We start from the raw sequence: 114945 nt of genomic DNA on the forward strand, positions 1-114945 counted from the left end.
ACTAGAACCTTAGACAAGCTCTATTTTCCCTGATCCGAGGGGCATTTCCGTGTCACGGCACCCGCTCACACCCCAAACTCATCGGTGGATCGAGGCTTAGTAACGGATGACGGGGAAATCCTTTGGGTCAAATCCCCTTCAAACAACCGCAAGCTCTTCGAAAAGGCTGAGTTCTACGAGGCCTGGGCCATCGAGGACCGGGACGGATTCCACTATGAGGTCACAAAGAGCCTCGACAACTTGGAGAGAGCATCCTGAACCCGGTGCATCGTGTCTGCACCGCCGTCTAGTGGCACCGCATAAGTAGATAGCCCACCATTTCTCGATCCGTCCTAGCGGCTGTTGCTCAGCAAACCGCTCGCCTCGGCTCAACAATTGTTTGACCATGTCGGGGATGCGGCGCGAGTGGCATGCCCTGTCCACGGAAGCCTGTACGCGGGCTCGATGCGGGAGACGCCCCGCCACCGGAAGGCTGGAGCGGTTTGAGGGGGCTAAATCGCGGTCGCAACTACGCCGAGAATGCGCGCCGTATTAGACGAAACAGCTTACGAAGCCACCATCAACACCCCTGCCCAGCCACTGGCAAGACGGGGCAGCATCCCTGAAAGGACACAGTGGAACTGCTGTGGGAAATCGCCGGCTGGGCCGGCGCGGTCGCAATACTCAGTGCTTACCTCGCCGTTTCCATGGGCTGGTTGAAAGCCGGCAAGGGCTTCCAGACCGCGAATCTTTTTGGCGCCGTTGCCTTTATCATCAACGGCACAGTCCACGGGGCATGGCCTTCCGTGGTGACGAACGTGGCCTGGTTCCTCATTTCTGCGGTCGCGCTTTTTCGCCTACGAACGGCGATCCCGCAGCCGAGGGTGCCGACTGAGGACCCACAGGTTCACTTCCCTGGCGTCCCGGACACAACCGCCCAGATCGCTGTAGTCGAGGTCCTCACGGATGCCGTGCACGGTGAGGCAAACGGGAAAAGCCGATAATAAAGATTCTGTCAAGCTGCCCGAGTCGGGACACCGCGGTTCCTAACCACGACCGCGTCAGTTAGATCGACGGTGGCCGTCCACGGATTGATAACCAAAGGACTCTCTCGGCAACCGGAGGCTGCTATCCAGGTACTCGAGCTCTCCCCAGGTCCTACTCCTGTCTAGACCTTCTCAACAGTGACAGTGGCCGCATCTAGTCACAGAAGAAGGGACTGTCACTGGGCCGAGCGAACGACCCGTCGCAACCCTGATCTCGGTGCGCGCCGTGTCACAATGGGCGTCTTTTTATAAGTGGCTCCAGAATGTAAAGAAGTCTGTCACTCACGGCCGATATTGCCTTCAGTGTTGGCATCAAGGTCATTTTTTTAGGGGAAAGCCACGATGAGTTCCGCACCCGTTGAGGGGTCCTTTTCCGACCTCTTAGCAGGACTAGTAAGGGGCGACCCAAACGAGTTTTTGCACCTCCTGAAAGAGTATGAAATACCAACCGCACTCGACGGAACTCGAACCGTAGTTCGCACACACTTCTTAGCTGTAGATGCGGGCGGAACACCCGCTGTTGACCTCTTGGCTTCAGCGATGGCTAGGGCGGCAATGGACTTCTGCATTCCACGGGCACGGGTGGAAGAGGCTGTTGAGTACCTCCAACGCACCCGATCCACAAGCCACTTCTCTAGACTTGAGCAACAGGCCCGGGAGCTATTCGTGGACGCAGACGGGACGGGGGAGGGGGGAGAACTACTACTCTTCCTCCTCATGGAGCGGTTACTGGGTCTTCCGCAATTGCTCGCCAAAATGTCGCTGAAGACCAGCAGTAACGTGCATGTCCATGGTTCCGACGGCGTTCACGCGTCTCTCGGTGAAGATGGCATTCTTGACGTGTACTGGGGTGAGTCAAAACTATACAAGTCTAGTTCTGATGCCTTCACTGATTGCTTTGAGAGCATCGCCCCCTTCCTCGCCGCGGACGGAGCGGAGACTCGCAAACGGGATCTACTGCTCGTTAGGGACAACCTTAATGTTCAGCACGCCGATCTCGCGAGTCACCTTCTTGAGTACTTCGACGAGAGTAGTCCGCGCCGACTAAAGGTCAGATGGAATGGTGCGTGCCTGGTCGGCTTCGACCACGGGGACTACCCGAATCTAGATTCCCTTGAAGCGGAGCAATCCAAGCAGCTGAGCAATGCGGTCCAAAGATGGAGGGCGGCCGTCGGGCGCCGCCTGACCCAGCATAACTTGGTGCAAGTCGGGATTGATGTTTTTTGCATTCCCGTACCTGATGTCGATGCCTTGCGGAAAGCCGTACGAGCGAAGTTGGGAGTCTCATGAGCGACGCTTCAGTCCGAGTTTTCGACTCCGGAAAGTTCACCACTGCGCTGAAATCGATCAGGCTTCACTCACTGAGTAAAGAGTTTCCAGTCATCACGATGGACGCGGAACCCGATCAAATTGACTGGAACTTCACGCTATTCGGCGCCAGCATACTCGCTTCGACGAGTACGGAGCGAGCACAGAATGCAGTACTGCGCATCGCTTCAGGCTGCTTGTCAGAGGACGTAGAGACTGAAGCCGGCCACAAGCACGCAGCTGCAGCACTGCTGGAGCGGGTGGGAAATCATCGGGCTGTTCAGCTCGCCGAATCAAGGAACATGGTCGACCCAGAGGTCTGGACCAAGCTTCCACCACTGCTACGGCTGGAAATTATCCGTACCAAGCTGCGCCTCTCCATTCCACTATCAACAGGTGAAAACCTAGAGGTGAATACTTTTCAAGAACAGCTGTGGGCGGGAGCAAAAGCGAATGAGTGGCTAAGTGTTTCAGCACCCACCTCCGCTGGAAAGTCCAGGATTGTTCGGGAATGGTTCCTGGAGCAGATCCGTCAACGGGAGCGAATCACTGCTGTGTATCTCGCACCCACTAGGGCTTTAGTAGAGGAAGTGTCCGCAGACTTCCGTAAAGAGGTCCCCGCTGGCACTGGAGTCATTGTCATGCCTTGGGACCCCGACCTCAACAAGATTCACAATCGAGTCCTTGTTCTGACGCAAGAACGCCTGCACCTCATCCAAGAATCCCAACACCCATTTGAGATTGATTTTCTCTTCGTTGACGAGGCGCAAGGGCTTGGTGGGGCCGAAAGAGGTCTCTTGCTCCAGCAGGTCATTGACCGGACCACGAATGACAATCCCCGGGCCCAGGTCATCTTCGCCAGTCCGCTAAGCTCCAACCCTGAATTGTTGCTTTCGAGTCGGCCCGCCGGGGTGGATTCCCACGCCATCGTGTCTGAAGCCATAACCGTGAACCAAAACCTGCTCAGAGTCGAGGGAGTGCATCGTTCCCCAGCCAAGCGAAGAGTTTCTCTAGTCCACGACGGAGAAATAATCCCCATCGGAGAGTTCGAACTCCTACAGCGGGCCACCAGGGTTCCAATGAGGCTTGCCTATGTCGCGCAGGCTCTGGGTGGCGAGGAGGGAGGAAACATTGTTTACGTCAACGGCGCCGATGAGGCCGAGAAGGTTGCCCAAAATATAGCTGATTTGTCAGTATCCGTGGATGCGGACGATGACATCCGAAACCTACAAGAGCTCGTCAAAACTGCTGTTCATCCGCGGTATAGCCTCGCAGACGTTCTGGAAAAGGGAGTCGCCTTTCACTACGGCAACATGCCACTGGCTATTAGAGCGGAGATAGAACGGCTATTTGGCTTAGGAAAGATCAAGTTCCTGGTCTGTACATCCACTCTTCTTGAGGGCGTGAACTTACCTTGCAGGACGATATTCGTCAGGAATCCCCAGAAGGGCAGAGGGAATCCCATGTCCGAGGCCGACTTCTGGAACCTGGCAGGAAGAGCGGGGCGCTGGGGGAAGGAGTTTCAAGGGAACATTGTGTGCATCGATACTGACGACCCTGATCTATGGCCAAATCTCCCAACGACGCGTCGTCGTTCCCAGCTCAGTCTTGCTACGCAGCAGGGTCTACTCCGACCTGAGCCAATTCTCGACTATGTGCGCAGTGATTTTGCACTGAAATCGTCGAACTCACCTTCCGAGAACCTCTTTTCGTACTTAGCGGCCAAGCATGCAGCAGGAGCCGACATTGAGGGACTCCTGAGTCAGCTTCCCTCGCATGCCGATAGGGCCGAGCTACGTCAGGCCGTTGAGCAGGTCGTCAACGACGCAGAGTTCCCACAGGAGCTGATTGCTCGTCACGCCGGTATCTCCCCAGTATCCATGCAACGTCTGCTGAGCAAGCTCCGCAACGACGCAAAAGACCCTCACGACCTAGTCCTGGCCTTGCCGGAAGAAGGCGACGCAAAGCCGCGTTATCAGGCGGCTTTTGTGATTCTTGGACAAATGATGACAACGGCCTTTGGCCTGCCACCAGCAAACGGAGAGGACAAACGCAAGTGGCAGCTCGCGAATTTAGTGGTGAATTGGATGCATGGATTTCCGCTCGCAAGACTTATCGAACAACGATCGGGACGGAACGTGCCCATAGCCAAGGCAATTCGGGACGTCATGGCCGATATTGAAACTGTGGCACGGTTTCAAGCGCCTAAGTATCTGTCGTGCTACAACGACATCCTCAAGGTCTACGCAGCAGAACGAGGAGTTCATGACATCGCCGACGGCCCCGACATAACCATGTTGCTGGAACTGGGTGTTTCGCGCGCAAGTGAAGTAGTAATGATGTCCCTGGGGTTGTCCCGGACGGCAACGGTAGCCATAGCCGGGTACGTCACTGCCGATAGCTGGACTACCGAAGAGTGCTTGGCATGGCTTCGAGGACGAAACATCGAGGGTATGGATATTCCCGTGCTTGTGCAACAGGAAATTATGGATCTGGTCGAGTCCCTTGCCATGAGTTCACGCGACAGTACATCCAGGAAGGCATAAACAACAGCGCACGTGAACGCCCGATTTGTCAGCGGCAATCGATAATCTTTTCTCGGAAGCGAACCGCAATCGAGTTGAGGGGAAGACGATGGCTGAACAAGTCGACGTGAGTAAGGCCGTAGAGGGCATTGGCAAGGTCTTTCGGAGTGCGTCGGCGCAGCTTATCGAGCAGGTTGAAAGCGTCAAGGAAGCCGCCAAAGAGACAGTCGATAAAATGGCCGTGAAGGCGCCGGACGCCTACGAGGAGGCGATAGCGGATTACAACGCAGCCTTCGCTGGGATGAGCGACAAGGGGCTTTCACTCCTGCGCCAGCGCGAACGGTCGGCGGACCTGATCGAGTTCGTCGAGCTGTTGGTGAACAGCATCGCCAACACCCCGAAGTCGTTCGAGACCTCCTTCGGCGAGATCGGCCACTACAAGGCCGAGTTCCTGGATGCGGAGGAGTTCGCCCGGAAGGACCTGGAAGCTGCGCAGCGGTCTGCTGCCGGCGCCGGCGCTGGGTTTGCCGCGGGAGCTGCAGTCGCGAGCGTGGCGCCAACGGCCGCGATGTGGGTCGCCACCACTTTCGGCACTGCCTCAACTGGTACCGCAATCTCAGCTCTCTCCGGAGCCGCTGCGAGCAACGCCGCTCTTGCATGGCTTGGGGGCGGCGCATTGGCTGCCGGAGGTGGAGGCACCGCGGCAGGCGGCGCAATACTGGGGCTGGCCGGCCCCGTCGGATGGACGGTTGCAGGAGCCACCCTCCTCGCCTCAATCGCGTTGTTCGCAAAGAAAAAGTTCGACAATCTCGCGGCAAAGGAGGAGGCGCTTGCTGCTGTAAAGCGCAACACCGCGTCGGTCAAAAGCGATGATTCAAAGATCGACGACCTCCTCCAGAAGACCATCACGCTTCGCGTAGGGCTGGTGAAGTGCTACGGCCGGGCACTGCCGTACTTTGGTGCCGACTTCCGTTCCCTCTCCGATTCCCAGCAGCAGGAACTCGGCGTCCTCGTGAACAATACGAAGTCGTGTGCAGCACTGCTGAGCAGGCGCATCGAGCGGGATGTGACTGATGGATGACCTGCCGAAGTTGGTCAGGAGCAATCAGGAGCAGGCAGTCGCTTCATGGGTGAACTACCTCAACCAACTCCGCATTGACGACCTGCTGGGCTCTTTCAGTCAGCAGGACGAGAACCTGCTGAACGCACTCACCATCATCGATGAAGCTATTCGGAAGATTGACCTTGAGGTGGTCACCGCCAATCGCGGCGGACAGCACGGAATGCACGGCTTCATCGCGGAGATCGCGGAGGTGGGTATCTCCAATGCCCGGCAACAGATCCTGGGCCAAGCGCCGGTCTACCAATGGGTGAACGACAACGGGCCCGTGGACCTAATCCGCAGCGGGGTGGAGATCCAGCAAAAGTTCGTCGCTGCAGGTGGCCGCTTCTCCCTAGGAGCAATTACCGAACACCTCCAGAAGTATCCCGACTTCGTCCAGAACGGCGGGAAGTACCAGATACCCGCTGATTACTTCGAGGTGATAAAGGAGATGTACTCCACGCCGCCCGAGGAAGCCGGAAAGCTCCTGTCGCGCAGCGGAGACGGACCCTCCTTTAAGGACTGGCAACGAATCGATGTGTTCTTCCAAGACGGATCGATCGGTATTGAAGCACTCGAACCATCGACGCTCAAGTACCACGAGGTACAGAGGGGCGCTTACGAGTCGACCATGGCGGCCGAGGAAACCTCCCTCCGTTCTACCGACCAGGCACTTCGTGACAACGCCTATCAGGAGAGCCTGCCAAACCTGCAAGAAGGAGCAAAAGCCACACTCGCAGCCGCCGTAGTTGAGGGCGGTACAGCTTTCGTGCTGGCCGTGGCCGCCAAGCGTCGTGAAGGCAAGAGGCTCAAAGAGTTCAGCGAGCAGGACTGGATCGACATCGCAGGAGAGGCCGGTTTCAGCTTCGTCAAAGGCGGAGTACGCGGCCTCAGCATCTACACGCTGACGAACTTCACTGCCACATCAGCGGCCGTCGCAAGCTCAATTGTCACCGTCGCCTTCGGTATCGCAGACCAGGCGAATAAGCTCCGCTGTGGCGAGATCGACCAGCTCGAGTTCATCGAGAACTCCGAGCTCGTCGCCCTGGAAGCCGCGGTGAGCGCACTGTCGTCTTTTGTCGGCCAGGCGCTCATCCCAGTTCCAGTACTCGGCGCCGTTATCGGCAACACGGTCGGCACAATAATGTACAAGGCGGCCGCATCATCCCTCTCGAAGCGAGAGGCCGAGCTGATCGAACGCTATCTCAGCGAACAGCGCGTGCTCGACGATCAGCTCGCCGGCGAGTACCAGGAGCTCATAGAGAATTTGGATCGAGGCGTGTCCGACTATCTTGGCTTACTCGAACGAGCCTTCTCGCCTGACGTGCAGGTCGCACTCATTGGATCAGCCGAACTCGCACGACGGCTGGATGTGCCTGCAGACGAAATTTTGGACTCCGACGAGAAGGTTCACGCCTATTTTCTCGACTAGTTTTCACGCTCAGAACAAAGGTGGTCCTGAGTCCTTGCCATTCTTGCAGTGTGGATGGACAAGACGTTAGGCCCTCTAAATGAGCTGCGTGGGAGGAAGCTGCTTTGGATGCATTCCATTGGCGTGGCGGAGATATTGATAGACCGTTTCCCTGCTGATTCCGTAGTCACGGGCGAGGACGACTTTCGGGATTCCGCTGCCCGCGCGTTGGACCAGCTCGGCTGCCCGTTCCGGTGTCAGCGTCTTCTTTCTTCCCTTGTACACGCCGCGTTGCTGGGCCAAGGCGATGCCTTCCCGCTGACGCTCTCGAATGAGGGAGCGTTCGAATTCGGCGAAGGCTCCCATGACCGAGAGCATGAGGTTAGCCATGGGGGAGTCCTCACCAGTGAAGACGAGGTGCTCCTTGATGAACTCGACACCTACCCCTCGTTTCGTAAGCCCTTGAACGAGGGCACGAAGGTCATCCAGGTTGCGGGCAAGCCGGTCCATGCTGTGCACCACGACTGTGTCCCCGTCGCGGGCGAACCGAAGCAGTTCTGTCAGCTGCGGCCGCGCAGTGTCCCTGCCGGAAGCTTTGTCCGTAAAGACTCGATCGAGAACCTGCCCCTCGAGTTGGCGTTGCTCGTTCTGATCAAGGGTGCTGACCCGGACGTAACCGATACGCTGACCAACCATGACCGCCCTCCAACTCTTAGTTGCGTGGAATTGTCCAGACATCCGGGAGGAGCGTCAAGAGTCAGCTCTGCTACAAAGGGCGCGCTGAGTACCTGTGAGTATGTGAGTTGCGGCCGCGGCGGGGAACGCGCGCGCAGATGATGCATCTCATGCCATACGCAGCCCTCAGCTTTACATAACGTCGGTTATCGGCGTTTTGGCACCCGTGGGGGAGAAGCCCAAATTGACGGTGTTTTTCACCTGCCGACGAGAGTTCTGTTGGCTGGCGGGACCGCGCCGCGATCGACGTCGATGCTGTAGAGCGTGTTGAAGCTGCCGCTAATCCGGGTGACGTGCGGTCAGGTAAATCGGCTAGATTCGGCTAGCGGACCTCATGGGAGACTTGCCGGGGCAATTTCACCTGCCGTGGTCGCGTGGGATCTCTTGACGTTAGCCCCGTGATCACGCGGCCGGTTACCATTTCCGCAGGGGCGTCAGCCGATCTGCCACTTCTTCTGAGGGCGATTCAACGGTGTATCCAAGGTGGCGCAGCACGGACGCCGCTTCCTCTGGGGCATCCCTGACGGCTGACCTAAGCTGTATGCGGCGCCATTTCTCACGTCCCGCTTCGATCACAGTCCGCCAGTTGTCCTTGGAATCAATCCCGCACTCTTCGATGAGAAATTGGATTACATCCTCCAAGCACGGACGGAATCTTTCGCCGCCCAGCGGAAAATGAAGCGAACTGAAATCATGCGGACGGCTGACAGTCGCTCCGGGAAGGGCATATGCATGGCCCAGTAGATGGCTCATCGCACCGCGCTCAGCGTGTATCTGCCAATGAGAGATGGGCGCTCCCCTCATCGTCGCGTCGTACTCAAGCCGAATCAGTGGTGTTCTATCGATTTTCGACCAAACCGTAACTTTCGATCCCGTCGTTTTCAGATACCTCCCGGCCCTATCCAGCTCCTGGTCCATCGAGCACCCGAGATAGGCAACCGTCTTTCCAGCGACAGTAAGCGGCATCTTTGCCTCTTCAAGCCTGACAACGAACTTGTTTCCCGAGGGTGCCTTGTATGACGCAACTAGACGGTCCCCAGGAAGGGAACCGTCTAGCGTTTCTTGAATTTCTGATGCGAACAGTGCTGAACGCTGCTCAAGCGTTAGGTCACTCAAGTGACCAAGGCGCGCGTTCGTCTAGCAAGAAGTAGATCTCCTCCAACCGGTCCTTAGCTTCCCATTCGGCTCCGCTCAGGGTGTTGGTCCGAACAGTGTTCGTAAAGTCGTCAATGGAGACCCCCAGGTCCCGCAGAACGTGCCGGCGTTGCGCTTTCAGATCGTGCCGTGTCAGAGCAATTGTGGGTGCCATGCGTTCTCCTCCTTATGTCTTCTGATAGTAGACCGGAAGGGTGTGACATTTAAGTCAGACGCACTACTAACAGTCCGAGATACCCGCAGCTCGGACTGCCTGTCGTCCGGGCTGGCCGTGATTGAATACCACGTATTGGTTTCCGGTTGGCCAGATGGCCGCGCAAGCACGGCGGAGGATGACAAATGGCTGAAATTTCCCAGGCTGGGAACGACGAGGGCAGGCCGTGCCTGCTGTGTGGAAGTCTTGAAGAGCCCACCGTCGAACACATCATTCCTCAGGCCCTCTGGAAGCGCTTTGGACTCGATCCGGATCACGACGACCTGGCGCGTTTCCGGACCGATCTTTGCTTTACACACAACCAGGCCACCAGCGTTCTCCATCAACGATCGGAGATGATGGATCTCATCGAGACAGGTTCTCCCATCACCAAAAAGACCCTGCAGCATCTCGGTGACTGGATCGTTTGGATCACGTTGCTGCTTAGCCTTGCACGCGGCAGGGGGGTTCTAGGTGTAGAGGCGAGTCGACAACTGCTCCTTCGCCGCTTCGACACGCACCACGCCGGCACACCGAAAGGTGTCCGAGTGTACGCCGCGCTGGTTGACGACTCGGTCGAGCCTACGGAATCACAAAGCACTCCCTACGTTCTTGCTCTAAAGGGAGATTCCAGGGTCCTTTGCAATGAGAATGGCGCACCTATCGGGTTCAGTGTCCGTGAAGGTCCGATCAACGCTTCGGAATCAATCAGGCTCGGCCGCGTAGTGTTGCTCGTCGTCGGTTCTGCTTACAGCTCTGGAGATGACCATGAGCAGCGTCTTGACCAAGCCGTTGCTCGAGTCGGACTGGCGCGAATCTTTCCGCCGGAGAAAACCCTGCCGAGAATGGAACCCACCCCGATCAGCATGACCGACGTCAGCCTTCTGCTTACCGTGATACCAGATGGAGCGGACAACTCATTGATGCCTGAGGCGCTGAGGGCATTTGCTACTTGCGACGATCCAGGAGAGATCGTCGATTGATGGGGCGCTCGTCGTGTTCGGTCTGAGCTGACATTAGACGAGGACTTGCTCATCTATCCAGGTTTACGACTTTGAGCAGGCTGGTAACCCCTCAGATGGCGGCCAGCTGATGGAGCGGTGCCGGAAGACTAGCCAGGTCTCCCATATGGTGCGCCGCCCGCAGGAAGTGACCCCCGGGACCACCTTCTCCAGCTTTACAGAAGGTCCGCTATCGGCTGGCGGCTGGCTCCTCTCCACTTTGCTTCTACACCTCGGGGTCGCTGCCCAGCATGCGAAGCAGATCGCGCACCATCATCCGCAGTTCCTCGTACCCGTGTTGGTAGAACAGCGGGGTCATCTGATTCGGGGGCGTGCTATCCAGTTCGCGCAACAGCCGCACGGCATCTTCAATGACTCCCTTGCCGTTTTCGTCAGCCATTGAATCCCTCCCTCTTCGACCGTTGACCACCACGCCGCTCTTTCGGGGTTTCGCACCCACAGCAGCAGCGAAAAGCCCACCACCTCACCCAATAGGCGCCGGCCCCAGCTCATCGAGCAGCTTCTGCATGGCCACGTACGCCTTGTTGCGGTACGCGATCAGCTCGGGGGTGCGCTCCGCGGGGACGTTGAGGAAGCCGGCGCCGCTCTTGGTGCCGAGCTTCCCGGCCTCCACCAGTTCACTCAAAATCGCAGGCGTCGCGAACCGCTCCGGGAACTCTTTCTGCAGGGACTTGTAGCAGAAGTTGTACACGTCCAGCCCGGCCATGTCCGCGATCGCGAACGGCCCGAAGAACGGCAGCCGGAAGCCGAACGTGGTGCGGACCAGGGTGTCCACATCGTCCGCCGTCGCAATGCCCTGCTCCACCAGCTGCGCCGCCTCGTGGAACAGCGCGTACTGCAGCCGGTTCAGCACAAACCCGGTGGCGTCCTTGACCACGGCGGTCTGCTTGCCGGCGGCGTGGACCAGATCTCGGACCGTACCCACTGTAAGAGCGGACGTCCCGGCATGCGGAATGATCTCCACACCGGGAATGAAGGGCGACGGGTTCGAGAAATGCACGCCCAGGAACCGCTCCGGGTTGCTGACCGGCCCGGACAGTTCGGCGATGGAGATCGTGGAGGTGTTGGAGCCGATGATGGCGTCCGGGCGGGCAGCGGCGCTGATCCGGGCCAGCGTCTGGTGCTTGATGGCCAGGACCTCGGGCACCGCCTCCTCGATGAAGTCCGCATCAGCCACGGCCTCCTCGATGTCCTTCGCGGCCCACAGGTTCTGTTTCAGGATCTCGGTGGAACCGGCAGGAAACAGCCCATCGGCCACGAACTGGTCGGATTCAACCAGGAGCCTGTCGTAGTTGCTCTGCGCCAGCTCAGCGGACACGTCGGACAGGGCAACGCGCGCCCCGCCGAGCGCCAGGACCTGCGCGATCCCGCCGCCCATGTAGCCGGAGCCCACAATGGCGATCTTCCGGGCGCCGGGCGCGCCAGAGCTGGAACCGATGGTCGGGTTGGATGAACTTTCGGTCATGATCAGACTGCTTTCGTGGATTCGGGTTCGTAGGAGCAGATGGCGTCCACCTTCGCGGCGGAGGCCGAGGTCTCGTCAAACCGGTAGCCGAGCCATTCGCCCACCAGTTTCTTGGCCAGTTCCAGGCCGATGACGCGCTGGCCCATGGTGAGGACCTGCGCGTTGTTGCTCAGCACCGAGCGCTCCACCGAGTACCCGTCGTGCGCGGTGACCGCACGGATTCCCGGTACTTTGTTGGCGGCGATCGCCACGCCCAAGCCCGTGCCGCAGATCAGCAGGGCACGGTCCGCCTCGCCGTGGGCCACCTTGCGGGCGGCGTCGACGGCGACATGTGGGTAGGCGGTGGTGTCACCGGCCCCCACGCCCACGTCCACAACGGATGCCACGCGGCTGTCCGCTTCCAGCAGCGCCTTCAGCGCTTCCTTGTATTCGACGCCGGCCTCGTCATTGCCGATGACGATGCGCCACCCTGCCCCGGCGCTCACGACTGGGCTTCCTGTCCGGCCATAGAAGCGGCCGCCCTGGGATAGGAGAGTGCCGGTGAAGGCTCGAAGTACTCAGAAACCCGCGTAACGATCAGGGCGAAGGACACCGCTCCGGGATCCGGGTGGCCCAGGCTCTTTTCGGCCAGCGGCCGTGCCCTCCCCTTCAGCGGGCGCAGGGATGCGGTGGCATCGGCCGCCTGCCGGGCGGCGGTCACCGCGGCGGCCAGGGCCCCGCTTACCGGCGTCCCGCCGTCGAACGCGGCCACAAAGGCGTCCCGGAAGGGAAGCAGCGCGTCCACCATGGTCTTGTCTCCCGGTTCTGCCTTGCCCAGGCTGGTGACGGCGTCCGCGAAGGCGGCCACTGCAGCCGCCGCGTCCCCGCCGCTGTAGGAGTCCTTGTTGCCGAGGGCCCGGCCGGCAGCCGCCAGGGCGGATCCCCACAGCGCCCCCGAGGTGCCGCCGGCCCGCTCGCTCCAGGCCTCGCCCGCCGCGGCGAGCACGCGGTGGACAGAGAGTCCCGCGCCAACAGCTTCACCTGCCGCTGCCACCGCGGCGTCCACGCCCCGGCGCATGCCGACGCCATGGTCGCCGTCGCCGGCAATGGCATCCAGCCTGCCAAGTTCACGTTCATGGTCGACGACGGCGTCCCTCGCCTGGGCGAGCACGTCGGCTGCCAGCCTGCCCAGCCCGGCCGCTGCCGCCGTCGTATCTTCCTCCTCGGCAGCCAGGGCGCCTTCCGTTGCCGCCAGTTCCCGGCGGGCCCGCGGTGCCAGGCTGCCCTTGCGGTACCCGGGGGTGTCGGCCGGGGCCGTCCAGAAGCGCTCCAGCTCGTCATCCAGCCACAGCAGCGTGAGGGACAGCCCGGACATGTCCAGGCTGGTGACCAGCTCGCCGCATTCCGGCTCCACGATGGTCAGCCCGGCACCGGTGAGGAGCTTGTCAATCTTGCCGAAGAGCAGGAACAGTTCCTCGTACTTCACCCTGCCGAGCCCGTTGAGGATGGCCACTACCCGGTTCCCGGCCTCATCGGGCTTGTCCCGGAGCAGCCCGGAGACGAGCAGTTCGGCGAGTTCGGACGCCGTGGGCATGGGATGGTCTGAAATCCCCGGTTCGCCGTGGATGCCCAGCCCCAGCGACATTCCGCCGGCCGGCACGTGGAACAGCGGCTCGGCAGCGCCCGGCAGGGTGCAGCCGTCGAAGGCCACCCCAAGCGAACGGGTGCGGTAGTTTGCGCGGACTGCGAGCTGTTCGACGGCGTCCAGGTCCAGTCCCGCTTCGGCTGCGGCGCCGGCGATCTTGAAGACGGTCAGGTCCCCGGCGATGCCGCGGCGCTTGTCGATCTGGTCCAGCGGGGCGCTGGCGATGTCATCGGTGACCAGGACGGTGCGGGTCTCGATGCCTTCAGCGTTGAGCCGCTGCTGTGCCTCGCCGAAATGGATCACGTCCCCGGCGTAATTGCCGTAGCTGAACAGCACGCCGCCGCCGGCGTTTGCCGCCTTTGCCACCCGGTACGCCTGCCCGGCGGAGGGCGAGGTGAAAATGTTGCCGCACACCGCACCTGCGGCCAGGCCCGGCCCCACCAGGCCGGCGAAGGCCGGGTAGTGTCCGGAACCGCCGCCCACCACCACGGCCACCTGGCCCGCGGGAACCTCGGTGGACCGGACCACCCCGCCGTCCACCCTGGCCACATAGCCGCGGTTGGCTGCCACCAGGCCGTCCAGCGCCTCCTCCGCAAAGTCCGCGGGGTTGTCAAAGATCTGGGTCATGGTTTCCTCGTTGAATCCTTGGGTTGGGAAAGGCGGGTTTAGCGCTTACACGTGGGCGGGCTGCGCCGGCTGCTGCCGCCCCTGGGCCACCTGGCTGCTGCCCAGGGCGTAACCGCCGGCCTTGGGCAGGACGTGGCGGCGGAGGTAGTCCTGGTTGCTGGCCGAAACGCTCAGCCCGTCCCCGCCGTAGTGCTCGGTGCAAAGGATCCCCTGGAACCCGGCGGCCAGGGCCACCTTGAAGGCCTCCCGGTAGTTGATGAGGCCGCTTTCCATGGGAGCCGGCATGGTGACGTACGAACCGCGGGCCGCGTCCTCGTCCCGGAAGTAGTTCTTCATGTGCCAGAAGTTGGCGAACGGCAGGGTCTTGGCCACCAGCTCCCGCCAGTCCTCCACCGGCCGGTGCAGCCGGATGAGGTTTCCCAGGTCCGGGTTGAGGCCCACGTTGGGAAGCCCGATGTCCTGGACAAGGCGCACGGAGGAATCAGCGGTGCCCAGGTACGTGTCCTCATACATCTCCAGCGAGAGCAGGAGGCCCACCTCGGCGGCGTGCCGGCCGAGTTCCCGGAGGCGGGAGACGGCGTTGCCCCAGGTTTCCCGGTCTCCCTCCGGGTCCTTGTGCCCTTCAACCGTCCAGAACCAGAGCTGTTTCTGCTGCTCCGGCGTGATGGCCTGGTGGAGGCCAAAGGAAACAACCTCGCACCCCAGCTCGGCCGCCGCGTCAATGGTCCGGTGGCTGTACGCCAGGTTGGCTTCCCAGTTCCGCTCATCAATGACGCTGCGGCGGATGGCGGAGACGGCAGGGGTGCCGATGCCCACGTCCTGTGCCGTCTGCCTGAACTCGGCGAGCCGGTCCGGGCTGAGATCGCCGGGGCGGACCCAGCTGTCCGTCAGGTCCGCGTTGGCGAACCCGGCCTCCTTCACCTCCGTCAACGCCGCCGCCCAGGCGGAGGCATCGGCGTCGTTGATGTGGGTTCCCTGGGCGCTGGTGCCCGGGAAGGGCAGCATGGCCGCGGTGATGGGCCAGCTGTCGGCTGTGTAAGCCATGCCTACGACGCTTCCTGGGCCTGGAGCCGGTCCAGCTCCCCGGCCAGGACGGTCAGCTCCACGCTCGCCGGCCGCTCCACAGTGCTGGTGATCGCTACCGCCGCGCCGCTGCCGGCTGATTCGAGGACCGATTCCATCACCTCGAGGGCGTGGTAGGCCATCGCTCCGCCGGCGCGGGGTTCAACGCCGGCAGGGGTGGAGGCCAGGTCCGCAATGCCGAAGCCACGGCCGGAGTCAACGTAGCCGGCGGACACGGGAAGGGTTTCCCAGTCCTCGGCGCCGAGGGAGAACAGCTGGACGTCGCCGTCGAAGTGGTTAGGGTCCGGCACTACCAGGGATCCGCGTTCCCCGTGGATCTCGATGTTGGGGGATTTGGACTTCACGGCGTCAAAGCTCATGAACAGGGTGGAGAGCGCACCGGAGGCGTGCACCAGGACACCGGTCACATGGGAATCGATGTCGACGGGGACCTTCTCGCCCTGGCGGGGCCCGGAGCCGATGGTGCGTTCGTTGCGGGTGTGGCTTGCTGCGCCAATGACCGAGACCACCGGGCCCAGCAGGGTGACGAGTGCGGTGACGTAGTACGGGCCCATGTCCAGGAGGGGGCCGCCGCCGGGCTGGTAGTAGAAGTCCGGGTTGGGGTGCCACCGCTCATGTCCCGGGGTCACCATGGTGGCGCTCGCCGAGATGGGTGCACCGATCAGCCCGTCATCAATCGCCTTGCGCGCGGTCTGGATGCCGGTGCCCAGCACCGTGTCCGGGGCGCAGCCGACGGTGACTCCCGCCTCCCGCGCAGCGTCCAGCACCTGGCGTGCTTCCGCAGTGGTGGCTGCCAGGGGCTTCTCGCCGTACACGCTCTTGCCGGCGGCGATGGCCTTCAGCGCCACCTCTGCGTGGGCGGCGGGGATGGTCAGGTTCAGGACAAGTTCGACGTCGTCCGCGGCCAGGAGTTCCTCGACGGAGAGGGCGCGGACGCCTTCGTAGTCATCTGCCACGGCCTGGGCGCGTGCGGGGTCCAGGTCGGCCACGGCCACCAGGTTAATCTGCTCGAGTTTGCGGAAATTGGCCAGGTACTGGGCGATGATGGCTCCGCAGCCAATGATTCCGACTTTCAACGGCTTGCCCACAGCAGGCCCCTTTCAATGATGGTGCGGACGTTGGTGTCCTGGAGGATTTCGACCCGGTGGCCCGGGGTGGCGACGAAGATGCGGCCTTTGCCCCACTGGCGGGTCCAGATGGCGGGTGAGGTGACTTCGCGGTTCCAGGGGTCCCACTCCCTGACCTTCTGGGTGGTGGTGGCCAGGACGTCGATGTAGTCGTCCGAGAGCACCCAGTACTGCTCGGTGACCAGGTCGAAGTCGGCGATGCCTTTGGTAATGGGGTGCTCCGCGGCGGCCGGGAGCATGTTCACCGTGTAGGGAACGTAATTGTCCGACTGCTCGCCAACGCACTCGTCCGGGTGCTTGCCGGGGTGGCAGGCGAACTGCCCGCCGATCAGGTGCAGGTAGTCGGAGTTGTTGCGGTACGAATCGGCGATGCCGCCGTGCCAGCCGGCCAGGCCGGTGCCGTTTTCGACGGCGGCCCGCAACCCGGCGAACTCGTCCTTTTCAATGGTGGTCATGGTCATGCACTGCATGATCAGGTCCACGCCGGCCATGTATTCGGCGTCGGCGTACACCTTGGGGGATTCCTCCACGCGGACGTCGTAGCCGTTGTCCTTGAGGTAGGGGATGAACAGTTCCGTGGCCTCGTACGGCTGGTGGCCGTCCCAGCCGCCGCGGACCACCAGGGCGTTCTTGCGTTCTGTCATGTCAGGGGTTCCTTTGTTTGGCTGACGGCCTGTGGGGCCGGAAAGTCTGGGTCAGCGGCTGGAGAAGGCGGCGTCGAAAGCGGCTGCCGGCGGGGCGATCCGGGCAAGTTCCTTGACCATGGCCAGCGCCTGCGGTGCGCCGACAAGCCGGTCCATGCCGGCGTCCTCCCACTCGATGCTGGTGGGCCCGCTGTAGCCGATGGCGTTCAGGGTCCGGAAGATCCGGTTCCACTGGACGTCCCCGTGCCCGGCGGTGACGAAGTCCCAGCCGCGCCGGGGGTCCGCCCAGGCCAGGTGGGAGCCCAGGCGCCCGTTGCGGCCATTGAGCTGGCGGACCGATTCCTTGACGTGCACGTGGAGGATGTGGTCCGCGAAGTCCTGCAGGAACATCACCGGGTCCAGGTCCTGCCAGATGAAGTGCGACGGGTCGAAGTTCAATCCGAAGCTCTTGCGGTGCCCGATGGCCTCCAGGGTGCGCTTGGCAGTCCAGTAGTCGTAGGCGATCTCGGACGGGTGGACCTCCAGGGCAAACCGGACTCCTTCCTCCTCAAAGACGTCCAGGATGGGGTTCCACCGGTCCGCGAAGTCCTGGTAACCGGCGTCGATCATTCCCGCAGGGGCTGGCGGGAACATGGCGACGGCCTTCCAGATGGAGGAGCCGGTGAACCCAGTGACGGTCTTGACACCCAGGCGGGCGGCTGCCCGGGCGGTGTCCTTCATGGACTCTGCTGCCCGGCGGCGCACTCCTTCCGGTTCGCCGTCGCCCCAGATCTCCGCCGACAGGATGCCCTGGTGGCGTTCGTCGATGGGGTCGTCGCACACTGCCTGTCCGGTGAGGTGGTTGGCGATCGCGAAGACCTTGAGGTGGTTTTTTTCCAGGATGTCCAGCCGGCCCTGGAGGTAGTTGTCGTCCTCCGCAGCCCGGCGCGGGTCCAGATGGTCGCCCCAGCAGGCGATTTCCAGCCCGTCGAAACCCCACTCGCCGGCGAGCCGGGCCACCTCCTCGAACGGCAGGTCGGCCCACTGGCCGGTAAATAGCGTGATTGGTCGTGTCATGGCTGTTCCTTCTCCTGTTCCCGTGTCCACGGTCCTAGACCTTCTGCCACTGGCTGGAGTTGGTGGCGCTTGCCTCCACGGCGGCCAAAACCCTCTGCACCTGCAGGGCGTCCGCGAAGGACGGCTCGGGCTGGCGGCCCTCACCGAGTGCGGTGACCAGGTCCACCACCTGGTGGGTGAAGCCGTGCTCGTAGCCCAGGCCGTGGCCGGTGGGCCACCAGTTGCCGACGTACGGGTGCTCGGGTTCGGTGACAAAGATTTTCCGGAAGCCGGCGTCCGGGGACTCCGCCGCGTCGTAGAAGGACAGGACGTTCATGTCCTCGAAATCGAAGGCGAGGGAGCCTTTGGTGCCGTTCAGTTCCAGGCGCATGGCGTTCTTCCGGCCCAGCGCGTACCGCGTGGCTTCAAAGACGCCAATCGCACCCGCGCCAGCACCGCCGTCGAACTTTGCGCTGAAGATGGCGGCGTCATCCACGGTGACTTTCCCGCGCGGTGCGTCGCCGCTGAGGTCGCCATGGCCGCCCAGGCCCACAAGGTCGCCGGCAAGGGGACGCTCCGGGACAAACGTCTCGAGCAGCGCCGAGACGCCGCTGATGCTTTGGCCGGTGACCCACTGCGCGGCGTCGATGCTGTGCGCCCCGATGTCGCCGAGGGAACCGGACCCGGACTTGCTCTTGTCCAGCCGCCAGGTCATGGGGGCGTTGGCATCGGAGAGCCAGTCCTGCAGGTACTGCGCCCGGACGTGGCGGATCTCGCCCAGCCTGCCCTGCTCCACGAACCGCCTGGCCAGCGCGAGTGCCGGGGTGCGGCGGTAGCTGAAGCCGCACATGGACATGACTCCCTGCTTGGCGGCAGTCTCCGCAGCGAGGGTCATCCGCTCGGCTTCCTCCACGGAGTTCGCCAGCGGCTTCTCGCACAGCACGTGCTTGCCGGCCTCGAGGGCTGCGATCGCAATTTCGGCATGGGTGTCGCCGGGGGTGCAGATGTCGATCAGGTCGATGTCGTCGCGCTCGACCAGGCGGCGCCAGTCCGTCTCCACCGAGCCCCAGCCCAGCTTGCCCGCGGCTGCCCGGGCGGCCTCGGCGTTCCGGCCGGCGACGGCGGTGAGTTGGGGCTGCAGCGGCAGGTCGAAGAACCGTGGTGCGGTGCGCCAGGCGTGGGAGTGGGCCGCGCCCATGAAGGCGTAACCCACCATGCCGACGCGAAGGGGCTGTGCGGGGGTCATGTGTCTGTCCTTTCGTGGAGGTCCTGGTGGCTACTTGCTGAAGCCGGCGGTGAGGCCGCTGAGCAGCTGCCGGCGTCCCACCACGTAGAGCACCAGGATTGGCAGGGTGCTGAGCACCACCGAGGCGAGCACTGCCGGGATGTTGACGCTGTATTCGCCCTGGAAGGTCCACAGCGCCAGGGGGAGGACGCGCAGGCCCGGGCTCTGGGTGAGGACCAGCGGAAGCAGGAATCCGTTCCAGACGTGCAGGCCGTTGTAGATGGCGACGGTCACGATCGCGGGGCGGGTCAGCGGCAGGGCGAGCCGCCACATCGTCTGCCATTCACTGCAGCCGTCCAGCCGCATCGACTCGAAGAGTTCGTTCGGGACGTCGCGGATGAAGTTGGACAGGATCAGCACGGTCAGCGGGATGGCGAAGGCGATGGAGGGAAGCATCAGCGCCAGCAGGCTGTCGTAAAGGTTCAGCCGGATGATCATCAGGTAGATCGGGATGATGGTGGCCTGCAGCGGGATTGCCAGTCCCATCAGGAACATGCCGTTGACCAGCTTGAGGAACCTGCCCTTGCCCCGGACTATCGCGAAGGCGGCCATGAAGGAAATCAGCACGGTGGGAACGACGGCACCCAGGGTGACGATGGTGCTGTTCATGAAGTACGTGGCGAAGTCGGCTTCGAGGACCATCTGGTAGTTTTCCAGCGTCGGGGACGTGGGAAGCGCCAGCGGATTCTGGCCGAAGTACCCTTCCTGGGTCTTCAGGCTGGTGATGACCACGTAGTACACCGGGATGATGATGATGGCCAGCCAGATCCAGCCGCCCAGGCCGGCCGGGACGTTGAGCCGCCTCATCCGGGAACCGAGCCCCCGCTTGGCGGGGGAGCCGGCCGGGGTGCCCGTGGGAGTTTCCTCCGTGCTGCTTGTCAGGACGGTGCTCACCCTACATTCCTTCCAATTGGCTGCCCTGCTTGTCCTTGCCTCCAAGGCGCTGGAGGAACAAAGCGAGTGCAAGGCCGATGAGTACGAGGATGACGGCGATGACGCTGGCCGGTCCCATGAGGTTGGCCCGGAAGCCCCGCAGGTACATGTCCAGGGCCAGGATCCGGGTGGAGTTGCCCGGGCCGCCGCCGGTGAGGACGAAGATCAGGTCGAAGTACGTCAGGGACCCCACCACCATCAGGGTGGAGGAGGTGATGATGGTGTACTTCAGCTGGGGGAGGGTGATGTGGAAGAACTGCTTGATGGTTCCCGCCCCGTCGATTTCCGCTGCCTCGTAGAGCGACTTGGGAATCTGCCGGACCCCGCCCTGGTAGATGAGCGTGTGGAAGGGGACGAACTGCCAGGCGATCACAAAGATGACGAGACCCAGGGCCAGGTGGGGGACGCCCAGCCAGTCCTGCGCCAGGAAGGGCAGCCCCAGCCCGGTTGCCAGGCCGAAGTTCGGGTCCAGCAGGGCCTTGAAGGCGATGGCGACTGCTGCCGATGAAAGCAGCAGCGGCAGGAAGTACAGCACGGCCAGGGCGGCCCGGTAGCGCTGGCTTCCCGCGGTGAAGACACCCAAAAGGAGGCTGATGGGGGTCTGGACCAGCCAGGAGGCGATCATGATCAGGAACGTCAGCCCCAGGGCGTTGTACAGCCCGGGGTCCGCGAGCACGGAGAACCAGTTGCCCAGCCCCGCCGCCCCGATGGCGCCAATGCCGTCCCAGCTGGCGAAGCTCAGGACCAGGACGCCGGCCAGCGGCACCACGGCGAATGCCAGGAAGAAGAACAGCGCAGGCACGGTCAACCAGGCAAGGGCGGCGTTACGGTCTCCGCCCTTGCCTGGGCCAGTCCCGGCGGGGGTCGCCGGCTTGGTCTTACGGGTGGTGGCCACGGCGTTACTCATTTTCCGAGGGTTGCATTCATGTTCTCGGCGAACTGCTGCGGGGTGATCGACTTCAGGAACAGCTGGTCGATGTTGTTCAGCAGGGCTTCAGCCGCGGTGGGGCTCAGGGCCTGGTCCCATGACTGCTGGAAGTTGGGGGCGTTCTTGGCCAGGTCGTAGACAAAGTTCAGGAAGTCCTTGTCCTCGGAGCTGTTGAGCTTGTCCTCGATGCCGTTGACGATCGGGACGGAGCCGGAATTGATGTAGGTATCGATGACCGTCTCGGTCAGGATGCCGTCCTTGAAGAACTTCTTCGCCGTCTCCTTTTCCGCGTCCGTTGCCTTGGAGGAGATCGACATGTACTGGGCCGGGTTTCCCACGCCGTTCTTTGGATCGCCCTTGCCGCCGGCAACCGTTGGGAACTGGACGAACCCCAGCTTCCCGTCCTGGACGAAGTTCTGGCCGCCCTTCTTCATGGCACCGTAGGTCCAGGAACCGTGCAGCATCATGGCGGCCTTGCCCGTGAACAGCAGGGCCTGGTCCGCATTGGAGTCCGCGGCGATGGACGAGAAGCCCTTGATGAACCCGTCCGCGGAGACGAGCTCCTGGATCTTGGTTCCGGTTTCGATGACGGCGGGATGCATCCAGGAGTCCGGCTTGCCCTCAAAGATGGCAGTGAAGACCTCGGCGCCGCCGATGCGGTCCAGCAGGTATTCCAGCCACATCATGGAGGTCCACCTGGACTGGCCGCCCAGTGAGAAGGGTGCCACGCCCATGTCGTTGAAGGTCTTGACCAGCGACATCACGTCATCCCAGGTCTTGGGCGGCTGGGCGCCGGCCTTTTCGAACAGTTCCTTGTTGTAGAACAGGACGATCGGGGCGACGTACTGGTTGGGCAGTGCGTAGATCTTTCCGTTGACCGTGGCTGCGCCGAACGACGAGGGGAAGAACTTGTCCTTCAGGTCCGGGTTCTCGTCGAACCAGGCGGTGAGATCGTCAACCTGGTTGGCCTCCGCGTAGGTCTTCAGGGTGCCGCCGCCCCAGCCGTAGATGATGGTGGGCGCCTGGCCGGCGCCGATCGCGGTCTTGATCTTGGTTTTGTACGCGTCGTTCTGGAAGTAGGTCACCGCGAGCTTGTTGTCCGGATTCGCGGCGGTGAAGGCATCAACGGCCTTCTGCATGGTGGTCTGGTTGGGTTCGCCGGAGAGGTACCACATGCTGGCGCCACCGCCGCTGCTGGAGGAACCCGGTCCCGACGTTCCGCAGGCAGTGGCCGTCATGGCGGCGAAGGGGGTGAGGGCAGCAAGGGCGAGGAATGAACGCCGGGAGGTCTGGGATTGCTTCATTGCGTCTCCATCTGAGATTGCTTCGTTGCAAATGTAGGCGTGAACTCTACCTGCGGTTTCGAAATATTTCGAACGCGTGATTTAGGTCACGGTCTAAACTAAAGGTCGGGGGTGCGATAGGTCAAGACCCAATTTTCCGGCTTTATTTCGCTGGCACTTCTGGGTCCCTTGACCTGTCTCGCGGAAATCTGAACAATGAGTCAACGAAACTTTTCGAAAGGTCTCAGCAGATGGCAACGAAAATCCCGGAACGGGCCAAGCCGACGCTTGCCTCCGTTGCCCAGCAGGCCGGGGTTTCCGCGCCCACCGTTTCGAAGGTGGTGAACGGCCGCGAGGATGTGTCGCCGGAAACCCGGGCCCGTGTACTGGCCGTGCTTGAGCAGGCCGGATACCAGTCGCCGCTGCAGCGCCGTTCCGCCGGGGAGACCGGCACCGTGATTGAAGTGGTCATCGATGTCCTCGATTCCGCGTACACCATTCAGGTCCTCAACGGCGTGCTGCAGTCCGCGGCCGATGCCGACGTCGAGATCCTGGTCAGCGTTACCGGTCCCGCGGGCCAGGGGCGGCGCAGCCCTGAGCGCCGTGCCCAGCGCATGGTGGACGAGGGCAGGGCCGGAATGATTGTGGTGACCTCAGCCTTCAGCGAGACGCAACTGCACCCTTTCCGGCGCCGCCAGATTCCCGTCGTCGTGATTGACCCGCTGAACCCGCCCTCCGCCGACGTGGTCAGCATCGGGGCCACCAACTGGGCCGGCGGCAAGGCGGCCACGGAACACCTGCTGGAGCTGGGGCACCGCCGGATCGCGTACATCGGCGGCATCGAGAATGCCGAGTGCAACCAGGCGCGGCTGCACGGCTACATGGCCGCACTCATGGCGCATGGCGTGCCGGTGGACCCGCAGTACATCTACTCCGGCGGCAGGTTCCGGCGGGAAAGCGGCGTTAGAGGCCTGCAGGCGCTGCTCGAGCTGGACAAGCTTCCGACGGCGATCTTCGCCGGCAGCGACACCATCGCCCTGGGCATTCTCGGCGAGGCGGGCCGGCACGGCATCCGGGTTCCCGAAGACCTGAGCCTTATCGGCTTTGACGGAACAAACCAGGGCGAGGAGTCGGTCCCGTCGCTGAGTTCCATAGCCCAGCCGCTGGAGGAGATGGGGCGTGCGGCGTTCCGGTCTGTGCTGCGCCAGGCGCGCGGGGAAGTCCTGGATTCGCACCGCGTGGAGCTCGCCACCCACCTGATTGTCCGCGACTCCACGGCACCACCCGCCGCCTGAGGTCCTGCTGATGAAAATCACCAATCTCGACACTGTTGTTGTCGACTTCTACCGGACGAACCTCATCTTCGTCCGCCTGAGCACCGACGAGGGCCTTACCGGCATTGCCGAAGCAACACTTGAAGGCCAGGAGCATGCTGTTCGGGGCGCGGTGGCGGTCCTCGCCGACGCTGTCCGCGGCAAGGATCCCACCTGCATCGCCCGGAACATCTACGAACTTAACCGCGACGCCTACTGGCGCGGGGGTCCCGTGACCATGACCGCCCTCAGCGCCCTCGAAATGGCTATGTGGGACGTTTCCGCACGCGCGCTGGGTGTGCCTGTCCACCGCATGCTCGGTGGCCAGGTCCGCGACCGGGTCCGCGCGTACGCCAACGGCTGGTTCTCGGGAGCAAAATCGCCGGAGGACTTCGCGGACGCCGCCGTGCAGACAGTTGCCCAAGGTTTCCGGGGACTCAAGTGGGACCCGTTCGAGGCCGCTGACCTGACCCTCGAGCCGCGGGAGCTGCGGCGCATGCTCGAGCCCGTCGCCGCTGTCCGGGAAGCAGTAGGCGACGATATCGAGCTGTTCATCGAAGGACACGGCCGTTTCGATGTCCCCACCGCAATCCGGGTTAGCCGTGAAATAGAGCAGTTCCAGCCCGTGTTCTTTGAGGAGCCCTGCCCGCCGGACGGAATCGACTCCCTTGTGGAAATACGCTCGAAGTCGCCAGTACCGATCGCGGCCGGGGAGCGCTGGTTCGGACGGAACACTTTTGTGCCCGCCCTGGCACGGCACGCAGTGGACTACATACAGCCGGACGTTACACACGCGGGGGGCCTGCTGGAGCTGTCATTCATCTCCACGCTGGCGGCAGCCCATTACATCCCCTTCGCACCGCACAACCCGAGCGGTCCGCTCAGCACCGCAGCCACCTTGCAGCTTGGCGCGATGCTGCCGAACTTCCGATACCTGGAAATTATGGCCTCCGACGTCCCGTGGCGCGGAGAGATTTCCAATGAGCGCCTCCGGTTGACCGAGGGGGGTGACATCCTCATTCCCGAGGGCGTGGGCCTGGGCATCGAACTCGACTTCGAGGCGATTGCCGAGCACCCCTACACGCCCCATCCAATGCGGATTTTCCATGATGCTGTGGCTGACATCAGGCCCCCGGACGCCCGGTCCTACTTCAACCTGGACGCCGCGCCGGTCAGCTGAACCATGGCAGGGCTAGGGGTGCTGGAGCCGCACGCGGGACGCTTCAACGGTATTTGCTGAGCTGAATTCCGAGGGGTGGCGCTTCGTCATGCCGGCCCGCCGCTGCTGACGCCTGATGCCTGACGCCCGACGGTGGCGGTGTTAGCCGCGGCGCGTGTAGCCGATTTCGGTGTCGCCCAGGGGTGCCGAGTGCAGGGTTACGTAGCTGCCCTGGGCTTTGCTCCCGGTGCGGGTGCCGCCTCCTGGCAGCGAGATGTAGCCTGCCTCGGTGCGGCGTGAGTCGGCCGGGTGACCGGGCAGGGTGACGTAGCTGCCGCCGCGGGGTGTACCGGCCGCGGTGGCCGGGGTTGCTTTGATGGTGACGGGACGTTCGAGTGTCTGGGTCATGCTGTTCTCCTGATGCGTGAGGTTAGGTGGCTGCGCGTCCGGGATCCCTGCCGTTCCCACGTGCCTCAGACCTGCGGGTGGTCCGCAGGGGGCAATGGGGGTGGGGTTCGATGCAGTGCGGGGAGCCGGCGCAGTGGCGCTCGGGGAACTGTTCACCCGCATACAGCCCGGACAGGGCTTCGATGGCCTGGTATCAACGTTACGGCTTATTTTGAGTGCATCAAAATAAGGTGGCGGAACTCACGGGGGAGCCCCTACTTCTTCGTCAGCCGGTACCGCTCAATTTGCCGCAGCCGCCGCATCAGGCTGTCGCGCCGCGGATGCGGGACGGCGTCGGACGCTTCCGCGGTGAGGTCGATGTGTTTGGTGCCGTACTGCCACAGCAGCAGGTCATCCAGCAGCCGGTCGGGGCCGGGGGAGTAGCGGTGGTCCAGGGCCCTCCGGACCTCGGTGATGCGGTTGGCGCTGAGCAGCCCTGCCAGCTGCATGGTCTGGTTGAGGCCGTGCGCGGCCAGGAGCTCGGCGGCCCAGCCCCAGTCGTCGTCCACCTTGCGGTCCACGTGCGGAAGCAGCGTCCGCCAGACATCCCTGATGCGGTTGGGCGTCAGCGGCGCCGCGCCCTCACCTTCGGCATCCCAGAAACTGCGGACTTCCTCGTAGCGCTCGTGGAGGTCGGCGAAGGCAGTCTCCACCGTCTCCAGCATGGCCGCGGTGGCGGTGAACTGCCGGTCGAAGTGCGGGGTCCAGGCACGCGGGTCCTCCGCCTTGAACCGGATGTCGTGCTCGATCTCGCTCCACGCGTGGGCAAAAATGGTGCGGATCTGGCACTCAAAGAAGTAGCTGCCGTTGGGCACGGCGTCCGGGTTGAAAACCTGCTGGTATTCCTTGACGGCCTCATTCTGGATGGTGCGCAGGATCAGGTGCCGGCTGGAATACCCGTAGGTGCCGGATTCGATGGAACCGATGTCCTTTTCGCGGTCACCCCGGCAGTCGAAGAGCTGGCGCTGGTGCTTGATGATGTTGGCCACCACCGCATTCTCGGCAGGCAGCTTGGTGATCACCCGGATCCCCACCATGTCGTTCAGGGTCCGGAACGGGTCCGGGAACTTCAGGACCGGGGGTCCGCCCGGCTCCAGCGGCTCCTCGATGCGGGAGATCTTTTCCTTGAAGGATTCCACCGTTTTGGTGCGCCCGGTGACAAACAGCGGCGTGACCTCGGAGTCCTTCAGCATGTCCCGCAGGGTCAGCAGGACGTCCCGGGTGACCAGTTTCAGGGCAGGGCGGACGCGCTCGTAGATCTCCACGTTTTGCTCCACGGATTCGCGCAGGCTCGCGTCCAGGCTGTCCCAATGACTCGGCATGGTTCCAGCTTACGGCCGGGCACTGACAGAACGACGGCGGCGGGCGCCTTCAGCGTTCCGCCACGGCCGTGGATCCGCGCACCACCAGTGAACTCTCCAGCGTGACCCCGGCCTGTTCGAGCACCTGGCCTTCCATGAGGCGGCGCAGCTGCTCCCCGGCCTTGAGACCCAAGGGAGTGGCGGGCAGGTGGACGCTGGTGAGGCCCGGATTGCTCGTGGCCGAATACGGAAGGTCATCGAAACCGGCCACCGCCAGCTCCTCCGGAATCCGCACGCCGGCCACGCGGGCCTCCTGCAGCACACCGTAGGCGTGAGTGTCGGTGCCGCAGACAACGGCGGTCACCCCCTCCCGCTGCCACCCCGGCCAGGCGGCGGCGAAGGCTGAAGCCGCCGTGCCGACGTCGATGGTGGTGCTGATAATGCGTCCCGCCCCGACGGTGATGCCGCGGGCAGCCGCCTCCTCCAGGAAGGCTTTCCGCCGGAGCGCAAAGGTTTCCGTGCCCGTGACGCTGTCCACGTACGCCACCTCGCGGTGTCCGGCGTCCGCCAGATGCGCCGCGAGTTCCCGCGCACCGCTTGCCACGTCCAGGTTCACCGACGGCGCGTAGGCCTCCAGCCCGGGCGCGTCCAGCAGCACAACGGGCGACGGCGACGCGAGGTCCTCGAGGAAGCCTGCGCTGGGTGCGTCCACCAGGAGTCCTGCCGGACGCAGGGACATCAGCCGCCGGACGTCGTCGGCCCGGGGCGACTCGCCGGCCTCCGTGACGGACAGCAGCAGCTGGTACTGCGGGCCCAAGGACTCCCGCACGCCGGCGATCACCTTGGCGAAGAACGGGTTGGAGATGTCCGGCGCCACCAGGATCACGATCGAGCTCACGCCCTTGGCCAGCGAACTGCCGATGCCGTCCACCACGTAGCCAAGCTCGGCGATTGCCTCCCGGACCCTGGAAATGTTGTCCTCGGAGACCCGGCCGGCGGTCTTGCCGTTGGCCACCAGCGAGACCGTGGCCGTGGAGACCCCTGCCCGTGCGGCCACCATCGCCGCCGTGATCCGCCGCGAACGCACGGGCTGCTGCAGCTGTTCCGCGGATTCCATACCTCGATCGTAGTAGGCAGCGCACCCGCAGGCTGTCCTCCAAGGCCAGGCATGCCATGGCATCACGCGCCGCGGAAGCGGCCACCGGACAGGAAAATGGGCGCTCCCCGGCGCTCCGAAAAATGGGGGTCATACAGGCCTTCCGGACCGGGGGCTCTGGTGGGACGATGCCCGTATGAGCGATACCAGCCATGCAACAGCGCGGGACCTTGGCCCCCACCAGCACGCCCACGTCGCGCCGACGTCCCAGCAGATCCGGACCGTGGGGCAGCGCCGGCGCGAGGCGGAGGAGAAGCTTGAACAGCACCTCCAGGAGGCCCGCCAAAGGTACGAACAGCACGAGGCCCAGGCCCACCCCGAAACCGGGAAGCCCAGCAAGGTGAAGCGCCACTAAACCGGTACCGTACACACGCGACACCAGCCAGCGCCCCTTCGCGCAGGCGCTGGCATCAAGCGCTTGACCTGCGTGTACGTCAAGCGTTTGACGTGTGCCCCACAACACTGCCATGATCTCTCCTGAACGCTTCAGCTCCCCGCGCAACAAGTGATACACCTGCGCGGGCCCCAACGACGTGGAGATCATCGTGGAACCCACTGCCCCTTCCCTTGACCGGCAATCTTCCGGCCGCAAAAAGATCATTCTTGACTGCGACCCCGGGCATGACGACGCTGTGGCGTTGCTGCTCGCCCACGGCAACCCGGACATCGACCTGCTGGCCGTCACAACGGTGGTGGGAAACCAGACCCTGGAAAAGGTCACCCGCAACGCCCTGGCCGTCGGCACCATCGCCGGCATCACCGGCGTCCCCTTCGCCGCCGGCTGCGGACGCCCCCTGGTGCGCAGCATCGAAACCGCCCCGGACATCCACGGGGACAGCGGCATGGACGGCCCGGAACTTCCGCCGTCGGACATTGACCTGGACCCCCGCCACGCGGTGGACCTGATTATCGACACCGTCATGGCGCACGAGCCCGGCACCGTCACCCTGGTGCCCACCGCCGGCCTGACCAACATCGCCCTGGCCGCCCGCAAGGAACCGCGCATCGTGGAACGCGTGAAGGAAGTGGTCCTCATGGGCGGCGGCTACCACGTGGGCAACTGGAGCGCCGTGGCCGAGTTCAACATCATCATCGACCCCGAGGCCGCGCACATCGTCTTCAACGAAAAGTGGCCCGTGGTGATGGTGGGCCTGGACCTGACGCACCAGGCGCTCGCCACCCCGGACGTCGTGGAGAAGATCGCAGCGATCGGCACCAGGCCCGCGAAATTCGTCACCGAACTCATGGACTTCTTCGCCCACACCTACAAGGACGCCCAGGGCTTCGACCACCCGCCGGTGCACGACCCCTGCGCCGTGGCCTACGTGATCGACCCCAGCATCGTCACCACCCGCAAGGTGCCGGTCGACATCGAGCTGCAGGGCAGGCTGACGCTCGGCATGACGGTGGCGGACTTCCGGGCGCCCGCGCCGGCGGACTGCCACACCAGCGTCGCCGTGGACCTGGACCATGAAAAGTTCTGGAACCTGGTCACCGAGGCCCTGGTCACCATCGGTAATCCGCTCATAGGTGCCGCGCGCACCACAACGGACACGGCCGACGTCGACCGCCAGGAACGTGCCGACCTCACCGCCGGAGGGGTCAAGTAAATGACCGCCACCGTCCTCGAAACCCGGACCGCGAAGGGCAACGTCACCGCCCTGATGGTCGCCCTGCTGGCAGCCTGTGTGGCCTTCCAGCTCAACGCCTCCATGCTCAGCCCCGCCTTGGTGACCATGGGCGAGGAGCTCAACACTGACCAGGCCGTCATCGGCCTCTCCCAGACCTGGTTCTTCACCGCGGCCGCCCTGTTCTCCCTGTTCCTGCCCCGCCTGAGCGACATCGTGGGCCGCAAGAAGATCCTTATGGGCATGATGCTCCTGATGGCCGTGGGGTCCGTCATCGCAGCCCTCGCCCCGGACGTTACGTGGCTCTTCGTGGGCCGCATCATCCAGGGCGTCAGCGGCCCCACCGTTCCGCTCTGCCTCATCATGCTGCGCTCCGCTGTCACCAACCCGCGCAAGTACGGCACCCTCATGGGCCTCATCACGGCCGTCAACGGCGGCGTGGCAGGCGTGGACTCCTTTGTGGGCGGTTACTTTGCCGAGCACTTCGGCTTCCGCAGCATCTTCTGGCTGATGGTGGTCCTGGCGCTGGTTGCCACCGCGCTCATCGCTGTCCTGGCTGGTGAAAGCAAGCCGGGTGCCGGCACCCGGATGGACTGGCTGGGTGTGTTCTTCATCGTGGTCGCCGTGGGCGCGCTGCTCACCGCCCTGAACGAAGGCGCCAAGCTGGTGGGCGCCTTCTCCTCCGGCACCCTGATGCTGAGCCTCACGCTGGTGCTGGTGTCCGCCGCCGCGTTCTACCTGTTCTGGCGGACCGAAAAGCGGGCGAGCCAGCCGATGGTGGAAACCGTGCACCTGCGCCAGCGCTCCACCTGGGCGCCGCTGCTCACCACCACGCTGACCATGACCGGCATCTTCGCCGTCATCAACGGCATTGTCCCCGCCTACGTCCAGGCTGCCGACCCCGGTTTCGGCATCGGGCCCACCGAGATGTCGCTCATCATCCTCACGCCCTACGCGCTGCTCGGCTGGGCGGTGGGGCCCCTCAGCGGCAGGCTCGCCCCGGTGCTTGGCTACACCAAGGTGCTGCGCATCGGCCTCCTGGGCAGCATCGCGGCGCTGGCCATCATCGCGTTCTTCGGCCTGGACAGCCTGCCCCTGATGATCGCCGGCACGGTGTTGCTGGGCATCATGTACGCCGGTACGGTCAACATCATGCTCAACGGACTCGGTGTTGTCCTTTCGCCCGCAGGCAACCCGGGCTTCCTGCCCGGCATGAACGCGGGCGCCTTCAACCTTGGCGCCGGGCTCAGCTTCCTGGTGCTGCCGGCGGTCCTGGTGGCGACGACGGCCCTCGGCGATGCTAAGGCCTCCTACCTGACCGTCGTGGTGGTCGGCCTCGTGCTCACCATCGCGGCGTTCGGCGCCTCGCTCCTGATCCCCAAGCCGGTTGAAGCCGAGGTGGCTGAGTGAGCGCCGCCGTCGAACAGACAGGCCGGATCGTCGTCGTCGGCTCCCTGAACGCGGACCTCACCATCTACTGTGAACGCCTTCCGCTGCCCGGCGAGACGGTGCACGGCAACGGGTTCGCGGTGAACCCGGGCGGGAAGAGCGCCAACCAGGCCGTTGCCGCCAGCCGGCTGGGCGGAAGCGTCAGCCTGGTGGGCGCGGTGGGGGAGGACCCCAACGGCGCCATGCTGCTGTCCTCCGCCGCCGGTGCCGGGGTGGACGTTGGGCGCGTCCGCATATCGTCCGAGCCCACGGGTGTGGCGGTCATCGCGGTCGATGCCGGCGGCGAGAACAACATCATCATCTCGGCAGGCGCCAACGGCACCCTGTCGCCGGCGGACGTGGCGGAGGCCTCGGACGTCCTGGAGCAGGCCGCCGTCGTCTGCCTTTGCCTGGAGGTCAGCCTGGACACGGTGCTCGCCGCCGCACAGGCAGGGCACGACGCCGGCGCAACAGTCCTGCTCAATCTCTCGCCGTACGGCGAGGTGCCGGAGGAGCTGACCGTCCTCACCGATGTCCTGCTGGTCAACGCGCATGAGGCCGCGCTGTTCCTGGGCGGCGACGCCGCTGCCCCGGGCCCCGACGCTGCTGATTCCGAGTGGGACAGGGTGCGCCTGCGGTTTGCGCAGCGGGGGATCCGCCAGGTGCTGGTGACTCTCGGTTCGCAGGGTTCGGTGGTGCTGGACTCTACTGCTCCCGAGGGTTCCAAGGTGGTCCGGATTGCGCCCACCACGGTCCAGGCCGTGGACACCACTGGAGCGGGTGATGCCTTCACCGGTGCCGTTGCCGTCCGGCTGGCCGCCGGGGACGCACTGGCCGGGGCCGCGGAGTTCGCTTCCGTGGCTGCGGCCCTGGCCACCACCCGGAAGGGGACGCAGGCTGCGTACCCGGAGGCGGCTGACGTGGCCCGCCTGCTTGGCGCTTAGGGAGTAAGTTCAGGCGCCGCCGCCGTTCTTGGCGCCGGGTGCCCCCGGAACGTCGGCGGGGCGACCGGTGAACCGGTCCATGGTCCGGTTGATGCCCAGGGTATCCATGAGCCGGTCGAAGGCTCCCACCGGAAGCAGCCGGGCGGCGGGGACCAGGTTCACCAAGGGAGGGAGGACCAGCTTCTGCCGTCCGCTTTCGACGGCGTCCAGCACCTTGGCCGCCACCGCCTCCTCCTTCAGGATGGGGAGGAGGCGCGGGAACCGGGTCCGCACGCCGTCGAACATGCCCGTGTCGATGTAATACGGGCAGACCACCAGGGTGCCGACGCCGGTCCTGCCCGCCCGCAGCTCGGCGCGCAGTGACTCGTTGAAGCCGAACGCTGCGAATTTGCTGGCCGAGTAGTCGGTCTGCCTGGCGACGCCCACCAGCCCGGCCGCGCTGGCAACGGTCACCACGGTGCCGCGGCCGCGGGCGGCCATGCCGGGGAGGAACGCGTGCGTCAACCAGTACAGTGCCAGGACGTTGACCTCGAAGGTCCGCTCAATATCCTCGTCGGCGGCATCCAGGAGCAGTTTTCCCGTGACCACACCGGCGTTGTTGATCAGCACGTCCACCGGACCTGCAGCCCCGGCCGCCGTCTGCACGGCCTCCTTGTCCGCCACATTCACCGTCTGCGTCTCCGCCACGCCGCCGGCGCTGCGGATTTCATCGCGGACCCGCGTCCCGCCGTCGGCCGAAACATCCCAGATGACCACCCGGGCGCCCCGCCGGGAAGCCTCCAGGGCCATGCGGCGGCCCAGTCCGCTGCCGCCCCCGGTGATGAGCACGGTGCTGCCGGAGAGCGCTGTTCCGCCGGCCATCAGCGCAGCCGCCCCATCAGCGTGAGCGCGCCCTTGATCAGCCTGGTGTACCGCTCGTTCCCCATGCCGGGCGGAGGGCCGACGGGAACAAGGCGCTGGCTCGCGACTGTCTGGGCTTCCGTGTACTTCAGGATGCCCTCCCTGCCGTGGCGCCGCCCCACGCCGGAATCCTTCATCCCGCCCATCGGGGCATCGTGCGACGCCCAGGCAGCGGAGTAGCCGTCGTTGACGTTGACCGTCCCGGTGAGAAGGCGCCGCCCCACCTCGCGGCCGTGCCGTGCGGACCAGACGCTGGCGTTGAGCCCGTAGTGGGAGTCGTTAGCCAGGGCCACCGCTTCTTCGTCGCCGTCCACCTGGTAGACGGCCACCACGGGCCCGAAGGTCTCCTCCCGCGCGACCACCATCTCCCCGGTCACGCCGGTGAGGACGGTGGGTTCGTAGAAGTACGGGCCAAGGTCCGGCCGCGCACGTCCGCCCGTGATGAGTTGCGCGCCCTTGGCCAGGGCGTCCTCCACATGCGCGCTGACCCGGTCCAGCTGCCGTTGGCCCGTGAGTGAGCCCATGTCGATGTCCCAGCCCGGTCCGGCACCCAACCGGATCGCTTCAACGTGTTTAGTGAAGGTTGCCAGGAAGTCGTCGAAGACAGCGCGGTGGACGTAGATGCGTTCCATGCTGATGCAGAGTTGGCCGGAGTTGGAGAAGCAGCCCTGCGCGGCACCCCTGGCCGCCTTGTCCAGGTCCGCGTCGGCGAGGACCAGGGTGGCATTCTTCCCGCCCAGTTCGCCCGAAAAGCCGATCAGCCGCTCCGCGCACTGCTGCGCCACCACCTTCCCGGTCCCGGAGGATCCCGTGAACATGAGGAAGTCGGCGCCGCCGACCAGGGCGGGGCCCAGCACCGGCCCGTCGCCTGTGACAATCTGGAACAGGTCCGCGGGAAGTCCGGCTTCCCGCAGCAGCTCCAGGGCGAGCAGCGCGGTGAACGGGGTCTGGGAATCAGGCTTGAGGACACAGGGGTTGCCGGCCAGCAGGGCGGGGATCGCGTCCGAGACGGCGAGGGTCAGGGGATAGTTCCACGGGCTGATGATGCCCACCACGCCCTTGGGGATCCGGTACTCCACTGTGCGCGTCAGGCCCGGCGCCGCTCCCGTGCGGCGGCGCGGACGGAGGAAACGTTCGGCCGTGCGCCGGTAGTAGGCCGCGGTCAGGGCGGCATCGGCCAGTTCCTCGAACGCGTTGAGCCGCGACTTGCCGCTCTCCGCCTGGACCAGGTCCAGGATCTCCGCCTCCCTGTGGAGGAGCAGTGCGTGGAACCGCGCGACGACGGCGCGGCGCTCGCGGAGGGGAACGGCGGCCCACTCCCGCTGGGCTGCCCGGGCGCTTTCGAGGGCGGCCACGACGTCGTCCGGCGTGCAGACGGGGACTGCGCCCACCAGGCTGCCGTCCAGCGGAGAGTAGGAAGCCTGCGTTCCCCGGCCCGGTCCGCAAGTCACCAGGTCCGGCAGGTGGGAAAGAGCCGCAGGCGCTGCAAGCTTTCGGCCGGTTGCTGCCGGCGTGGTTCCCGGCTGGGTGGTGCTGATCATCGTGGTCCCCTTTGGCTGCAATGTAATTCCCGAGCCTAGCCGCAGGAGGGCCGCCGATCCTGGACCGGTAGTCCCGGAAATTCAACTGCCCGGCGGCCGGTACTTGATCTCGGCAGCCTTCTGCAGCGCTTCCATCGTGTCCTCCACGCTCATCAAAACTGTGGTTTCAAACGAGCTCAGCGCGCCGCCGCCGCTGATGGCCAGTGCTACCGCCGCCATGGACACATTGTCCGGTGCTTCCCACAGGTTGTAGCCGTCATGGCTCCCAAAGGCGTACCAAAATCCGTGCAGCTTTCCGCCCACGGATTCGATGTACGCCTGCGCGGCTTTCCGCCGGTCCTCCGGGTTGTTGATCAGCCGGCCCCAGGTCTCCGGCGTGTAGCTGAACTTCGACAGATAGAGTGGCATTTTCCTATCCCTTCATTGGGTTCTGGAGTGCGGATTTACCCAGAATGGCAGTGCACGGATGGCACGGCAACGGCTTTGTCATTGGCTGGCGGTACGCTCGGCACATGGTGCAGCGGCATAGGTATGAGTACGGCGGGGACACCAGCCAGTGGGGCGAACTGTTCCTTCCTGACCTGCCAAACGGCGGTACGGACCGGGGCGTAGTGGTGGTGATCCATGGCGGCTACTGGCGGTCGAAGTACGGGGCCGAGCTGGGGGAGCCGCTGGCCGAGGATCTCGCCGCGCACGGAATGGCGGCATGGAACCTGGAGTACCGCCGGGCAGGGAACGGCGGCGGCTGGCCGCACACGTTCACCGATGTCCTGGCGGGCATCGACAAACTGCAGGAGCTTGCCGCGCCCCATGCCCTGGACCTGGACAGGGTGGTGGCGCTGGGCCATTCCGCGGGCGGGCACCTCGCGGTGTGGGCGGCGGGCCGCGACCGGCTGCCCCGGCTGGGGCTGGTGGGTGAGCACAGCGAGGTTGGAGCGAGGGACGACGGCGTCCGCCTCACCGGGGTGGTGAGCCAGTCCGGCTTGCTGGACCTGGCGGAAGCGGAGAAGATGCACCTCAGCGATGGTGCGGTGGCCAACTTCCTGGGCGGGCCGCCGTCGGAATTCCCCGGCCGGTACCGGTACGCGGATCCGATGGCCGCGCTGCCCTTGGACATTCCCGTCTACGCCGTCCATGCCACGGAGGATGAATCCGTGCCGCTGGCGATGTCCACCTCCTATGTGGAGGCGAGCGGGCCCGGGCCTGTGCCGGCGCGGCTCGTGACGGTGCCCGGGGACCATTTCGGCTTGATCGATCCCCATGCCCCGGCCTACGGAACATGCCGGGAACTCGTCCGGGAGCTGATTCGCTGAGCGCGGCGGAGGCGCAATGAGGCGCGCCGGCCTGCAGTACAGTGGCGGCCATGGACATTCCCTGGCAGCACGGTACCTGGACCAACCCGCCCGTTTCCGCCGTCGAGCACGGCACGGATCTGCTGGTCACTGCCAAGGAGGGCAGCGACGCCTGGCGGGTGACGTCGTACGGCTTCGTCCATGACAGCGAGCACGCGCTTCTGGCGCCATTCCGGCAGGATTCCGCCATGGAGGTGGAATTCACCGCAGGCTTCTCGGAGCAGTTCGACCAGGCCGGGATCTTCGTGCGCGTTTCCGCCGAGCGGTGGGTCAAGGCCGGCGTCGAATTCACCGACGGCGCCTGCCAGCTGGGGGCGGTGGTCACCGACGGGATGTCCGACTGGTCCCTGGCCCCGGTTCCGGCCTGGAAGGGAAGCCGGGTGCTCGTCCGGATCAGCCGCAGCGGCAACGCATTGACCATCCGGGCCAAGGCAGGGGACGGGGCCCTGCAGCTGGTCCGGGTGGTTCCGCTCGATCCTGCGGAGGCAGCCCAGGCGGGCCCCTTTATCTGCGCCCCGACCAGGGCGGGACTGGCCGTGCCCTTCCACGCCTGGCGGACCACGGAACCCGACGGCGCCCTGCACTGACCCCGGCCGGTTGGCCCCTGACACCGCGGCCGCCGTCACGGACAGCGTCAGCTGCGCTCTTTCTGGCAGAGTATGACCATGCTCACTGTTATTGGCGAAGGCCTTGTTGACGTTGTCCAGCGCGCCTCGGGGATTGAAGCCCACGTGGGCGGCAGCCCGCTGAACGTGGCGGTGGGCCTGGCCCGCCTTGACCACCCGGTGCAGTTCATCGGCCGGTACGGCCGCGACGCCTACGGCGATGCGGTCGCGGCGCACCTGCGCGCCAGCTCCGTGATGATTCCAATGGGCCCGGATGACCTGCCCACCAGCGTGGCCACCGCCCTGATTGACGACGACGGCGCCGCCACCTACACGTTCGACCTCACCTGGGAGCTTCCCGGCATCGCCGACCGGTTCGCCTTCATGCTGCAGGGCACCACGCTGCTGCACACCGGCTCCATCGCCACCATGCTGGCGCCGGGCGCCACCGACGTGCTGGCCGCCGTCGAATACGCCCACCCGCACGCCACCATCAGCTTCGACCCCAACTGCCGGCCCAGCATCATCACCGATGTGGACTACGCACGCAGGCATGCCGAGAAGTTCGTCACCCTGGCGGACGTGGTCAAAGCCTCCGATGAGGACCTGGCCTGGCTGTACCCGGACATGGACGTGCTGGATGCCGCGCGCCGCTGGTTGTCCCTGGGCGGATCCGAGGGGCCGGCCATGGTGGTGGTCACGCGCGGTGCCGACGGGCCCTGGGGAGTGTGCCACGCCGGCGAAGCCAAAGTGCCGGCACCCCGGGTTGAGGTGGCGGACACCGTGGGGGCGGGCGACTCGTTCATGGCGGCACTGCTCTCCGGCCTGGTGGACCGCGGCCTGGATGGCGCCCAGAACCGGAAGGACCTGCGCGAACTTCCCGCCGAGGGGCTGGCCGAGCTCCTGGCGCATGCTGCCCGGGCCGCCGCGGTGACGGTTTCCCGGCCCGGTGCCAACCCGCCCACGCGGGCGGAGCTGGACGCCGTCCTGGGGGAGTAGGCAGAACTGGTGGGGCTTGGCGTTACTCCTTGCCCAGCCCGGCAGCCGAGGTCCTCTCGCCCGTTACGCCGTTGAGCGCGGCCAGGTCGAAGATCCCGTTGATATCGGCCTGCTTGGTGGTGCCGGCAGCGACGCCGTCGGCCAGGAGCTTTTCATAGGTTCCGGCAAGCGGGTCCACGGTAAACACGATGTTCTTCAGGGAACGGTCAATGACGTCAGCCTTCAGCTCCGCGCCCTCGGATTCCTTGAGGGCGGCGTTGATGACGCTGGCCTTTTCGCCATCGGCCGCGTCGTTCAGCCATTCGACTGACTTCACGTGGCCCTTGAGCAGCGCCTTCACAGTGTCCGGGTGTTCCGCTGCGAACTTCTGGTTGACGATCAGGATGGTGGTAGGGAACTCGCCCGGTTTGCCGGACAACGAGCCGTCCCAGAGGTCCTTTTCGTCCACCAGTACCTTGGCGCCGGCGGTGAGCGCCAGGCGTGAGGCCCAGGGCTCAGGCAGCCATGCGCCGTCGAGCTTTCCGTCCTGGAAGAGCTTCAGCGTCTGGGCGTTCTCGGTGGGGTTGATGGCCACGTCGCCGCTCCCGTCGACGTTGGTCTTGTAGCCCTGGGAGGCCAGCCAGGCGCGGAGGGCAACATCCTGCGTGCCGCCGAGCTGCGGGGAAGCGAGGGTCTTGCCCTTCAGGTCCGTGGCGGAACTGATCTCCGGCTTGACCACCAGCTGGGCGCCGCCGGCCGCAGCGCCGGCGATGATGTTCACCGATTCGCCGCCGGGCCGGCGTTGAACACCTGGGTGCTGAGTTCGGTGCCGCCGAGCTCCTCCGCGATGTAGCCCTGGCTGACCCCCACCAGGGCGGGCGCGTGGGTGACGTTGCCGAAGTAGCCCAGTTTCAGCTCCGCGGCCGCGTTGACGGCGGGGGCGGCTTCCTGGACTGCGCCAGGGCCTCCGCTGTTGACCGCGGAGGCGACGGCGGCGCCCCCGCCAATGAGGGCAAGGATGCCGACGGCGATTCCCACCTTCAGGCTGAGCAGCCGCTTGGGAGCGGCGGACTGTCCGGCAACGATCCGGGTGGAGCTTTGCTGGGTCTGGGGGCTCTCGGGGCTCTGGCTGGACGGATCTGACACTGGAGTTCCTTTGCTGATGCGGATGCTGAGACGAGATTATGGAGCGCCCGGCAGCGCCGCAATCGGTTCCGTAGCGGGCGTTCACGGGACGTCTCGGTAGCTCAACGGGACCTAGCGCAGCGACAAGAAACGTCGCCGGACGTCTTTTTCCAGGGGCGCCTGAAAGAGTGCCCCCTGTGCAATGGGTTACAAGGGTTGCCGTTCACCGGGGCCTGTTTCCGGGCCTGAAGCGGACGTACGATCAGGCATGGAAAAGCTGAAATTTGAGGTGCAAATCAACGCTCCCGCCCAAGCCGTCTGGGCCACGATGCTCGATGATGCCACGTATCGGGAATGGACGAGCGCTTTCAGCGAGACGGGTTCTTTCTATGAGGGCGACTGGAACCCGGGCAGCGAAATTCGGTTCCTCGGCCCGGACGGCGAGGGGTCCGTGGGAGGGATGATCGCAACAGTTGAGGAAATCAGGCCCCATGAGTTCGTCTCCTTGCGATATCTCGGCCAGATCGTCGGCGGTGGGGAGGACAGGACCAGCGATGCGGCGAAGGAATTCATCGGAGCCCATGAAAACTATTCATTCACCGAAGCCGGCGGCGTGACGAGGGTCGAGGTGGAGCTTGACAGCGTGGACGAGTGGGCATCCATGCTGAATGACACTTGGCCCGTGGCCCTTGCCAAACTCAAGGACCTCGCCGAAGCCCGGGCCTGACCTCCGGCCGTGGACGCCTGGGTGGTTCAAAACAGCAGCCGTTTAGGCGGCTTTGACAAGCGGGAGTTCGTCCCAGTGGGTGGTGTAGCGGGGCGAGCGCATGTTCCGTTTCATGGTCCAGTCCAGGCCCGTTTTGATCCCTCCGTGCCCCAGGCCAATGGAGCCGCGTCCGAAGCGGCTGCTCACGTCTTCCAGGAGGGTGCCGATGCGGCGTTCCTCGTGCCGGTTCTCGAACAGCTCCAGGGGGGATTGGTTGCCGGTGGGCCGCAGGTCCGTGAGCATGAGCCCCACTTTGGCGTACCTCATGCCGTCGCGGATGTTGGGCAGCAGGGCGTGCGCCGCCCGGGTGAGCAGGAGCGGGTCCGCTGTGGGCATCGGCAGCGGGACGCACACCGACGGATAGGACTGTTCCTGCCCGCTGAAGGGCGAGGTGCGGGCAAATGCCGTGAGGACTTTCGCCTGCAGCCCATGTTTGGCCAGCCGCGCGCTCGCATTCTGGCCGTAGATGCTGAGGACCTGCCGCAGCCCGGCAGCGGTGGTGACCGGGGTGGCGAAGGAACGCGAAAAGATCAGCTGGTCCCGGCCCAGGCGTTCCTCCTCCATGGGGATACAGGGTGTGCCGTTGAGCTCCAGGACGGTGCGCATCATGACTACCGAGAACTTGTCCCGGATGGCCACGGGGTCGGCGCGGGCGAGGTCCAGGATGGTGTGGATGCCGATCGCGTTCAGGCGTTTGGCCAGGCGGCCGGCGATACCCCAGATTTCCTCGACGGACAGGCGTGCCAGCAGTTGCTCCCGCACGGCAGCAGGAACGCTGTCCCAGTGGCATACCCCGCCAAACGCGGGGTTGTTCTTGGCCCACTTGTTGCACAGCTTGGCCAGGGTTTTGGTAGGCGCGATTCCAACGCATACTGGCACGCCGACGTTGCGGCGGACGGCGTTTTTCATGGTCCTGCCCAGCGCCAGCAGTTGCTCCGGCCCACCCTTCACCCCGAGGAAGGCCTCGTCGATGCTGTAAACCTCCAACCACGCCGAGTACCTGCTGAGCAGCTCTACTGGTAGCGCCGATTGTTGCTGAGTTGCGTATTCAGCGGCTTCCGACTCTTCTCCCAATGAATGGTGGGGCGCTGATCACCAATGATTGATCAGCGCTTGCTGTATAGTTCAGTACATGCTGACTATTGCTTCGCGCCTCGACGTCATGAACCGGCTCGGCCGGGCCATGGCGGACCCGACGCGCTCCCGGATCTTGATGACTCTGCTGAACGCCCCGAGCTATCAGGCCTTGCTCTCGCGCGAGCTGGAGCTGACCCGCTCGAACGTCTCGAACCACCTGACGTGCCTGCGTGACTGCGGGATCGTGGTCGCCGAGCCTGAGGGTCGCCAGACGCGCTACGAGATCGCTGACCCGCATCTTGCGGCTGCGCTCGTCGCGCTCGTGGATGTGACGCTGGCGGTCGATGAGCACGCGCCGTGTGTGGACTCGTCGTGCACGGTGCCGGGCTGCTGCGGTACAGGGGCGGACGCGTGAGCGCGGCGTGTAGCTGCGAGCACGAGCCTGCCACTGCGGCGGAGGATGAGACCGAAGAGGTGGAGCGGCCCTGGTGGAGGGACCGTGGGATCATGGTGCCGGTCTTCTCCGGTGTCGCGTTCCTGGCTGGTCTGATCCTTGAATGGTCCGGGCTCGAGATCCCGGCGCTCGTACTGTTCTGGATCGGCCTGCTGCTGGGCGCGTCGACGTTCACTCCTGGCGCGATTCGGAAGCTGTTCAAGGGCAAGCTCGGGATCGGGCTGCTGATGACGATCAGCGCGATCGGCGCGGTCATCCTCGGCTATGTGGAGGAGGCCGCTGCTCTGGTGTTCTTGTACTCGATTGCTGAGGCGCTTGAGGACAAGGCGATGGACCGTGCCCGTGGCGGCCTGCGGGCGCTGCTGAAGCTCGTGCCGGAGACGGCGACCGTGCTGCAGAGCGGCGTCTCTGCGCAGGTGCCGGCGAGGGAGTTGACGGTCGGCCAGGTCATGGTGGTCCGCCCGGGCGAACGGATCGCAACCGACGGGATCGTCCGCTCTGGCCGCTCAAGCCTGGACACCTCGGCGATCACCGGGGAGTCGATCCCCGTCGAGGTCGAGCCCGGGGACGCGGTGTCGGCCGGCGCGATTAACAGCTCCGGCGTGCTGGAGGTCGAGGCGACTGCGGCCGGTACCGATAACTCGCTTACGACGATCGTGGAGTTGGTCGAGAAAGCGCAGACGGAGAAGGGCGAGCGTGCGCGTCTCGCGGACCGGATCGCCCGCCCGCTCGTACCCGGTGTGCTGATTCTCGCAGCGCTCGTCGCGATCATTGGGTCACTGCTGGGCGACCCGGAGGTATGGATCACTCGTGCGCTCGTCGTGCTGGTAGCGGCCTCTCCGTGCGCGCTGGCGATCTCGGTGCCGTTGACGGTCGTTGCCGCGATCGGCGCGGCGAGCAAGTTCGGCGTGATCATCAAGTCCGGCGCGGTCTTCGAGCGCTTCGGCACGGTCCGGCACGTCGCGGTCGACAAGACCGGCACCCTGACCCGTAACGAGCCCGCGGTCACCGCGGTCCTCACTGCGAACGGCATTGCCGAGGAGCAGGCGCTGGCTTGGGCGGCGGCTCTGGAGCAGCACAGCACGCATCCACTTGCGGCGGCGATCACCGCTGCAGCCCCGGGTGTTCCCGTGGCCGCGGATGTGACCGAGCAGGCCGGGCACGGCATCGACGGCACCGTCGATGGCGCTCGTATCACGGTCGGCAGCCCCCGCTGGCTCGACGCCGGCGAGCTCGGCGACCGGGTTGCAGGGCTTGAGGAGCAGGGCATGACTGTCGTGATCGTGCACCGCGACGAGGCACCGGTCGCGGCGATCGGCGTCCGCGACGAGCTGCGTCCGGAAGTCCCCGAGGTGGTCCGCACGCTTGCGGATCAGGGCGTCGGCATGACGATGCTCACCGGGGACAACGCCCGCACCGCTCGTGCGCTGGCTGCGCAGGCCGGGATCGCTGATGTGCGCGCGGAGCTGCGCCCTGAGGACAAGACGACCGCGATCGGCGAGTTGTCGAAGGCGGGATCGGTCGCGATGATCGGTGACGGCATCAACGACGCCCCGGCCCTGGCGTCCGCGGACATCGGCATCGCGATGGGAGCGACCGGCTCCGATGCGGCGATCGAGTCTGCGGACGTGGCCTTCACAGGTCATGATCTGCGGCTCATCCCGCGGGCGTTCGATCACGCGCGGCGGGGCCGGCGGATCATCAACCAGAACATCATCCTGTCCCTGCTGATCATCACCGCACTGCTCCCGCTCGCGCTCTTCGGGGTCCTGGGGCTCGCGGCTGTCGTCCTGGTCCACGAGGTCGCGGAGGTCATCGTGATCCTCAACGGCCTGCGCGCCGCACGCACCCGCACACCACGAATGGAAAGCTGATGCTCGCAACCATCGGGTCGGCGATCGGCCTGTTCGCGGCGACCAACATCGACGACATCGTCGTGCTCCGTGCTGTTCCTCGCCTCCAGCCGGGGAAAGCCGCGACCGTGGCAGATCGTCGCAGGCCAGTACCTCGGGTTCATCACACTCGTCGTGATCAGCGTGATCGCCGCGCTCGGTCTCACGATCGTCCCGGACGAATGGGTCGGCTTCCTGGGTCTGATCCCGCTCGGCATCGGCATCTGGACGCTCATTCGCGGCCTGCGCCGTAACGGCGACGACGATGATGACGACTCCAAGATCACCGCGGTCGGACTATGGGGGGTCGCCGGGATCACGATCGCCAACGGGGCCGACAACATCTCCCTCTACACGCCGATCTTCCGCACCAGCTCGCCCGGCGACGTCGCGGTCATGATCGTCGTGTTCCTGATCCTCGTCGCCGTCTGGTGCGCTGCCGGGCGACTGATCGGCACCCACAAGGCCGTCACCGAAACGCTCGAACGTGTCGAGCACTGGCTCGTCCCCGTCGTGTTCATCGGCCTGGGCCTGTTCATCCTCATTGAATCCGGCGTTATCGTCCGTCTCTTCGAGGCCCTCGCATGACCCCGGACACGAATACCGACGTTGAGTCGGCATCGGCGTCGGGAGAGCGTCCGCAGAGAGGACGCTGGCGGCTCACTGCCTGGGCGCTTCTGATCGCAGTGGTCGTCGTCGTGATCGATCAGGGAACGAAAGTGTGGGCCGAGGCCACCCTGTCGGAGCACGAGCGCATCCCGCTGATCGGCGACCTGTTGGGCCTGCAGCTCGCGTACAACCCCGGCGCGGCGTTCTCCTTCGGGGAGAGCTTCACCTGGGTGTTCGCTCTCATCGCCGTCGCGGCCACGGCCACCGCGATCGTGTTCGCGTTCCGGGTCCGACGCCCCGGGTGGGCGATCGTGATCGGTGCGCTCGGCGGGGCCGCTGCTTCGCACGCCGGCGACCGGCTTTTCCGCCAACCAGGATTCGCCCGGGGGCACGTCGTCGACTTCCTCGCCTACGGCAACTGGTTCATCGGGAACCTCGCCGACATCGTGATCGTCACCGCTACGATTGCCGGAGCGCTCCTGATGCTCCGCGGCACCGAGAACTGAGAGGGCCAACCATGGAGATCACCCTGCAGTACTTCGACGGCTGCCCGAACTGGGAAGTACTCGACCGCCGGCTTGCTGAGCTGCTCGACGGTCGATCAGATATCCGCGTCACACGACAGTTGGTCGAGACCGCCGAGGACGCCGAGCGCCTCGGATTCCACGGGTCACCGACCGTCCTCGTCGACGGCGTCGATCCCTTCGCCGACGAGCACACGCCGGTCGGGCTCGCCTGCCGGGTGTTCCGTACCCCTGCCGGGCTGGGAGGCTCTCCGACCGTCGAGCAACTGCGCGAAGCGATTTCCGGCCCGGCTCTGACGGGTGATGCTTGATCAGGGGTGGGTGGAGCGGAGAGCCGGGTAATCGGACCACTCGCCACCGGCGAGACGCGACCATGAGGCAGCGGATGCCGTCGTGATGCCGAGGAGATCCGAGACGATCCGGGGATGCAGTTGCCGGGTGAGCTCGATGAGCGCTGTCGTGCGGGCGCTCCCGGCAAGCAGGCCTTCGGCGCGAAGGCGACGGCTGAGCGGCCCCGGGGTGAGGTGACGGCCCGGGTTCCGGCCGGGGAACAACCACCCTTCAGGATGGCCCTTTGTGGCATCGACGAGCTCGACGATGGCGTCGCCGAGGATCTCTGGGACCTTGATCGGCTCGGCTCCGACGGTGAGCGTCACGGGCTGCGAGCTCGTATCGACCTGTGCCCGGGTGATCGTGACGATGCGGGTCAGCTGGATGCCGTAGAGCAGTACGAGGAGACCCGCGGCCCGGGTCTTCGGGTCCATGTCGGCATCGGACAGGAACCTGCGGGCCATCTGCCATCGGTGGTCGGAGGCATAGTCTCGCCCTTCGAGGCGATGGGCTCGAAACTCGACGCGAAGGGTGCTCAACCGGTGCTTTCGCAGCCAGCGAGTGAACGGTGCCAGCGCGTCGCGTTGGCTGGGCGAATCGGTCAGATGCGCGTCGAGTAGGCGCTGCGGAAACGTCGCCAGCGTCTCCTGGTGCGACCGGATCTCTCCAAGGAACGCGGCGCAGTACTTCAGCGCAGTCCGTTGCCTCTGGAATCCGGAAGCAGGGCTGGACGCGATGCGCAGTGCCCGAGTGGATCGGAGGAGCTCCCAGGTGCAGTATCGGCGCAGGATCAACCGGTCCTCGGGATGGTCGATGCCATCGAGCCAGTCGTTGAGCCAGTGGGTGAAACGCGTGCCCTCGACGTCGAGCTCCGGCAGCACGCCGGAACGGACCAGCAGTGAGAGGAGGAACGCGACCGACTGTCCCGACCGGGCTCGGGTGATGATCGCCTCGGCGGTGAGCGGCAGGGTCCCGTCCGCGAGCTCGCGGAGCACCATCGCGCACTTGCTCTTGTGCAGCCAGCGTTCGAGCGACGCCGCTTTGCCATGGTGCGTGAGCAGATAGTCAGCAAGGGGGTGGAGGTCCGCGCGGATCTCTCCCGCATCGTCGGCGAGCAGTTGCTGGATCGCGACGGGCCGGCGGCACTCGACGCAGAGGTGATGTTTGCGGATCTCCTCGATCGAGCCGCATCCGGGGCAGGCCATCGTGATCGGAGTGCCCGCGCAGTCGGCGCAGACCATCTGGCCATTCATGAAGCCGGTCAGGAACACCCTGCGCGCGCACTCGGGACAAGGTTGTGGTCTGCGCATCGCGTAGTAGCAGCGCGCGCATACTCGTCGTCCGTCGAGGTGGGAGGCGACGCGGCCAGGTTCTCCGCAGAGACCACAGGTCTTGATCGGTGCGGTGTAGCAGGCCAGACAGACCAGTTCCGGGCGACGGACGATGATGGTCGCATGCTGACCGCACCGCGAGCAGTCGCCGAACGATCGAGGGTCGGCTCGCCAACAGTCACGGCAAAAGCGCTGTCCGTCGATCGTGCGCTGCACGGGCCGGACCCGGCCACAGGACGCGCACGAGACGGACCGGGCGTTCCGCTCGCATCGGGAGCAGTGCCGACCACCGCCCGGCGTCTTGTGGGGCATTCTCACCGCGCGTCCGCAGGACTCGCACGTCGGCAGCATCACCCGGCTTGCCCCTTCTTCGACCAGCGCGCGGGCCAGATCCTGAACGGTCACCGGCACGTTCGCATGCTGCCCCTCCAGGACTCCGGGCTGCTTGATCAGCGCGAGCTCAAGAAGCCGCTGCGTGAGGGGTACTGGCGCAACCGAATGCACGATCTCAGCGATTCGCTCGCGAGAGATTTCGGGAACGAGAGGGTGGACGAGAGCGACGACTTCAGCGACTCGCGGCAGCTGCGGAGGCTTGGCCACCGCGGCTACTTCGTACGCGGCCGACGAATCGCCGCGCGAACAGGACGGAGATCACCGATCGACCCCCGTGTCGCCTCCTCGCCCACCGCCACCGGGGCCAAGGCCTCCCGGCGAGTGATCGTCACGAGATCGTTGAGCGAGCACTCCAGTGCATCGCACAACGCCGCCAACACGTCAAGACGCACCCGCTGTGGCGGCTGAGTCACCAGCCGATAGACCTGCTCCCGGGACAGGTCGATGCCGCGCTCTTCGAGCAGGGGCTTCAGCTTGGAGGTCTGGAAGATCCCGCGCGAAGCCATCACGCTGCGCAGATTCCAGCCGGTGTCGAGCTCAACGGTCATCAACTTCTCCTTCGATGAGGGCCTTCAGCGCTTCGGCGAGCACGCGGTTCTTGTAGTCCGAACTGACGGAGGCGTAGATCGAGGTCGTCGAGGCATGCATATGCCCGACCTGCTCTTGGACGAATCGATCGGCGTACCCGAACTCCAGAAGGTGCGTGACATAGGAATGCCGGAGGCTGTGCAGCGTCAGATCCTTCGACAGGCCGGCTTCATCACGCAGCTCTGCGAACCTCCGGTCGAGATACCCAGCAGACAGACGCGTACGGCGCTCGGTCACCCAGAGCGCGTCGAGGCGGTCTCCGGGCGCGAAACGGGCCCGGGCCTGCTCGAGCCATTGCTGCATTCCGGGCACCCACCAGTCGAACTCCGGCACCAGCAGCACCGTGCGACGTCGTGGCGCGCCACCGCCCGCCGCCTTCGCCCATCGCACGTGAACCGCGCCGTAGCGCCCCCACTGCCGCATCTTCGCGTTGTGGTGCAAATCGACGGTATCGAGCATCACCGCCTCAGTGCGGCGCAGACCGAACGCGTAGACCGTCTTCAGCAACTGGGCATCCCGCAACGCGCCGAGCGCACCCTTTCTCCCGGAGCTCACGAGCAGCTCGACGCGAGCGTCGGCCGTGTCAAACAGGCGCTCAATCTCGTCGTACGTGAACGGGCGACGCTTCCCATCGCCTTCAAACTCGAACCGATGCGCCACCGTGTTCCACGGCAGACACACCTGCGAGGGGACCTCCCCAAACTCGCGATCGCAGATCTCCATCCAGTCGTACAACGGGTTCGTGAGGTAATCACAGAACCCACGGATAGACCCATGGTTGGCGCGCATCGTCGACAGCGTCCGAGTGCGACCGCCGGACTCAGCAGTGAACTCATCCACATCCGCGACCGTCCACCTCCATGGCGGTTTGTCCACGAAATCACGGAACCGCGTCACCGTCGCCGTCCGGTTCCGTATCGTCTGCTCACGGAGTCCGCGCGACAGCTGCTGGTTCCGCCAACCATCGATCATCGCGCTGAAAACCTGCGCTTCCGGGTTCGCCAGTGCGACGTTCGATGCTGACGTGATCAGCCGAAGCGCCGCTGGAGAAGCCCCAAAATCTTGCATTAGATGCAACAAAGTATGGGACAGTGCATCACCCTGTCAACTCAGATCTCAGCATCCGCCAGATCTCGCTGTTATGGTCAGAGCAGATCCGCACCTCTCTGGTGAATAGACGTCGTTTGCAAGTGTGAACAGTTGCATTCACTGCAACATGCGAGGGTTCATGACCCGGGCGCTGATGTCCCCGTAGAGTTCGTAGTTGCTGGACTTGGCCACCAGTCCCCATTCCTTCGCGCGGGGCGCGAGTTTGAACCATGGCTCGCCGGTGGCAATGCCCAGGGCTTTCGCTTCGGGGGAGCGGGTCACGGCGCAGCCGTCGTTGTTCGAGAGCACCACCAGCGGCCTGCCCTCCAGCGAAGGATCGAAGGCACGTTCCGCCGAGGCGTAGAAGCAGTTGACGTCCACGTGGGCGATCTGCGGCATCTGCCGCATGATGGCAGGCTTGCTCATGGCCGTGCCCGCAGACGGCCGCGGCTAAACATGGTGCAAGCACCTGGTGGCCACGCCCCAGATGGTCAGCTCCGAGAGGGCAGGCACCCGGATGTCCGGATACTTTGGATTTTCCGCCTGCAGCACCACTCCCGTGGCAGTCAGGCGCAGGCGCTTCACAGTCAGTTCCCCGTCCAGTACGGCGATGACCACGGACCCGTCCTTCGGTTCCAGCGCCCTGTTGACGATCAGCTCATCACCGTCACTGATGCCGGCACGCTCCATGGAGTCTCCCGTCACCCGGACAACAAAGGTGCTGGTGATGTCCTTGATCAGGTGGGCGTTCAGGTCAATCCGGCCATCAAAGTAGTCCTGCGCCGGCGAAGGGAACCCCGCGGCGACGGGCACCGGCGAGATCAGCACCGAGAACAATGAGGCGCCCGCATCTATCACGCGGGGACCGATAATAACGCCCACAACACACCTTTATTCGAATATATGTTCGATTACTTCAGTGTAGACCCTGGCACTGACAAAGCCATCCCCCCGGTACTGCAGGCCGCGACGCCCTGGTGGCGTCCGCCGTCGCGCCCTAACAAACAGCAACGCTGCCGCACCTGACGGAGGCACCCTTTAAATACAGGAGTGGTGCTGTCCTCAGGGGACAGCACCACTCCTGCTTTCAGCTGGTGTTAGCCGGCGACGGCGGGCCGCGACTCCCGCACCACCGACGGCGTGAACTTCGCCCCGGTGTCCGGGAAGGAAGGCACCTGGATCCGGGCGTGGGTGTGGACTTCCTGAACCGTCCGGCGGGTGTGCTCCGCGATTTCCTCCATGGTGGCCACCCACATGCCGTCCATCCCTTTCACCCGCTCAATTAGCCGCTCCAGGGCCACAGCCTTGGAGGGCCGGCCGGAGATGAACGGGTGGTTGGTGAGGACGAAGCAGCTGCCCTGCGCGTGGTGCGCCTCGGCCTCAAGCGTCCACATCTCCAGTACCTTCGCCGGGCTTTCGATGACGCCGCTGCCGGTGACGCCGGGATAGAACGCATACTGCTCCCAGTCGTCCAGCGCCCAGTCCACCGGAATCTCCACGATGTCCCGGGAGTCATCCGGGGCGACGCTGAAGCGGTAGGGGGCGTCGCCGTCGAGCAGGCTCGAATCGTAAAGGAACCCGCGATCGGCGAGCAGCGCGGGGGAGTGCCAGTTCAGTTCCCACCACGGCGCCCGGTAGCCAACAGGCTCAACCCCGGCCACCTTGGCCAGTGCCTCCAGGCCGCGGTCAATGTAGCGTGCCTCCGTCTCGGCGTCGATACCCTGCATCGGCTCGTGCAGGTAGCCGTGGTGCGCCACCTCGTGCCCCGCGTCCACGATGCGCCGGACGGTGTCCGGGTAGCACTCGGCCGTGAAGCCGGGGATAAAGAAGGTGGCGCGGATGTCCTGCCGCCGGAGGATCTGCAGCAGCCGGGGGACTGCGACCTTGGGCCCGTAGGACTGGTGGGTCATCAGGGACATCCGGCTGGTGCTCTTGGGATCGTGGGCGATGGTGCAGGATTCGGCGTCGACGTCGAAGGTGAAGGAGGCTGCTGCCTGCTTGCCCTCGGGCCAGGTGATCGGGTGGGCGGAGTCCGGGAATGCTTCAAAGGTCATGGCAGGTGTTCCTAGGTTTAGAGGCCGGCCTGGGCGCTGGGCCGGGCAGGGATTCCGGCCAGGGCCGGGGAGGGCTGGGCGTCGGTACTGGCGGCCGGGGAGGATTCGAGGTACTTGCGGTGTACCCTCGGGCCCAGGATGGCGTAGCTCGTGGCGCTCGCCAGCCCGCCGGCCAGCCAGGATAGATCCAGGCCGCCCATGGCCACGGCGAAGGGGCCCTGCATGGCGGGAACGAGGCCGTACATAAACAGCCAGGTGGCGAAGATGCCTACCAGGAGGGAGGTGACTCCCGCCCAGTTGACGCCGGGCAGCCGCTTGGTGCCGACGCCGTCGAACAGCCGTGCGGGGTTGCCGGGCCAGCGCTTCTCGATCCAGAAGTAATGAACCAGCATGACGCCGCCCCAGGCGGCCACCCAGGCCACCAGGCCGATGAGCCAGGCGTCCAGGACCGCCGCGAAGTCCTCCTGGAAGATGAAGAAGACGACGGCGATCAGCGAGAAGACGCCGACGAACAGGTTCAGCTTGCGGCGGCTGATAGTGATGTCCAGTGACTGTGTGGCCACGGAGAAGGTGTAGATGTTCAGGATGTTGGTGGCGATGGGGCCGTGCAGCACCATCAGCAGGACGGGCAGCGCCAGGACGCCGAAGTTCTGGACGATGAGCTTTCCGGGGTCGATCTCGCCGCTGTTGGTGGCCAGGCTGGCACCCAGGACGCCAAGCCAGACCACCGGAATGAACTGGCCCAAGACGGACGCCAGGTAGACCTTCTTCTTGGGAACTTCCGTGCTGACGAAGCGGGAGTAGTCGGCCGCGTACGTGAACCACGTGATGCCCCAGCCGATGCCGATGGCGGTCATCACCGCGCTCATGGCTGCGATCCGCTCGGAGCCTTCCAGGATGTTGCCTGCGGGGCCGGCGTAGGCCCAGTCGATCTTCATGCCGAACCAGGCAACGGCGGACATGACGGCCAGGATGATGATGGTGGGCGGGACAGTCCACTTTTCGAAGGCGGCGATTGCCTTGTAGCCGAACCAGGCGATGGCCACTTGGGTCGCCATGATTCCTGTGGCCACAGCAATCTTCCAGGCATAGTTCTGCGCCGTGGGATCCACCCAGCCGAGCGTTCCGAACAGTGCCATCACCAGGTCCAGGATGATCCACGTGTTGACAGCGCACCAGCCGATCACCAGGAGCGCCTGGATGCTCGCGGGGAGGTAGTTGCCCCGCCGGCCGAAGGCGGCCCGGGCCAGGACCATGCCGGTGGCGCCCGTCTTCTGGCCCAGCAGGACGAAGCAGCCAAAGAGCAGCATGCCGATCAGGTTGCCCAAGACCAGGACGGTGACGGTGTCCGCGAAACCAAGCCCCAGGTGGATTCCGAGGGCGCCGAGCACCCAGTTGATGGGGGCCAGGTTGGCGCCGGCCCAGATCCAGAATTGGCCGGAAACTTTGTGCGTGCGCTGTGACTCGGGAATGGGCTGGAGCCAGGCCTCGCAGTCCTCGGCCGGCGCCATTGCCGGCCCTGACTGCTTCGTGGAGAGGTTGTCTTGCATGGGGAAAGCCTCCATAAGTGAAAGGGATAGATCCAGATTATGTGGCTCATGCCACAACCACCACATACAATGTGTCGTGAAGATTTGCCTTCTATGCGACGGAGTGTCATGCCAATACGGCTGCAGGATGTTTTGAAACATTCCACCCTCACACCCGCGGATCCAGTAATCCGCGCGGCTGCTGCCATTGCGGCCCAGACGCAGCTGCGCTGGATTCACTCCAGTGAGGTCTTGGACATCGCCCCGTTACTTGGCGGAGGTGAGCTGCTGCTCACCGGCGGCCAGGCGCTGGCCGCGGCGACGGATAAGCGGCGTATCGGCTACATCTGGGAGCTGGCCGAACGTGGGGTTGCTGCGCTGGCCATCGAGACGGGCGTGGCCCTGCCGTCCATTCCGTCCTCCATGGTGGGAGCCGCCGAAGCTGCCGGGCTTCCCTTGATAGAGCTGCGCAAAGTGGTGCCCTTCGTGGGCGTCATGGAAGCCATCAATTCGTTGCTGGTGAGCGAGTCGGCTGCGCACCTGCAGCAGGCTGACCGGGCAAGCCATGCCATGGCGGTTGAGCTGGCCCACGGCGGCAGCCTTGACCGGATCCTGGCCGTCCTCGCTGAGGCGGTGGGCGCCGAAGTTGTCCTGACTTCCAACGCGGGCGCGCCCTTGGCAAGCGCACTGCCTGCCGGCCACGCCGCGGATGCCGGGCCGGTGCCAGCCTCAGACGCCGACCAGGACCGTGCACGCACCACCCATATTGACGTCTCCGTGCGCGGCATACCTTCCGCGCGTTTGAGCCTCCACACGTTGGCTGGAGGAGATGTGAACCTGGCGAGGATTGCCGGGAACCGCTCGGTGGACATTCTGGCGCTGGCCCTGCTGCAGCGCATGCCGCCCGGCCTGAAGGAGATGGCAGGGGCCGCATTGATCCGCGCCGTTGATTCCGGCACGCAAAACTGGCGGCTCCAGCAGCTCGCACCGGCTGCGGGAATTCCTCCGGCTGCGCAGCTGGTGGCAGTAGTGATTCGGTCCCCCGGCTCACGGCAGCTCCGAACCACAGTGGAGCAGCTGTTGGACCGGGTGGGCCGGCACAGCGCCAGCTATGCGGACAACCAGGAGCTGTTGGCGCTCGCCGCGTTGCGGACCGGTAAAGCGCAGGAGGACCGCAGCGAGATCCTGGCCGGGCTCCGGACGCTGGAACTGCCCGAGGGCAGTATGAGCGCGGTAGGTCCGGTGGCTTCCGGGATTTCGGCGGCACCCTGGTCGCTGGCTGAGGCGCGGCTGACGCTGGATGTGGGAGCCGGCGACGAGCTGCGCTCTTCCGGGGCACGCCTGACGGGGGCGCTCGACGCGGAGGCGTTTGCGGTGGAACGGATGGCATTGCATTCCCTGGACGCCGCCCGGCGCGAGGATTTTGTGCGCCAGCAGCTGGGGGCCGTCCTTGACTACGACGCGCAGCGCCGCTCGCAGCTGGCCGAGACGCTGCGGGTATGGCTGGACTCCGGCTGCAACACCGCCCAGGCTGCGCGGGAGCTGCATCTGGAGCGGCAGTCCATGCACCAGCGGCTGCAGCGGATCTTCTCCCTCTGCGGCGGCGACCCCCGCAGCACCGGCCGCCTGGCTGCCCTGCACCTGGCCACCCGGCTCGCCGCCCTGCACAGCACGTGAGCCTGCCGAGGGCCGCTCATCGTCCGGTGGGACTTACCATCCGGCTGGGACGAACGCAGTGCTCGCACAGATAGTGAAGGAGGAACTCCTAGGGCTTGCTCTGAGGCCGGGATCCGGCGTACAGCTGCCCATCTTCCAGCATCCGGGGGCGGTTGATCATGAGCAGCCCCGCTGTGAGTGCCAGGAGCCAGGCGGAAAGCATTCCGAAGGACGCGACCCATGTGCCGCTGATGTCATACAGGAGTCCGAACATCAGTGGGCCTGTGCAGGCGAGGGAGTAGCCGACGCCCTGGGCGAATCCCGACAAAGCTCCAGAGCCTGCCGTCGTGCGGGTGCGTTTGTTGATCATCAGGAGGGCGAACGAGTAGGTGCCTTGTCCAAGTCCAGCGATGATCATCCAGAGCGGGGAGGTAGCCGCGGGCGCCAGGAGGAGCCCGCTGTAACCGACAGCGAACATCAGGGTGAAGGCGACGCCGATGGGGAACGGCTGCCGGGCCCTGCCCACGAGCCACGGAACGACGAGGCTGGTGGGCAGTCCGACGATGGCGTAAAGCGCCAGCATCGAGCCCGCCGTTCCTGGGCTCATGCCGCGGTCAACGAGGACTGTGGGAAGCCAAGTAAAAGTGGCAAAAGTGTTGCTGGAGCATCCGGCAAAGACTAAGGCGAGACCCCATCCGATGGGTGATCGCCACGGCTTAATCGTGGGGCGCTGACCGGTTGGGGAATCACTGGCCGTACCGATACCGGCCCGTCGTTCTGCACGGTTTCGGACGAGCAGGATGACCCAGGGCAGTGCCGCCGCGGCGCCCACGAGTGACCAGACTCCTACCGCCACCCGCCAGCCAGCCACGTCTGCGATGGGAACGGCCAACTGCGGTGCCACCGCCGTGCTGACGGCGAACAGCGTGACATAAAGGGCTGTAAGGAGCCCGACCCGGTCCGGGAAGTACTTCTTGACCAGCGGCGGCAGCACAATGTTGCCCAGGCCCAACCCGATCATGGTCAGCAAGGAAAACAACAGGAACACGGCCACGCTGGTGCCCAGTGCACGGCTTAGCTGTCCGATGACAGCCAAAAATACGGCGGTCAGCAACAAATGCTCAAGCGGAAGCCGCCGTATCAATTGCGGCGTCAGGAAGCCCATCAGGGCGAATCCGGCAGTTGGCAGCATCCCGAGTACGCCGATGGACGCTGCGTTGAAGGGCAGGTCGGCGCCCATGGGGGACAGGATGGGTGAAACGCCTGCTACTGCGAGCCTGGCGCTAAGGGCCACGAGAAGGATGCCGATAAAGACCATCCAACGCCCGGCGGCCAGGGGCCGTCTTCGGTCCTGCTGGTGCCCCGTGCTTGACTTCAGTCCTCTGGTGTTCCCAGCTTCGATGGCAGCATCCCCAAACTTGTCGCGGCCGGTGCCTTCCCTTCCGGCGGAAATGCCTTGGGTGGTGGGGCAACACAGCTCCGGGAAACCAGCCCGCCCCGCAGTGCTTTGGCACTTCGGGGCGGGCGGCCTTCCCATCATTTTTACTGCTTGGTGGTCCGTGCCACCGGGTTCGGAATTGGCGCAGGGCGCCGACCTTTCCCTTAGCTGCTAACGGCTGTCCGATCGGCGCCGGTGTTCGCTGCCTTGCGGCGCTTGAGTTGCGCGCGCACGGGTGGGACCACCAAGGCCGCCGCCGAGATGGCCAGGAGCACCAGGGCAATCGGGCTGGTGAATACCGACGCCCAGCCGTCGGTGATGAGGGCCCGGCGAAGATTCGCCTCCGCCAGTGGCCCCAGGATCAGTCCCAGCACTGCGGGGCCGGCGGGGAAGCCGAACCGCAGCATAAAGAGGCCGACTGCACCAAAAATCATCATCATGAAGACGTCAAAGACGCTGTTGTTAATCGAGTAGGTCCCCACCATGCAGAAAATCAGGATGATGACCCAAAGGTAGTGGCTGGGCAGTTCGAGGAGCTTGACCATGCCGCGCATCCGCAGGAGGCTCAGTCCGAGTGTGAGGACGGTGGCGATCAACATGATGGTCACCAGCGAGGACACGAGGTCCGGCCGGCTGCTGAAGAGGCTGGGCCCCGGCTGAATGCCCCAGATCATCATGGAACCGATCATCACGGCCATAACGGAGTCGCCAGGGACGCCGAGGGCCATGGTTGTGGTGACGCTGCCGCCAAGAGTTGCCGTGCTGGAGGTATCCCCGGCCGTCAGGCCCTCGAGTGACCCCTTGCCGAATTCTTCGGGGTGCTTGGATACTTTCCGGGCGTTGTCCCAGGCGATGATGCCGGCGATGTCTCCACCCACGGCAGGGACAAGGCCAACGATGGACCCTGTGACAGAACCGATACCCATAGGTTTGAGCAGCCTCTACATGAGCTTTCGTCCGGGCATCCATTGCCCCAGCTGGGTTACCGGCTTGACGTGGTGTTCGTGCTTGCGGCGGGTCAGGATCTGGTTGAGCACTTCCGCGACACCGAAGAACCCGATGATCACCGGAATGAAGGGAATGCCGCTGTTCAGTTCCAGCACGTCGAGGGTGAAGCGGGCGTCCCCGGTAATCGGATCACGGCCCACGGTTGCCAGCAGGAGGCCGAAAGCCCCGGCAGCGAGGCCTTTAAGGATGCGTCCGGATGAAACGCCGACCATCATGGTCAGGCCGAAGACCACCAGTGCGAACATCTCCGGGGGCCCGAATTGGCGGGCGAATTCCGACAGCGGCACCGCGGCAACCGCCAGGATGAGGATGCCGAACAGCATGCCGAAGGCTGAGCCGAAAGCCGAAGTTGTCAGCGCAAGGCCGGCCTGTCCCTTGAGGGCCAGGGGGTACCCGTCGAAAGTTGTGGAAATGGACGCTGGTGTGCCGGGGGTGTTGATGAGGATCGCCGGCACGCGGTCACCGAACTGCGCAGCAACATAGATGGTCAGCAGGACGGCAAGTCCCTGGATTGGTTCCAAGGTCAGGGTGAAGCCACTGGCCAAGGCCACAGCCATGGTTGCAGTAACGCCCGGGAAGGCGCCGACGAGCATGCCGACCAGGATGCCCAGACCGATGTAGAGGAGGGTGTCCACCTGCAGGACGGACATGATGCCGTCGGTGACGGGTGAGGCGGCGATCTGGATCATAGGTTTACCCGCAATGCGACGACAAACAGGAAATGGAGGAGGGCGGCAACGATGGCCGGAAACAGAATCAACGGTTTCCAGCCACGGCCGCCGTAGAGGGCAGTCAGGGTCACAGTAGCTGCGAATGTGATCAGCCAGAACTGGAGGACGTTCCACAGCAGGAGGTATCCCATGAGTACCGCGGCCGTGGCCACCATTCGTCCGATTCCCCAGCCGCTCAGCGGTTCGGGCAGGTTGGCTCGGCTCACTCCCCGAAACACGTTGACTACCACCTGCAGTACGCCGAAGGCGATGAGGCTCCAGGCAAGCATGGTGGGCCAGAACGGCGGGCCGAGCTCCACCCGCACGCCGGAACGGATCTCCTGGGCGAGGACCAGGATCAGGATTCCGAAGCCTATGGTTACAGCGGCTGGAACCAGTTCACGTATTCGGTGCGCACGGTCTGTAACCAAGGCTTCGGCCGGGGGGTGGATATGCGCCTCAGCGTGGTCCTGTTCAGGGTCTGAAGGGTTGAGCCCACCCGGCGGACCAGCTACTGCGTGATTATTCATTGTGTTCCTTTGTGTGGCTCAGGCACCCGGAGCCGGCGAACGCCGGCCCCGGATGCCTGAAGCTTTTTTGTCCGGGGCTACTTACCCTGGGCCAGCTTGATCCACGGGCCGTAACGGTCGGCCTCTTCCTGCAGGAATGCCTTCATTTCCTCGGAGTCCTTGAAGGTGGGCACAAGGTTGGACCCTTCAATGACCTTCTTGTATTCCGGGTTCTCAACGGCCTTGCCCATTGCCTCGGAGAGCTTCTTCACTACGTCTTCAGGAGTGCCGGCCGGGGCCATGATTCCCACCCATGAGGCATTCTGCAGGTCGATGCCCTCTTCCTTGGCGGTGGGAACATCCGGATTTTTCGGGTCCCGCTCCTCGGTCAACATGGCAAGGTAGCGGAGCTTTCCGGCGTCAACCTGGTTCTTTTGCGTGCCGATGGCATCGATCGAGAAGTCGACATCCCCCGCAGCCGCTGCCGCTACTGCAGGGGCGGAACCGTCAAACGGTACCGATGTCAGCTCGATGCCGGCCAGTTCCTGCAGACCCTGGGCCGGGGAGTCCCAGACCGAACCGACGCCCGGGCTGGAGTAGGTCACCTTGCCGGGGTTGGCTTTGGCATCAGCGACCAGGTCCTTGAGGGACGTGTACGGGCTGTCAACAGGGACTGCGATCGCGCCGGGGCCGGCCAGGCCCTGGCCGATGGGTTCGTAGTTGGCCGGATCGATGTCGTAGTCCTGGAACTGGAGCGTGGCCACCTCCACTCCCATCATCGAAAGGTTGTATCCGTCAGGCTTCTGGTCCTTGAGCCAGTTGTAGGCGACGGACCCGTTCGCTCCGGGCTTGTTTTCGACGATCACCTCAACGCCCAGCTCTTTCTCGAGGAGCGGTGCAACGGTCCGGGCCGTGAGGTCGCCGGAGCCGCCGGCCGCCCAGGGAACTGTGAGTCGGATATCCTCCGCCGGGAATTCCTCCGCGGAACTGCTATTGCTGCCCGAAGCGCAGCCGGTCAATGCCAGGAGACCCAAGGTCCCCACAGCGAGTGATTTCATAAGGGTCTTCACTACGGTCTCTCCTTTGACGCCGTATTGGTGAGAGGGGATGCCGGCTGACACTACTCCGGCATCGATCCCCCTTCGTTTGTGCGCTATGCGAACAACTGTGCAGAAAACGAACACTGCATGTAATGTAAGTCACGCAGCATGGCTGAGGCAAGGCGATGCCCAAATTGTGATCAGATCTGGATATTCGACCAAGGGGCTCCAAAGGCGGAGCGAAAGGTGGACCCATGAGCACGCTGGACGACTCTTACCTGGTGGGGCTGATCGGGGAAGGCACCACGCATTCCCTGACACCAGCACTCCATGAGCAGGAAGCGGACAGGCAGGGGCTGAGGTATCTATACCGCTCCATCGACCTGACTGTTCTGGGACGTCCGGCAGAGGACGTGGGCACCTTGCTTTCCGCAGGTCGTGACCTTGGGTTCAACGCCTTCAACATCACCGTTCCCGCGAAGCAGCTTGTCCTGGAACATCTTGACCGGCTTTCAGATGATGCGGCCCGGCTGGGCGCCGTGAATACCGTCCTCATCCGGGACGGGAAGTTTATTGGGCACAACACGGATTACTCCGGATTCAGCTCAGCCCTGAACCACGGCCTACCGGGAGCGGCGTTGGGAAGCGTGGTGCAACTGGGTGCCGGCGGCGCGGGAGCGGCAATTGCATATGCGCTCCTCACGGCAGGCGCTGAGCAGCTGACTTTGTTCGACCTGGAGCAGTACCGATCCCGGGACCGTGTTGAAGCCCTTTCCAGGCTCTTTCCGGACCGCAAGATCGAATCCCGTCCGTTGCAGGAAATTGGCGATGCACTGTCACGTGCAGACGGGCTGGTGCACGCAACGCCCGTGGGCATGCACGCCCACCCGGGCCTGCCTTTGGATATGGACTTGATCGAACCCAGGCACTGGGTTGCTGATATTGTCTATCGTCCAATCGAGACCCAGCTGATCCAAGCTGCTGCTGCCAAGGGCTGCAGCGTATTGAACGGCGGCTACATGGCCGTGGGCCAGGCAGTTGACGCCTTCCGCCTCATTACCGGTGTGGAGCCTGACGGGGAGCGGATGCGAAAGCATTTCCTTGAGATGATCGAGCAGGGCCGCTAATGATCCGGATAATAGGAGGAGTGAGGACTGTAGGAGATAAAACGGCCGGAGACGCTGAACCGGAGTCCGCTCCCCATTATGTGAAGTCCGTCGAGAAGACGTTCGCCGTCCTGCTCGCCTTCACATCCGAGGAGCCCAAGCTCACTGTCACGCGGGCGGCGGTCAAAGCAGACCTCAGCCGCGCGGCCGCCCGCAGGTTCCTGCTGACCCTTACGGACTTGGGGTACCTGCGGACCGATGGCAACTTTTTTGAGCTTACACCCCGGACCCTGGACATTGGCGCGTCCTTCATGGCCGGTCTCACTCTGCCTCGGATCGCGGAGCCGCACCTTAAATCCCTGGCGGCCCAGCTCGATGAGACCACCTCTCTGTGTATCCTCGACCGGACCGATGTGGTGTATGTGGCTCGGGTGGCGGCGCCTAGGCTGCTGAGCGTTTCCATCAACGTGGGCACCCGGTTTCCCGCCTGGGCAACATCCATGGGGCGGGTCCTGCTGGCCGGATTGGAGGAAGCGGAGCGGGAAGCTTATCTCAGCGAGGTGAAATTGCGGCCGTTCACTGACAACACCGTAAGCAGCGTTGACCAGTTGCGCGATGCTGTGGAGAAGGCCGGAAGGGCCGGCTGGACGATCGTGTCCGGGGAGCTCGAGGAAGGCCTGCGTGGGGTGGCGGTGCCTGTCAGGCGGGGCAGCCAGGTAGTGGCCGCGCTCAATGTTTCCCTGCAGCGTCATCGGATCGGCGCCGCAGCTATTGAACATGAGATCGTCCCCATGCTGCAGGCCGCCGCGAGTCGGATCGGCGACGATTACGGTGGCCGGAGGGCCTAGCATCCCGTCCCGCGGAGCCCTGGCCTGCCAGCGTCGCCGCAAGATGCTCTCCCACTGCGAAGGCCCGGGTGATTGCTGATCCGAGTGTCGCGCCCCCACCGGGGTAGTTGTTTCGGAAGACGCCGGCGGACACGTTTCCCGCCGCGTAGAGCCTGGGGATCGGTTGGTGATGGCGGTCGAGGACCCGTCCGTTGAAATCGGTAGCCAGCCCGCCTGACGTACCCAGGACGCCGGCCGAAACCGGCACTGCATAGAAGGGGCCGGTGGCAAGCGGCGCCAGGCATGGGTTCGGCGTCACGCCGGCATCGCCCAGGAAGCGGTCCTGCGGGGTGGATCCACGATGAAATTCCGTATCCATGCCCGCGGAGGAGTCCGCATTGAACCTGGCAAGGGTTTGCTCCAATCCCGCCGGATCAACACCAATTTTCCGGGCGAGTTCCTGCAGCGAGTCCGCCACAGCCATCCACTCCGCGGGAGTTCCGGGAGCGGAACCGGCCACCGGGTACTTCGACATGTAGGTGGAATCAAAAACGAGCCAGGCGGGATTGTTCTGCTGGCCCCTGGTATGGGGGTCGATGGAGGCGAACAGCCGGGCCGCGTCATGATAATTGAGTGACTCGTTGACGAACCGCTTCCCGGCCGCATTCACGGTAATGGATCCGGGCAATGTCATTTCCACGTTGGCCATCCGCCCGGACTGGACTCCGTCATACCGGTGCGCAGGGGTGCTGATGACCGGGACGCCCCAAACGGCCGTCATGTCAGCCACGGAGGCCCCTGCCTTGAGGCCAAGTTCCAGTCCGTCCCCCTCGTTGGACGGCGCGCCGATAGGCACAACCGGAAAAGGCAGGAACGCCTTTCTCAACCGTGGGTTCCACTCGAATCCTCCGGAAGCAAGGACGACGGCGGTGGCTGCCACTGCCTTGCGGTCCCCACCTGCTGCGAAGGTCACGTTCCACCCATCGCCGGGCAGGCCCCCGAGGGGTTCCAGATCCTGGACAGGCAACTCGACGGCGACGTGCACGCCGCGGTCCAGTGCGCTGGCGAGCAGCCGGCCTACCAGGGCCCCGCCCATGGTCCGCACGCCGGCCGCAGCCCGGCGGGCGAGCAGCACCGGATCCGCTGCCCTGCCGTTGAGTTCGTCGCGTTCGGTCATGGTCAGCAGTGGAAAATACGACGACGGGCGGATCACCTCCGCCATGCCGGGATAGTCTGCGGGGTCGAAGGCATCGTTGTCCAGGCCCCTGCCCCCGGCGGTGGCACCAGCCCACTCCATGTGGTAGTCCGGGCGGGCGATGGGCGTCATGGATACCCGGGTGTTCGTCGTAAGGTATTCGACGGCGCGCGGTGCGGTAGCGACGTACCAATCGATTTCCTGGGTGGTCAGCACGTGGCCGGCAGCCGCGGCCAGGTAGGCCACGGCGTCAGAATGGCTGTCGGGGAAGCCGGCGGCGCGGGCCAGATGGTTGTTCGGCGCCCACATGACGCCGCCGCCGGCCGCCGTGGTGCCGCCCAATTGTGCAGCCTTTTCTGCCACCAGGACGCTAAGCCCGGCGTCCGCGGCAGTTACGGCTGCAACCAGCCCTGAGGCGCCGCTGCCGGCCACCACCACGTCATAGGATTCGAGCAACGCATCCAGGGGTGTGATCACGGAGTTCATGCCGGAACCGCTTCCCGGGAAGGCATTGACTCTCCGGCAGTCTTGGCGGCGGGCATGTCGATGACGATTTTGCCCACCTTTTCCGTGCGGTCAGCCATCAGTGCATAGGCTTCGGGCAGGTCCCTGAAGCCGAAGCGGTGGGTCATGAGTGCCCGCGCCTGCCCGGGATGGCGGGCCAGCAGGCAGAGGCCGTCGGGAATCAGGTTCAGGCTGTTGCGGCTGCCCATGATGTCGAGTTCTTTGAAGGGGAGGTCCTTCATGGAAATCGTGGCAGGGCGCGCCGAGATGCCAACCTGCACGATGCGGCCGGCACTGGCCACGAGCCGGATGGCATTTTCAAACGAGGAGGGCACGCCAGTGGCCTCGATGACCAGGATGGGACCGTACCCCTTCGTCAAGGTGTCCATCCTGGCGGCCTGTTCGACGTCGGGGAAGGGCCCGGAAGGATCAACCAGGAGCGTATCCGCTGCGCCGAATTCGGTGGCGAGCTCCAGCCGGTCCGGTTCGGTGTCGGCGGCAATGACGTTCACTCCCAGTTCTGCCAGGTACAGGCTGGCAAGCAGCCCGATCGGCCCGCTGCCCAACACCAGCGCGGATTCCCCGGCCATCGGACGGCCCCGGTTCACGGCCTGCATCGCAATCGAGGCGGGCTCGCCCATCGCGGCAATTTCCAGGGGCAGGTCCGCCGGAACAAGGCAAAGCTTCTCCACGGGGACGCTGAGGAGTTCAACCAGGCCGCCATCGGAATAGCAGCCGATGCAGCCGATGCTGCGGCAGACGTTCGGCCGGCCCTGCCGGCACGGCTGGCACTCCCCGCAATATGTCATAGGGGTGACAGCCACGCGGTCGCCAACGCTAATGGGGGCTGCGTCTTCTCCGATGGCTTCCACGATGCCGGAAATCTCGTGCCCCTGAACAAGCGGCAGTTCAGTGGGGTAGTCGTCTTGCCAGATGTGAAGGTCCGTTCCGCAGAGTGCCACATGGTGGACCCGGACCAGGGCATGGCCCGCTTCGAGGGAGGGCTCGGCCACCTCTTCGTAGCTGATGGTTTCTTTGGCAAGGGTGCGTGCAGTCAGCATGGATATCCCGCCTTACTTTTCGTCTGCGCCGAAAAAGATGTTCCACTGCCTGATGCTGCGTTCTTCAATCAGGTTGTTCTGGAAGAACGGGTCCTGGTCCATGACGGCTTCGACGTCTGCTTTTGATTCGCCGTTGATGATCAGCAAGGCGCCAGGGGCCTCTTCCGGCGCGAACGGGCCGGACTTGGCCAGCAGGCCGCGGTCGAACTGCGACTGCAGGAACTGGATATGACTGGGGCGGTGCTGGTCCCGGCTGGCGGCGGTTCCATCCGCGTACGAATATGTGACGGCGAAAGCAGGCATGGAAATTTCCTCTTCATTGAGTCAGGAGCTGTGTGCCGGCGTCGTCCCCTGTGGGACCAGCCATGCTGTGTTCCTCAATGATGGAGAGCTAATTGTGAGCTGTCCAATACTTAGTAGGTCAAACACTATGTGCGCAGGGCACTTAGTGTCTCTCCTTCAACCGCGGCTTCGCGAGCCCTCGCTCACCGCCGCTCACCCTGCCGGCGTGGGCAGCACTTCCTCTGCCACCTGCAGTGCCAGCCTCAACGCAGGGGAGATAAGGGCAGGGTTCCACGCGATGCCGGATTCCAAGCGGGGCAGGGCGCCCGAGAGCGGAATAAACACCGTACTGGAGGGCATGATCCCGGCGACGGAGTCAGGCATGAGGCTGACACCCACTCCACCGGCCACCAGGGAAAGTGCCGTGTAGGGGTCCGAGACTTCCTGGACCACGCGGGTGCGGAATCCGGAGGCTGTGCAGGCCGAGAATGTCGCCTCCCGGAGGGTGGAGCCCTGGGCCTCGGGCATGGTGACGAATCCGTCGCCGGCCAACTCCGCCAAGGCAACGGACTGCCTGCCGGCGAGCGGGTGATCCACAGGTAAAGCGGCGCCGAGTGGTTCTGTCGCGATACGCCGGGCAGCCAGGGACGGGGCGTCCACCGGCAGGCCCACGAAGGACAGGTCCAGGGAGCCGTTGCGGAGGAGGTTCAGCGCGTCCTGGGTCAAGAGTCCACCGGACAGCGTCAGTTCCAACTCGGGATAGCGTTGCCGCAGTGCGCGCGTCAGGGGCGTGAGCGTCTTGTGGTTCAATGCACCGGAGAAGCCGATGCCCAGGCGGCCGTAAAACGTACCGGCTTCGGTGGTGGCCGCACGGCGGGCGAGGTCAAGTTCCTCAACGACCTTCCGGGCATGGGGCAGGAACGACAGCCCGGCAGCCGTCAGGGAGACGGCCCGGGTGTTGCGCTCGAACAGCTCCGCGCCCAAACTCTTTTCCAGTTTTTTTATGGTTTGGCTCAACGGAGATTGCGCCATCCTCAGCCTGCTGGCCGCCCGCCCAAAGTGCAGCTCCTCCGCGACGGCAAGGAACGCTTCGATCTGCCGCAGTTCCACTCTCTTGCTCCCTGCACCGGTCCTGGGGGTAATTCGATGTCCACGTAAGGGTACATTCTGGAGACATGACAGAGATTCGGTGGCTGGAAGCGTTCGTTGCCGTGGCCGAGGAGCTTCACTTCGGCCGTGCTGCAGAGCGCCTGCACACATCCCAGTCCCCTTTGAGCCAAATTATCCGGAAGCTGGAGGCGGATCTGGGGACGCGGCTTTTTGAACGCAACACCAGAAGCGTAGCCCTGACGCCCTCCGGGCACGCCCTCCTTCCGCGGGCTTATCGGGTCATCCAGGACATGCGCCTGGCCCGCGAAGCTGCCCAGGCCGAGGTTGCCGGCGTCCGGGGCAACATCAGGATCGGATTCTCCGGCGCAGTTAATCATCTGACCCTGCCGCCGCTCACCCGTGCCGTACGCCGCCGCTACCCTGACATCAAAATGGAGCTCACCAGCCGCGTGCGGACGGTCGATGGGTTGGCCAATGTAGCGAACGGTACCCTCGACCTCGCTTTTGTTGGCCTTCCCGAAGATCCGCCCCCATCCGTGGTGACGCGGCTGGTTGCAAGCGAAGAAGTCGGTGCAGTGCTTCCGTTGGACCATCCGCTCGCCCATGAAGAATCCATTTCCCTGCGGGCGCTGGCGAAAGACGATTTCATCTCGCCCCCGCTGGATGGCTCATCGTCAATGACTGACGTGATGCTCACCGCCTGCCTGGCAGCCGGATTCCGGCCACGCATTGTCCAGGAATTGTCCGACCCCTACATGGTGCTGACTTTCGTTGCAGCCGGGGTGGGCGTGACCCTCATGAGCAGCGGAATATCAGGCATTATCCCTTCCGGGGCAACGTACGTGGCCCTGGATGACCCGCCACATTTCATGAATCACGCCATAGCCTGGTCTGCCGAGAATGACTCAGCCGTGCTGGCCGCCGTACTCGCCGTCGTCGAAGACGTCTTTCCCGCAGTCCCTGACGTCCCACCCGGGATTTAGTCGATTATGAGCATAGTGATAGATCATTTTAGTCGTGGACTAACTAAGTGATGACAGCCACACTGGTTGGAGAAGCCGCATAAGACGGCGCACCGTCCCGCCGCAGGCCCTCTCCAAGAGCCCCGGGACGGTCCCAGTCACACGAAGGGAACACCATGTCAGTGTCGACATCGGCTCCAGCACGTCCAAAAAACAATGCGAAGATCGCGGCCGTTTCAGGGTTCGTGGGCAGCGCCCTCGAGTACTACGACTTCTTCATCTTCGGCTCAGCGGCAGCCCTGATCTTCGGAAAGCTGTTCTTTGCCCCGGGCCCGTCGGCGATGCTGCTGTCATTCGCCACGGTCGGCGTTGCCTACATCGCCCGCCCGCTTGGAGCGGTGATTTGCGGCCACCTTGGCGACAAGTTCGGCCGTAAGAAGGTGCTGCTGCTAACCCTCCTGCTGATGGGCGCCTCAACCTTCCTCATCGGCTGCCTGCCCACCTACAACGACATCGGAATGGCGGCACCCATCCTCATTGTGCTGCTGAGGCTCCTTCAGGGGCTCTCGGCCGGTGGCGAATCACCCGGCTCCAGCTCCCTCACCCTTGAGCATGCACCTGACCGGAAGCGCGCCTTCTACACCAGCTGGACCATGAGCGGCATCATGTTCGGCATTGTGCTCTCAACGCTCGTCTTCATTCCCGTGGCGTCCATGCCGGAGGACCAGCTGCTCGCCTGGGGCTGGCGGATCCCTTTCCTCGCCAGTGCCGTAGTCACCGTCATCGCCTTTGTCCTCCGCCGGCTCCTCGAAGAACCGGCCGTATTCGCGGAAGTCAAAGCCCAGGACGAAGTGGTCAAAGTGCCCATGGTGACGCTGTTCAGGCATCACTGGGCCACCGTTATCCGTGTCACTGCTATGTCCCTTTTCACCATCATCAACACCATCATCAACGTCTTCGCCCTCTCCTACGCCACGTCGGTTGTGGGCGTGGAAAAGGGGCTGATGCTGACCGTCATCGCGGTGGCCAACCTTGCGGCGGTGGCCATGGGCCCGGTGGCCGGCATCCTTTCGGACCGCGTTGGCCGCAAACCTGTATTCCTCTCCGGCCTGGTCCTGCAGATGGTGATGATCTTCGTGTTCTTCTCAGCGCTGTCTTCCGGGAACGTTCCCCTGATCTTCCTCACCGGCATCCTGCTCATAGGTTTTGCCTACACCGCCACCAACTCGATCTACCCGGCCTACTTCCCTGAGCAGTTCCCGGTCAAGGTGCGGTACTCGGGCATGGCCATCAGCCTCATGTTCGGCCTCCTTCTGGCCGGATTCGCGCCGGTGATCTCCGAGCTGCTGATCGGCGGCAACAGGGCCAACTGGGTGCCTGTTGCAACTTTCGCCGCCGTAGCCTGTGCCATCTCGGCCGTCGCGGCGCTGATGGCACCTGAGACTTTCAAGACTCCCACGGCCCTGCTGGGACTAAAGAAATCAAACCCGCGCCTCCACCCGGCGTCGTCCGCCACCCCGGAGCCGGCCAGCCTGCAATCCAGCACTGGCGGCGCCACCGCAGGTGCCGTTGCCGACAAGGCACGGGCATGAACCAGCAAACCCTGGCGGGCACGTGGGCGTTCCGGCCACGCGAAGCGGACACCGGCCACCGGTTCCTGGTGGGGCTGCTCGGTGCCGGCATCAGCGGATCGCTCACCCCGGGCCTGCACGAGGCGGAGGCCGGCAGGCTTGGCCTTTACTACACCTACCGTGTCATCGATCTGGATGCCATCGGACAGGAGGCCGGGAAGTCCGCGGCGCTGGTTCGAAACGCAGCTAACCTCGGATACGACGGCCTTAACATCACCCACCCAAGCAAGCAACTGGTGCAGGACGGCCTGGATGAACTCTCAGCGGATGCCCTGGTCCTCGGTGCCGTCAACACCGTCACGTTCCACGACGGCAAGGCTGTGGGCCACAACACCGACCATGCGGGCTTCACCGACGGCCTCCGGGCCGGACTCCCGCATGCCGCAACCGGCTCCGTGGTGCAAATCGGGGCGGGAGGGGCCGGCGCGGCTGTGGCGTTCGGACTGCTCGGGGCGGGAACCCGGAACCTGGTCATCGCTGACATCGAACCGGCAAGGGCCGAAGGCCTGGCAGCCCGGCTGGCCCCGCATTTTCCGGACAGCCACATATCTGTAACCAGGACGGACGCAGTGGCCGGCAGCATCCAACATGCCGATGGACTGGTGAACACAACCCCCATCGGAATGACCGGCCACCCGGGAATTCCCGTGGATCCCGAGCTGCTCCACCCGGGGCTCTGGGTGGCAGATGTGGTCTACCGGCCACTCGAAACCCAGCTGGTCAAGGCAGCGCGGGGCAAGGGCTGCGCAGTACTCGATGGCGGACGGATGGTGGTGGGGCAGGCAGCCGCCGCCTTCGAGCTTTTCACCGGGATCCCCGCCGACGCCGACCACATGCTCAGCACGCTCCGACGGACGGCCAGTTGATGCGCCGAGCACCCAGCACCATCGCCGAATCCCGTTGCCTGGTGATCGGAGCAGCCAGCGGCATCGGGCGTGCTACGGCGGCATGCCTTCGGGCGTCCGGGGCGGCCGTCGTCGGTGCGGACCTGCCCACAGCCACCTGGCCCGGAGAACCCGGAACCTCGTCACTGGCGATGGACGTCGCCGACCCTGAGTCGGTTGCCGCGGCCGTATCGGCAGCAGCGGAGGACATGGGAGGGCTTGACGCAGTGGTGAACTGCGCGGGCATCCTGGGTCCGGTGGCCCCGGCGGCGGCCACATCGGTCGAAGACTTCGAACGGATCATGAGGATCAACCTGACAGGGGCATTCATCGTCTCCCGGGCGGTCCTGCCGCGGATGGCCGAGGCGGGCTACGGCCGCCTGCTTCACATCTCCTCTACGGCGGGCAAGGAAGGCGTTGTCAACATGCCCGCCTACTCCGCCAGCAAGGCCGGAATCCTTGGCCTCGTCAAGTCACTCGCCAGGGAGTTCGCGCTCTCCGGCGTCACCGTCAATGCCCTGGCACCGGGCAATATAGTGACTCCGCTTTTCGCGGAAGTTCCGGCCGAGCAGCAGGCGGCCCAGGCGGCCAGGATTCCGATGGGCAGGTTCGGACAGCCCTCCGAAGCGGCCTCGCTCATCGAGTTCATCGTTTCGCCGGCCGCCTCCTACACCACAGGCTTCGTTTTTGATCTCTCCGGCGGCCGGGCCACCTATTAGCCCGGCACCGGCCTCCTGCCGGACCGCAGCACAGTTTCGCAACAGCAGCAGAAAGATGGCACCACAGATGACCACCGCCCCACCCGTCACCGCCCGCTCCCTCCGCGTGGGAATCGCAGGATGCGGAGCGATCTCCTGCAACCACCTTGAGGCATTCCGGGCACTTGAGAACGTTGACATAGTCGGAGTCTGCGACACGGACCCGGCCCGAGCCCGCAGTACCGCCGAGGCGTGGGACATAGCGGCGGCAGTGAACTCGGTCCAGGAACTTTTGGACCTGGACCTGGACGTCGTCTCGGTCTGCACGCCGCACCCCACCCACGAAGCAGTGGTGCTGCAGGCAGCTGCGGCAGGGGTCCACGTTCTCTGCGAAAAGCCGATCGCCATCGAGTTGGGATCGGCGGAGCGCATGGTGAAGGCCTGCGAGGACGCCGGCGTGAAGCTCGGCGTCCTCTTCCAGCGCCGGTTCTGGCCCGCCGCCCAACGCATCCGCGCAGCGATCGATGACGGCACGCTGGGCCGGCCCGTCATGGGCCAATGCTCGGTGATGCTGCTCCGCGAACCGGAATACTATTCCCGGGACCCCTGGCGCGGAACCTGGGCCAACGACGGCGGCGGAGTCCTGATGACCCAGGCCATCCACTACATCGATTTGCTCCAGTGGTTCATGGGTGACGTGGCCGAGGTCTACGGAAAAATCACCGCATACAAACACAACGAATACATTGAGGTGGAAGATTCGGCGACGGCCGTCATCACGTTCACCTCCGGCGCCATGGCTACCCTCGAAGCGTCGACGGCGGTGTCCCCGAGCCTTGGCGTTCAGCTCAGGATCACAGGGGAGACCGGTGCCTCCGCTTCGTTGACAGAATTCCCGGAGGGCAGCGACGGGCGGGTGGACCTGTGGGCCGTATCCGGGACCATCAACACTGAGCCTGCCTACCCCGAAGGCGTGGAGCCGAACGTCCCCCTGGCCACGATCAACGGCCAGCTCATCCCGCACCACACGGCCCAGGTCAGCGATTTTGTGCACGCACTCCGGAATGGCGGCGAACCGGCAATCACCGGGCGTGACGCCATGGCTGCACTGCGGATCCTGCTGGCAGTCTACGAATCGTCCAGGACCGGCCAGCCGGTCCGCTTCGCCCCGCTGCCGGCAGGTACCCAACCCCAGGCACAGGCTGCGGGCTAAGGAAAAGTCATGGAACAGAACACACCCCACGCCTCCCGCCCCTTGCTGCTCGGCCGTAACGGCCGTACCCCAAGGACCCTCCGTAACCGCCTTGCCTCAGCTCCCATGGAGCGGAACTACGGCACCGCGGACGGCCGGATCACGGAGCAGTACATCGACTACCTCGTCACCCGCGCCAAAGCCGGCCTCGGCATGGTCACCACCGAGGCCACCTATGTCCGTGCCGACGGCAAGGGCCGCACCCACCAGCTCGGCCTGCACAGTGATGCCATGATCCCGGGCCTGCGCAAACTCACCGACGCCCTGCACGCGGAGGGCGCCCTTGCCGCCGTCGAACTTAACCATGGCGGCCGCACCGCCCAGGCCGCTGTGAGCGGTCTCAAGAACGTGGCGCCGTCACCGGTGCCGTGCGAGGTGGCCGGCGGGGAGGTTCCCCGCGAGCTGACGAGCGAAGAGTGCCACGAGCTCGCGGAGGCCTATGCCCAAGCTGCCCGCCGTGCCGTGGAAGCCGGCTTCGATGCCATCAACATCCACGGTGCGCACGGCTACCTGATCCACCAGTTCATGTCGCCCATTTCCAACCACCGCATGGACGAGTTCGCCGCGCCCGAACGCTTCCTGAACCTGGTCATCGACGCCGTCCGGGCGGCAGTCCCGGACACGATCGTTGGCATGCGCGTCTCCGTGGTGGAAGGCCCGGCGGGCGGCATCACGGCCGGGCAACAGGTGGACATCATTGCGAAGGCGCACCTTGAACACCTGGATTTCCTGGACCTTTCCGCCGGCAGCTACGAGGCGGGCGAGTGGATCGTCCAGTCCGGTGAATGGAAGCCCGGCATCCTGGCCGACTACGCCAAGGCCTACCGCCGGTTCGGACTGCCGCTGGGCATGGCCGGCCGGCTCAACTCACCCGCCATCATCGAGGAAGTCCTCCGCGACGGCACCTGCGACTTCGTCAGCCTGGCCCGCGCCATCCACGCGGACCCGGCCTTCGTGGGCGGTGTCCTGCGCGGTGAACGGTACCGGCCCTGCATCGCCTGCAACGTCTGCATCGACAACCTGGGCCTCGGCCAGGTCACCTGCACTGTCAACCCTGCAGTGGGGCGCTCCCGCGTCCCCGTCCCCACACCTGCCGTCCGCGGCGGCGCCAGGGTAGTGGTGGTGGGCGCCGGCCCCGCGGGCCTGACCGCCGCCCGGGAACTCGCCGAAGCGGGTGCGCAGGTGACCGTGTTCGACGACGGTGCGCGCCCCGGGGGCCAATTCGCCCTTGCGGAGCGGATGAAGTCCACCCCGGACTTCCACCGCTTCACCCAATGGTCCGTCGAGGAAAATGCGCTGCTGGGCATCGACGTCCGACTGGGATCCCGCATGGATACTGCGCACCTGGACGAGCTGGTGCGAGATGCCGCGGCAGACGCCGTCGTGCTGGCCACCGGCGGGCTCCGGCCCGTGGCCGGGTTCATTGGAGCAGAGTCCGCCAACGTTACAGACGTCCGCGACTGGCTCGCCACCCACCCGGAAGTGCTCAGCGCCGACGCGGCAAAATCCGATGTTCCGGATGCCGTGACCATCTGGGGAGCAGACTCCGTTGCCATGAGCGTCGCTGATACCTTGGCCCACAAGGGGACCGCCGTCCTTCTGGTGGGCCCCCAGGAGGCCGTCGCCCCGGAATCCGGCCGCAGGGCCAAGATCCTGGCCGTGCCCCGACTCCAGGCCAACCCACGGGTGCGCATCCGGCTCGGCTCGGTCATCGAAGAGTACGACGGCGCACGGATCCGGATCAGCGGTGCGGGCCTTCCTCCTGAAGGCGAATGGCTGGACGCGCCGGGACCGCTTCTGGTCTCGCGGTCCGTGATTCCGCTGGACGGCACTGTCCCGGCAGACCTCCGCGACGCGGACCTGAGCCGCGAAGCCGGGGTGCCGGTGACGATGGCCGGAACCGTGGTGGACCAGACGCCGGCCATCGCCTCCAACGCCATCAAGAGCGGCTATGACGCAGCACAACGGATCGCCACGTTGCTGGCGTCTGGAACCGCCACTACCAACGAACTGAGTTTGAACGGAGCACACTCGTGACGCCCAACCCGGCCCGCCACGTCGGCCTGGCCCAGCTGTCCCTGCTTAGAACCGCACCGCCGGACCTCGTGGGCATCGCCGCCCAGGCGGGCTTTGATTTTGTCGGTGTGCGCGTCCGTCCCGTAACGCCCGCGGAACGCCCTTATGACCTTCAGCCTGGTTCGGCGATGCTGCGCGAAACACTCGCGCGGATGCAGGACACCGGCGTGACCGTTCGGGACATCGAATTCCTGCTCCTGGACGGCAGCGACCAGAGGGACGCCTGGTTGCGGATGATGGAAGCGGGCGAGGCCCTGGGGGCACGTTCCCTCACTGTGGCGGGAGCCGATCCGGACAACGCCCGGCTGGTCCACACCCTTTCCCGGATGACCGAGGACGGCCGAAGTTTCGGCATCACCCCAACCCTGGAAGCAATCTCCTACCAGCCGGTTGCCTCGATCGCCCAGGCCGCGGATATCGCCCGCCAGGCCGGCTGCCGCATCGTGGTGGATACCCTGCATTTCAACCGCTACAACGGTCCAGCGGCCGCCGCCCAGTGGGAAGAGCTGCGGGCCAGCGCAGACCTCGTGCCGCTGCTCCAGCTCTGCGACGGCCCTGCAGAACGGCCCGGCAGCCGCGAGGAGCTGGTCATCGAATCCCGCTCAGAGCGGGCGGTGCCCGGTGACGGTGGGTTCGACCTTTCTGAAGCAGTTGCCGCACTTCCTGACAACCTTCCCGTGAGCGCTGAGGTTCCCTCGGACCGGCGCGTGGCAGAGATGGGCGGGCTCGGGTGGGCACGCCGCCTCAAAGCCGGCATGGATGCGGTGCTGGCGGAGGCCCGCACCCTTCGGCAAAGCGGGACACCGCATGGGGCAGAGGCGAGATGAGCGTCATCAATGCAGACCTGACGACGGCGGAACTGACCCCGGGTGTCCACATTCCATTTATTGGCCTGGGAACATGGCCCCTGACGGGCGAGGATGCCGCCACAGCAGTGAACCAGGCTATTTCGAACGGCTACCGGCACATCGACACGGCCGAGAACTATGCCAACGAGGCAGCCGTGGGGGAGGGGATCCGCCGCAGCGGAATCGACCGCGGGCAGCTGTTCCTCACCACGAAGTTCAACACCCAATGGCACAGCCGTGGCGGAGTGCGCGATGCCCTCGGAGCATCCCTGGCACGGCTCAAGGCCGGCTATGTGGACCTGTTCCTGGTCCATTGGCCCAACCCTGGGCAGGGCCGGTTCGTCGAGGCCTGTGAAGGACTGCAGGACCTGGTCAACGACGGTTCAATCCGGGCCTGGGGCGTGTCAAACTTCACTCCAGGCCACCTTCGGCTGGTCCAGGATGCAGGCCTGGCCGTGCCGCTGAACCAGGTGCAGGTCGACCCCGAGCACGGTCAGCCTGCGCAGCTCGCCTACCACCGGGAGCACGGCATCCTCACCGCCGCCTACAGCCCGCTGGGCCGCAACGGCAACTTCCTCGACCATCCTGCGGTCAGGGGGCCCGCCATGGAGCTGGGCAGGACACCGGCCCAGATCGTCCTGCGCTGGCACGTGCAGCATGGCCGGGTAGCGGTCCCAAAGTCCGCCGACCTCCACCGCCAGCGCGAGAACCTGGACGTCTTCGGCTTTTCCCTGACGCCGGAACAGATGGCGGCAATCGACGCCCTGGAAACCGGCGCGCCGCCACGCCTGGATCCGGATACCTTCTTCCACTGAGAAAGCACTGACATGACTGCACCATCACCCCTAGAACCAGCATCTGCACCCGCCCTGCCCGGCGTCGACTGTGACGTCCTGGTGGTGGGCTCCGGAGCCGGCGGCCTTTCCGCAGCGGTTACGGCCGCCTACCACGGCCTGAAAGTCATCGTGGTAGAGAAGGCCGCGGTCTGCGGCGGGGCCACATCGTGGTCCGGCGGTTGGGCCTGGACTCCCGGCAACCCGTTGGCCAAGGCCGACGGCGTCAACGAGGACCATGAGCTGTTCCGCACCTACCTGCGCCACCGGCTCGGCCGAAACTACAAGGAAGACAGGGTTGAGGCCTTCCTGGAGGCAGTCCCCCATATGGTGGGCTTCTTCCAAGACAAAACCAGCCTCCAGTTCGTGCCCGGAGCCAAGATCAAGGACATCTACGGCAGCACGCCGGGGGCTGGCACCGGCCACCGCTCGGTGGGTCCCAAGCCAATGAACGCCCGCCGGATCAGGCCGGAGCTGCGGGCCAAGATGCGCCACCAGCTGTACGAGACGTCGTTCCTGGGCATGGGCATCATGGCCGGCCCGGATCTGACCAAGTTCCTCTCCGCCTCCCGCGGAAACATCCGGGGCATCGTCCATGCCGGGTGGCGGGTAGCTTTCCATGTCCTGGACCTGCTCACGCACCGCCGGAACATGCAGCTCGTCAACGGGACGGCCCTCACCGGCCGCCTCCTCAAGTCCGCTGACGACCTGGGGGTGGAGATCCGCGTCTCCACCCCTGCCAGGCACCTGCTCACCGACGGCTCGGGCAAAGTGACAGGCGCCGTCGTCAGTTCCCCGGACGGTGAACTGCAGATCAACGCCTCCCGCGGCGTCGTCCTGGCCGCAGGCGGCTTCCCCAATGACGTCTCCCGCCGCAAAGCACTGTTCCCGAAGACACCCACGGGCAGGGAGCATTGGACGCTCGCGCCAAAAGAGACAACCGGGGACGGCATCACCATGGCCCAGGCCGTGGGCGCCCGCTTCGAGACAGACATGGCGTCGCCTGCCGCGTGGTGCCCGGTGTCGCTGGTCCCCTACCGGAGCGGGCGGACCGGAACGTTCCCGCACATCATGGACCGGGCCAAGCCGGGAAGCATCGGAGTCCGGCGGGACGGGAAACGGTTCGTCAACGAGGCCAACGGCTACTACGACTATGTGGAAGGGCTGCTCAATGCGACGCCAGAGGGTGAACCCGTGGAGGCCTGGCAAATCGCCGATGCAACCTTTGTCCGCAAGTTCCCCCTGGGCATGGCCAAGCCGCTGCCGGTACCGCTATTCCCTTACGTGCGCTCCGGCTACCTCAAAAAAGGCAACACCCTTGAGGAGCTGGCCGCCGCCTGCGGCATTGATCCCCAAGGGCTGGCGGAGACGGTTTCGGCTTTCAACGCCAATGCACGCACGGGAACGGATCCCGAGTTCGGCCGCGGCGGGACCGAGTTCAACAGGTACGGCGGCGACCCCGGCAACCGGCCCAACCCCTCCCTGCGCCCCCTGGAAAAGGGCCCGTTCTACGCGGTGAGAATTGTCCCCGGTTCCTTCGGCACCTTCGCCGGGCTCGCAGCCGATGCGCGCTCGCGGGTCCTGGATACGCAGGGCAATCCCATTCCGGGCCTCTACGTTGCGGGCAACGACCAGGCCTCGGTCATGGGCGGACACTACCCTGCTGGAGGAATCAACCTCGGACCGGCACTGACCTTTGGCTACATAGCCGGACGCGACCTCGCCAACGCCACGCGCTACGAAGACGACGGCGACCATGCGCCGGCAGCGACCGCCTCCTCATCCTGAGGGGAAGCAAAGCGCCGCTTGCCTGCGCAGGCAAAGTTTGACGACGCCGCCGGCCACCCTTTCGGGGCGGCCGGCCGACGCCGTCCATCGTTTTGAATGGGCTACCGCAGCACCACGGTGCGGTTGCCCTGCAGGATGACCCGGCCCTCGGAGTGCCAGCGCACCGCGTTGGACAGGGCCTTGCATTCGGTGTCGCGCCCCGCGGCCACCAGGTCCTCGGGCCCGTAGGTGTGGTCCACCTCCACGGTCTGCTGGGAGATGATTGGTCCCTCGTCCAGCTCGCTGTTGACGTAGTGCGCGGTGGCACCGACGGTCTTCACGCCGCGGGCGTAGGCCTGGTGGTACGGCTTGGCGCCCTTGAAGCTGGGCAGGAACGAGTGGTGGATGTTGATCGCCTTCCCGTCCAGCTTGCGGGTCAGGTTGTCGCTGAGCACCTGCATGTACCGGGCCAGCACCACGAGCTCCACATCGAACTCGTCCACCAGTTCCAGCAGGCGCGCTTCGGCCGCGGGCTTGGTGTCAGCGGTGACCGGCACGTGGAAGAACGGGATGCCGTGCCATTCCACCAGCGCCTGGTGGTCGGTGTGGTTCGAGACCACGGCCACCACATCCACCGGCAGCTCGCCGATCCGTGCCCGGAACAGCAGGTCGTTGAGGCAGTGTCCGAACTTGGACACCATGATCAGCACCCGCCGCTTGGAGCCGTGCGGTTCCAAGCGCCAGCGCATCCCAAAGCGCTCTGCAACGGGACCGAAAGCGGCCCGCAGCGTATCCGCGGTGGAGGCGTCGCCGTCGGACGCAAAATGCACCCGCATAAAGAAATGCTTTTCGGACCGTTCGCCGAACTGCTGGTTGTCAATGATGTCGCAGCCATGCTCCAGCAGGAAGCCGGACACGGCGTGGACAATCCCGGGGGACTCAGAACAGTCCAGCGTCAGGACATGCTCCACGGTGGTCACCGGCTGCGGGACGGAAGTTTCAATCTCAGTAGCAGTCATGGTTCAGCACTCGATCACATTCACGGCAAGGCCCCCTCGGGACGTTTCCTTGTACTTGGTTTTCATGTCGGCACCCGTCTCGCGCATCGTCTTGATGGCTTTGTCCAGGGACACCTTGTGGCTGCCGTCGCCGTGCAGGGCAAGGCGGGCGGCGTTGATGGCCTTCACGCTGGCGATGGCGTTGCGCTCGATGCAGGGGATCTGCACCAGCCCGCCCACGGGATCGCACGTGAGGCCCAGGTTGTGTTCAATGCCCACCTCGGCGGCGTTTTCCACCTGCGCCGGGGTGCCGCCCAGCACCTCGCAGAGTCCGGCGGCGGCCATGGAGCAGGCGGAACCCACTTCACCCTGGCAGCCCACCTCGGCCCCGGAGATGGAGGCGTTGATCTTGAACAGGATTCCGACGGCGGCCGCGGCCAGCAGGAAGCGGACCACACCGTCATCGTTGGCGCCGGGCACAAACTTCACGTAGTAGTGCAGCACCGCGGGAACGATGCCCGCCGCGCCGTTGGTGGGTGCCGTGACGATCCGCCCGCCGGCGGCGTTTTCCTCGTTCACGGCCAGCGCGAACAGGTTCACCCATTCCATCGCCCGGAGCGGATCAGTCACACCGGTGTCCGCGGTCAGGGTTTGGAACAACGACGGCGCGCGGCGGCGGACGTTAAGCCCGCCGGGAAGGATGCCTTCCGCGGCGCAGCCGTTGTCCACGCATTCGCGCATGACAGCCCAGAGCCCGAGCAGTTTTTCCCGGAGTTCGGCTTCGGTCCGCCAGGTCAGCTCGTTGGCGAGCATGACGTCGGAGATGGACATGCTTTCCCGCGTGCAGATCTCGAGGAGTTCGTCAGCGGTGCTGAACGGGTAGGGGAGGACGGTGGCGTCGGCCACCACCCTGTCGCCGGCGTCCGCGTCCCCGTCAACAACGAAGCCGCCCCCAATCGAATAGAAGCTCCGTTCGCTCAGGACGGACCCGGTGTGGTCCAGTGCCCGGAACGTCATGCCGTTCGGGTGGGCCGGAAGGGCCTTGCGCCGGTGCAGCACAACGTCCTCGTCCCAGTTGAAGTCCACCCGGTGGTCCCCGCCGACCCACAGTTCGGCGTCCAGGGCCGCGGCGGCCACCTGGTCATCGGCCGTGAAGGTGTCCACGGTTTCCGGGTCCAGCCCCTTGAGGCCCAGGACCACGGCCTTGTCCGAGCCGTGGCCCCGGCCGGTGGCGCCCAGCGAACCGAACAGTTCCGCCTGCACGCGGCGGGTGGAGCTCAGGTGTCCGTCGCCCTTGAGCCCGTCGGCGAACAGCTTTGCTGCCCGCATCGGGCCGACCGTGTGTGACGACGACGGACCGATGCCAACGGAGAACAGGTCCAGGACGCTGAGCGCCATTTAGGGGACCTCGGGGGAGGCGTACTCCCGCATCGCGTCGAGCAGCCAGCGGCCCAGGAAATCCGCGAAGGACGCCCGGGGGAAGAGCCGGAAGGTCTCCTCGCCGGTCTTCCAGAGCACCACGGGGATGTTGCCGATCTCCGTGGACAGTGCCGTTCCGGCCTTCAGGACACGCGGGTGCAGGTCCAGGGCGCAGCCCTTTTCCAGGACGGCCCGGGAACGCGGTCCGGTGAGCTCGAAGGTGGTGCGGTTGGCGGAAAGGTCCACCACCTGGCCTGCGCCGTCACCGAGTGCCTCAAGCAGCGCACGCAGAAGGTCGCCGCCCAGGGACTCGTGGGCTTCGCGTGGGGCCACCACCAGGAACTCTTCCGGCCCGAGCCACAGCACGGACACGTCCCCGCTGCCGGTAACGCTGCCGCATCCGGCCGGCAGTCCGCCGGTGACGGCGGCAATGCGCTGTCCGGCGTCGCTGTCCCGGTTGACCCGGAGGCCCACCATGGTCAGGAAAGCTGTTTCGGACAGTTCCACCACGCCCCGGACGGAGCCGGTTTCAAAATCTGCGCGGAGCTGTGCGGCGGGGCTGACACGGAGTGAGAGGTTCTTCTCGTAGGAGGTTGCGGGTGCTGCTGTTTCAGCCATCTTTGCGGGTCCCTTCGGGGTCAAAAAGTACGGTTTCGGCGACGACGACGTCCACCAGCTGGTCGCCGGCGGCAGCCACGAGGGTCTCGCCGATGCGGTTGCGGCCGTTCTTGATCAGGGCCAGGCCAAAGGACCTGCCGAGCGCCGCGCTGTGGTAGCTGGAGGTGACGAAGCCTTCCATCGGGACCGGGCCGTAGGCCGGGTTGGTGGAACGGCCCTTCTCCACGAGCTGGGTACCTTCCGGCAGTCGCAACGTCCCGTCCACGGGAAGGACGCTGACCAGGTGCTTGCGGTCCTCGCGCTGGCCGTCGGCCCGTGAGTAGGAGCGCTTGCCGATGAAGTCCTTGGCCTTCGAGACGATCCATTCCATGCCGGCATCCTGCGGGGTGACGGTGCCGTCCGTGTCCTGGCCGACGATCGGGTAGCCCTTTTCGGCGCGGAGCACGTGCATGGTTTCCGTGCCGTAGGGGGTGATGTTGAATTCGGCACCGGCCGCGGCCACGGCCTCCCAGGTGTTCAGCCCGTACCAGGCCGGCACGTTGATCTCGTAGGCCAGTTCACCGGAGAACGAGATCCGGCAGATCCGGGCGCGGACGCCGGAGGCCAGGGTGGTTTCGCGGAAGGTCATGAACGGGAAGGCTTCGGCTTCCAGCCCGCCGTTGGCAGCCAGTTCCGGTGCCACCTTCGCCAGGACCGCGCGGGATTTGGGCCCGACGACGGCGATGGTGCTCCACTGTTCTGTCACCGAGGTGCAGTGCACGTCCAGCTCAGGCCATTCGGTCTGCAGCCATTCCTCCAGCCAGTCCAGCACCTTCGCGGCGCCGCCGGTGGTGGTGGTCATGAAGTAGGTGTCGTCGTCCAGGCGCAGGGTCACGCCGTCGTCGAAGATCATGCCGTCCGCCATGCACATCACGCCGTAGCGGGCGGAACCCGGGGCGAGCTTCTTGAACGCGTTGGTGTAGATCCGGTTGAGGAACTCACCGGCGTCCTTGCCGCGGATTTCGATCTTGCCCAGGGTGGTGGCGTCCATGAAGCCCACGGACTCGCGGACTGCGGCGCACTCGCGCAGCACGGCAGCGTCCATGTCCTCCCCGGCCTGCGGGTAGTACCAGGGCCGCTTCCACTGCCCGACGTCCTCGAACAGCGCGCCCTTCTCAACGTGCCACGGGTGGATGGACGTCTTGCGGGCGGGATCGAACAGCTCCCCGCGCTGGCGTCCGGCCAGTGCCGCGAAGGCCACAGGGGTGAACGGTGCGCGGTAGGTGGTGGTGCCGATGTCGCCGATGCCGCGGGAGGCCTCGCCGGCGGTGCGGAGCGCTGCGGCGATGACGCCGATCGCGTTGACGCCGGAGGTCTTGCCCTGGTCATTGGCGGTGCTGATGGAGGTGTAGCGCTTGATGTGTTCCACCGAGCGCATGCCGGCTCCGGTGGAGCGCAGCACGTCAGCGACGGACTGGTCGCGCTGGAAGTCCACGTAGTGATGGTGCCAGTCGTCCGGGGTGCCCTGCTCGCCGGGGACCAGCCACAGCTGGCGGGTGGGGGCGGAGGCCTTCGGCTGGGCGAGCGGTGAAGGTTCGACGGCGGATGCGAAACCGGCCGCGATCGCGGCAGAAGCTCCGGCGGAGATGCCCTCGGCCAGGCAGTCGGCCAGCTCGAAGCTGCCGCGGCCGGAGCCGATGGTCTGCTGGTTGGGAACCACGGTGCTCGGCACAAAAGCGGCCAGCTCGTCGTCCCAGCGCAGCTTGCCCTGGCGCTGCGAGTGCAGGTGCACCAGCGGGCTCCAGCCGCCGGACACAGCCAGCAGGTCGCAGGCGATCTGCTCGATGCCGGAGGTGAGCTCGCCGTCGTCGTTAATGCTGCGGACCGTGACGCCGTCCAGGCGGCCATTGGTTCCGGCGGCGGACGTGTTGGCCACGGCGCTGCCGATCAGCACCCGGGTGCCGGCCTCGACGGCGGCAGCAGCCACGGCGGTGAGCTGCGGACGGGCGTCCACCACGGCGGCGACCTTGACGCCGGCGGCGCGCAGGTCAGCGGCCACGGCGTAGGCGCTGTCATTGGTGGTGCTGATGACCACGCGCTGCCCGGCGGCCACTCCGTAGCGGTTCAGGTAGCTGCGGACGGCGGAGGCGAGCATGATGCCGGGGCGGTCGTTGTTTTCGAACACCAGGGGACGCTCGTGGGCGCCCGGTGCCAGGACCACCTGGTTGGCACGGATGTGCCAAATCCGCTGCCGGGAGACTCCGGAGGCGGCGGGGGAGGACAGGTGGTCCGTGCGGTTCTGGACGGCGATCACGTAGTTGGCGTCGTAGGCGCCGAAGGCCGTGGTGCGGTTCAGGACGGTGGATTCGGCGCCGGAGACGAGTTCGGCTTCGACGTCAGCCACCCATTCGAGGGCGGGCTTGCCTTCGATGGTCTCGGCCAGTCCGGGTGCCGTGGAGCCGGACAGGAGGGAGCCGCCCAGTTCGGGCTGGTCGTCCAGGAGCATCACGCGGGCTCCGGTGCGGACGGCTTCGCGGGCAGCGGCCAGGCCGGCGGGGCCGCCGCCGACCACCAGGACGTCGGTGTGGACGTACTTCTTGTCGTACTCGGCGCGGTCCTCCTCCGGGTCAAGCTTGCCCAGGCCGCTGAGCAGTTCCGCCTTCAGGCCGTCCACCAGGGTGACGGTGGTGGCGGGGAGCATGGACTCGGCGACGTCGCCGGGGAAGCGCGCCGCGATCTTCACCATCGCGTTGGATTCCTCCACGCCGGCTGACATGATGCCGCGGGGCCGGTCCTCGTAGAGCGAGTTGCCGGCGTTGATGCGGCCGTTGGCGATCAGGGCCGAGGCGAGGGTATCGCCGGGGTGGCCGGTGAATTCCTCGCCGTCCACGGTGAAACGCCAGGAGATGGTGCGGTCGATGCGGCCGCCGGAAGCGAGGCGGGCGTTCTGGGAAGTCACTTGGTTGCTCCTTCCGGGGCGGTGGTGCTGGCGTTGGTATCCGGTGCGGGGAGGCTCGTTCCCGAAATGCTCGTTCCGGACGTGCTCGGTGCCGCGGTTCCGGTGGTGGTGCTGTCCGGGGCGAGGCTGGCGGTGCCGGTTTCGGCGGTCACCTTGCCGGCGGCGTCCGGGCGGGGCGTGCCCATCGGGTAGATGGCCTGGATCTCGTAGGTGACGGTGTCGCGGAGCATGTTGAACCACTGGCGGCAGCCGGTGCTGTGCAGCCAGCGCTCGGCGAAGGCACCCTTGGTGTTGTCGCGGTAGAACAGGTACTCGGCCCACTGGCGGTCGGTCAGCTCGTTGGGGTTTTCCGGGTAGGGGACGTGGGCCTGGCCGCCGTAGTGGAACTCGGTCTCGTCGCGGGAGCCGCAGTTGGGGCAGGAGATGAGCAGCATGTGCGTCTTCTTTCTTAAGTGCAGTGTTCGCTGGCGGCTAGTGGGCCACGGCGGCGGCGCCGTGTTCGTCGATCAGCGCGCCGGTCTCGAAGCGTTCCAGGGCGAACGGCTTGTTCAGCCTGTGCGGGGTGCCGGTGGCGATGTTGTGCGCGAAGGTCATGCCGGCTGCGGGGGTGGCCTTGAAGCCGCCGGTGCCCCAGCCGCAGTTCACGAACATGTTCTCCACGGGGGTGTTGCCCACGATCGGTGAGGCGTCCAGCGTGGTGTCCACGATGCCTCCCCAGGTCCGGAGCACGTGCGCCCGGGCGAAGATGGGGAAGAGTTCGACGGCGGCGGCCATCTGGTGCTCGATCACGTGGAAGGAGCCGCGCTGGCCGTAGCCGTTGTAGGAGTCCACGCCGGCGCCCATGACCAGTTCCCCCTTGTGCGCCTGGGAAACGTAGACGTGCACGTGGTTGGACATGACCACCGTGGGGTGGACCGGCTCGTGGAGTTCGGAGACCAGGGCCTGCAGCGGGTGGGACTGGATGGGGAGCCGGAACCCGGCCATCTCGGCCAGCACCGAGCTGTGCCCGGCGGCGGCCAGGCCAACCTTTTCGGTGTTGATGGTGCCGCGGTTGGTCTTGACGCCCACCACGCGGTTGCCGTCCTTGACGAAGCCGGTGACTTCGCAGTTCTGGATGATGTCCACGCCCATTTCGTCGCACTTGCGGGCGAAGGCCCAGGCAACGTGGTCGTGCTTGGCGATGCCTGCACGGGGCTGGTAGGTGGCGCCCATGACGGGGTAGCGGATGTTGTCGCTGATGTTCAGGATGGGGCAGAGTTCCTTGACCTGCTTGGGGTCCAGCCACTCAGCGTCCACGCCGTTGAGCTTGTTGGCCCCCACGCGCCGCATGCTTTCACGGACGTCACCCAAGGTGTGGGCGAGGTTCATGACGCCGCGCTGGCTGAACAGGAAGTCGTATTCGAGCTCTTCGGGCAGGATTTCCCACAGCTTGAGGGCGTGCTCGTAGATGGCCGCGCTCTCGTCCCAGAGGTAGTTGGAGCGGATGATGGTGGTGTTACGGGCCATGTTGCCGCCGGCCAGCCAGCCCTTTTCCAGGACGGCGATGTTGGTCATACCGTGGTTCTTGGCCAGGAAGTAGGCGGTGGCCAGGCCGTGCCCGCCGCCGCCCACAATCACAGCGTCGTAGGAGGACTTGGGCTCCGGGTTGCGCCAGAGGAAGTCGGGGTGCTCGGGGAGGAGGTCTGCGCTCACTGGGCCGCTCCAATCAGGTCTGCTTCGAATTCGGTAATGTCCTCGGCGTCGTTGCTGAGGTGGGGGTAAAGGGGGAACTTTTCCGCCAGGGCGGTGACACGGGCACGGAGTTCGACGGCGGTGCTGTCGCCCAGGGACGTGCTCCCGGAGGCGACGCTGCCCGCCGAGGCGATCAACGCCGTCGCGATAATGTCCGCGACCTCTGTGAATTCCTCGGCGCCAAAGCCGCGGGTGGCGAGGGCCGGGGTGCCGATCCGGAGGCCGGAGGACACCATCGGCGGGCGGGGGTCGAAGGGGACCGCGTTGCGGTTCACGGTGATGCCGATGCGGTGCAGGGCGTCTTCGGCCTGCTGTCCGTCCAGCTCGGAATTACGGAGGTCAACCAGGACCAGGTGGACGTCGGTGCCGCCGTTGACCACGGAGATTCCGGCCGCGGCAACGTCGTCGCGGAGGAGCCGTTCGGCGAGGAGCTTGGAACCCTGGAGGACGCGTTCCTGGCGTTCCTTGAATTCGGGGGAGGCGGCGAGCTTGAAGGCCACGGCCTTTGCAGCGATCACGTGCTCCAGCGGGCCGCCCTGCTGGCCGGGGAACACGGCGCTGTTGATCTTCTTGCCGTACTGCTCCTTGGCCAGGATGACGCCGCCGCGGGGGCCGCCGAGGGTCTTATGGGTGGTGGTGGTGACGACGTCGGCGTACGGCACCGGGTTCGGGTGCAGGCCGGCGGCAACCAGTCCGGCGAAGTGGGCCATGTCCACCATCAGGTAGGCGCCAACGAGGTCGGCGATGCGGCGGAACTCGGCGAAGTCCAGCTGGCGGGAGTAGGCGGACCAGCCGGCAACGATCAGCCTGGGCCGGTGCTCCAGGGCCAGCGCTTCCACTTCGGCCATATCGATGCGGAGGTCGGATTCGCTCACGTGGTACGGGACCACGTTGTAGAGCTTCCCGGAGAAGTTGATCTTCATGCCGTGGGTCAGGTGGCCGCCGTGGGCCAGGCTCAGGCCCATGATGGTGTCGCCCGGATTCAGCAGGGCGAACATGGCGGCAGCGTTGGCCTGGGCGCCGGAGTGCGGCTGGACGTTGGCGAATTCTGCGCCGAACAGGGCCTTGACCCGGTCGATGGCCAGCTGCTCCACAACGTCCACGTGCTCGCAGCCGCCGTAGTAGCGCTTGCCCGGGTAGCCCTCGGCGTACTTGTTGGTGAGGACAGAGCCCTGCGCCTCCATGACGGCGGACGGGGCGAAGTTCTCCGAAGCGATCATTTCCAGCGTTGACTGCTGGCGGCCCAGCTCACTGTTGATGGCCTGCTGGACCTCGGGATCGACTACCGAGAGTCGCTCGTTCAACTGCTCAACCACGGGTGCTCCTTTGAAATACCACTTGCTGTCTAACTGATATATCAGTGTGTGCTCAATGGTATGATTGGGATCACAGCAGAGTCAATAGCTGCATGAAAGTGGCACAGGACTTCCGGTTGGAGGCGTGGTCACTGCATGCAAGAGTCAGCACGGAGAACGGAGCGGCACTGTGAATGCACTTCTTGCCCTGCCTCAGACTGAGGACGAGGCGCCATCCCAGGCGGAGGCCGCCTACCGGCAGCTGCGGGACAAGCTGATCATGCTGGAGATCCGTCCGGGTGAGCCCATCAATGAGGGCCAGCTCGCGGCCGAGCTGGGCTTCGGGCGCACTCCGGTGCGCGAGGCCATCAAACGCCTGGAAGTGGACCACCTCGCCGTTTCCTATCCGCGCCGCGGGACCTTCGCCACGAACGTGGACTTCACCGAACTGGCGGATGTTTCGGAGATCCGCGAACTGCTGGAGCCGCTGGCCGCACGCCGGGCAGCCAAGCGGGCCAGTGAGAGCATGCGCCGCGAACTCCTGCGGGTGGCGGAGGCCATCGCGGAACTGGGGCCGGGCCAGGCCGAATCGCGCGAACTCATGCGTTACGACCTCATGGTGCACCGGCTGATCTATAAGGCGGCTGCCAACCCGCACCTGGAAAGCACCCTGATCCGTTACGACAACCTGGCCACCCGCATCTGGTGCGTGGTGCTGGACAAGGTGCCGTCAGTCAGCGGCCACATCACCGAGCATGTGGACCTGCTTAAAGCAGTGGCCGACGGTGACGCCGACAAGGCAGCCGAACTGGCCCTGCACCACGTCACCAGCTTCGAGGAAACCATCCGCAAGGTGCTGTAGCCCCCCGCGACGCTCTCTCACTTACTGTCGGTTTTACCGGGACCCTCTCGCACTTACTGGCGGTTTTACCGCGACCCTCTCGCACATACTGTCGGTATTACCGCGACCCTCTCGCACTGAAAAGGATGGAAGAACGCAACGATGCCCTCCGCCACCCGGAACGCACAGGACCGAACGGTCAGGTTCGGCTTCGCCTTCATCGGTGTCCTGCTCATTGCAGTCAACCTTCGGGTGTCCTTTGTCAGCGTGGGGCCGGTCCTCGCGAACATCAGCTCCGACCTTGGCCTGTCCAGCGCTGCAGCGGGGTTCCTGACGGGCCTTCCGCTCATTGCTTTCGCCGTCTTTTCACCCCTGGCACCCGGCTTCGCCACCCGCCTGGGCCTCGACCGTGCGCTGTGGATGTCGCTGCTGTTCCTGGCCTCGGGCATCGTGCTCCGCTCCCTGCCTGTTCCCGGCTTCATCTGGGTGGGCACAGCACTCATAGGCCTCGCGATCGCGTTCCTCAATGTCCTGGTCCCTTCGCTGGTGAAGCGGGACTTTCCCAGAAGGGTCAGCCAGCTCACCGGAAGCTACACCGCCACCCAGGCCGCCTTCGCCGCCGTGGGGGCCGCCGTCGTCGTGCCCGTTGCCCAGACTTCCCCTGCTGGATGGCGGCTTGCCCTCGGTATCTGGGTGGGACTTGCCCTCATCGCTATGGCGGTGCTCCTGCCCTGGCTGCGCCGGCACAGCTCCGGCACCATGAATGCCGCCGCGCCGGAGGTGTCCCACCAATCGCCTTGGACCTCGGCTTTGGGCTGGCAGGTGACGATTTTCATGGGGCTGCAGTCGATCGCCTTCTACGTCCTGATGGCGTGGCTGCCTACCATCGAACAAAGCCGCGGGGTCCCGGCGACTACCGCCGGCATCCACCTGTCCGTTTTCCTGCTGGTCAGTGTTTTCGCCAGCCTCATAGCAGGGGGCATCCTTCACCGCGGCTCGGACCAGCGGCTTGTTTCCTTCACCAGCGGCGCGGTGATGGTTGTGACGTTCCTCGGCCTGGCGCTCGCGCCGGACCTCATCCTGCTGTGGGTCCTCCTGGGGGCAATCGGGTGCGGAAGCCTCATTGTCATTGCCCTCTCGCTGTTCAGCCTCCGGACGGTGAACTATCCGCAGGCGGCGTCGCTGTCCGGCATGGCGCAGTCGGTGGGCTACGGCCTGGCTGCTGCGGGGCCGGTGATGTTCGGTGCCCTTCGCGATCTGAGCGGAGACTGGACGCTTCCGCTCCTGGTGACCGCGGGCATCATGGCGGTCCTTGCCGTGACGGGTGTGCTCGCGGGGCGGGACCGGCTGATCAGCGCACCGGCATGACCACCCGCCGTCGTACTTCTATCCAGGTCAGGCCCGCGCCTGGGCCTTCACCGAGGTCCGTTCCACCGCGGGGCAGTGGATTTTCGCAACCCCGCCCGTGCCGGTTCCGGGCGCCCCGTCAAGCCCGAGCAGCATCCGCACACCCGCGGCGCCCAGCTCATAGTGGGGGAGGGACACCGTGGACAGCGGGGGCCGCAGGTGGGCGGCGATGACTTCCTGGTTGTCGAACCCCACCACGGCCATGTCGTCGGGGATGGACAGGCCTTGCTCGCGCAGGCCGTCGTAGAGGCCCATGGCCATCCGGTCGTTGTAGCAGTAGACGGCCGTCACGCCTCGTTTGAGGAGTTCCCCCGTAGCCCGGTAGCCGCCTTCCTGGTCCGGATAGGCCTCCAAAACCAGGGCCGGGTCGAATGGAATCCCCGCCTTCTCGAGTGCGTCACGGTACCCCTGGAGCCGCCCGTCCTTGGCCGGCGCCGGAATGGTGGCGTTGATGAAGGCGATCTTCCGGTGCCCGTGCCCCAACAGGATGTCCGTGGCTGAACGGCCGCCCTGGACCTCGTCGGGCACCACGGCCCGGGTTCCGGGCTCGTTGGAAAAGCAGTTGACCAGGACGAAGTCGGCTTCGCGGAGCGGGGTTGGAATGTCCGTCTGGCGGTGGAACCACGTGGAGTAGAGGATGCCGCGGACTTTGTATTCGAGCATCATCTGGATGGCGTCCTGCTCGAGCTCGCTGTTGCCCTCCGTGTTGGCGATGAGGAGGGCGTACCCGTGCTTCCACGCCTCGTCCTGCGCGCCGTGGATGATCTGGCCAGCGAAGGGCGTGGTGGCAACGCCGTCCGCCACCAGGCCGATGAACCGGGACGTGCCGCTGACCAGGGTCTTGGCCATCGCGTTGGGCCGATAACCCAGGGTCCGGATGGCGTCCTGCACCCGCCGGCGGGTTTCCTCGGCGATCCGGGCGGCCTTTTTCTTGTTGACCACCAAGGACACTGTTGCCGTGGAAACACCGGCCGCTTCTGCCACGTCGCGGAGGGTAACTGGGTGCACGCGCTCCGGGGTTTTCGGCGCCCGGGCGCCAGTGACCGGCGCCTCCGCACCATTCTCCATTGAACTCATCTGCCCTCCTTGAGGAGTATATCCACCAGCCGTTGCCGTCATCCCTTGGTCGCCCCGCTTTCGAGTCCCTGGATCATGGCCTTGTTGAGCACCAGGAACACCAGCAGCAGCGGGGTGATGGTCACGCATACGGCGGCGAACGTTGCCGTCCAGTCCACCTTGCCCATGGCGCCGATGTAGTTCTGCAGGCCCAGCGGAATGGTCTTCAGGTCCTCGGACAGGACGAACGTGTTGGCGAAGATGAAGTCGTTCCAGATGAAGATGCTGTTGACCAGGACCACGGTCACCACGGTGTTCAGGGACAGCGGCATGGTGATCAGCCCGAAGATCCGGTACGGGCCGGCGCCGTCCAGGGACGCTGCCTCGTACGTTTCCTTGGGGATGTACTCGTAGAACGAGCAAAACAGGTAGATGGCCATGGGCAGCGAGAACCCGGCCAGCGGGATGATCATGGACAGGTACGTGTCCAGCAGGTTCACTGCCGAATAGTCAATGAACAGCGGGACCAGGGCGATTTGCACCGGGACGATGATGCCGATCAGGAACAGCCCGCGGACCAGCTTGCTGAGCCGGAACCCCAGCACCTGGATGGCGTAGGCGGCCATCATGCCCAGCAGGACGATCAGGATGTTCGCCCCCATGGTGACGATGAAGCTGTTGAGGATGTTCCGTCCCAATTCCCCCGTTTCAAAGGCCCGTGCATAGTTCTCCCATGTCAGGGAGCTGGGCAGGGCGAAGGGATCGCCGGTGGCGAAGTCCTGTTCGGTGCGGAGGCTGGTCAGGAACAGCCACGCCAGCGGGTACACCTGCACGATCACGATGAGCATGATCAGCACGCGGGACAGCGTCCGGAACAGGTCCGGCCTGCGCCGGCGGCGCTTTCCGGGCGTCCGTGGACGTACGACGGCGGCGGGCGGGGTGGGTGGGGCTGCCTGGGTGATCATGAGTCTGCCTTCCGCTTCAGCAGGAACAGGATGAGGCCGACGGCGACGAGGCACTCAACCACGATGAACACGGAGATAGTGCTGGCGTAGCCGAAGTCCGTGCTGGTGAACGCCGTCTTGTACATATAGGTGGTGAGCAGTTCCGAGGACTGCCCCGGACCGCCGTTGGTCATCAGGTAGGGGATGTCGAAGCCGCGCAGCCCGTAGGTGGTGGCCATGATGGTGGTGGTGATCCATACCGGACGGATGTACGGAAAGCGGATCTTGGTGAACAGCGTCCACCGCGAAGCGCCATCCAGGACGGCGGCTTCCTCAAGCTCCTTGGGCACCGCGAGCAGGGCCGCGTAGATGATGAGCATGTACAGGCCGGTGAAACGCCAGCCCTCCGGTGCGGACACTGCTGCCAGGACCGTGTGGACGTCCGAGAGCCAGGGCCGTTCCAGGCTGCCGAGGCCAACCCAGTGGAACAGCTGGTTGAGCAGGCCCACGGGCTCCAGGGAGTAGATCCGCACGAAGAGGAAGGCGATGGCTACGGTGGAGATGACGGCCGGCAGCAGGTAGAGGGTCTTGATCAGCTCCCGTCCGCGGCGGAGCGAGGTCAGGAGGCTGGCCACCACCAGGGCGCCGCCGAGCTGCAGGACCAGGCAGATGGCCAGGTAGATGAGGGCGTTCAGGAACGCCCGCCAGAAGATATCGTCGGCAACGAACATCCGGACGTAGTTGTCCAGGCCCACGAACTCCATGTCGCTGATGCCGTTCCAGGAAAAGAAGCTCAGGAACAGGGACTGGAGGATGGGAAAGAGGACTGCTGCGCCGTAGGGGAGCAGCGGCGGAAGCAGGAAGACCAGGACCGAGGTCCGTGACCTGTTGGGCAGCATCCTGTTGGGTTGCATGGCGGGGCCTTTCGGGGCCTTGCGGGCGGGGGAGCGCTGGGATCCCCCGCCGCGATGGTTACGTGAAGAAGCAGTGCCTGGGTGAAGAAACAGCGCTTACTTGAAGAACTTCGGGGCGTTCTGCGCGATGGTCTTGTCCATGGTTTCGGTGAACTGCTCAGGGGTGACATTGCCCTGCACCAGCAGCACCAGCTCCTGCTGGAGCCGGCCGTTGGTGGTCGGATCCAGCTGGGTGTCCCAGGGCATGGCCTGCTTTTCGCCCAGGCTGTTGGCCTGGTCCAGGGCCTTCTGGTACAGCGGCGTGGCGTTGGCCGGAACAACGGTTTCGACGTCGGTGGTGGGGGAGAGTGCCCCGGTGGCGGCATATTCAGCTGGGTACTTTTCCAGGGCGAACTTGAGGAAGTCGCTCACCAGGGGATCGTAGGTCTTGGCGTTCACTGCCATGCCGATGCCGGACGGGGACACGAACTCGTTGGCTCCCGTCACGGACCCTGCGGTGGTGGGGAGCGTAAAGAAGTCGATGTCGTTGCGGACGGCCGGGTCCAGCTTGTCCGTGGCCAGGCTGGGCAGTTCCCATGTGCCGATGTTGTACATGGCGGCCTGTCCGGAGGTGAACTGGTTTTGCGCGTCCGAGTAGCCCTGGGCGGAGAAGCCGTCCTGGAAGCACTTGGCCTTGCCCAGTTCCGCCATCCAGTTCACGGTCTTCTGCCCGGCGGGATCGCTGAACTTCGCTTCGCCCTTCTTCAGTTTCTGGACGAACTCGGGGCCTGCTTCGCGGAACGGCTGGTAGGCGATGTAGCGCTCCAGCGGCCACTGGTCCTGGCCGTCGATGGCAATGGGGGTGATGCCTGCGCTGCGCAGGGCGGTGCACATGGCCGGAATGTCATCGAGCGATGTTGGTACCGCCACTCCGGCCTTTTCCAGCAGTGCCTTGTTGTACCAGATGAATTCCAGCTCGAACTGGAAGGGGATCATGAACAGGGACCCGTCGTCGAAGCGCTGGTAGTCCAGGGCGCCCGGACGGTAGTTGTCGTAGATGTCCAGCGACTTCAGAAGCTGCTCGGCGTCCATCATCTTGCCCTGCTTGGCCAGCTGCTGGGCGAAGGGCGTTGCGTCCGTGTCGAACAGTTCGGGCAGCTTGTTGGCTGCCGCCAGCGTCTCGAGCTTCTGGATGTAGGAGGGCCGGTCTGGGGTGGTGATCAGGTTGAGTTCAAAGCCCGGGTGGTCCTTGGCATAGTCCTCGGCGAGCTTCTTCATGATGTTGATGACTGCGCCGTCGGCAGGGCGGGAGAGCAGCCACGAGATCTCGCGGGCCTTGATCTCGCCGGTGGGGCTGACGTTGGAGGGGTCGGTGGAGCTTGCGCCGCCACAGGCGGTGAGTGCCAGGGCGGTGACGGCTGCGGCGGCGGCAGCGCGGAGCATTTTCTTCATTGGGTCAATCTCCCTTGATTGGAACGGATGGTTTGGGTGTTGTTCAGTTGTCGGTGCGCTTGCGTACTTCGAACTCTGTGACGGTTACGGTGCCCTCGCCGGCGAACACGCCTATTCCGCCGGCGGGGAGGTCGTAGATGCGGGTGCTGAGGGCAACCTGGCGGTCCACGACGGCGACGCACAGGTCGCCGTCCACCACCACTTCCAGCGTGTGGCTGCCGGGCGAAAGGTCGCAGGGACGTTCCAGCTCGATGGCGTAGGGAACGTCGCCGGAGACATGCCATTGGGCCTCCCCGGTGATGGCCCTGGGCCACCGGTCAAACACCAGGCGTCCACGCTTCGGCTCGAGGCGGAGGATGTAGGAGTGGTCACCGTCCGGGCTGGCGCGCAGCAGGATCCCGCATTCCGTGGTGCCCGGCTGGATGTCCAGCACCGCTTTGGCATAGAACTGCGTGGGCAGATCGTTCGCTGCGAGGGCGGCGCTGTAGGAGTCCGGTACGTCCAGCCGGATGGGCAGCGGGCGCTCCAGCTCAAGCGGGACCCCGTCCCAGAAGCTGTCCACCAGCTCGTCCGCGAGGCCGAACGCCAGGGTTCCGTCGGAGTTCTGCCGTGCCTCCAGCACGGACATGGTGCCCGCCCACTGCCAGGCGCCGTCGTCGCAATTGCCTTCCTTGCTGGCAATCCAGCCGAAGAAGAACCGACGGCCGTCCCGCTCCGCCGTCTTGGAAGCGTAGAACGCACGCCCGTCGATGCTGTCCAGGTCCGGGACGGTCCACGGTCCCGTGGGCCCCTTGGCCATCCGGTACCGGGTGGTGAAGGTTTCGGAAAACTCGGAGTAGACCATGTACCACCAGCCGCCCCACTCGAACACGTCAGGGCATTCATGGGTGATGTACCTGCGGGGATCCCAGAACGGCTCTGTGTGCTCCCAGGTCATCAGGTCAGTGGAGACGCACTGGGCGATGACGCCGCGGCGGCGTTCGGGGCCGCTGGAGTGCCGGGCCGCCAGGAGCATCCGCCACAGGCCGGCTGCCTCGTCACGGAAGACGAACGGATCCCGCCAGTCCCCGGATTCGAGCCCGTCCGGCGCGCCGAACGTAAGCTCGGGGTGCTTGACCCAGGTGCCCATGCCATCCGTGCTGGTGGCGTGCATGACCAGCTGCAGCGGCAGTCCGTCCGTACCGAGATTGCCTGGATTCTGCCCCGTATAGAACAGGTGATGGATGCCTGACTCGTCAGCAACGATGCTTCCGGTGTAGCAGTTGAAGTCCAAGTCCTCCATGGTTCCGTGGGGGAGGGCAACGCCATGGTCCTGGAACTGGGTGAGGTCCTTGGTGGTTACCAGGTTCCAGGCCGTGCCGGGCTTCGGGTCGGTGCGGACCTCATGAAGGTAGAAGAGCCAAAACTCCCCGTCCTTTTGGAAGGGGATGAGGTCGCCAACTCATGCATCGGCGGGCTGAAAGAAGACTGGGTAGCTCATCGGCGTTGATGTCCATTTCTGCTAAAGCGTTTGATCACCCTGAAGCTAGCGCGAAAAGCGAGGCCGATCAAGCGTTTTAGCAAAATTATTTCCGAAGCCTGTTTTGCGACGTTCTGTGGCGGGGACCGCTTTTGCTGAAACGCTTGACCGTGCGGTTGCTGCTGGGTATGTTCTTCTGCTAAAGCGCTTAAGCATCCCGGTGATCCCATCAGCGAACCAGCGACGGTTCCGTCACCCCGAGCGCCCGGCGGAGCAGCCGCCCCTGAGAGGAAGTCAACGATGACACATGCCTTTTCCCGCCGCCACGTCCTGCAAGGTACCGGCGCAGGAGCACTCGCCCTGTTCGCATCCGGTGTCGGCGCCGCATTGGCCTCACCGGCCCGGGCGGCGCAGGGCTCGCAGCGGGCCGTTTACCACATGACGCCGCCGTCCGGCTGGCTGTGCGACCCGCAACGCCCGGTATTCCTTGACGGCAAGTACCACCTCTATTACCTGCACTCCACGCAGAACAACGGCCAGGGCGGCTGGGACCATGCCACCACACCAGATGGCGTCGCATTCACCCACCACGGAGATGCGCTGCCGCTGCAACCAGACTTCCCCGTGTGGTCCGGATCCGCAGTGGTGGACACGGCCAACACGGCGGGCTTCGGCGCGGGGGCCGTCGTGGTCCTTGCCACCCAGCCCACCGGCGGCATCCGCAAGTACCAGGAGCAGTACCTGTACTGGTCAACAGACGGCGGCTACACGTTCACTGCGCTGCCTGACCCGGTCATCGTGAACACGGACGGCAGGGCCGCGGTCACGCAGGCGGAAATCGACAACGCCGAATGGTTCCGGGACCCCAAGGTCCACTGGGACGCGGCGCGCAGTGAGTGGGTCTGCGTGATCGGCCGGGCACGGTATGCGGCCTTCTATACGTCCCCGAACCTTCTGGACTGGCAGCTGAAGCGCAACTTCGATTACCCCAACCCCGCGCTGGGCGGAATCGAGTGCCCAGACCTGTTCGAGATGACGGCCGACGACGGCACCAGCCATTGGGTGCTCGGCGCCAGCATGGACGCCTACAGCATCGGGCTGCCCATGACCTACGCCTACTGGACAGGCACGTGGGACGGGGAGCAGTTCCTGGCCGACGACGTCACCAATCCGCAATGGCTGGACTGGGGCTGGGACTGGTACGGCGCGGTGACGTGGCCGGCTGCAGAAGCTCCCGCGACACGGCGGTACGCGATCGGCTGGATGAACAACTGGAAGTACGCCGCCCGCGACGTTCCCACCGACGCCTCCGACGGGTACAACGGACAGAACTCGATCGTGCGGGAGCTGCGCCTGGAACGCCAGGGAGGCGGTTGGTACAGCCTGCTCAGTAGCCCGGTTCCAGCGCTCTCGAACCACGCCAGCTCAACCACCGCACTCCCGGACCGGGCCGTGAACGGCAGCTACGTCCTGCCGTGGAGCGGCCGGGCCTACGAGCTGGCACTCGACATCACCTGGGACACCGCCACGAACATCGGGGTCTCTGTGGGCCGCTCAACTGACGGTGTCCGCCACACGAACATCGGCAAGTACGGCAGCGAGCTGTACGTGGACCGTGCGCCCTCGGACCTTGCCGGCTACTCGCTGGTCCCATATACCCGGGCCGCGGCGCCCGTCGACGCCGGAGCACGGTCAGTGCACCTGCGCATCCTTGTGGACACCCAGAGCGTGGAAGTCTTCGTCAACGCAGGCCACACGGTGATCTCGCAGCAGGTGCACTTTGCGGACGGAGACGCCGGGATCTCCTTCTACGCGGACGGCGGGCCTGCAACCTTCTCCGGCATCACCATCCGCTCGTTCCAGTAGCCTGCCACGGAGAACGGCGGCGACCCCGCGAAGGTGGGGGCCGCCGTCGTTCTTGCCGACAGCAAAAGGCCTGCGCTGATATTGCCTGTGGGTGATTTCACGCCACGCTTGCTCCTTGAGAGTATTAGCCATGGCTTCGAACAATGAGCGCGAACCCGACGTCGATGCTGAAGCGGGCCACGGCGGCGTCCAGTCAGTGGACCGTGCCCTCGCGGTCCTTGAGATCCTGGCGCGGGATGGCCACGCCGGCGTGAGCGACATCGCCGAGGAAATGGGCATCCACAAGTCCACGGTTTCGCGGCTGCTGGGCTCACTGGTGGGCCGGGAAATGGTGCACCAGAACAGTGAACGCGGAAAGTACCAGCTGGGATTCGGCATCCTGCGCCTGGCCAGCTCCATCCCCGGCAGGTTGAGCCTGGTCCGGGAGGCCCGCCCGGTCCTGGAGGCCCTGGCGGACCAGTTCAAGGAGACCGTGAACCTTGCCGTGCTGCGCTCCAACTACGCGGTGAACGTTGACCAGGCGATGGGGCCCTCAACGCTGGCCACGTATGACTGGGTGGGCAGCCTGACCCCGCTGCACGCCACCTCCAGCGGCAAAGTCCTGCTGGCCGCGCTGTCCGCCGATGACCGGGAGCGGATCCTGAAGGAGACACGTCTGCCGGCACGGACCCCGCGCACCATCACCAACCGCAAAGAGCTTGAAACCGAGCTGATTGCCGTGGCCCGGGACGGCTACGCCGTCACCCGGGAGGAGTTCGAAATCGGGATCAATTCCATGTCCGTGCCGGTGTACAACCACCTGGGAACAGTCATCGGCGCCATCAGCATCTCCGGTCCGGCCTTCCGCTTTGACCCTGCGAAAGAGCCGGGGCTGGCCGGGGGCCTCAAGGAGGCGGGCCTCCAGGTGAGCGCCAAGATGGGCTATACCCCGCGCTGATGCGCCGGCGTCCCTGGAGAGGATAAGGGAGCCGCCAGGGCGCCCCACGCCGGCAGCGCTTAGAGATCCTCTTCGAGCCGGGCGGTGAGGATCCGGTTGGCGTTGGCCTGCAGGATGCCGAGCGATTCCTGGATCAGGGGCGAGGCGATGCTGCCCCGGCGCACCGCGGCCACAATGCGGCGCGTGGGTTTGGCCGTGCCGGTGATGCGCAGCCGGACCACGTTTTCGGCACCATGCAGGGGCGCCAGCCGGGGGAGCAGGCCGACGCCCAGCCCCGCACCTACGAATGCGATGTGGGTTTCCCACTCGATGGCTTCATGGGCAATCCGCGGTGTCACCCCCACTGCCGTGAACGCCGCGGTGAAGAGGGAATGGTAGGTGGAACCCGCGGCCTCCGTGATCCAGGGTTCCGAAGCCAGCTCTTCGAGCGTTGCTGTCTCCCGCGATGCCAGCGGATGGTCACGGGGAATGATGACGTCCAATGGGTCGTCGAGCAGGACTCTCTGTTCGAAGCGCGGATCGTCCTCACCGTAACTTTCGGACTGCATGGCGACAATGACTGCAAGGTCGATTCGTTCCGCAACCAACAAGTCGAAGCAGCGGGCCGGATCAGCCTCAAGAACCTGCACTTCGAGCAGGGGGCGTGTGGTGCGCAGGGCAGCGGCCAGCGGCGCGAGCAAGTGGGCGGCTGCGGAGGAGAATCCGCCGAGGCCAAAGTGGGGCTGCACCTGGTCGCCGGCCTCCATGGCTGAGGCACGCAGGCTCTCCCACTGGGCAATGAGCGGATCCGAACCCGCCACCAGGAAGCGTCCCGTGGCGGTAAGCCGCACGCCCCGGCCGTCCTTCGCCAGCAGCTGCATTCCAAGCACGCGCTGGAGCTCCCGCAATTGCGCGGAGACGGCAGAGGGGGAATAGCCCGTGAGCTCCGCGGTCGCGCCTATGGTGCCGCACCGGGCGAACACGCGGAGGGTGATGAGCCTTGGGTCGATCATGCACTTATTCTGCATGGTTATCTTCAAAATCTTGCGCTTTTGTTGCAGTTCGTGTGTCCCTAATCTCATCACTACAAGGTCTTCGACCACGCCGCTGGCACCCGCGACCCCGTGGTTGACACGCAACACCCGCTACCCATGCCTCCCGGGAGAAAACCCATGACTGCTTCAGTGAACGTGCCCCTCAATTCACGCGGAAAACTCGCTGCATCATTGCCTGCCGAGCAGCTGGCAGAAATTGCCGCGTTGTTTGAGTTCCGGCGCACCGGTTACTCCCTCGATGCCCCCTTCTACACCAACCGCTCGATCTTCAACATCGACATGGAGGCGATTTTCGGCCGGCACTGGATCTTTGCCGCCAGTACCGCGGAGCTGCCGGAGCCTGGCGACTACGTCACTGTCGACTACGGGCCCTACTCCCTGATTGTGCTGCGCAATGACGACGGCGGCGTGAACGTCCTGCATAACGTATGCCGCCACCGTGGCGCCCGCGTGCTCACCGAAGCTGCCGGGTCAACGGGAAACCTGGTCTGCGGCTACCACTCCTGGACCTACTCCCCGGAGGGCAACCTGATCCATGCCTCCGCGCCGGGGGAAACGAAGTTCGACAAGAGCTGCTTCGGCCTCAAGCGCGCCCACGGCCGTGAGGTCGCCGGACTGATTTTCGTCTGCATTGCGGATGAACCGCCGGCGGACTTCGACGAAACCGCAAAGATCTTTGAGCCCTACCTGGCGCCCCACGATCTCTCGAAGACAAAGATCGCCTACCAGCAGAACATCATCGAAGAGGGCAACTGGAAGCTCGTCATGGAGAACAACCGTGAGTGCTACCACTGCGACGGCCATCCTGAGCTCGCCTGCTCCCTCTTTCCCACCTGGGGCCTGACGGAGGGCCTGGTCCCGACCCATCTTGAGGAAGTGTGGGACCGAAACAAGGCGGCCCAGGCCTCCCTCGAGGAGCGTTGCCGCCGCTACGGCCTTCCCTACGAAGTGGTCGAGCAGCTTGACACGCGCATCGCGGGAATCAGGATCTCACGGGAATCGCTCGATGGAGAGGGTGAATCATTCTCCGCCGACGGGCGCAGGCTTTCCAAGAAGCTGCTCGGCGACTTGCGCGACTTCCGCCTGGGCCGCTGCTCGATGCACCTGCAGCCCAACAGCTGGTTCCATTTCCTCGGCGACCACGTCATCACGTTCGGTGTCTTCCCCATCAACGAACACCAGAGCCTGGTACGCACCACGTGGCTGGTGGCTGACGATGCCGTGGAAGGCGTCGACTACGACCTGGAAAAGCTCACCTACACCTGGAAGCAGACAAACCTGCAGGACAAAGCGTTCGTGGAACTCTGCCAGCAGGGTGCCAACAGCCCTGCCTACGAGCCCGGTCCCTACATGAAGAGCGAATACCAGGTCGAGGCCTTCATCAACTGGTACGTGCAGCGCGTCCAGGAGCACTTGGCATGACCGAACTCCTCACTGAAACGGCAATCCAGGAACCACAGCGTATCCGCGGTCTTGAGATGCCGTGGAACAGGGTGATGGGAAGCACCGAGACGCCCGCCCGGGCAGCCCGTGCTTTGGGCCCATGGCATCCGCAGGAGTTCACGGCCGAATGCGTCGAGATCGTTCCCGAGGCCGGCGCCATGATGACCTTCGTGTTCCGCCGCTGCGACGGTGCGCCCCTGGCGTTCCGCGCGGGCCAGTACGTGAATGTCGCGTTTCCCGTGAATGGCGAGGACCAGGAACCGGTGGACCGCAGCTACTCGCTGTCCAGTTCGCCCACCCAGCCGTGGACCTTCAGCATCACAGTCAAGTGCGACCCCACGGGACTGGTCTCGCCATGGGTGCACGAGAACGTCAAACCCGGCACCGTTCTTGAGATGCTGGGACCGGTTGGAGCATTCCACCTGCCCGATGCGGACCGGCGGGCACGATATCTCTTGCTTGCCGCCGGCGCAGGCATCACTCCCATCATGTCCATGGTGCGCACCATCCACTCCCTGCCCGGACACGCCGACGTTGTGGTGCTCTACCACGGCTCGGATGCTGGAGGCTTTGCCTTCCACCGGGAACTGGCCTATATCGCCTCCGTGGACCCGCGCGTCAAGGTCTACTACTCCTTGGGCGACCGCAGCGTACCGGAGGGGTGGGAAGGACTCAGCGGAAGGCTGACGGCGGCCATGCTCGAGGAGGTGGCCCCAGACGCCAACGGCCGCCAGGTGTACGCCTGTGGTCCTGAGGGTTACCTGAACACCGCCACCGAGCTCCTCAAAAAGGTCGGTGTCGACGACACCTCCATCTACATGGAGTTCTTCTCCGGAGACCGCCAGACGCTCCTTGAATACCAGGCGGAGGTGGCATTTGCAGCCGACGTCGCGGAGGAGATCGCCGAGGAGATCGCCGAATCCGCCGAGGACTACTTTGAAAGCCAGCCCGCCGCGTTCGGGCTCTACGAGCCCGGCTACGACGCCGACGGGACACTGCAGGCCTCGGGGCTGCCGCTGGAAGTCAGCAACCCGGACGTAGCCGGCACCGACCCCTCCGCCGACACTCCGGGCGGGGAGCCGGACGCCGGTTCCCCTGACGCCTCGAGCTTCGACACCGTGGGAACAGGCAGCCTCACCATGTCCTTCATGCGTACCCGCATCAATGTGCGGGTCGACCCCACCGAGCACATCCTCGAGGCGGCCCAGCGTGCGGGTGTCCGGATTGGCGCGAACTGCAAGGAAGGCATGTGCGGCTCCTGCAAGGTCGTCAAACTTTCAGGGGAGATCGAGATGAACCACCAGGGCGGCATCCGGGCACGGGAAATCTCTGCCGGCAAGTTCCTGCCCTGCTGCTCCGTTGCGCAGACGGACTTGGTGATCGATGCCTGACCCCTGTTCCGGCCCATCGCCAAGGGACAGCCGAAATCCCCGACATAGGGCTTAAGAATTCGGAAAAACCTTGACATGCGAGTGTGGCCCAAGCCACGCTGTTGCTTATTGCGAGACGTGTTGATCTTTGCGGAACAAATGCCGCGCGAAGCCAAACCCACTCTGAGGACGAAACTTCAACATTCCGACCGGCACGGGGACGCCGGATTACAACGCCGATGTATCCGAATTAAGGACTTAGACATGGCACTAAATACCGGTACCGCCATCCAGGATGGCACCAACGATCCCGCTGTCGACGATGACAGCAAGGTAGTAGAGCCCGAAGTGCTGCACGAAAACGATGGGCAGCTGCTTCAGGAGCTGCGTGAGAGTGAGACGGATCTTTCCGCCGGACGACGACCCCGTCGCTCGCTCGAGGGGCTTGACAAGGTTACGTTCGGTGTAACGGGTGCACTTGCGCTGGCCTTCGTTGTTTGGGGTTTCGCAGATTCCGCATCCCTGGGCACGGCCTCCACCGCCGCACTCGGATGGGTCATCGAGAACACTGGCTGGATCTTTGTCAGCCTGGCATCCCTTTTCGTTATCTTCGTCCTGTGGCTGGCCTTGGGGCGCTTCGGCACTATTCCGCTTGGCAGGGATGGTGAGAAACCCGAGTTTCGGACCATGTCCTGGATCGCGATGATGTTCAGCGCAGGCATGGGTATTGGCCTTGTCTTCTACGGCGTTGCTGAGCCGCTTTACCACTACGTCGCTCCGCCGCCCGGAACAGTACAGGGGGTTAGCCCCGAAGCCATACAAACTGCCATGGCAACCTCGATCTTCCACTGGAGCATCCATCCCTGGGCGATGTTCGCGGTGGTTGGCATCGCGATGGCATACAGCACTTTCCGGCTTGGCCGGCGCCAGCTCATCTCCTCGGCATTCACTTCTCTCTTCGGGAAGCGGGCAGAAGGGCCGGCGGGCAAGGTCATCAATATGCTGGCTATCTTCGCCACCCTTTTCGGAACGGCTGCTTCCCTGGGCCTCGGAGCCCTGCAGATCGCCAGCGGCCTGCAGTTCAACGGCTGGGTTGGTGAGATCGGATCCCCTGTACTGGTCCTGATCATCACCGCGCTGACCGTCCTCTTCGTGATCTCGGCAGCCTCAGGCGTCGCCCGGGGTATCCAGTGGCTTTCCAACATCAACATGGTGCTTGCCCTGGCCCTGGCGGCAATCGTCTTCCTTGTCGGTCCCACTCTGTTCATCCTTAACCTGATTCCCTCAGCCGTCGGCGATTTTGTGCGGGATTTGCCGACCATGGCTTCCCGTACGGAGGCCGTGGGGGACGAGGCGCTCCGTGAATGGATGTCCGGCTGGACCATCTTCTACTGGGCCTGGTGGGTGTCGTGGGCACCCTTTGTCGGTATCTTCATCGCACGCATCAGTCGCGGGCGTACCATCCGCCAGTTCGTCACCGGCGTCCTCCTGGTGCCCAGCGTCGTCAGCGTCATCTGGTTCTCCATTTTCGGCGGCACCGCTTTTGACATCCAGCAACGTGCTGATGCGACGCCGGACAGCACCGACGGCCTGGTTGACATCGTTGATGGTGCACCGAGCATTTCGTTCCAAGGCGCGTTGTTTGACTTGATCCGGAACCTGGAAGTTCCGGCGGCGGTCGGCATCGGCATCGCGCTGCTGGCCATGGTCCTCATCGGCATTTTCTTCGTCACCAGTGCCGACTCGGCCTCCATCGTCATGGGGTCACTCAGCTCCAACGGACAGTTGGAACCGTCAAAGCGGGTGCTTGTTTTCTGGGGGGTCCTGACCGGAGCCATTGCCGCTGTCATGCTGCTGGCAGGCGGGGACGACCCAAGTGCGGCGCTCAACGGGTTGAAAAACATCACCATCGTCTCCGCACTTCCCTTCGCCATAGTCATGTTCCTGCTGTGTTTCGCGTTGGTTCGGGATCTCCGGCGTGACCCCATTTCCCTACGGCACCGTCTGGCGGAGTCTGTCGTTGACCGCGCTATCCGTGCCGGCGTCGATGAGCACGGCGGTGTCCAGTTCGATCTTGTGACAAAGCATGAGTGTGACGACCACTGCGCGGACACCACGCGCTGCCCTGGAGACTCCACAGGCCAAACGCCCGTTGTTTCCACCAAATCCAAGCCCGACACCAGCACCCAGGAGTAAACCTTGACCATTGTTCTTGAAAGCCGCTCACCTGGCAGTGCGACTGCCGCGGCGGGTGCCGCAACCGCCGCAACCCGTAAGGCCGAATTCGTCCTGACCCTGTCCTGCCCGGACAAGCCAGGCATCGTCAGGGCCGTTACGACGTTCCTGGCTGACCGAGGCTTCGACATCGTGGAGCACAAGCAGTTCGATGACCACGTCAGCGGCAATCTCTACCTCCGTACCGCCTTCACGGCAGGAGCGCCGGCAGACACTGACGTCCCGGACACTGTCGAAGTTCTCACGGAAGCGTTCCAGCCAATCGGCGAGGACTTCGGAATGAACTTCACCATCCACGACGGCAGGCCGCAGCGCCTGCTGGTGATGGTCTCGAAGTTCGGGCACTGCCTCAACGACCTCATCTTCCGGTGGCAGGCCGGCAGCCTTGGCGCCGAAATCGCCGTCGTGGTTTCCAATCATGAAACCCTCCGCCCCATGGCTGAGGCTGCAGGGCTGCCCTTCATCCACGTTCCGGTCACCGCCGAAACCAAGCCCCAAGCCGAAGCCCGGCTGCTGGAGCTGGTGGCGGAGTACGACGCGGACCTCGTTGTCCTGGCCCGCTACATGCAGGTGCTGTCCAACGAGCTCTGCGGAAACCTGCGCGGCCGTGCCATCAACATCCACCACTCGTTCCTGCCCGGCTTCAAGGGTGCCAAGCCGTACCACCAGGCCTACGACCGCGGCGTGAAGCTAGTCGGCGCCACTGCCCACTATGTGACGGCGGACCTGGACGAGGGTCCCATCATCGAGCAGGAGGTCTTCCGCGTGGACCACAGCCTGGATGCGGACGCCCTGGTAACCGTGGGCCGGGACGCGGAAACACAGGCGCTGGCCCGGGCCGTGAAATGGCACTGCCAGCACCGGGTCCTGCTCAACAACACCCGCACCGTCGTCTTCCGCTAACGCGAACACCAAGCCAACAGGAGAAACAACACCCATGAGCTCATCACCACGCGTTGTCATCATCGGCGCCGGCATTGTCGGAACCAACCTTGCCGACGAACTCGCCACCCGGGGCTGGACCAACATCACGGTGGTGGAACAGGGCCCGCTGGAACTTGCCGGCGGCTCCACCTCGCATGCGCCCGGCCTGGTGTTCCAGAACAACCCGTCACGGACCATGACCGAATTCGCCACCTACACGGTGAACAAGCTGCTCGCCCTGAGTAAGGACGGCGAGTCCTGCTTCAACCAGGTGGGTGGCCTTGAGCTGGCAACCACCCCCGAGCGCCTGGCCGACCTCAAGCGCAAAATGGGCGTGATGACCTCCTGGGGCGTCGAAAGCCGGATCGTCGATGCCGACGAATGCGAAAAGATCTACCCCCTCCTGAACACCGGCAAGCTCACCGGCGGCCGCGAGGTCTTGGGCGGCCTGCTCATCCCCACCGACGGCCTGGCCCTGGCCGCCCGTGCGGTACAGCTGCTGATGGAGCGCTCCAGCGAGGCGGGCGTAACGTACCAGGGCAACACCACGGTGACCGGCATCGCCCAGGAGGGCGGCAAGGTGACCGGCGTGGAAACTGACAACGGGCTGATCCCGGCGGACATCGTGGTGTCCTGCGCAGGTTTCTGGGGCCGTGAACTCGGCAAGATGGTCGGCCTGGAAGTCCCGCTGCTGCCGCTGGCCCACCAGTACGCCATCAGCACCCCGCTGCCCGAACTCGCGGGCGTCAACGAGCTCCCCAAGGGCGCCAGCAAGCCCATCCTGCGCTACCAGGACAAGGACCTGTACTACCGCGAATGGGGCGACCGCATCGGCATCGGCAGCTACGCCCACCGCCCCATGCCGGTGGACATGTCCGCCCTGCCGAAGGTCTCCGCAGAGGAAATGTCGGACCACCGCATGCCCTCCCGCCTGGAGTTCACCCTGGAAGATTTCCTGCCCGCGTGGGAGGACAGCCAGGACCTGCTGCCTGCGCTGCGCAGCTCTGAGATCCAGGACGGCTTCAACGGCATCTTCTCCTTTACCCCGGACGGCGGCCCGCTCATGGGTGAGGCCCCGGACCTCCAAGGCCTTTTCGTGGCTGAGGCTGTGTGGGTGACGCACTCGGCCGGCGTGGCCAAGGCCATGGCTGAGCTGCTGGTGGAAGGCCGGTCACGCACCGACCTGCACGGCTGCGAGCTCACCCGCTTCGAAAAGGTGCAGACCTCCGACGCCTACGTCAGCGAAACGTCCCAGCAGAACTTCGTGGAAATCTACGACGTGATGCACCCGCTGCAGCCCAGGGAATCCCCGCGGGACCTGCGCGTGAGCCCGTTCAACGTCCGGCAGAGGGAGCTCGGGGCCTTCTTCCTGGAGTCCGCCGGCTGGGAGCGCCCGCACTGGTTCGAGGCCAACCGCGGCCTGCTCGAGGAACTGCCCGCCGAATGGCAGGCGCCCGAGCGGGACGAGTGGGCAGGAATGTTCTCGTCCCCCATCTCCGCCGCCGAAGCGTGGAAGACGCGTACCGCCGTCGGACTTTATGACATGACTCCGCTGAAGCGGCTCTCCGTCGTGGGTCCCGGCGCGCAGGCGCTGCTGCACCGGCTCAGCACGGGCAACATTGCCAAGAAGCCGGGTGCCGTGACGTACTGCCTGCTGCTGGAGCACGACGGCGGCATCCGCAGTGACGTGACCGTCGCACGGCTGGCGGAGGAGGACTTCCAGCTGGGCGTCAACAGCAACGTGGACTTCGACTACCTCCGGGTGGAGGCCCGGAAGCAGTCGGCCGCGGATCCGGCCCAGTGGGTGCATGTTTCCGACATCACCGGCAGCACCTGCTGCATCGGCTTGTGGGGCCCGCTGGCGCGTGAAGTGATCGGCAAGGTCAGCTCCGACGACCTGACCAACGACGGGCTTAAGTACTTCCGCACCAAGGAAATCTCCGTTGGGGGCATCCCGGTCACCGCCATGCGGCTCTCCTACGTGGGCGAGCTCGGCTGGGAGCTGTACACCACCGCCGAATACGGGCTGAAGCTGTGGGACCTGCTGTTCGAGGCGGGCCGGGAACACGGCATCATCGCCGCTGGCCGCGGCGCGTTCAACAGCATGCGGCTCGAAAAGGGTTACCGGCTGTGGGGCACGGACATGACCTCCGAGCACCACCCGTACCAGTCCGGCCTGGGCTTCTCGGTGGCCAAGGACAAGACGGGGTTCGTGGGTGCTGAAGCGCTTGCTGAGCGCAAGGAACAGCCCGCCACCCGCACGCTGCGCTGCCTGACGGTCGACGACGGAACGTCCATCGTGCTGGGCAAGGAACCTGTGTACGTGGACGGTTCCGCGTCCGGTTACGTCACGAGCGCCGCTTACGGCTACTCCGTGCGGAAGCCGATCGCCTACGCGTGGCTGCCGGTTTCCGTGTCTATCGGTGATTCCGTGGAGATCGAGTACTTCGGGAAACGGATCGCCGCCACGGTCTCGGCCGAGCCGCTTTTTGATCCGGGCATGGAGCGCCTCCGCGGCTAGCGCTTCCTACTCCCGCGAGATGGCATTTGACGGCAGTCCCGGCGCGGGACATTGCCATTAAGTGCCATCTCGCGGGTAGATCTGGCGGCTGCGGTCCTGGGTGCCTGGCGGCATAACCTTGCCTCGCCGCGCTCCTGGTGCTTGGCTGGAGGGATGGCTGATGAAGAAGTTTCCAAGAACGTTCCTTCAGACGAGCACCTGCGGCAGGACGTCGCACCGAACGCCGGGGGAGAGCCCCAAGAGGCGCCGGACAGCGGCTTTACGCCCGGACAAACCAACGCCGGGCAGCAGGTGGGAGGGCTCGCCTCCGCCAGCGGCTACGGTAAGGACTTGGATCCCGAGGCCGAGCACGACGGCAACAACCCCGTCTAGGCACGCCCTGCCGTCTTGGGCTGCCGACGAGATGGCAGTTAACGGCAGTTCGAGCCTCCGGGATTGCCGTTAACTGCCATCTCGCGTTTTGTTATCGGGCCGCGACAGGCTCCAGTTCTTCGGACGACTCCTGGCCAGTGGTTTCCGCGAGGTGCGGCACGAACCGGACGAACATGGCCTTGAAGCCGGGGGTGTTGGATACCCGGGCCACGTTTTCCTTGTGGACCAGGGCGTTGGCTTCGGGGAAGTACGCGGCCGCGCAGCCCTTGGCCGTGGGGTAGGCCACCAGGCGGAACTTGTCCGCCTGCCGGTCGTGGCCGCGGAAGGTGCTGACCACGTCCACCAGGTCCCGGTCCTTGAAACCCAGTTCCACCAGGTCCTCCGGGTGGATCAAGATGACCCGGCGGCCGCCGGAGATGCCGCGGTACCGGTCATCGAGGCCGTAAAAGGTGGTGTTGTACTGGTCGTGGCTGCGGATGGTCTGGAGCACCAGGTGCCCGGCCGGCGGGGTGAGGTATTCCAGCGGGCTGACCGTGAAGCGGCCCCGGCCGATGTCGGTCTTGAAGGACCGGGTGTCGCGCGGCGGGTTGGGCAGCACGAACCCGTTCTTGGTCCGGACCCTGGCGTTGAAGTCCTCGAAGCCGGGCAGCACGCGGGAGATGTGGTCCCGGATCACGTCGTAGTCCTCGGCCATGGACTTCCAGCCCACCGGGTGATCAGGGCCGAACGTCGCCTCAGCCATCCGCGCCACGATCACCGGTTCGGCGAGCAGGTGCTCGGAGACCGGGGTCAGCCTGCCCTGGGTGGAGTGCACCACGGACATCGAATCCTCAACCGAGAGGAACTGGGCGCCCTTGGGGTGCTTGTCGTCCTTGTCCGTCCGGCCCAGGGTGGGCAGGATCAGTGAAGTGCGGCCGTGCACGATGTGGGAGCGGTTGGGTTTGGTGGAGATGTGCACCGTCAGCCCGATCCGCTGCATCCCGGCTTCCAGGGTCTCGGTGTCGGAACAGGCCAGGGAGAAGTTCCCGCCCATAGAGACGAACACGTCCACCTCGTCGCGTTCGAACGCTTCCATGGCCTCCACTGCGTCGTACCCGTGGTGGCGAGGCGAGGTGATCCCGAACTCGGTGTCGAGCGCGGTGAGGAGCCATTCCTTGGGCTTTTCCCAGATGCCCATGGTCCGGTCGCCCTGGACGTTGGAGTGCCCGCGGACCGGACAGGCCCCGGCGCCCGGCTTGCCGAAGTTGCCCTGCAGGAGCAGGACGTTGACCATTTCCTTGATGGTGTCCACTGAGTGGGGCTGCTGCGTCACGCCCAGAGCCCAGCAGAAGATGGTGGCCTTGGAGGCCGCCAGCATGGAGGCAACTTTTTCGATCTGTTCCCGGGCCAGCCCCGTGGCCTTTTCGGTTTCGGCCCAGTCCAGCTCCCCGCGGGCATCGCGGTAGGCGGCGAACCCGTCCGTCTGCGCCTGGATGAAGGAATGGTCGACGACGGTTCCCGGGTTCCGCTCTTCCTCCGCCAGGAGCAGGTGGCCCAGGGCCTGGAACAGCGCCAGGTCACCGCCCACCTTGATCTGCAGGTATTCGTCGGCGAGCGGCGTTCCGCCGCCCACCACGCCGGAGACGGTCTGGGGATCCTTGAAATTGAACAGGCCTGCCTCGGGCAGCGGGTTGACCGCCACCACCTTGCCGCCCTTGTCCTTGCACTCCTTCAGCGCGGACAGCATCCGCGGATGGTTGGTCCCCGGGTTCTGTCCCACCACGAAGATCAGCTCGGAATCGTGGATGTCATCCAGGGACACCGTGCCCTTGCCGATGCCTATCGTCGGGTTCAGGGCAGAACCGGAGGACTCGTGGCACATGTTGGAGCAGTCCGGCAGGTTGTTGGTACCCAGCGCCCGCGCGAACAGCTGGTACATAAACGCTGTCTCGTTCGCGGTGCGCCCGGAGGTGTAGAAGACGCAGCGGTCGGCCGTGGTGGCGCGCACATGCTCACCTATCAGCTCAAACGCCTCCGCCCACGAGATGGGGGAGTAGTGCGTCTCACCTGCCCGAATCACTACGGGTTCACTCAGCCGGCCCTGGTTGCCCAGCCAGTATTCGGTCTTCGTGGAGAGCTCGGCGATGGAGTGCTTCGCCCAGAACTCGGCGCCGACGGTCCGGAGGGTGTTCTCCTCGGCCACGGCCTTGGCGCCGTTCTCGCAGAACTCAGCGGTCTTGCGCTTCTTGTCCGATTCCGGCCACGCGCAGCCGGGGCAGTCGAAACCGCCCCGCTGGTTCAGCCGCAGCAGCGAGTGCGCCGTGCGGGCCACGCCAGCCTGCGCCACGGCACGTTCCAGTGCGACCATCACGGCCTTCACGCCCGCTGCCTCGGCCTTCGGCTTATGGACTTCCAGGTTGTCCTCGTCAATATCCGCAACGGGGGCGGGCTGCTTACCGAACTTCATTGTTCCAACTTCCTTACCGGCACAGATCCTGCTGGTGCCTGCTTTTACTGCCCTGCGAATGTACTGCTGCCCGCTGCGGCGCTACGGAGGCGCGCCAGGCATTCCCGGCGCGCCCCGCGCGGGTGGCTTGTGCCGCCGGTTACTGCGAAACCTTTGCCAGCGTTTCCTTTTCCGCCCCGATGGTGGTGTTGTCGCCGTGGCCGGTGCGGACCACGGTTTCGGGAGGGAGGGTGAGCAGGCGTTCCCGGATCGAGGCCAGGATGGTGGGGTAGTCGCTGTAGGACCGTCCGGTGGCGCCCGGGCCGCCGTTGAACAGTGTGTCCCCGGTGAAGACCGTTGCTTCGCTTTCCAGGTAGAAGCAGGTGGAGCCGGGGGAGTGGCCGGGTGTATGGATGGCCCGCAGGACAGCCCCGCCCACCTCGAACACGTCCCCGTCGTTCAGTTCCCGGTCCGGCTTCGTGTCCGGGTAGACCTGTTCCCAGAGGACCAGGTCCTCGGGGTTCAGGTAGATCGGGGCGCCTACGGCCTCGGCAACCTCACGCGCAGCGCCGATGTGGTCGTTGTGCGCGTGGGTCTGAAGGATGGCAAGGACCTTCCGGCTCCGGACCTGGTTGATGATCGCGGCGGCGTCGTGCGGGGAGTCGATAATCACGCACTCCTCGTCATTGCCTACGATCCAGACGTTGTTGTCCACGTCCCAGGTGCCGCCGTCGAGCGAAAAAGTGCCCGAGGTGACCAGGTTCTCGATGGTGACCACTAGAGCTCCACCACCGAACGAAGCACCTTGCCCTCGTGCATCTTGTCGAAGGCTTCCTCCACCTGGTCGATGGTAATGCGCTCCGAGACGAAGGCATCCAGGTCCAGGTTGCCCTGCTTGTAGTGCGCCACGAGCATGGGGAAGTCTCGGGAGGGCAGGCAGTCCCCGTACCAGGAAGACTTGAGGGAGCCGCCGCGGCCGAAGACGTCCAGCAGCGGCACTTCCAGCTTCATGTCCGGCGTCGGGACGCCCACCAGGACCACGCGGCCGGCGAGGTCGCGGGCGTAGAACGCTTGCTTGTAGGTTTCGGGACGGCCGACGGCGTCAATCACCACGTCCGCTCCGTTGCCGTTGGTGAGGGCCCGGATGGCCTCGATGGGGTCCTCTTTGCTGGAGTCGATGCCGTGGGTGGCGCCGAGCGACTTGGCCATCTCCACCTTGTTCGCATCGATGTCCACCGCGATGATCGTCGTTGCACCTGCCAGCTTGGCGCCGGCGATCGCGGCGATGCCCACACCGCCGCAGCCAATCACCGCGACGGACTCTCCGCGCTTGACCTCGCCGGTGTTGATGGCAGCGCCGATGCCGGCCATTACGCCGCAGCCCAGCAGCCCGACGGCGGCAGCATCAGCCTCCGGATCCACCTTGGTGCACTGACCGGCGGCAACGAGGGTTTTCTCGGCGAAGGCGCCGATGCCAAGGGCGGGAGAGAGTTCGGTGCCGTCTTCCAGGGTCATTTTCTGGGTGGCGTTGGCGGTGTTGAAGCAGTACTGCGGCTGGCCCTTGGCGCAGGCGCGGCATTCACCGCATACGGCACGCCAGTTCAGGATCACACGGTCACCGGGGGCGATGGAGGTAACGCCGTCGCCTACGGCGCTGACAACACCGGTGGCTTCATGGCCCAGCAGGAAGGGGAAGTCATCGTTGATGGCGCCCTGCTTATAGTGCAGGTCCGTGTGGCACACGCCGCACGTCAGAATGTCCACGAGGGCCTCGCCCGGGCCCGGATCCGGCACCAAGATGGTCTCCACTGACACCGGAGTGTTCTTTTCCTTGGCGATAACTGCCTTGACTTTATGAACCATGATTCCTGTGTTCCTTTCATGGGCCGGACAAAGGTCCCGGCCCGACTACCAAGTCTAGAAGCTGTGGCCTCTCCGGGGACTACCCAAATGGGCGGGTGGCGGGCAACCAGACGGGTGGTCGGGCCACGCAATCTCCTCCAGCCCGTTGCCGCTAATTGCGTAATGCACAACACGATGCGCACAGCGCTTACTCGAAATATGTCAGTCGGCATTGGGGGTGTCAATAGACCGCCCGCGCGTAGGGGGCGTAAAGCGAGAGCACGCCAAGGGGTGATTGGAATACTGATGCAACTCTATTGCATCTGCGACAACTGCAGTGATCCGGTGCGTACGCCGCTCCGAGTGCCGCGCAGGCCTGGGTCCAGTTAGCGCACTGCACACCTCTTACGAAGAACCAGAAAAAGTATCCGCTCCACAACCATTGACCGTGGCGGCCATCACACCTTAGTCTGTTGCAACAGCGTTGCGCTGAATGCAACCCCAAACACTTTGGTGGATACATGAGTAACGAAACTTCCTCCCCATCCCGCCGCCGCTCCCCGGGCGGCACCCTGAGTGATCCGCGCCCCACCCCTGCCGACAACGCCGTCAGCAAGGAAACCAGGCGCCGGGTCATCGCTGCCAGCTTCATCGGCAACTTCGTTGAATGGTTCGACTACGCCGTCTATGGCTACCTGGCCGTCACCATCGCAACGGTCTTCTTTCCGGAATCCGATCCGCAAACCGGGCTGCTGCTGACCTTCGCCCTCTTTGCCATCTCGTTCCTGGTACGCCCGCTCGGCGGATTCATCTGGGGCCACATCGGCGACAGGGTGGGCCGGCGGACGGCACTCTCCCTGTCAATCCTCATCATGTCCGGAGCGACGTTCTGCATCGCCCTGATCCCGGGCTATGACACGATCGGCATCTGGGCGCCCGTCCTACTCCTGATCATCAGGGTGGTCCAGGGCTTCTCTGCCTCCGGCGAATACGCCGGCGCCTCGGCCTTCCTGGTGGAGTACGCCCCCGCCAACCGCCGCGGCCTCTACGCCGCCGTCGTCCCCGCCAGCACCGCCGCCGGCCTGCTCCTCGGTTCGCTCATGGCCGGCCTGCTGACAACCTTGCTCTCCTCCGACGCGATGCAGAGCTGGGGCTGGCGGCTGCCCTTCCTGCTGGCGGCCCCCATGGGCCTGATCGGCCGGTACATCCGGACCAAGCTTGAGGACACCCCCGTGTTCCGGGAACTGGCCGCCGAGGACCATGCCGTCAAGGCCCCTGTGTCCAGCCTCTTCCGCAACCACTGGCGGCAGCTGCTGCAGGCCGTCGGCGCGGTGCTGCTCAACGCCGTCGGCTTCTACGTGATCCTCAGCTACATGCCCACCTACCTGTCCTCTGAACTGGGCCTGGGCGAAACGGAATCATTCCTGGCCACCACCATCGCCCTGATCACCTACATCGGCTTCATCTTCCTGACGGGCATGCTCTCGGACCGGTACGGGCGCAAGAAGGTGCTGATCAGCGCTTCGGTTGCCTTTATTGTCCTGACCGTCCCGGCCTTCGCACTGCTCGGCACCGGCAACTTCCTGGTCATCGTCCTGGTCCAGATCCTGCTGGGCGCCATGCTCACCCTCAACGACGGCACGCTCCCCAGCTTCCTGGCGGAAATGTTCCCCACCCGGGTCCGTTACAGCGGCTTTGCGGTCAGCTTCAACCTTTCCAACGCCCTGTTCGGCGGCACCGCCCCGTTCATGGCAACGCTCCTCATCGCCGCAACCGCCAGCGACCTGGCACCTGCCTGGTACCTGGTGGCTGCCGCCGTCGTCTCCCTCATCGCCGTGTCCCTCTCCCGGGAAACCTGCAAAGAGCCCCTGCGGCACGAATAGCTTCCCTCCCTAAACCAAACCAACCGCACCTCAAGAAATGCATTAGAGAAAGGCATCGCCACGATGACCATCACCACCGAGAACGCCACCACCGTCGCCGAACTCGAGCGCACCAAGATCCTCAAGAATGGCGAGAAAGTCAGCCTCACGTTCTCCGATACCGAGTTCGAGCGCCGTCTGGCCGGCCTGCGCCGCATCATGGCGGAGAAGGACCTGGACGCCGTCGTCCTCACCAGCTACCACTCCATCAAGTACTACTCCGACTTCCTCTTCACCACCTTCGGACGCTCCTACGGCATGGTGGTCACCAAGGATGACGCCGTCACCGTCACCGCCAATATCGACGCCGGCATGCCTTGGCGCCGCAGCTACGGCGACAACATCGTGTACACGGACTGGCGCCGCGACAACTACATCTTCGCCATCCAGGAGGTCCTGCGGACCCGCGGCATCAACCCACGCCGCCTCGGCGTCGAGGACGACTCGCTGCCCCTGGACAACCGCAACAAGATCCAGGCGGCCTTCCCGTCCGCCACCCTGGTGGACGTGGCCCAGGCAGCCATGCGCCAGCGCATGATCAAGTCTGCCGAGGAAATCGAAGTCATCAAGCACGGCGCCCGCATCGGCGACCTGGGCGGCGAAGCCATCCGCAACGCCATCACCGCGGGGATCACCGAGTACGAGGTTGCGCTGATCGGCACCGAGGCCATGGTCCACGAGATCGCCCGGACCTTCCCCGACTCAGAGATCCGCGACACCTGGGTGTGGTTCCAGTCCGGCATCAACACCGACGGTGCCCACAACTGGGCCACCACCCGCAAGATCCAGGAACACGACATCCTGTCCCTGAACTGCTTCCCCATGACGTCCGGCTACTACACGGCGCTGGAGCGGACGCTGTTCTACGGTGAACCGGATGCCCGCTCACTGGAGCTGTGGAACATCAACGTGGAGGTCCACAAGCGCGGCCTGGAGCTGATCAAGCCGGGAGCCGTCTGCAAGGACATCGCCGCTGAGCTCAACGAGATCTACGTGGGTTACGGGCTCCTGGCCAACCGCACGTTCGGCTACGGCCACTCGTTCGGCGTCCTGAGCCACTACTACGGCCGCGAAGCCGGACTTGAGCTCCGCGAGGACATCGATACGGTGCTGGAGCCGGGCATGGTGGTCTCCATGGAACCGATGATCACCGTCCTGGACGGCCAGCCGGGCGCCGGCGGCTACCGCGAGCACGACATCCTGGTGGTGGGCGAGGACGGCGCGGAGAACATCACCAAGTTCCCGTTCGGCCCCGAGCACAACATCATCGGCGCGTAATCTCCTCCCCGGCGTCAACGAACACCCGGAAGCGGCGCCAACCCCCTGGCGCCGCTTCCGGCCCTCCCTTAGGGAATGATGGGTAACACCATGACTGCAACAGAACCCGAGACCACAGGCAACGGCGATAGCAAGGGCGCTTCCGTCATCGTCAACGCGATCGCGGTGCTCCGGACTTTCACGGCGGACGAGCCCCTCCTCGGCGTCACCGAGATCGCCAACCGGGTGGGGCTGCACAAGAGCACGGTCTCCAGGATCCTGGCCACCTTCGAGCAGGAGCACCTGGTGGAGCGGGACGCCGAAACGCGGCGGTTCCGGCTTGGGCTCGGACTTATAGCCGTGGCCGGGCCGCTCCTCGCCGAGCTTGAGGAGCGCCGGGTTGCCTATCCCGTACTGCGTGAGCTGTCAGAACAGACCGGCGAAACAAGCGCCCTCATGGTGTGGAGCGGTGATGAATCCATTTGCGTGGAGCAGATCGCCAGCCACCACCAGATCAAGCACACCACTCCGCTGGGAGCTCGGTACAACGACGCCCTCAGCGCCTCCGTCCAGGTCTTCCTGGCCCGCGAACCCGAACCCCGGGTCCGCTCCCTCCTCAGCAGCGGGGCCATCAGCTATCCGGGCCTGGACGAGTCCAGCCTGGACGGCTACCTGGTCCGGCTGAAAGATGACATCCGGCGCGGCTGGGCCGTCAACTACGGGGAAACCTCCATCGACGAGGTGGGCCTCGCAGCTCCCGTCTTTGACCACCGGGGCGAGGTGGTGGCCGCCGTCCTGATCCCGGCACCCCGGTTCCGGGTGTCCCAGGACAGGCTGCAGGCGCTGGGGGAGGCCTGCGCCGGGGCCGCAGCGAAGGTCACCGCCCGGCTGGGTGGGAGGGGACGCAGGCCCGCCACGTAGACTGGCAGGATGCGGTTGGTAGCAAGCGACATTGACGGAACGATCCTCGGCCACGACGGAAAAATCAGCGGCCGCACCGTCCGTGCCTTCCACGCCTGCCGGGATGCCGGCGTCGAACTCGTTTTTGTCACCGGGCGCCCGCCGCGCTGGCTGCACCCCCTGCAGGACCAGCTGGGCCATACCGGCACCGTCATCTGCTCCAACGGAGCCGTGGTCTGGGACCTTGAGGCTGACAAGCTGGTTTCCGCCCGGACGCTGACCCTCGATGCGGTCCTGGAAGTCCGCCGCGTCATCAAACGGCTGCGCCCCGCAGCGCTGTTCGCCGCCGAGACGCTCGGCGGGTTCCATCTTGAACCCGGGTTCATCGAAAACGGCTCCAGCGAACTGCTCTCTGAATTCACGCCGGCGCCGCTGGCGGAAACGCTGGTTAAAGACGACGCCGTGGTGAAGTTCCTGGCAATCGTCCGCGAAGGCACCGCCGACGACTTCCTCGCCGAGGTGGCCCCCGCCGTCGAACATCTCGCCTCCGCCACGCATTCCTCCCCCGGGGTGTCCATGCTCGAGCTCGCCTTGCCCGGGGTCAACAAGGCCGTCACCCTGGCCGAGTATGCCTCGGCCCTGGGCATCGGTGCCGAGGACGTGGTGGCGTTCGGGGACATGCCCAATGACATCGAGATGCTCCGCTGGGCCGGGCACGGCTACGCCATGGCCAGCGGGCATCCGGAAGCCATCCGCGCGGCCGGGCAGCAGGCGCCGCATTTCGACGACGACGGCGTGGCCCAGGTCCTGGAGTCGCGGCTGGCCTCGCTGGGCGTGCGGCTTTCCTGATTCCGGCGCCGGACTTCCCCGGGCGCGCCGAACGTTGCGCCGTTTTCACAGCTGGCGCTCACCTCACGTTCACCTTCGCTCCCTAGCGTTGGGGATGGAGGGCCCAACCCCTCCATCCCGGCTCAAGGGGTAACAGGCTCGAGGGGTAGCAATGGCAAGAAAAACTAAGCTTGGAACCGCTGACGTGCCGCGCCAGGCGACGCCCGCGCCGCACTGGAAGAAGCTCAGGCAGGGCGACCGCGTCCGCGTCCTCTTCGCTCCCGGATTCGAGGCCGGCGGTCTGGTTGATGCAATCACCGCTGACCACTCCGCGGTGTGGATCGATTTCGACGGCGGCCGCGGCCGGACGCTGCTGCACTGCAGCGATGGCGTGGACATCGTTCTTGAAGAAGACGCAGTCACGCACGAGGGCTGACGCTGACCCGGCCTGCTGCGGCAGGGGTACGCTCGCAGTGTGAGCCTTCCGTTCTTTGACCATGCCGCCGCGGACGGGTCCCCGATGCCCATCGCGATGGCGCATCGGGGATTTTCACGTGACGGCCTGGAAAATTCCATGGCCGCGTTCCGCGCCGCCGTCGACCTCGGCTACCGCTACCTCGAAACCGATGTCCACACGACCGCCGACGGGGTAGTGCTCCTCTTCCACGATGAAACGCTGGACCGCGTGACCGACGGCAGCGGAAAGGTGTCCGAGCTCCCCGCCCACGAGGTGGCTAATGCACGGATCGGCGGGCGCGAGCCTATCCCGCGGTGGGACGAACTGCTGGAGGAGTTGCCCGGGGTCCGGCTCAACGTGGACGTCAAGGACTGGAACTCCGTCCGCAGCATCGCGGCCGGAATCGAAAAACACCAGGTGCACCACCGGGTATTGCTGACCAGTTTCTCGGACCGCCGGCGGCGGGCGGTGCTGAAGTTGCTGAGCCAGCCGGTGGCGGCATCTGCCGGTGTGGTGTCGGTGGGCTTGTTCACGCTACTGGGCCGCCTGCTCCCCGGGCCGGTCTTCAGGTGGAGCATGCGCTGGAACCTTCGCGGAGTCCACGCCCTGCAGGTTCCGGTGCGCTATGGCCGGCTGCAGGTGGTGACGCCCGGCTTCGTCCGCCGCGCCCACGCCCTGGGCCTCGTAGTGCACGTCTGGACCATCAACGATCCGGACGAGATGCACCGGCTCCTGGAGCTCGGCGTGGACGGGCTGGTCACCGACCGTGCGGACCTGCTCCGCGGGGTGCTGCTTGAACGCGGAGAGTGGCCGCACGGCTGACGGCGCCGGCGCCAGCCGTGCTGTCTACTCCCCGGATCCCGCGCGGCTGCTAACCGCGGCCGGTGCTGGTGGACGGGTCCTGGTCGCCTTCGGACGGGTCGGCCCGCAACTCGTCAGGGTTGGACTCGGGCAGGCCGCCGGAGCCCGGGACGCCGCGCTGGGACGCAGGAGAGCCGCCCGGTGCGGGCGCGCCGCCGGCGAGGCCGCCGTCGTCGTCCTGGCCTGCACGGCTGTTTCCAGCGGCGGCCGGGCCGCCACCCTCACTACCCGGCTCCACGTCCCCGCCAAAGGGGGACTCGGAGACCGGGCCCGGAGCAGC

The 114945-nt window shown here is 65.1% G+C and carries 99 protein-coding genes and 4 pseudogenes (1 of these 103 only partly in view); 50 read left to right on the plus strand and 53 right to left on the minus strand.

The features are described 5' to 3' along the window. Positions 1–84 precede the first annotated feature (84 nt). The 6 genes from ACIQF4_RS13065 to ACIQF4_RS13090 all read left to right on the plus strand — a co-directional run bounded on the left by ACIQF4_RS13065 (position 85) and on the right by ACIQF4_RS13090 (position 7392). Positions 85–258 (plus strand): hypothetical protein, encoded by a 174-nt coding sequence (locus ACIQF4_RS13065; RefSeq protein WP_400517549.1) that lies wholly within the window; start codon positions 85–87, stop codon positions 256–258. A gap of 356 nt (positions 259–614) precedes the next feature. Then, positions 615–983 (plus strand): hypothetical protein, encoded by a 369-nt coding sequence (locus ACIQF4_RS13070; protein WP_400517550.1) that lies wholly within the window; start codon positions 615–617, stop codon positions 981–983. Between the two features lie 384 nt (positions 984–1367). Next, complete coding sequence (locus ACIQF4_RS13075) at positions 1368–2315, plus strand: DUF1837 domain-containing protein (protein ID WP_400517552.1); 948 nt, start codon at positions 1368–1370, stop codon at positions 2313–2315. Then, on the plus strand, positions 2312–4879 hold the full coding sequence (locus ACIQF4_RS13080; protein WP_400517553.1) for a DEAD/DEAH box helicase: 2568 nt from the start codon (positions 2312–2314) through the stop codon (positions 4877–4879). Before ACIQF4_RS13075 ends, ACIQF4_RS13080 begins: the two co-directional genes overlap by 4 nt. An 88-nt stretch (positions 4880–4967) precedes the next feature. Next, positions 4968–5939 carry a hypothetical protein gene (locus ACIQF4_RS13085; RefSeq protein WP_400579983.1) on the plus strand — a complete coding sequence of 324 codons (972 nt, stop codon included), beginning with the start codon at positions 4968–4970 and terminating at the stop codon, positions 5937–5939. After that, complete coding sequence (locus ACIQF4_RS13090) at positions 5932–7392, plus strand: hypothetical protein (protein ID WP_400517555.1); 1461 nt, start codon at positions 5932–5934, stop codon at positions 7390–7392. Before ACIQF4_RS13085 ends, ACIQF4_RS13090 begins: the two co-directional genes overlap by 8 nt. 75 nt (positions 7393–7467) lie before the next feature. Here ACIQF4_RS13090 and ACIQF4_RS13095 read toward each other — a convergent pair whose 3' ends face one another. Beyond that, positions 7468–8067 carry a recombinase family protein gene (locus ACIQF4_RS13095; protein ID WP_400517556.1) on the minus strand — a complete coding sequence of 200 codons (600 nt, stop codon included), beginning with the start codon at positions 8065–8067 and terminating at the stop codon, positions 7468–7470. Positions 8068–9600: 1533 nt separating this feature from the next. Here ACIQF4_RS13095 and ACIQF4_RS13100 point away from each other — a divergent pair. Further along, entirely contained in the window at positions 9601–10437 is an 837-nt protein-coding gene (locus ACIQF4_RS13100; RefSeq protein ID WP_400517557.1) for a hypothetical protein, read from the plus strand. Between the two features lie 244 nt (positions 10438–10681). On the opposite strand, the gene ACIQF4_RS13105 is transcribed toward ACIQF4_RS13100, so the two are convergent. The 12 genes from ACIQF4_RS13105 to ACIQF4_RS13160 form a co-directional block, all read right to left on the minus strand. Beyond that, complete coding sequence (locus ACIQF4_RS13105; RefSeq protein ID WP_400517558.1) at positions 10682–10855, minus strand: hypothetical protein; 174 nt, start codon at positions 10853–10855, stop codon at positions 10682–10684. A gap of 84 nt (positions 10856–10939) precedes the next feature. After that, positions 10940–11941 (minus strand): 3-hydroxyacyl-CoA dehydrogenase family protein, encoded by a 1002-nt coding sequence (locus ACIQF4_RS13110; protein ID WP_400517559.1) that lies wholly within the window; start codon positions 11939–11941, stop codon positions 10940–10942. Between the two features lie 2 nt (positions 11942–11943). After that, entirely contained in the window at positions 11944–12426 is a 483-nt protein-coding gene (locus ACIQF4_RS13115) for a ribose-5-phosphate isomerase (RefSeq protein ID WP_400517560.1), read from the minus strand. Next, positions 12423–14192 (minus strand): dihydroxyacetone kinase family protein, encoded by a 1770-nt coding sequence (locus ACIQF4_RS13120; RefSeq protein WP_350001514.1) that lies wholly within the window; start codon positions 14190–14192, stop codon positions 12423–12425. The genes ACIQF4_RS13115 and ACIQF4_RS13120 overlap by 4 nt, the downstream gene beginning before the upstream one ends. Positions 14193–14237: 45 nt before the next feature. Then, complete coding sequence (locus ACIQF4_RS13125) at positions 14238–15236, minus strand: sugar phosphate isomerase/epimerase family protein (protein WP_350001512.1); 999 nt, start codon at positions 15234–15236, stop codon at positions 14238–14240. 2 nt (positions 15237–15238) lie between these two features. Further along, positions 15239–16363 (minus strand): Gfo/Idh/MocA family protein, encoded by a 1125-nt coding sequence (locus tag ACIQF4_RS13130; RefSeq protein WP_400517561.1) that lies wholly within the window; start codon positions 16361–16363, stop codon positions 15239–15241. After that, positions 16348–17046, minus strand: a complete 699-nt coding sequence (locus ACIQF4_RS13135) for a ThuA domain-containing protein (protein ID WP_231456472.1) — start codon at positions 17044–17046, stop codon at positions 16348–16350. Before ACIQF4_RS13135 ends, ACIQF4_RS13130 begins: the two co-directional genes overlap by 16 nt. Before the next feature lie 51 nt (positions 17047–17097). Further along, positions 17098–18102, minus strand: a complete 1005-nt coding sequence (locus ACIQF4_RS13140) for a sugar phosphate isomerase/epimerase family protein (RefSeq protein ID WP_400517563.1) — start codon at positions 18100–18102, stop codon at positions 17098–17100. Between the two features lie 34 nt (positions 18103–18136). Continuing rightward, entirely contained in the window at positions 18137–19327 is a 1191-nt protein-coding gene (locus ACIQF4_RS13145; protein WP_400517564.1) for a Gfo/Idh/MocA family protein, read from the minus strand. A gap of 30 nt (positions 19328–19357) precedes the next feature. Next, a complete protein-coding gene (locus ACIQF4_RS13150) occupies positions 19358–20260 on the minus strand; it encodes a carbohydrate ABC transporter permease (protein WP_400517565.1) in 903 nt (300 codons plus the stop codon). A gap of 1 nt (position 20261) precedes the next feature. Then, the gene (locus tag ACIQF4_RS13155) at positions 20262–21206 is read right to left on the minus strand and encodes a carbohydrate ABC transporter permease (protein WP_400517566.1); all 945 of its coding nucleotides are present in this window, start codon (positions 21204–21206) and stop codon (positions 20262–20264) included. Beyond that, positions 21203–22531 carry an extracellular solute-binding protein gene (locus ACIQF4_RS13160; RefSeq protein WP_400517568.1) on the minus strand — a complete coding sequence of 443 codons (1329 nt, stop codon included), beginning with the start codon at positions 22529–22531 and terminating at the stop codon, positions 21203–21205. Before ACIQF4_RS13160 ends, ACIQF4_RS13155 begins: the two co-directional genes overlap by 4 nt. A 230-nt stretch (positions 22532–22761) precedes the next feature. Between ACIQF4_RS13160 and ACIQF4_RS13165 the strand changes: the two genes are divergently transcribed. Further along, a complete protein-coding gene (locus tag ACIQF4_RS13165; protein WP_231456466.1) occupies positions 22762–23805 on the plus strand; it encodes a LacI family DNA-binding transcriptional regulator in 1044 nt (347 codons plus the stop codon). A gap of 10 nt (positions 23806–23815) precedes the next feature. Further along, positions 23816–25003, plus strand: a complete 1188-nt coding sequence (locus tag ACIQF4_RS13170) for a mandelate racemase/muconate lactonizing enzyme family protein (protein WP_400517570.1) — start codon at positions 23816–23818, stop codon at positions 25001–25003. A gap of 141 nt (positions 25004–25144) precedes the next feature. On the opposite strand, the gene ACIQF4_RS13175 is transcribed toward ACIQF4_RS13170, so the two are convergent. The 3 genes from ACIQF4_RS13175 to ACIQF4_RS13185 form a co-directional block, all read right to left on the minus strand. Beyond that, on the minus strand, positions 25145–25390 hold the full coding sequence (locus tag ACIQF4_RS13175) for a hypothetical protein (protein WP_350001495.1): 246 nt from the start codon (positions 25388–25390) through the stop codon (positions 25145–25147). A gap of 254 nt (positions 25391–25644) precedes the next feature. Beyond that, positions 25645–26751, minus strand: coding sequence for a RelA/SpoT domain-containing protein (locus ACIQF4_RS13180; RefSeq protein ID WP_350001493.1), 1107 nt, complete (start codon positions 26749–26751; stop codon positions 25645–25647). Positions 26752–26800: 49 nt separating this feature from the next. Then, positions 26801–27847, minus strand: a complete 1047-nt coding sequence (locus tag ACIQF4_RS13185; protein WP_350001491.1) for a LacI family DNA-binding transcriptional regulator — start codon at positions 27845–27847, stop codon at positions 26801–26803. Between the two features lie 175 nt (positions 27848–28022). Here ACIQF4_RS13185 and ACIQF4_RS13190 point away from each other — a divergent pair, with 175 nt between their 5' ends. From ACIQF4_RS13190 to ACIQF4_RS13205, 4 genes are all read left to right on the plus strand, one after another. Next, positions 28023–28241 carry a hypothetical protein gene (locus tag ACIQF4_RS13190; RefSeq protein ID WP_350001489.1) on the plus strand — a complete coding sequence of 73 codons (219 nt, stop codon included), beginning with the start codon at positions 28023–28025 and terminating at the stop codon, positions 28239–28241. Between the two features lie 190 nt (positions 28242–28431). Then, positions 28432–29496, plus strand: a complete 1065-nt coding sequence (locus ACIQF4_RS13195) for a nucleoside hydrolase (RefSeq protein WP_350001488.1) — start codon at positions 28432–28434, stop codon at positions 29494–29496. After that, positions 29497–30924: an MFS transporter gene (locus ACIQF4_RS13200; protein ID WP_400517571.1), complete on the plus strand. Its 1428-nt coding sequence runs from the start codon at positions 29497–29499 to the stop codon at positions 30922–30924. Next, a complete protein-coding gene (locus ACIQF4_RS13205; protein ID WP_350001484.1) occupies positions 30921–31886 on the plus strand; it encodes a ribokinase in 966 nt (321 codons plus the stop codon). Before ACIQF4_RS13200 ends, ACIQF4_RS13205 begins: the two co-directional genes overlap by 4 nt. Positions 31887–31895: 9 nt before the next feature. On the opposite strand, the gene ACIQF4_RS13210 is transcribed toward ACIQF4_RS13205, so the two are convergent. The 3 genes from ACIQF4_RS13210 to ACIQF4_RS13220 form a co-directional block, all read right to left on the minus strand. Beyond that, positions 31896–32747 carry an SDR family oxidoreductase gene (locus ACIQF4_RS13210; RefSeq protein ID WP_350001483.1) on the minus strand — a complete coding sequence of 284 codons (852 nt, stop codon included), beginning with the start codon at positions 32745–32747 and terminating at the stop codon, positions 31896–31898. Then, positions 32747–34327 carry a succinic semialdehyde dehydrogenase gene (locus tag ACIQF4_RS13215; protein ID WP_400517573.1) on the minus strand — a complete coding sequence of 527 codons (1581 nt, stop codon included), beginning with the start codon at positions 34325–34327 and terminating at the stop codon, positions 32747–32749. The genes ACIQF4_RS13210 and ACIQF4_RS13215 overlap by 1 nt, the downstream gene beginning before the upstream one ends. Positions 34328–34408: 81 nt before the next feature. Continuing rightward, on the minus strand, positions 34409–34735 hold the full coding sequence (locus ACIQF4_RS13220; RefSeq protein WP_350001479.1) for a GYD domain-containing protein: 327 nt from the start codon (positions 34733–34735) through the stop codon (positions 34409–34411). 104 nt (positions 34736–34839) lie between these two features. Between ACIQF4_RS13220 and ACIQF4_RS13225 the strand changes: the two genes are divergently transcribed. From ACIQF4_RS13225 to ACIQF4_RS13235, 3 genes are read left to right on the plus strand one after another with little or no spacing between them, the layout of a single operon-like run. Then, entirely contained in the window at positions 34840–35640 is an 801-nt protein-coding gene (locus ACIQF4_RS13225; RefSeq protein WP_350001478.1) for an alpha/beta hydrolase, read from the plus strand. Between the two features lie 50 nt (positions 35641–35690). After that, positions 35691–36266 carry a DUF1349 domain-containing protein gene (locus ACIQF4_RS13230; protein ID WP_350001477.1) on the plus strand — a complete coding sequence of 192 codons (576 nt, stop codon included), beginning with the start codon at positions 35691–35693 and terminating at the stop codon, positions 36264–36266. A 51-nt stretch (positions 36267–36317) separates the two neighbouring features. After that, positions 36318–37283 (plus strand): carbohydrate kinase, encoded by a 966-nt coding sequence (locus tag ACIQF4_RS13235; protein ID WP_400517576.1) that lies wholly within the window; start codon positions 36318–36320, stop codon positions 37281–37283. A gap of 22 nt (positions 37284–37305) precedes the next feature. Here ACIQF4_RS13235 and ACIQF4_RS13240 read toward each other — a convergent pair. Further along, positions 37306–38408 (minus strand): annotated as a pseudogene (locus ACIQF4_RS13240) (ABC transporter substrate-binding protein). A gap of 247 nt (positions 38409–38655) precedes the next feature. Between ACIQF4_RS13240 and ACIQF4_RS13245 the strand changes: the two are divergent. After that, a complete protein-coding gene (locus ACIQF4_RS13245; RefSeq protein WP_400517574.1) occupies positions 38656–39114 on the plus strand; it encodes an SRPBCC domain-containing protein in 459 nt (152 codons plus the stop codon). A gap of 42 nt (positions 39115–39156) precedes the next feature. Here ACIQF4_RS13245 and ACIQF4_RS13250 read toward each other — a convergent pair. Beyond that, positions 39157–40182: pseudogene (locus ACIQF4_RS13250) on the minus strand (DUF4113 domain-containing protein); the annotation flags it as partial. Between the two features lie 103 nt (positions 40183–40285). On the opposite strand from ACIQF4_RS13250, the gene ACIQF4_RS13255 reads away from it, so the two are divergent. The 5 genes from ACIQF4_RS13255 to ACIQF4_RS13275 all read left to right on the plus strand — a co-directional run bounded on the left by ACIQF4_RS13255 (position 40286) and on the right by ACIQF4_RS13275 (position 44020). After that, positions 40286–40645, plus strand: a complete 360-nt coding sequence (locus tag ACIQF4_RS13255; protein WP_400517871.1) for an ArsR/SmtB family transcription factor — start codon at positions 40286–40288, stop codon at positions 40643–40645. Further along, positions 40642–42558: a heavy metal translocating P-type ATPase gene (locus ACIQF4_RS13260; RefSeq protein ID WP_400517873.1), complete on the plus strand. Its 1917-nt coding sequence runs from the start codon at positions 40642–40644 to the stop codon at positions 42556–42558. The genes ACIQF4_RS13255 and ACIQF4_RS13260 overlap by 4 nt, the downstream gene beginning before the upstream one ends. A 69-nt stretch (positions 42559–42627) precedes the next feature. Beyond that, positions 42628–43164, plus strand: coding sequence for a cadmium resistance transporter (locus ACIQF4_RS13265; RefSeq protein WP_400517875.1), 537 nt, complete (start codon positions 42628–42630; stop codon positions 43162–43164). Next, positions 43161–43691 carry a signal peptidase II gene (locus ACIQF4_RS13270; protein ID WP_036297873.1) on the plus strand — a complete coding sequence of 177 codons (531 nt, stop codon included), beginning with the start codon at positions 43161–43163 and terminating at the stop codon, positions 43689–43691. The genes ACIQF4_RS13265 and ACIQF4_RS13270 overlap by 4 nt, the downstream gene beginning before the upstream one ends. Before the next feature lie 11 nt (positions 43692–43702). Continuing rightward, the gene (locus ACIQF4_RS13275) at positions 43703–44020 is read left to right on the plus strand and encodes a hypothetical protein (protein ID WP_058631820.1); all 318 of its coding nucleotides are present in this window, start codon (positions 43703–43705) and stop codon (positions 44018–44020) included. Here the strand turns inward: ACIQF4_RS13275 and ACIQF4_RS13280 are convergent, their stop codons facing one another. The 7 genes and pseudogenes from ACIQF4_RS13280 to ACIQF4_RS13310 all read right to left on the minus strand — a co-directional run bounded on the left by ACIQF4_RS13280 (position 44021) and on the right by ACIQF4_RS13310 (position 51044). Then, positions 44021–45970 (minus strand): hypothetical protein, encoded by a 1950-nt coding sequence (locus ACIQF4_RS13280; RefSeq protein ID WP_238989084.1) that lies wholly within the window; start codon positions 45968–45970, stop codon positions 44021–44023. It lies immediately after the preceding gene. A 5-nt stretch (positions 45971–45975) separates the two neighbouring features. Next, complete coding sequence (locus tag ACIQF4_RS13285) at positions 45976–46311, minus strand: helix-turn-helix transcriptional regulator (protein ID WP_124091585.1); 336 nt, start codon at positions 46309–46311, stop codon at positions 45976–45978. Then, a complete protein-coding gene (locus ACIQF4_RS13290; RefSeq protein ID WP_238989083.1) occupies positions 46301–47419 on the minus strand; it encodes a tyrosine-type recombinase/integrase in 1119 nt (372 codons plus the stop codon). Before ACIQF4_RS13290 ends, ACIQF4_RS13285 begins: the two co-directional genes overlap by 11 nt. A gap of 159 nt (positions 47420–47578) precedes the next feature. Next, a pseudogene (locus ACIQF4_RS13295) lies at positions 47579–47866 on the minus strand (DNA polymerase V subunit UmuC); the annotation flags it as partial. A gap of 24 nt (positions 47867–47890) precedes the next feature. Next, positions 47891–48322 (minus strand): LexA family transcriptional regulator, encoded by a 432-nt coding sequence (locus ACIQF4_RS13300; RefSeq protein WP_188809791.1) that lies wholly within the window; start codon positions 48320–48322, stop codon positions 47891–47893. Between the two features lie 215 nt (positions 48323–48537). Next, the gene (locus ACIQF4_RS13305; protein ID WP_400517025.1) at positions 48538–49494 is read right to left on the minus strand and encodes a polysaccharide deacetylase; all 957 of its coding nucleotides are present in this window, start codon (positions 49492–49494) and stop codon (positions 48538–48540) included. A 17-nt stretch (positions 49495–49511) separates the two neighbouring features. After that, the gene (locus ACIQF4_RS13310; protein WP_400517024.1) at positions 49512–51044 is read right to left on the minus strand and encodes a purine-cytosine permease family protein; all 1533 of its coding nucleotides are present in this window, start codon (positions 51042–51044) and stop codon (positions 49512–49514) included. 108 nt (positions 51045–51152) lie between these two features. Between ACIQF4_RS13310 and ACIQF4_RS13315 the strand changes: the two genes are divergently transcribed. Next, positions 51153–52700, plus strand: coding sequence for a PucR family transcriptional regulator ligand-binding domain-containing protein (locus tag ACIQF4_RS13315; RefSeq protein ID WP_400517023.1), 1548 nt, complete (start codon positions 51153–51155; stop codon positions 52698–52700). A gap of 88 nt (positions 52701–52788) precedes the next feature. Here ACIQF4_RS13315 and ACIQF4_RS13320 read toward each other — a convergent pair whose 3' ends face one another. From ACIQF4_RS13320 to ACIQF4_RS13335, 4 genes and pseudogenes are all read right to left on the minus strand, one after another. After that, entirely contained in the window at positions 52789–53997 is a 1209-nt protein-coding gene (locus tag ACIQF4_RS13320) for an MFS transporter (RefSeq protein ID WP_400517022.1), read from the minus strand. Between the two features lie 284 nt (positions 53998–54281). Next, positions 54282–55814 (minus strand): annotated as a pseudogene (locus ACIQF4_RS13325) (tripartite tricarboxylate transporter permease). After that, entirely contained in the window at positions 55811–56365 is a 555-nt protein-coding gene (locus tag ACIQF4_RS13330) for a tripartite tricarboxylate transporter TctB family protein (RefSeq protein WP_400517021.1), read from the minus strand. Before ACIQF4_RS13330 ends, ACIQF4_RS13325 begins: the two are co-directional and overlap by 4 nt. Positions 56366–56442: 77 nt before the next feature. Continuing rightward, positions 56443–57414 carry a Bug family tripartite tricarboxylate transporter substrate binding protein gene (locus ACIQF4_RS13335; RefSeq protein ID WP_400517020.1) on the minus strand — a complete coding sequence of 324 codons (972 nt, stop codon included), beginning with the start codon at positions 57412–57414 and terminating at the stop codon, positions 56443–56445. Positions 57415–57638: 224 nt separating this feature from the next. Between ACIQF4_RS13335 and ACIQF4_RS13340 the strand changes: the two genes are divergently transcribed. Both ACIQF4_RS13340 and ACIQF4_RS13345 read left to right on the plus strand, forming a co-directional pair. Then, on the plus strand, positions 57639–58511 hold the full coding sequence (locus tag ACIQF4_RS13340) for a shikimate dehydrogenase (protein WP_400517019.1): 873 nt from the start codon (positions 57639–57641) through the stop codon (positions 58509–58511). A 20-nt stretch (positions 58512–58531) separates the two neighbouring features. Further along, entirely contained in the window at positions 58532–59338 is an 807-nt protein-coding gene (locus tag ACIQF4_RS13345) for an IclR family transcriptional regulator C-terminal domain-containing protein (RefSeq protein WP_400517018.1), read from the plus strand. On the opposite strand, the gene ACIQF4_RS13350 is transcribed toward ACIQF4_RS13345, so the two are convergent. The 4 genes from ACIQF4_RS13350 to ACIQF4_RS13365 form a co-directional block, all read right to left on the minus strand. Continuing rightward, positions 59259–60998: an FAD-dependent oxidoreductase gene (locus ACIQF4_RS13350; protein ID WP_400517017.1), complete on the minus strand. Its 1740-nt coding sequence runs from the start codon at positions 60996–60998 to the stop codon at positions 59259–59261. The genes ACIQF4_RS13345 and ACIQF4_RS13350 overlap by 80 nt on opposite strands. Then, complete coding sequence (locus ACIQF4_RS13355; RefSeq protein WP_400517016.1) at positions 60995–62077, minus strand: alcohol dehydrogenase catalytic domain-containing protein; 1083 nt, start codon at positions 62075–62077, stop codon at positions 60995–60997. Before ACIQF4_RS13355 ends, ACIQF4_RS13350 begins: the two co-directional genes overlap by 4 nt. A gap of 12 nt (positions 62078–62089) precedes the next feature. Beyond that, positions 62090–62380: a YciI family protein gene (locus ACIQF4_RS13360; RefSeq protein WP_400517015.1), complete on the minus strand. Its 291-nt coding sequence runs from the start codon at positions 62378–62380 to the stop codon at positions 62090–62092. 192 nt (positions 62381–62572) lie between these two features. Then, the gene (locus ACIQF4_RS13365) at positions 62573–63469 is read right to left on the minus strand and encodes a LysR family transcriptional regulator (protein WP_400517014.1); all 897 of its coding nucleotides are present in this window, start codon (positions 63467–63469) and stop codon (positions 62573–62575) included. 65 nt (positions 63470–63534) lie between these two features. On the opposite strand from ACIQF4_RS13365, the gene ACIQF4_RS13370 reads away from it, so the two are divergent. From ACIQF4_RS13370 to ACIQF4_RS13410, 9 genes are all read left to right on the plus strand, one after another. Then, the gene (locus ACIQF4_RS13370; protein WP_400517013.1) at positions 63535–64452 is read left to right on the plus strand and encodes a LysR family transcriptional regulator; all 918 of its coding nucleotides are present in this window, start codon (positions 63535–63537) and stop codon (positions 64450–64452) included. A gap of 155 nt (positions 64453–64607) precedes the next feature. Beyond that, entirely contained in the window at positions 64608–66023 is a 1416-nt protein-coding gene (locus ACIQF4_RS13375; RefSeq protein ID WP_400517012.1) for an MFS transporter, read from the plus strand. Then, a complete protein-coding gene (locus ACIQF4_RS13380; RefSeq protein ID WP_400517011.1) occupies positions 66020–66928 on the plus strand; it encodes a shikimate dehydrogenase in 909 nt (302 codons plus the stop codon). The genes ACIQF4_RS13375 and ACIQF4_RS13380 overlap by 4 nt, the downstream gene beginning before the upstream one ends. Next, positions 66928–67665, plus strand: a complete 738-nt coding sequence (locus ACIQF4_RS13385) for an SDR family NAD(P)-dependent oxidoreductase (RefSeq protein WP_400517010.1) — start codon at positions 66928–66930, stop codon at positions 67663–67665. Before ACIQF4_RS13380 ends, ACIQF4_RS13385 begins: the two co-directional genes overlap by 1 nt. A 67-nt stretch (positions 67666–67732) precedes the next feature. After that, on the plus strand, positions 67733–68857 hold the full coding sequence (locus ACIQF4_RS13390) for a Gfo/Idh/MocA family protein (protein WP_400517009.1): 1125 nt from the start codon (positions 67733–67735) through the stop codon (positions 68855–68857). Positions 68858–68866: 9 nt separating this feature from the next. Continuing rightward, positions 68867–70933: an FAD-dependent oxidoreductase gene (locus ACIQF4_RS13395; RefSeq protein WP_400517008.1), complete on the plus strand. Its 2067-nt coding sequence runs from the start codon at positions 68867–68869 to the stop codon at positions 70931–70933. Next, the gene (locus tag ACIQF4_RS13400) at positions 70930–71799 is read left to right on the plus strand and encodes a sugar phosphate isomerase/epimerase family protein (RefSeq protein WP_400517007.1); all 870 of its coding nucleotides are present in this window, start codon (positions 70930–70932) and stop codon (positions 71797–71799) included. Before ACIQF4_RS13395 ends, ACIQF4_RS13400 begins: the two co-directional genes overlap by 4 nt. Beyond that, positions 71796–72635: an aldo/keto reductase gene (locus ACIQF4_RS13405; protein WP_400517006.1), complete on the plus strand. Its 840-nt coding sequence runs from the start codon at positions 71796–71798 to the stop codon at positions 72633–72635. The genes ACIQF4_RS13400 and ACIQF4_RS13405 overlap by 4 nt, the downstream gene beginning before the upstream one ends. Before the next feature lie 12 nt (positions 72636–72647). Then, on the plus strand, positions 72648–74441 hold the full coding sequence (locus ACIQF4_RS13410; protein WP_400517005.1) for an FAD-dependent oxidoreductase: 1794 nt from the start codon (positions 72648–72650) through the stop codon (positions 74439–74441). Positions 74442–74542: 101 nt separating this feature from the next. On the opposite strand, the gene purU (ACIQF4_RS13415) is transcribed toward ACIQF4_RS13410, so the two are convergent. The 7 genes from purU (ACIQF4_RS13415) to glyA are packed head-to-tail and all read right to left on the minus strand — an operon-like array spanning position 74543 to position 83440. Beyond that, positions 74543–75439 carry a formyltetrahydrofolate deformylase gene (purU, locus tag ACIQF4_RS13415; protein ID WP_400517004.1) on the minus strand — a complete coding sequence of 299 codons (897 nt, stop codon included), beginning with the start codon at positions 75437–75439 and terminating at the stop codon, positions 74543–74545. A 3-nt stretch (positions 75440–75442) separates the two neighbouring features. Next, a complete protein-coding gene (locus ACIQF4_RS13420) occupies positions 75443–76816 on the minus strand; it encodes an L-serine ammonia-lyase (RefSeq protein WP_400517003.1) in 1374 nt (457 codons plus the stop codon). After that, positions 76817–77455, minus strand: a complete 639-nt coding sequence (locus ACIQF4_RS13425) for a sarcosine oxidase subunit gamma (protein ID WP_400517002.1) — start codon at positions 77453–77455, stop codon at positions 76817–76819. Continuing rightward, positions 77448–80393 carry a sarcosine oxidase subunit alpha family protein gene (locus ACIQF4_RS13430; protein WP_400517001.1) on the minus strand — a complete coding sequence of 982 codons (2946 nt, stop codon included), beginning with the start codon at positions 80391–80393 and terminating at the stop codon, positions 77448–77450. Before ACIQF4_RS13430 ends, ACIQF4_RS13425 begins: the two co-directional genes overlap by 8 nt. Beyond that, complete coding sequence (locus tag ACIQF4_RS13435; RefSeq protein ID WP_400517000.1) at positions 80390–80827, minus strand: sarcosine oxidase subunit delta; 438 nt, start codon at positions 80825–80827, stop codon at positions 80390–80392. Before ACIQF4_RS13435 ends, ACIQF4_RS13430 begins: the two co-directional genes overlap by 4 nt. A 37-nt stretch (positions 80828–80864) precedes the next feature. Beyond that, a complete protein-coding gene (locus ACIQF4_RS13440; protein WP_231457663.1) occupies positions 80865–82085 on the minus strand; it encodes a sarcosine oxidase subunit beta family protein in 1221 nt (406 codons plus the stop codon). Beyond that, positions 82082–83440 (minus strand): serine hydroxymethyltransferase, encoded by a 1359-nt coding sequence (glyA, locus tag ACIQF4_RS13445; RefSeq protein ID WP_400516999.1) that lies wholly within the window; start codon positions 83438–83440, stop codon positions 82082–82084. The genes ACIQF4_RS13440 and glyA overlap by 4 nt, the downstream gene beginning before the upstream one ends. Positions 83441–83609: 169 nt before the next feature. On the opposite strand from glyA, the gene ACIQF4_RS13450 reads away from it, so the two are divergent. Beyond that, entirely contained in the window at positions 83610–84281 is a 672-nt protein-coding gene (locus ACIQF4_RS13450) for a GntR family transcriptional regulator (RefSeq protein WP_350001455.1), read from the plus strand. Positions 84282–84422: 141 nt separating this feature from the next. Continuing rightward, complete coding sequence (locus tag ACIQF4_RS13455) at positions 84423–85628, plus strand: MFS transporter (protein ID WP_400516998.1); 1206 nt, start codon at positions 84423–84425, stop codon at positions 85626–85628. A 27-nt stretch (positions 85629–85655) separates the two neighbouring features. Here the strand turns inward: ACIQF4_RS13455 and ACIQF4_RS13460 are convergent, their stop codons facing one another. From ACIQF4_RS13460 to ACIQF4_RS13480, 5 genes are all read right to left on the minus strand, one after another. Next, positions 85656–86744, minus strand: a complete 1089-nt coding sequence (locus ACIQF4_RS13460; RefSeq protein WP_400516997.1) for a LacI family DNA-binding transcriptional regulator — start codon at positions 86742–86744, stop codon at positions 85656–85658. A gap of 38 nt (positions 86745–86782) precedes the next feature. Next, positions 86783–87688, minus strand: a complete 906-nt coding sequence (locus ACIQF4_RS13465; protein WP_400516996.1) for a carbohydrate ABC transporter permease — start codon at positions 87686–87688, stop codon at positions 86783–86785. Further along, positions 87685–88566: a carbohydrate ABC transporter permease gene (locus tag ACIQF4_RS13470; protein ID WP_400517030.1), complete on the minus strand. Its 882-nt coding sequence runs from the start codon at positions 88564–88566 to the stop codon at positions 87685–87687. The genes ACIQF4_RS13465 and ACIQF4_RS13470 overlap by 4 nt, the downstream gene beginning before the upstream one ends. Before the next feature lie 111 nt (positions 88567–88677). After that, a complete protein-coding gene (locus ACIQF4_RS13475; protein ID WP_400516995.1) occupies positions 88678–90012 on the minus strand; it encodes an ABC transporter substrate-binding protein in 1335 nt (444 codons plus the stop codon). Positions 90013–90055: 43 nt separating this feature from the next. After that, entirely contained in the window at positions 90056–91441 is a 1386-nt protein-coding gene (locus ACIQF4_RS13480; protein ID WP_400517029.1) for a family 43 glycosylhydrolase, read from the minus strand. A gap of 330 nt (positions 91442–91771) precedes the next feature. On the opposite strand from ACIQF4_RS13480, the gene ACIQF4_RS13485 reads away from it, so the two are divergent. Both ACIQF4_RS13485 and ACIQF4_RS13490 read left to right on the plus strand, forming a co-directional pair. Further along, on the plus strand, positions 91772–93337 hold the full coding sequence (locus ACIQF4_RS13485; RefSeq protein WP_400516993.1) for a glycoside hydrolase family 32 protein: 1566 nt from the start codon (positions 91772–91774) through the stop codon (positions 93335–93337). 130 nt (positions 93338–93467) lie between these two features. Next, positions 93468–94274: an IclR family transcriptional regulator gene (locus ACIQF4_RS13490; RefSeq protein WP_400516992.1), complete on the plus strand. Its 807-nt coding sequence runs from the start codon at positions 93468–93470 to the stop codon at positions 94272–94274. Positions 94275–94333: 59 nt separating this feature from the next. On the opposite strand, the gene ACIQF4_RS13495 is transcribed toward ACIQF4_RS13490, so the two are convergent. Further along, entirely contained in the window at positions 94334–95266 is a 933-nt protein-coding gene (locus tag ACIQF4_RS13495) for a LysR family transcriptional regulator (RefSeq protein ID WP_231457880.1), read from the minus strand. 159 nt (positions 95267–95425) lie between these two features. Here ACIQF4_RS13495 and ACIQF4_RS13500 point away from each other — a divergent pair, with 159 nt between their 5' ends. From ACIQF4_RS13500 to ACIQF4_RS13525, 6 genes are all read left to right on the plus strand, one after another. After that, complete coding sequence (locus ACIQF4_RS13500) at positions 95426–96730, plus strand: SRPBCC family protein (protein WP_400516991.1); 1305 nt, start codon at positions 95426–95428, stop codon at positions 96728–96730. Further along, on the plus strand, positions 96727–98142 hold the full coding sequence (locus tag ACIQF4_RS13505; protein ID WP_400516990.1) for a ferredoxin reductase: 1416 nt from the start codon (positions 96727–96729) through the stop codon (positions 98140–98142). Before ACIQF4_RS13500 ends, ACIQF4_RS13505 begins: the two co-directional genes overlap by 4 nt. Before the next feature lie 243 nt (positions 98143–98385). After that, positions 98386–100317, plus strand: coding sequence for a BCCT family transporter (locus ACIQF4_RS13510; protein WP_400516989.1), 1932 nt, complete (start codon positions 98386–98388; stop codon positions 100315–100317). A 3-nt stretch (positions 100318–100320) separates the two neighbouring features. Continuing rightward, complete coding sequence (gene purU / locus ACIQF4_RS13515; protein WP_231457876.1) at positions 100321–101259, plus strand: formyltetrahydrofolate deformylase; 939 nt, start codon at positions 100321–100323, stop codon at positions 101257–101259. Between the two features lie 34 nt (positions 101260–101293). Further along, positions 101294–103801 (plus strand): FAD-dependent oxidoreductase, encoded by a 2508-nt coding sequence (locus ACIQF4_RS13520; RefSeq protein WP_400516988.1) that lies wholly within the window; start codon positions 101294–101296, stop codon positions 103799–103801. Positions 103802–103954: 153 nt separating this feature from the next. Next, positions 103955–104173 (plus strand): hypothetical protein, encoded by a 219-nt coding sequence (locus ACIQF4_RS13525; protein ID WP_400516987.1) that lies wholly within the window; start codon positions 103955–103957, stop codon positions 104171–104173. A 91-nt stretch (positions 104174–104264) separates the two neighbouring features. On the opposite strand, the gene ACIQF4_RS13530 is transcribed toward ACIQF4_RS13525, so the two are convergent. The 3 genes from ACIQF4_RS13530 to ACIQF4_RS13540 form a co-directional block, all read right to left on the minus strand. Continuing rightward, positions 104265–106619 carry an FdhF/YdeP family oxidoreductase gene (locus tag ACIQF4_RS13530; protein WP_400516986.1) on the minus strand — a complete coding sequence of 785 codons (2355 nt, stop codon included), beginning with the start codon at positions 106617–106619 and terminating at the stop codon, positions 104265–104267. A 139-nt stretch (positions 106620–106758) separates the two neighbouring features. Continuing rightward, positions 106759–107376 carry an MBL fold metallo-hydrolase gene (locus tag ACIQF4_RS13535; RefSeq protein WP_400516985.1) on the minus strand — a complete coding sequence of 206 codons (618 nt, stop codon included), beginning with the start codon at positions 107374–107376 and terminating at the stop codon, positions 106759–106761. Further along, positions 107376–108461 (minus strand): S-(hydroxymethyl)mycothiol dehydrogenase, encoded by a 1086-nt coding sequence (locus ACIQF4_RS13540; protein ID WP_400516984.1) that lies wholly within the window; start codon positions 108459–108461, stop codon positions 107376–107378. The genes ACIQF4_RS13535 and ACIQF4_RS13540 overlap by 1 nt, the downstream gene beginning before the upstream one ends. Before the next feature lie 500 nt (positions 108462–108961). On the opposite strand from ACIQF4_RS13540, the gene ACIQF4_RS13545 reads away from it, so the two are divergent. The 6 genes from ACIQF4_RS13545 to ACIQF4_RS13570 all read left to right on the plus strand — a co-directional run bounded on the left by ACIQF4_RS13545 (position 108962) and on the right by ACIQF4_RS13570 (position 114626). Then, positions 108962–110323 (plus strand): MFS transporter, encoded by a 1362-nt coding sequence (locus ACIQF4_RS13545; protein ID WP_400516983.1) that lies wholly within the window; start codon positions 108962–108964, stop codon positions 110321–110323. Between the two features lie 63 nt (positions 110324–110386). Beyond that, on the plus strand, positions 110387–111640 hold the full coding sequence (locus ACIQF4_RS13550) for an aminopeptidase P family protein (RefSeq protein WP_400516982.1): 1254 nt from the start codon (positions 110387–110389) through the stop codon (positions 111638–111640). A gap of 90 nt (positions 111641–111730) precedes the next feature. Continuing rightward, positions 111731–112540 (plus strand): IclR family transcriptional regulator, encoded by an 810-nt coding sequence (locus ACIQF4_RS13555; RefSeq protein ID WP_400516981.1) that lies wholly within the window; start codon positions 111731–111733, stop codon positions 112538–112540. 9 nt (positions 112541–112549) lie between these two features. Beyond that, entirely contained in the window at positions 112550–113368 is an 819-nt protein-coding gene (locus ACIQF4_RS13560) for an HAD family hydrolase (RefSeq protein ID WP_350001425.1), read from the plus strand. A gap of 151 nt (positions 113369–113519) precedes the next feature. Continuing rightward, complete coding sequence (locus tag ACIQF4_RS13565; RefSeq protein WP_400516980.1) at positions 113520–113783, plus strand: hypothetical protein; 264 nt, start codon at positions 113520–113522, stop codon at positions 113781–113783. 84 nt (positions 113784–113867) lie between these two features. Further along, complete coding sequence (locus ACIQF4_RS13570) at positions 113868–114626, plus strand: glycerophosphodiester phosphodiesterase (RefSeq protein WP_400517028.1); 759 nt, start codon at positions 113868–113870, stop codon at positions 114624–114626. Between the two features lie 49 nt (positions 114627–114675). Here the strand turns inward: ACIQF4_RS13570 and ACIQF4_RS13575 are convergent, their stop codons facing one another. Beyond that, positions 114676–114945, minus strand: partial view of a hypothetical protein gene (locus ACIQF4_RS13575; protein ID WP_400516979.1) — the 3' portion only. Its footprint extends 198 nt past the window's final position; 270 of the gene's 468 nt are visible here — the last part of the coding sequence; its start codon lies beyond the right edge, outside the window; its stop codon occupies positions 114676–114678.

Origin of the sequence: Pseudarthrobacter sp. NPDC092202, assembly GCF_044755505.1 — a bacterium.
Classification (GTDB): domain Bacteria; phylum Actinomycetota; class Actinomycetes; order Actinomycetales; family Micrococcaceae; genus Arthrobacter.

Coding starts and splice junctions, on each gene's coding strand:
- ACIQF4_RS13410 (WP_400517005.1), top strand. CDS start 72,648: ATGACTGCACCATCACCCCTAGAACCAGCATCTGCACCCGCCCTGCCC.
- ACIQF4_RS13185 (WP_350001491.1), bottom strand. CDS start 27,847: ATGGAATCCGCGGAACAGCTGCAGCAGCCCGTGCGTTCGCGGCGGATC.
- ACIQF4_RS13095 (WP_400517556.1), bottom strand. CDS start 8,067: ATGGTTGGTCAGCGTATCGGTTACGTCCGGGTCAGCACCCTTGATCAG.
- ACIQF4_RS13490 (WP_400516992.1), top strand. CDS start 93,468: ATGGCTTCGAACAATGAGCGCGAACCCGACGTCGATGCTGAAGCGGGC.
- ACIQF4_RS13525 (WP_400516987.1), top strand. CDS start 103,955: ATGGCTGATGAAGAAGTTTCCAAGAACGTTCCTTCAGACGAGCACCTG.
- ACIQF4_RS13395 (WP_400517008.1), top strand. CDS start 68,867: ATGGAACAGAACACACCCCACGCCTCCCGCCCCTTGCTGCTCGGCCGT.
- ACIQF4_RS13550 (WP_400516982.1), top strand. CDS start 110,387: ATGACCATCACCACCGAGAACGCCACCACCGTCGCCGAACTCGAGCGC.
- ACIQF4_RS13350 (WP_400517017.1), bottom strand. CDS start 60,998: ATGAACTCCGTGATCACACCCCTGGATGCGTTGCTCGAATCCTATGAC.
- ACIQF4_RS13330 (WP_400517021.1), bottom strand. CDS start 56,365: ATGAATAATCACGCAGTAGCTGGTCCGCCGGGTGGGCTCAACCCTTCA.
- ACIQF4_RS13180 (WP_350001493.1), bottom strand. CDS start 26,751: ATGCCGAGTCATTGGGACAGCCTGGACGCGAGCCTGCGCGAATCCGTG.
- ACIQF4_RS13120 (WP_350001514.1), bottom strand. CDS start 14,192: ATGACCCAGATCTTTGACAACCCCGCGGACTTTGCGGAGGAGGCGCTG.
- ACIQF4_RS13100 (WP_400517557.1), top strand. CDS start 9,601: ATGGCTGAAATTTCCCAGGCTGGGAACGACGAGGGCAGGCCGTGCCTG.
- ACIQF4_RS13190 (WP_350001489.1), top strand. CDS start 28,023: ATGAGCGATACCAGCCATGCAACAGCGCGGGACCTTGGCCCCCACCAG.
- ACIQF4_RS13175 (WP_350001495.1), bottom strand. CDS start 25,390: ATGACCCAGACACTCGAACGTCCCGTCACCATCAAAGCAACCCCGGCC.
- ACIQF4_RS13125 (WP_350001512.1), bottom strand. CDS start 15,236: ATGGCTTACACAGCCGACAGCTGGCCCATCACCGCGGCCATGCTGCCC.
- ACIQF4_RS13230 (WP_350001477.1), top strand. CDS start 35,691: ATGGACATTCCCTGGCAGCACGGTACCTGGACCAACCCGCCCGTTTCC.
- ACIQF4_RS13465 (WP_400516996.1), bottom strand. CDS start 87,688: ATGATCACCCAGGCAGCCCCACCCACCCCGCCCGCCGCCGTCGTACGT.
- purU (WP_400517004.1), bottom strand. CDS start 75,439: ATGACTGCTACTGAGATTGAAACTTCCGTCCCGCAGCCGGTGACCACC.
- ACIQF4_RS13315 (WP_400517023.1), top strand. CDS start 51,153: ATGCCAATACGGCTGCAGGATGTTTTGAAACATTCCACCCTCACACCC.
- ACIQF4_RS13380 (WP_400517011.1), top strand. CDS start 66,020: ATGAACCAGCAAACCCTGGCGGGCACGTGGGCGTTCCGGCCACGCGAA.
- ACIQF4_RS13075 (WP_400517552.1), top strand. CDS start 1,368: ATGAGTTCCGCACCCGTTGAGGGGTCCTTTTCCGACCTCTTAGCAGGA.
- ACIQF4_RS13135 (WP_231456472.1), bottom strand. CDS start 17,046: ATGACAGAACGCAAGAACGCCCTGGTGGTCCGCGGCGGCTGGGACGGC.
- ACIQF4_RS13495 (WP_231457880.1), bottom strand. CDS start 95,266: ATGATCGACCCAAGGCTCATCACCCTCCGCGTGTTCGCCCGGTGCGGC.
- ACIQF4_RS13425 (WP_400517002.1), bottom strand. CDS start 77,455: ATGGCTGAAACAGCAGCACCCGCAACCTCCTACGAGAAGAACCTCTCA.
- ACIQF4_RS13155 (WP_400517566.1), bottom strand. CDS start 21,206: ATGAGTAACGCCGTGGCCACCACCCGTAAGACCAAGCCGGCGACCCCC.
- ACIQF4_RS13165 (WP_231456466.1), top strand. CDS start 22,762: ATGGCAACGAAAATCCCGGAACGGGCCAAGCCGACGCTTGCCTCCGTT.
- ACIQF4_RS13545 (WP_400516983.1), top strand. CDS start 108,962: ATGAGTAACGAAACTTCCTCCCCATCCCGCCGCCGCTCCCCGGGCGGC.
- ACIQF4_RS13405 (WP_400517006.1), top strand. CDS start 71,796: ATGAGCGTCATCAATGCAGACCTGACGACGGCGGAACTGACCCCGGGT.
- ACIQF4_RS13340 (WP_400517019.1), top strand. CDS start 57,639: ATGAGCACGCTGGACGACTCTTACCTGGTGGGGCTGATCGGGGAAGGC.
- ACIQF4_RS13390 (WP_400517009.1), top strand. CDS start 67,733: ATGACCACCGCCCCACCCGTCACCGCCCGCTCCCTCCGCGTGGGAATC.
- ACIQF4_RS13520 (WP_400516988.1), top strand. CDS start 101,294: ATGAGCTCATCACCACGCGTTGTCATCATCGGCGCCGGCATTGTCGGA.
- ACIQF4_RS13470 (WP_400517030.1), bottom strand. CDS start 88,566: ATGCTGCCCAACAGGTCACGGACCTCGGTCCTGGTCTTCCTGCTTCCG.
- ACIQF4_RS13215 (WP_400517573.1), bottom strand. CDS start 34,327: ATGATCAGCACCACCCAGCCGGGAACCACGCCGGCAGCAACCGGCCGA.
- ACIQF4_RS13560 (WP_350001425.1), top strand. CDS start 112,550: ATGCGGTTGGTAGCAAGCGACATTGACGGAACGATCCTCGGCCACGAC.
- ACIQF4_RS13435 (WP_400517000.1), bottom strand. CDS start 80,827: ATGCTGCTCATCTCCTGCCCCAACTGCGGCTCCCGCGACGAGACCGAG.
- ACIQF4_RS13255 (WP_400517871.1), top strand. CDS start 40,286: ATGCTGACTATTGCTTCGCGCCTCGACGTCATGAACCGGCTCGGCCGG.
- ACIQF4_RS13160 (WP_400517568.1), bottom strand. CDS start 22,531: ATGAAGCAATCCCAGACCTCCCGGCGTTCATTCCTCGCCCTTGCTGCC.
- ACIQF4_RS13085 (WP_400579983.1), top strand. CDS start 4,968: ATGGCTGAACAAGTCGACGTGAGTAAGGCCGTAGAGGGCATTGGCAAG.
- ACIQF4_RS13500 (WP_400516991.1), top strand. CDS start 95,426: ATGACTGCTTCAGTGAACGTGCCCCTCAATTCACGCGGAAAACTCGCT.
- ACIQF4_RS13170 (WP_400517570.1), top strand. CDS start 23,816: ATGAAAATCACCAATCTCGACACTGTTGTTGTCGACTTCTACCGGACG.
- ACIQF4_RS13320 (WP_400517022.1), bottom strand. CDS start 53,997: ATGGTCTTTATCGGCATCCTTCTCGTGGCCCTTAGCGCCAGGCTCGCA.
- ACIQF4_RS13475 (WP_400516995.1), bottom strand. CDS start 90,012: ATGAAGAAAATGCTCCGCGCTGCCGCCGCCGCAGCCGTCACCGCCCTG.
- ACIQF4_RS13290 (WP_238989083.1), bottom strand. CDS start 47,419: ATGCAAGATTTTGGGGCTTCTCCAGCGGCGCTTCGGCTGATCACGTCA.
- ACIQF4_RS13220 (WP_350001479.1), bottom strand. CDS start 34,735: ATGCCACTCTATCTGTCGAAGTTCAGCTACACGCCGGAGACCTGGGGC.
- ACIQF4_RS13385 (WP_400517010.1), top strand. CDS start 66,928: ATGCGCCGAGCACCCAGCACCATCGCCGAATCCCGTTGCCTGGTGATC.
- ACIQF4_RS13080 (WP_400517553.1), top strand. CDS start 2,312: ATGAGCGACGCTTCAGTCCGAGTTTTCGACTCCGGAAAGTTCACCACT.
- ACIQF4_RS13565 (WP_400516980.1), top strand. CDS start 113,520: ATGGCAAGAAAAACTAAGCTTGGAACCGCTGACGTGCCGCGCCAGGCG.
- ACIQF4_RS13305 (WP_400517025.1), bottom strand. CDS start 49,494: ATGACCTTTGAAGCATTCCCGGACTCCGCCCACCCGATCACCTGGCCC.
- ACIQF4_RS13485 (WP_400516993.1), top strand. CDS start 91,772: ATGACACATGCCTTTTCCCGCCGCCACGTCCTGCAAGGTACCGGCGCA.
- ACIQF4_RS13245 (WP_400517574.1), top strand. CDS start 38,656: ATGGAAAAGCTGAAATTTGAGGTGCAAATCAACGCTCCCGCCCAAGCC.
- ACIQF4_RS13285 (WP_124091585.1), bottom strand. CDS start 46,311: ATGACCGTTGAGCTCGACACCGGCTGGAATCTGCGCAGCGTGATGGCT.
- ACIQF4_RS13355 (WP_400517016.1), bottom strand. CDS start 62,077: ATGCTGACTGCACGCACCCTTGCCAAAGAAACCATCAGCTACGAAGAG.
- ACIQF4_RS13110 (WP_400517559.1), bottom strand. CDS start 11,941: ATGACCGAAAGTTCATCCAACCCGACCATCGGTTCCAGCTCTGGCGCG.
- ACIQF4_RS13370 (WP_400517013.1), top strand. CDS start 63,535: ATGACAGAGATTCGGTGGCTGGAAGCGTTCGTTGCCGTGGCCGAGGAG.
- ACIQF4_RS13505 (WP_400516990.1), top strand. CDS start 96,727: ATGACCGAACTCCTCACTGAAACGGCAATCCAGGAACCACAGCGTATC.
- ACIQF4_RS13090 (WP_400517555.1), top strand. CDS start 5,932: ATGGATGACCTGCCGAAGTTGGTCAGGAGCAATCAGGAGCAGGCAGTC.
- ACIQF4_RS13145 (WP_400517564.1), bottom strand. CDS start 19,327: ATGACCCCCGCACAGCCCCTTCGCGTCGGCATGGTGGGTTACGCCTTC.
- ACIQF4_RS13140 (WP_400517563.1), bottom strand. CDS start 18,102: ATGACACGACCAATCACGCTATTTACCGGCCAGTGGGCCGACCTGCCG.
- ACIQF4_RS13555 (WP_400516981.1), top strand. CDS start 111,731: ATGACTGCAACAGAACCCGAGACCACAGGCAACGGCGATAGCAAGGGC.
- ACIQF4_RS13360 (WP_400517015.1), bottom strand. CDS start 62,380: ATGCCTGCTTTCGCCGTCACATATTCGTACGCGGATGGAACCGCCGCC.
- ACIQF4_RS13275 (WP_058631820.1), top strand. CDS start 43,703: ATGGAGATCACCCTGCAGTACTTCGACGGCTGCCCGAACTGGGAAGTA.
- ACIQF4_RS13105 (WP_400517558.1), bottom strand. CDS start 10,855: ATGGCTGACGAAAACGGCAAGGGAGTCATTGAAGATGCCGTGCGGCTG.
- ACIQF4_RS13200 (WP_400517571.1), top strand. CDS start 29,497: ATGACCGCCACCGTCCTCGAAACCCGGACCGCGAAGGGCAACGTCACC.
- ACIQF4_RS13310 (WP_400517024.1), bottom strand. CDS start 51,044: ATGCAAGACAACCTCTCCACGAAGCAGTCAGGGCCGGCAATGGCGCCG.
- ACIQF4_RS13570 (WP_400517028.1), top strand. CDS start 113,868: ATGCCCATCGCGATGGCGCATCGGGGATTTTCACGTGACGGCCTGGAA.
- ACIQF4_RS13510 (WP_400516989.1), top strand. CDS start 98,386: ATGGCACTAAATACCGGTACCGCCATCCAGGATGGCACCAACGATCCC.
- ACIQF4_RS13530 (WP_400516986.1), bottom strand. CDS start 106,619: ATGAAGTTCGGTAAGCAGCCCGCCCCCGTTGCGGATATTGACGAGGAC.
- ACIQF4_RS13225 (WP_350001478.1), top strand. CDS start 34,840: ATGGTGCAGCGGCATAGGTATGAGTACGGCGGGGACACCAGCCAGTGG.
- ACIQF4_RS13420 (WP_400517003.1), bottom strand. CDS start 76,816: ATGGCGCTCAGCGTCCTGGACCTGTTCTCCGTTGGCATCGGTCCGTCG.
- ACIQF4_RS13460 (WP_400516997.1), bottom strand. CDS start 86,744: ATGAGTTCAATGGAGAATGGTGCGGAGGCGCCGGTCACTGGCGCCCGG.
- ACIQF4_RS13270 (WP_036297873.1), top strand. CDS start 43,161: ATGACCCCGGACACGAATACCGACGTTGAGTCGGCATCGGCGTCGGGA.
- ACIQF4_RS13210 (WP_350001483.1), bottom strand. CDS start 32,747: ATGGCCGGCGGAACAGCGCTCTCCGGCAGCACCGTGCTCATCACCGGG.
- ACIQF4_RS13540 (WP_400516984.1), bottom strand. CDS start 108,461: ATGGTTCATAAAGTCAAGGCAGTTATCGCCAAGGAAAAGAACACTCCG.
- ACIQF4_RS13375 (WP_400517012.1), top strand. CDS start 64,608: ATGTCAGTGTCGACATCGGCTCCAGCACGTCCAAAAAACAATGCGAAG.
- ACIQF4_RS13455 (WP_400516998.1), top strand. CDS start 84,423: ATGCCCTCCGCCACCCGGAACGCACAGGACCGAACGGTCAGGTTCGGC.